98 protein-coding genes and 5 pseudogenes (2 of these 103 cut by a window edge) are annotated in these 114751 nt (G+C 71.0%); 56 read left to right on the top strand and 47 right to left on the bottom strand.

Features of this window, described 5'->3' with window-relative positions; all coding sequences use genetic code 11:
* From EDD92_RS45855 to EDD92_RS45840, 4 genes are all read right to left on the bottom strand, one after another.
* Positions 1 to 285, bottom strand: the 5' portion of a protein-coding gene (locus EDD92_RS45855) for a carboxymuconolactone decarboxylase family protein (protein ID WP_123969795.1). Its footprint begins 189 nt before the window's first position; 285 of the gene's 474 nt are visible here — the first part of the coding sequence; its start codon is at positions 283 to 285; its stop codon lies off the left edge, out of view.
* A gap of 109 nt (positions 286 to 394) precedes the next feature.
* Positions 395 to 847: a flavodoxin family protein gene (locus EDD92_RS45850; protein ID WP_123969794.1), complete on the bottom strand. Its 453-nt coding sequence runs from the start codon at positions 845 to 847 to the stop codon at positions 395 to 397.
* A 21-nt stretch (positions 848 to 868) separates the two neighbouring features.
* Positions 869 to 1750 carry a YegS/Rv2252/BmrU family lipid kinase gene (locus EDD92_RS45845; protein WP_123969792.1) on the bottom strand — a complete coding sequence of 294 codons (882 nt, stop codon included), beginning with the start codon at positions 1748 to 1750 and terminating at the stop codon, positions 869 to 871.
* A 52-nt stretch (positions 1751 to 1802) separates the two neighbouring features.
* On the bottom strand, positions 1803 to 3401 hold the full coding sequence (locus EDD92_RS45840) for an FAD-binding oxidoreductase (protein ID WP_123970852.1): 1599 nt from the start codon (positions 3399 to 3401) through the stop codon (positions 1803 to 1805).
* A 95-nt stretch (positions 3402 to 3496) separates the two neighbouring features.
* On the opposite strand from EDD92_RS45840, the gene EDD92_RS45835 reads away from it, so the two are divergent.
* The 4 genes from EDD92_RS45835 to EDD92_RS45820 all read left to right on the top strand — a co-directional run bounded on the left by EDD92_RS45835 (position 3497) and on the right by EDD92_RS45820 (position 7689).
* Entirely contained in the window at positions 3497 to 4096 is a 600-nt protein-coding gene (locus EDD92_RS45835; protein ID WP_123969790.1) for a TetR/AcrR family transcriptional regulator, read from the top strand.
* Positions 4093 to 5673: a glycerol-3-phosphate dehydrogenase/oxidase gene (locus EDD92_RS45830; protein ID WP_123969788.1), complete on the top strand. Its 1581-nt coding sequence runs from the start codon at positions 4093 to 4095 to the stop codon at positions 5671 to 5673. Before EDD92_RS45835 ends, EDD92_RS45830 begins: the two co-directional genes overlap by 4 nt.
* Before the next feature lie 101 nt (positions 5674 to 5774).
* Positions 5775 to 6056 carry a hypothetical protein gene (locus tag EDD92_RS45825; RefSeq protein ID WP_123969786.1) on the top strand — a complete coding sequence of 94 codons (282 nt, stop codon included), beginning with the start codon at positions 5775 to 5777 and terminating at the stop codon, positions 6054 to 6056.
* 361 nt (positions 6057 to 6417) lie between these two features.
* Positions 6418 to 7689: an MFS transporter gene (locus EDD92_RS45820; protein WP_260327202.1), complete on the top strand. Its 1272-nt coding sequence runs from the start codon at positions 6418 to 6420 to the stop codon at positions 7687 to 7689.
* 80 nt (positions 7690 to 7769) lie between these two features.
* On the opposite strand, the gene EDD92_RS45815 is transcribed toward EDD92_RS45820, so the two are convergent.
* Positions 7770 to 8627 (bottom strand): MBL fold metallo-hydrolase, encoded by an 858-nt coding sequence (locus EDD92_RS45815; RefSeq protein ID WP_123969784.1) that lies wholly within the window; start codon positions 8625 to 8627, stop codon positions 7770 to 7772.
* A 723-nt stretch (positions 8628 to 9350) separates the two neighbouring features.
* Positions 9351 to 11459, bottom strand: a complete 2109-nt coding sequence (locus EDD92_RS45810; RefSeq protein ID WP_260327201.1) for a DUF1996 domain-containing protein — start codon at positions 11457 to 11459, stop codon at positions 9351 to 9353.
* 171 nt (positions 11460 to 11630) lie between these two features.
* Here EDD92_RS45810 and EDD92_RS45805 point away from each other — a divergent pair, with 171 nt between their 5' ends.
* Positions 11631 to 12446 carry a class I SAM-dependent methyltransferase gene (locus tag EDD92_RS45805; protein WP_123969782.1) on the top strand — a complete coding sequence of 272 codons (816 nt, stop codon included), beginning with the start codon at positions 11631 to 11633 and terminating at the stop codon, positions 12444 to 12446.
* A 199-nt stretch (positions 12447 to 12645) separates the two neighbouring features.
* Here the strand turns inward: EDD92_RS45805 and EDD92_RS45800 are convergent, their stop codons facing one another.
* Complete coding sequence (locus tag EDD92_RS45800; RefSeq protein WP_123969780.1) at positions 12646 to 13425, bottom strand: maleylpyruvate isomerase family mycothiol-dependent enzyme; 780 nt, start codon at positions 13423 to 13425, stop codon at positions 12646 to 12648.
* Positions 13426 to 13808: 383 nt separating this feature from the next.
* On the opposite strand from EDD92_RS45800, the pseudogene EDD92_RS45795 reads away from it, so the two are divergent.
* The 3 genes and pseudogenes from EDD92_RS45795 to EDD92_RS45785 form a co-directional block, all read left to right on the top strand.
* Positions 13809 to 14681, top strand: a pseudogene (locus EDD92_RS45795) (chitinase); the annotation flags it as partial.
* Positions 14682 to 14755: 74 nt separating this feature from the next.
* Positions 14756 to 15574, top strand: a pseudogene (locus EDD92_RS45790) (ThuA domain-containing protein); the annotation flags it as partial.
* A gap of 135 nt (positions 15575 to 15709) precedes the next feature.
* The gene (locus EDD92_RS45785; protein WP_185124339.1) at positions 15710 to 17440 is read left to right on the top strand and encodes a dolichyl-phosphate-mannose--protein mannosyltransferase; all 1731 of its coding nucleotides are present in this window, start codon (positions 15710 to 15712) and stop codon (positions 17438 to 17440) included.
* A 24-nt stretch (positions 17441 to 17464) separates the two neighbouring features.
* Here EDD92_RS45785 and EDD92_RS45780 read toward each other — a convergent pair whose 3' ends face one another.
* The 3 genes from EDD92_RS45780 to EDD92_RS45770 form a co-directional block, all read right to left on the bottom strand.
* A complete protein-coding gene (locus EDD92_RS45780; RefSeq protein WP_123969775.1) occupies positions 17465 to 18097 on the bottom strand; it encodes a GNAT family N-acetyltransferase in 633 nt (210 codons plus the stop codon).
* A gap of 74 nt (positions 18098 to 18171) precedes the next feature.
* Positions 18172 to 18363 (bottom strand): hypothetical protein, encoded by a 192-nt coding sequence (locus EDD92_RS52615; protein WP_123970848.1) that lies wholly within the window; start codon positions 18361 to 18363, stop codon positions 18172 to 18174.
* Positions 18364 to 19011: 648 nt separating this feature from the next.
* Positions 19012 to 20424: a cytochrome P450 gene (locus tag EDD92_RS45770; RefSeq protein ID WP_123969773.1), complete on the bottom strand. Its 1413-nt coding sequence runs from the start codon at positions 20422 to 20424 to the stop codon at positions 19012 to 19014.
* A gap of 201 nt (positions 20425 to 20625) precedes the next feature.
* Here EDD92_RS45770 and EDD92_RS45765 point away from each other — a divergent pair, with 201 nt between their 5' ends.
* The 3 genes from EDD92_RS45765 (at position 20626) to EDD92_RS45755 (ending at position 27074) form a co-directional block, all read left to right on the top strand.
* On the top strand, positions 20626 to 23166 hold the full coding sequence (locus tag EDD92_RS45765; protein ID WP_123969771.1) for a SpoIIE family protein phosphatase: 2541 nt from the start codon (positions 20626 to 20628) through the stop codon (positions 23164 to 23166).
* A gap of 104 nt (positions 23167 to 23270) precedes the next feature.
* Positions 23271 to 26075 (top strand): SpoIIE family protein phosphatase, encoded by a 2805-nt coding sequence (locus tag EDD92_RS45760; RefSeq protein ID WP_123969769.1) that lies wholly within the window; start codon positions 23271 to 23273, stop codon positions 26073 to 26075.
* 150 nt (positions 26076 to 26225) lie between these two features.
* Complete coding sequence (locus tag EDD92_RS45755; protein ID WP_123969767.1) at positions 26226 to 27074, top strand: chitosanase; 849 nt, start codon at positions 26226 to 26228, stop codon at positions 27072 to 27074.
* 52 nt (positions 27075 to 27126) lie between these two features.
* On the opposite strand, the gene EDD92_RS45750 is transcribed toward EDD92_RS45755, so the two are convergent.
* The gene (locus tag EDD92_RS45750) at positions 27127 to 28053 is read right to left on the bottom strand and encodes a CU044_5270 family protein (RefSeq protein ID WP_123969765.1); all 927 of its coding nucleotides are present in this window, start codon (positions 28051 to 28053) and stop codon (positions 27127 to 27129) included.
* Positions 28046 to 28690, bottom strand: a complete 645-nt coding sequence (locus EDD92_RS45745) for an RNA polymerase sigma factor (protein WP_399185207.1) — start codon at positions 28688 to 28690, stop codon at positions 28046 to 28048. The genes EDD92_RS45750 and EDD92_RS45745 overlap by 8 nt, the downstream gene beginning before the upstream one ends.
* Positions 28691 to 28894: 204 nt before the next feature.
* On the opposite strand from EDD92_RS45745, the gene EDD92_RS45740 reads away from it, so the two are divergent.
* The 4 genes from EDD92_RS45740 to EDD92_RS45725 all read left to right on the top strand — a co-directional run bounded on the left by EDD92_RS45740 (position 28895) and on the right by EDD92_RS45725 (position 33295).
* Entirely contained in the window at positions 28895 to 30259 is a 1365-nt protein-coding gene (locus EDD92_RS45740) for an FAD-dependent oxidoreductase (protein WP_123969761.1), read from the top strand.
* Between the two features lie 212 nt (positions 30260 to 30471).
* The gene (locus tag EDD92_RS45735; protein ID WP_260327199.1) at positions 30472 to 31650 is read left to right on the top strand and encodes an NAD(P)/FAD-dependent oxidoreductase; all 1179 of its coding nucleotides are present in this window, start codon (positions 30472 to 30474) and stop codon (positions 31648 to 31650) included.
* 72 nt (positions 31651 to 31722) lie between these two features.
* A complete protein-coding gene (locus tag EDD92_RS45730; protein WP_123969759.1) occupies positions 31723 to 32688 on the top strand; it encodes a DUF1152 domain-containing protein in 966 nt (321 codons plus the stop codon).
* Between the two features lie 112 nt (positions 32689 to 32800).
* Positions 32801 to 33295, top strand: coding sequence for a lamin tail domain-containing protein (locus EDD92_RS45725; protein WP_123969757.1), 495 nt, complete (start codon positions 32801 to 32803; stop codon positions 33293 to 33295).
* 57 nt (positions 33296 to 33352) lie between these two features.
* On the opposite strand, the gene EDD92_RS45720 is transcribed toward EDD92_RS45725, so the two are convergent.
* Positions 33353 to 34354 carry a hypothetical protein gene (locus EDD92_RS45720; RefSeq protein ID WP_123969756.1) on the bottom strand — a complete coding sequence of 334 codons (1002 nt, stop codon included), beginning with the start codon at positions 34352 to 34354 and terminating at the stop codon, positions 33353 to 33355.
* Complete coding sequence (locus tag EDD92_RS45715) at positions 34351 to 34719, bottom strand: PadR family transcriptional regulator (RefSeq protein ID WP_123970846.1); 369 nt, start codon at positions 34717 to 34719, stop codon at positions 34351 to 34353. The genes EDD92_RS45720 and EDD92_RS45715 overlap by 4 nt, the downstream gene beginning before the upstream one ends.
* Positions 34720 to 35022: 303 nt before the next feature.
* Between EDD92_RS45715 and EDD92_RS45710 the strand changes: the two genes are divergently transcribed.
* On the top strand, positions 35023 to 36192 hold the full coding sequence (locus EDD92_RS45710) for a hypothetical protein (RefSeq protein WP_123969754.1): 1170 nt from the start codon (positions 35023 to 35025) through the stop codon (positions 36190 to 36192).
* A gap of 119 nt (positions 36193 to 36311) precedes the next feature.
* Here EDD92_RS45710 and EDD92_RS45705 read toward each other — a convergent pair whose 3' ends face one another.
* The gene (locus EDD92_RS45705; protein WP_185124338.1) at positions 36312 to 37352 is read right to left on the bottom strand and encodes a hypothetical protein; all 1041 of its coding nucleotides are present in this window, start codon (positions 37350 to 37352) and stop codon (positions 36312 to 36314) included.
* A 239-nt stretch (positions 37353 to 37591) separates the two neighbouring features.
* On the opposite strand from EDD92_RS45705, the gene EDD92_RS45700 reads away from it, so the two are divergent.
* The 3 genes from EDD92_RS45700 to tgmB all read left to right on the top strand — a co-directional run bounded on the left by EDD92_RS45700 (position 37592) and on the right by tgmB (position 39216).
* Positions 37592 to 37882: a YkvA family protein gene (locus EDD92_RS45700; protein ID WP_185124337.1), complete on the top strand. Its 291-nt coding sequence runs from the start codon at positions 37592 to 37594 to the stop codon at positions 37880 to 37882.
* A gap of 132 nt (positions 37883 to 38014) precedes the next feature.
* The gene (gene tgmA / locus EDD92_RS45695; RefSeq protein WP_099933570.1) at positions 38015 to 38206 is read left to right on the top strand and encodes a putative ATP-grasp-modified RiPP; all 192 of its coding nucleotides are present in this window, start codon (positions 38015 to 38017) and stop codon (positions 38204 to 38206) included.
* 17 nt (positions 38207 to 38223) lie between these two features.
* Positions 38224 to 39216 (top strand): ATP-grasp ribosomal peptide maturase, encoded by a 993-nt coding sequence (gene tgmB, locus EDD92_RS45690; RefSeq protein WP_123969752.1) that lies wholly within the window; start codon positions 38224 to 38226, stop codon positions 39214 to 39216.
* 9 nt (positions 39217 to 39225) lie between these two features.
* Here the strand turns inward: tgmB and EDD92_RS45685 are convergent, their stop codons facing one another.
* Both EDD92_RS45685 and EDD92_RS45680 read right to left on the bottom strand, forming a co-directional pair.
* Positions 39226 to 39441 carry a hypothetical protein gene (locus tag EDD92_RS45685; RefSeq protein ID WP_030937996.1) on the bottom strand — a complete coding sequence of 72 codons (216 nt, stop codon included), beginning with the start codon at positions 39439 to 39441 and terminating at the stop codon, positions 39226 to 39228.
* Between the two features lie 172 nt (positions 39442 to 39613).
* Positions 39614 to 39853: a DUF5133 domain-containing protein gene (locus EDD92_RS45680; protein ID WP_123969750.1), complete on the bottom strand. Its 240-nt coding sequence runs from the start codon at positions 39851 to 39853 to the stop codon at positions 39614 to 39616.
* A gap of 170 nt (positions 39854 to 40023) precedes the next feature.
* Here EDD92_RS45680 and EDD92_RS45675 point away from each other — a divergent pair, with 170 nt between their 5' ends.
* On the top strand, positions 40024 to 40359 hold the full coding sequence (locus EDD92_RS45675; RefSeq protein WP_123969748.1) for a hypothetical protein: 336 nt from the start codon (positions 40024 to 40026) through the stop codon (positions 40357 to 40359).
* Positions 40360 to 40691: 332 nt separating this feature from the next.
* On the opposite strand, the pseudogene EDD92_RS45665 reads toward EDD92_RS45675, so the two are convergent.
* Positions 40692 to 41027, bottom strand: a pseudogene (locus tag EDD92_RS45665) (ABC transporter ATP-binding protein); the annotation flags it as partial.
* A gap of 27 nt (positions 41028 to 41054) precedes the next feature.
* Complete coding sequence (locus EDD92_RS45660; protein ID WP_123969746.1) at positions 41055 to 41912, bottom strand: aldo/keto reductase; 858 nt, start codon at positions 41910 to 41912, stop codon at positions 41055 to 41057.
* Positions 41913 to 42171: 259 nt separating this feature from the next.
* Here EDD92_RS45660 and EDD92_RS45655 point away from each other — a divergent pair, with 259 nt between their 5' ends.
* Positions 42172 to 43065 (top strand): Gfo/Idh/MocA family protein, encoded by an 894-nt coding sequence (locus EDD92_RS45655; RefSeq protein ID WP_123969744.1) that lies wholly within the window; start codon positions 42172 to 42174, stop codon positions 43063 to 43065.
* A 7-nt stretch (positions 43066 to 43072) separates the two neighbouring features.
* On the opposite strand, the gene EDD92_RS45650 is transcribed toward EDD92_RS45655, so the two are convergent.
* On the bottom strand, positions 43073 to 43717 hold the full coding sequence (locus tag EDD92_RS45650; RefSeq protein WP_260327198.1) for an AAA family ATPase: 645 nt from the start codon (positions 43715 to 43717) through the stop codon (positions 43073 to 43075).
* Positions 43710 to 44039, bottom strand: coding sequence for a hypothetical protein (locus EDD92_RS45645; protein ID WP_123970844.1), 330 nt, complete (start codon positions 44037 to 44039; stop codon positions 43710 to 43712). The genes EDD92_RS45650 and EDD92_RS45645 overlap by 8 nt, the downstream gene beginning before the upstream one ends.
* A gap of 111 nt (positions 44040 to 44150) precedes the next feature.
* Here EDD92_RS45645 and EDD92_RS45640 point away from each other — a divergent pair, with 111 nt between their 5' ends.
* On the top strand, positions 44151 to 45263 hold the full coding sequence (locus EDD92_RS45640) for a PP2C family protein-serine/threonine phosphatase (RefSeq protein WP_123969742.1): 1113 nt from the start codon (positions 44151 to 44153) through the stop codon (positions 45261 to 45263).
* Here the strand turns inward: EDD92_RS45640 and EDD92_RS45635 are convergent.
* A complete protein-coding gene (locus EDD92_RS45635; RefSeq protein WP_123969741.1) occupies positions 45235 to 47496 on the bottom strand; it encodes an MMPL family transporter in 2262 nt (753 codons plus the stop codon). The two genes, EDD92_RS45640 and EDD92_RS45635, sit on opposite strands and share 29 nt — an antisense overlap.
* Positions 47497 to 47673: 177 nt before the next feature.
* Here EDD92_RS45635 and EDD92_RS45630 point away from each other — a divergent pair, with 177 nt between their 5' ends.
* Positions 47674 to 47880: a hypothetical protein gene (locus tag EDD92_RS45630; RefSeq protein WP_123969739.1), complete on the top strand. Its 207-nt coding sequence runs from the start codon at positions 47674 to 47676 to the stop codon at positions 47878 to 47880.
* A gap of 45 nt (positions 47881 to 47925) precedes the next feature.
* Here EDD92_RS45630 and EDD92_RS45625 read toward each other — a convergent pair whose 3' ends face one another.
* A complete protein-coding gene (locus EDD92_RS45625; protein ID WP_123969737.1) occupies positions 47926 to 49056 on the bottom strand; it encodes a sulfite oxidase in 1131 nt (376 codons plus the stop codon).
* Between the two features lie 194 nt (positions 49057 to 49250).
* Here EDD92_RS45625 and sthA point away from each other — a divergent pair, with 194 nt between their 5' ends.
* On the top strand, positions 49251 to 50654 hold the full coding sequence (sthA, locus tag EDD92_RS45620; RefSeq protein WP_123969735.1) for a Si-specific NAD(P)(+) transhydrogenase: 1404 nt from the start codon (positions 49251 to 49253) through the stop codon (positions 50652 to 50654).
* A 10-nt stretch (positions 50655 to 50664) separates the two neighbouring features.
* Here the strand turns inward: sthA and EDD92_RS45615 are convergent, their stop codons facing one another.
* A complete protein-coding gene (locus tag EDD92_RS45615; RefSeq protein ID WP_123969734.1) occupies positions 50665 to 51168 on the bottom strand; it encodes a DUF5709 domain-containing protein in 504 nt (167 codons plus the stop codon).
* A 346-nt stretch (positions 51169 to 51514) separates the two neighbouring features.
* On the opposite strand from EDD92_RS45615, the gene EDD92_RS45610 reads away from it, so the two are divergent.
* Together EDD92_RS45610 and EDD92_RS45605 are read left to right on the top strand one after the other, a co-directional pair.
* On the top strand, positions 51515 to 52987 hold the full coding sequence (locus EDD92_RS45610) for an APC family permease (RefSeq protein ID WP_123969732.1): 1473 nt from the start codon (positions 51515 to 51517) through the stop codon (positions 52985 to 52987).
* A gap of 11 nt (positions 52988 to 52998) precedes the next feature.
* On the top strand, positions 52999 to 53958 hold the full coding sequence (locus EDD92_RS45605; RefSeq protein WP_123969730.1) for a hypothetical protein: 960 nt from the start codon (positions 52999 to 53001) through the stop codon (positions 53956 to 53958).
* 21 nt (positions 53959 to 53979) lie between these two features.
* On the opposite strand, the gene EDD92_RS45600 is transcribed toward EDD92_RS45605, so the two are convergent.
* From EDD92_RS45600 to EDD92_RS45590, 3 genes are all read right to left on the bottom strand, one after another.
* Positions 53980 to 55128 (bottom strand): HoxN/HupN/NixA family nickel/cobalt transporter, encoded by a 1149-nt coding sequence (locus EDD92_RS45600; RefSeq protein ID WP_185124336.1) that lies wholly within the window; start codon positions 55126 to 55128, stop codon positions 53980 to 53982.
* 141 nt (positions 55129 to 55269) lie between these two features.
* On the bottom strand, positions 55270 to 56124 hold the full coding sequence (gene prcB, locus EDD92_RS45595) for a proteasome subunit beta (protein ID WP_123969728.1): 855 nt from the start codon (positions 56122 to 56124) through the stop codon (positions 55270 to 55272).
* A gap of 94 nt (positions 56125 to 56218) precedes the next feature.
* Positions 56219 to 56635: an SgcJ/EcaC family oxidoreductase gene (locus EDD92_RS45590; protein ID WP_221268211.1), complete on the bottom strand. Its 417-nt coding sequence runs from the start codon at positions 56633 to 56635 to the stop codon at positions 56219 to 56221.
* A gap of 85 nt (positions 56636 to 56720) precedes the next feature.
* Here EDD92_RS45590 and EDD92_RS45585 point away from each other — a divergent pair, with 85 nt between their 5' ends.
* The gene (locus EDD92_RS45585) at positions 56721 to 57377 is read left to right on the top strand and encodes a nucleoside/nucleotide kinase family protein (protein WP_123969724.1); all 657 of its coding nucleotides are present in this window, start codon (positions 56721 to 56723) and stop codon (positions 57375 to 57377) included.
* Here the strand turns inward: EDD92_RS45585 and EDD92_RS45580 are convergent.
* From EDD92_RS45580 to EDD92_RS45555, 6 genes are all read right to left on the bottom strand, one after another.
* Positions 57367 to 59199, bottom strand: coding sequence for a hypothetical protein (locus EDD92_RS45580; protein ID WP_123969722.1), 1833 nt, complete (start codon positions 59197 to 59199; stop codon positions 57367 to 57369). The two genes, EDD92_RS45585 and EDD92_RS45580, sit on opposite strands and share 11 nt — an antisense overlap.
* A gap of 50 nt (positions 59200 to 59249) precedes the next feature.
* A complete protein-coding gene (locus EDD92_RS45575; protein WP_123969720.1) occupies positions 59250 to 60968 on the bottom strand; it encodes a hypothetical protein in 1719 nt (572 codons plus the stop codon).
* Positions 60969 to 60970: 2 nt separating this feature from the next.
* Complete coding sequence (locus EDD92_RS45570) at positions 60971 to 61873, bottom strand: carbohydrate ABC transporter permease (RefSeq protein WP_123969719.1); 903 nt, start codon at positions 61871 to 61873, stop codon at positions 60971 to 60973.
* On the bottom strand, positions 61870 to 62790 hold the full coding sequence (locus EDD92_RS45565; protein ID WP_123969717.1) for a carbohydrate ABC transporter permease: 921 nt from the start codon (positions 62788 to 62790) through the stop codon (positions 61870 to 61872). The genes EDD92_RS45570 and EDD92_RS45565 overlap by 4 nt, the downstream gene beginning before the upstream one ends.
* 117 nt (positions 62791 to 62907) lie before the next feature.
* Complete coding sequence (locus EDD92_RS45560) at positions 62908 to 64239, bottom strand: extracellular solute-binding protein (protein WP_123969716.1); 1332 nt, start codon at positions 64237 to 64239, stop codon at positions 62908 to 62910.
* 276 nt (positions 64240 to 64515) lie between these two features.
* Positions 64516 to 65649 carry an ROK family transcriptional regulator gene (locus tag EDD92_RS45555; RefSeq protein WP_260327197.1) on the bottom strand — a complete coding sequence of 378 codons (1134 nt, stop codon included), beginning with the start codon at positions 65647 to 65649 and terminating at the stop codon, positions 64516 to 64518.
* A gap of 327 nt (positions 65650 to 65976) precedes the next feature.
* On the opposite strand from EDD92_RS45555, the gene EDD92_RS45550 reads away from it, so the two are divergent.
* The 7 genes from EDD92_RS45550 to EDD92_RS45520 all read left to right on the top strand — a co-directional run bounded on the left by EDD92_RS45550 (position 65977) and on the right by EDD92_RS45520 (position 75784).
* Positions 65977 to 66876: an N-acetylglucosamine kinase gene (locus tag EDD92_RS45550; protein WP_123969712.1), complete on the top strand. Its 900-nt coding sequence runs from the start codon at positions 65977 to 65979 to the stop codon at positions 66874 to 66876.
* 200 nt (positions 66877 to 67076) lie between these two features.
* Positions 67077 to 69005 (top strand): phosphatase PAP2 family protein, encoded by a 1929-nt coding sequence (locus EDD92_RS45545; RefSeq protein WP_123969711.1) that lies wholly within the window; start codon positions 67077 to 67079, stop codon positions 69003 to 69005.
* Between the two features lie 42 nt (positions 69006 to 69047).
* Positions 69048 to 70793 (top strand): glycosyltransferase family 39 protein, encoded by a 1746-nt coding sequence (locus EDD92_RS45540; protein WP_123969709.1) that lies wholly within the window; start codon positions 69048 to 69050, stop codon positions 70791 to 70793.
* Positions 70794 to 70923: 130 nt separating this feature from the next.
* Positions 70924 to 71847 (top strand): MurR/RpiR family transcriptional regulator, encoded by a 924-nt coding sequence (locus tag EDD92_RS45535; RefSeq protein WP_180292416.1) that lies wholly within the window; start codon positions 70924 to 70926, stop codon positions 71845 to 71847.
* A gap of 434 nt (positions 71848 to 72281) precedes the next feature.
* The gene (locus tag EDD92_RS45530; protein WP_123969705.1) at positions 72282 to 72656 is read left to right on the top strand and encodes a hypothetical protein; all 375 of its coding nucleotides are present in this window, start codon (positions 72282 to 72284) and stop codon (positions 72654 to 72656) included.
* A 58-nt stretch (positions 72657 to 72714) separates the two neighbouring features.
* On the top strand, positions 72715 to 73281 hold the full coding sequence (locus EDD92_RS45525) for an antibiotic biosynthesis monooxygenase (RefSeq protein ID WP_123969703.1): 567 nt from the start codon (positions 72715 to 72717) through the stop codon (positions 73279 to 73281).
* Positions 73282 to 73483: 202 nt separating this feature from the next.
* Entirely contained in the window at positions 73484 to 75784 is a 2301-nt protein-coding gene (locus EDD92_RS45520) for a SpoIIE family protein phosphatase (protein ID WP_123970841.1), read from the top strand.
* 19 nt (positions 75785 to 75803) lie between these two features.
* Here the strand turns inward: EDD92_RS45520 and EDD92_RS45515 are convergent, their stop codons facing one another.
* A complete protein-coding gene (locus tag EDD92_RS45515) occupies positions 75804 to 76487 on the bottom strand; it encodes a peptidoglycan-binding protein (protein ID WP_185124335.1) in 684 nt (227 codons plus the stop codon).
* 147 nt (positions 76488 to 76634) lie between these two features.
* Between EDD92_RS45515 and EDD92_RS52610 the strand changes: the two are divergent.
* The 4 genes and pseudogenes from EDD92_RS52610 to EDD92_RS45495 all read left to right on the top strand — a co-directional run.
* A pseudogene (locus EDD92_RS52610) lies at positions 76635 to 76997 on the top strand (hypothetical protein); the annotation flags it as partial.
* A gap of 19 nt (positions 76998 to 77016) precedes the next feature.
* Positions 77017 to 77478: pseudogene (locus tag EDD92_RS45505) on the top strand (polysaccharide lyase beta-sandwich domain-containing protein); the annotation flags it as partial.
* A 121-nt stretch (positions 77479 to 77599) separates the two neighbouring features.
* Positions 77600 to 78271: a TetR family transcriptional regulator gene (locus EDD92_RS45500; protein WP_185124497.1), complete on the top strand. Its 672-nt coding sequence runs from the start codon at positions 77600 to 77602 to the stop codon at positions 78269 to 78271.
* A gap of 166 nt (positions 78272 to 78437) precedes the next feature.
* Positions 78438 to 78851: a Zn-ribbon domain-containing OB-fold protein gene (locus EDD92_RS45495; protein ID WP_123969700.1), complete on the top strand. Its 414-nt coding sequence runs from the start codon at positions 78438 to 78440 to the stop codon at positions 78849 to 78851.
* A 7-nt stretch (positions 78852 to 78858) separates the two neighbouring features.
* Here the strand turns inward: EDD92_RS45495 and EDD92_RS45490 are convergent, their stop codons facing one another.
* The gene (locus tag EDD92_RS45490) at positions 78859 to 80205 is read right to left on the bottom strand and encodes a Gfo/Idh/MocA family protein (protein WP_123969698.1); all 1347 of its coding nucleotides are present in this window, start codon (positions 80203 to 80205) and stop codon (positions 78859 to 78861) included.
* 186 nt (positions 80206 to 80391) lie between these two features.
* Between EDD92_RS45490 and EDD92_RS45485 the strand changes: the two genes are divergently transcribed.
* A complete protein-coding gene (locus tag EDD92_RS45485; protein ID WP_123969696.1) occupies positions 80392 to 83169 on the top strand; it encodes a hypothetical protein in 2778 nt (925 codons plus the stop codon).
* 57 nt (positions 83170 to 83226) lie between these two features.
* Here EDD92_RS45485 and EDD92_RS45480 read toward each other — a convergent pair whose 3' ends face one another.
* The 3 genes from EDD92_RS45480 to EDD92_RS45470 all read right to left on the bottom strand — a co-directional run bounded on the left by EDD92_RS45480 (position 83227) and on the right by EDD92_RS45470 (position 85728).
* Entirely contained in the window at positions 83227 to 83613 is a 387-nt protein-coding gene (locus tag EDD92_RS45480) for a PPOX class F420-dependent oxidoreductase (RefSeq protein ID WP_123969694.1), read from the bottom strand.
* 130 nt (positions 83614 to 83743) lie between these two features.
* Positions 83744 to 84487, bottom strand: coding sequence for a type 1 glutamine amidotransferase domain-containing protein (locus EDD92_RS45475; protein ID WP_123969692.1), 744 nt, complete (start codon positions 84485 to 84487; stop codon positions 83744 to 83746).
* Between the two features lie 62 nt (positions 84488 to 84549).
* Positions 84550 to 85728, bottom strand: a complete 1179-nt coding sequence (locus EDD92_RS45470; RefSeq protein WP_123969690.1) for a MalY/PatB family protein — start codon at positions 85726 to 85728, stop codon at positions 84550 to 84552.
* Between the two features lie 159 nt (positions 85729 to 85887).
* Here EDD92_RS45470 and EDD92_RS45465 point away from each other — a divergent pair, with 159 nt between their 5' ends.
* Together EDD92_RS45465 and EDD92_RS45460 are read left to right on the top strand one after the other, a co-directional pair.
* The gene (locus EDD92_RS45465) at positions 85888 to 86718 is read left to right on the top strand and encodes an SAM-dependent methyltransferase (protein ID WP_123969688.1); all 831 of its coding nucleotides are present in this window, start codon (positions 85888 to 85890) and stop codon (positions 86716 to 86718) included.
* Positions 86719 to 86833: 115 nt separating this feature from the next.
* Positions 86834 to 88216, top strand: coding sequence for a S1 family peptidase (locus EDD92_RS45460; RefSeq protein WP_123969686.1), 1383 nt, complete (start codon positions 86834 to 86836; stop codon positions 88214 to 88216).
* 926 nt (positions 88217 to 89142) lie between these two features.
* On the opposite strand, the gene EDD92_RS45450 is transcribed toward EDD92_RS45460, so the two are convergent.
* Both EDD92_RS45450 and EDD92_RS45445 read right to left on the bottom strand, forming a co-directional pair.
* Positions 89143 to 89331: a hypothetical protein gene (locus EDD92_RS45450; protein ID WP_123969684.1), complete on the bottom strand. Its 189-nt coding sequence runs from the start codon at positions 89329 to 89331 to the stop codon at positions 89143 to 89145.
* A 99-nt stretch (positions 89332 to 89430) separates the two neighbouring features.
* Positions 89431 to 90591: an ROK family transcriptional regulator gene (locus EDD92_RS45445; RefSeq protein ID WP_123969682.1), complete on the bottom strand. Its 1161-nt coding sequence runs from the start codon at positions 90589 to 90591 to the stop codon at positions 89431 to 89433.
* Between the two features lie 168 nt (positions 90592 to 90759).
* Between EDD92_RS45445 and EDD92_RS45440 the strand changes: the two genes are divergently transcribed.
* From EDD92_RS45440 to EDD92_RS45425, 4 genes are read left to right on the top strand one after another with little or no spacing between them, the layout of a single operon-like run.
* Complete coding sequence (locus EDD92_RS45440; RefSeq protein WP_123969681.1) at positions 90760 to 91725, top strand: carbohydrate ABC transporter permease; 966 nt, start codon at positions 90760 to 90762, stop codon at positions 91723 to 91725.
* A gap of 19 nt (positions 91726 to 91744) precedes the next feature.
* A complete protein-coding gene (locus EDD92_RS45435; RefSeq protein WP_123969680.1) occupies positions 91745 to 92662 on the top strand; it encodes a carbohydrate ABC transporter permease in 918 nt (305 codons plus the stop codon).
* 10 nt (positions 92663 to 92672) lie between these two features.
* Complete coding sequence (locus tag EDD92_RS45430; RefSeq protein WP_185124334.1) at positions 92673 to 94022, top strand: sugar ABC transporter substrate-binding protein; 1350 nt, start codon at positions 92673 to 92675, stop codon at positions 94020 to 94022.
* 44 nt (positions 94023 to 94066) lie between these two features.
* On the top strand, positions 94067 to 95266 hold the full coding sequence (locus EDD92_RS45425; RefSeq protein ID WP_123969679.1) for a Gfo/Idh/MocA family protein: 1200 nt from the start codon (positions 94067 to 94069) through the stop codon (positions 95264 to 95266).
* Between the two features lie 28 nt (positions 95267 to 95294).
* Here the strand turns inward: EDD92_RS45425 and EDD92_RS45420 are convergent, their stop codons facing one another.
* Positions 95295 to 95993, bottom strand: coding sequence for a L,D-transpeptidase (locus EDD92_RS45420; RefSeq protein ID WP_123969678.1), 699 nt, complete (start codon positions 95991 to 95993; stop codon positions 95295 to 95297).
* Positions 95994 to 96193: 200 nt separating this feature from the next.
* Positions 96194 to 96991 (bottom strand): SDR family NAD(P)-dependent oxidoreductase, encoded by a 798-nt coding sequence (locus tag EDD92_RS45415; protein WP_123969677.1) that lies wholly within the window; start codon positions 96989 to 96991, stop codon positions 96194 to 96196.
* A 48-nt stretch (positions 96992 to 97039) separates the two neighbouring features.
* On the opposite strand from EDD92_RS45415, the gene EDD92_RS45410 reads away from it, so the two are divergent.
* The gene (locus EDD92_RS45410) at positions 97040 to 97573 is read left to right on the top strand and encodes a hypothetical protein (RefSeq protein ID WP_123969676.1); all 534 of its coding nucleotides are present in this window, start codon (positions 97040 to 97042) and stop codon (positions 97571 to 97573) included.
* Positions 97574 to 97575: 2 nt separating this feature from the next.
* Here EDD92_RS45410 and EDD92_RS45405 read toward each other — a convergent pair whose 3' ends face one another.
* The 4 genes from EDD92_RS45405 to EDD92_RS45390 form a co-directional block, all read right to left on the bottom strand.
* A complete protein-coding gene (locus EDD92_RS45405; protein WP_123969675.1) occupies positions 97576 to 98490 on the bottom strand; it encodes an SDR family oxidoreductase in 915 nt (304 codons plus the stop codon).
* Positions 98491 to 98564: 74 nt separating this feature from the next.
* Positions 98565 to 98933: a DUF4180 domain-containing protein gene (locus tag EDD92_RS45400; protein WP_123969674.1), complete on the bottom strand. Its 369-nt coding sequence runs from the start codon at positions 98931 to 98933 to the stop codon at positions 98565 to 98567.
* Between the two features lie 42 nt (positions 98934 to 98975).
* A complete protein-coding gene (locus EDD92_RS45395) occupies positions 98976 to 99605 on the bottom strand; it encodes an MBL fold metallo-hydrolase (protein ID WP_123969673.1) in 630 nt (209 codons plus the stop codon).
* Positions 99605 to 100690: an S-(hydroxymethyl)mycothiol dehydrogenase gene (locus tag EDD92_RS45390; protein WP_123969672.1), complete on the bottom strand. Its 1086-nt coding sequence runs from the start codon at positions 100688 to 100690 to the stop codon at positions 99605 to 99607. The genes EDD92_RS45395 and EDD92_RS45390 overlap by 1 nt, the downstream gene beginning before the upstream one ends.
* 171 nt (positions 100691 to 100861) lie before the next feature.
* On the opposite strand from EDD92_RS45390, the gene EDD92_RS45385 reads away from it, so the two are divergent.
* Positions 100862 to 102616: an ABC transporter ATP-binding protein gene (locus tag EDD92_RS45385; RefSeq protein ID WP_123969671.1), complete on the top strand. Its 1755-nt coding sequence runs from the start codon at positions 100862 to 100864 to the stop codon at positions 102614 to 102616.
* Positions 102617 to 102728: 112 nt separating this feature from the next.
* Here EDD92_RS45385 and EDD92_RS45380 read toward each other — a convergent pair whose 3' ends face one another.
* Positions 102729 to 103571: an iron-sulfur protein gene (locus EDD92_RS45380; RefSeq protein ID WP_123969670.1), complete on the bottom strand. Its 843-nt coding sequence runs from the start codon at positions 103569 to 103571 to the stop codon at positions 102729 to 102731.
* Between the two features lie 208 nt (positions 103572 to 103779).
* On the opposite strand from EDD92_RS45380, the gene EDD92_RS45375 reads away from it, so the two are divergent.
* From EDD92_RS45375 to EDD92_RS45335, 9 genes are all read left to right on the top strand, one after another.
* Complete coding sequence (locus tag EDD92_RS45375) at positions 103780 to 104772, top strand: iron ABC transporter permease (protein ID WP_123970838.1); 993 nt, start codon at positions 103780 to 103782, stop codon at positions 104770 to 104772.
* A complete protein-coding gene (locus tag EDD92_RS45370; protein ID WP_123969669.1) occupies positions 104769 to 105821 on the top strand; it encodes an iron chelate uptake ABC transporter family permease subunit in 1053 nt (350 codons plus the stop codon). The genes EDD92_RS45375 and EDD92_RS45370 overlap by 4 nt, the downstream gene beginning before the upstream one ends.
* Positions 105818 to 106627 carry an ABC transporter ATP-binding protein gene (locus EDD92_RS45365; RefSeq protein WP_123969668.1) on the top strand — a complete coding sequence of 270 codons (810 nt, stop codon included), beginning with the start codon at positions 105818 to 105820 and terminating at the stop codon, positions 106625 to 106627. Before EDD92_RS45370 ends, EDD92_RS45365 begins: the two co-directional genes overlap by 4 nt.
* A gap of 34 nt (positions 106628 to 106661) precedes the next feature.
* On the top strand, positions 106662 to 107681 hold the full coding sequence (locus EDD92_RS45360) for an ABC transporter substrate-binding protein (RefSeq protein WP_123969667.1): 1020 nt from the start codon (positions 106662 to 106664) through the stop codon (positions 107679 to 107681).
* 83 nt (positions 107682 to 107764) lie between these two features.
* Positions 107765 to 108940, top strand: coding sequence for an acetyl-CoA carboxylase biotin carboxylase subunit family protein (locus EDD92_RS45355; RefSeq protein WP_123969666.1), 1176 nt, complete (start codon positions 107765 to 107767; stop codon positions 108938 to 108940).
* A complete protein-coding gene (locus EDD92_RS45350) occupies positions 108937 to 110640 on the top strand; it encodes an IucA/IucC family protein (RefSeq protein WP_123969665.1) in 1704 nt (567 codons plus the stop codon). The genes EDD92_RS45355 and EDD92_RS45350 overlap by 4 nt, the downstream gene beginning before the upstream one ends.
* Positions 110637 to 111839, top strand: a complete 1203-nt coding sequence (locus tag EDD92_RS45345) for an MFS transporter (RefSeq protein WP_123969664.1) — start codon at positions 110637 to 110639, stop codon at positions 111837 to 111839. The genes EDD92_RS45350 and EDD92_RS45345 overlap by 4 nt, the downstream gene beginning before the upstream one ends.
* The gene (locus tag EDD92_RS45340) at positions 111839 to 113611 is read left to right on the top strand and encodes an IucA/IucC family siderophore biosynthesis protein (protein ID WP_123969663.1); all 1773 of its coding nucleotides are present in this window, start codon (positions 111839 to 111841) and stop codon (positions 113609 to 113611) included. Before EDD92_RS45345 ends, EDD92_RS45340 begins: the two co-directional genes overlap by 1 nt.
* Positions 113608 to 114751, top strand: partial view of a type III PLP-dependent enzyme gene (locus EDD92_RS45335; RefSeq protein ID WP_123969662.1) — the 5' portion only. Its footprint extends 104 nt past the window's final position; the window shows 1144 of its 1248 coding nt (coding positions 1-1144); its start codon is at positions 113608 to 113610; its stop codon lies beyond the right edge, outside the window. The genes EDD92_RS45340 and EDD92_RS45335 overlap by 4 nt, the downstream gene beginning before the upstream one ends.

Raw genomic sequence — 114751 nt, 5'->3', positions numbered from 1 at the left:
CTCCGCCAGCTCCAGGGCGGCGCGCTCGGCGTCGGTGAATACCTTGGCCTCCCGCCAGGCCGCGACCAGATGGAGACGCTGCGGGTCCTCCCCCGCGGCCAGAGCGTCCTTGGTGTGCATGTCGGTGCACATGCCGCAGCCGTTGATCTGGCTGGCGCGGAGCTTCACCAGCTCCTGCGTCGCGAGCGGCAGCGCCGAGTCCGAAACGACCTTGCCCGCCGAGTTGAGGTGCCGGAAGAGCTTGGCCGCGACCGGGTTCTCGAAGAGGTTGAGACGAGCTTCCATGATGTGCTCCTGTGCCGTTGTCGGTGGTTACACCTCTTTGACGGCACGGCCCGGCAGGTTGTGACACACCCGAATGTGACCTGCGTCTCCCTCGCTCACCCGGTTCGGGTCAGTCGAGCAGTCCCGCGGCGAGCGTCGCGCCCAGCTCCCAGCAGGCCTCGACGTCCGATGTGGCGGGCTCCCCGGTGACGGTGACGGGTTTCGCCGTGCGGCGCCAGCCCAAGCCGGTCGTGATCGCCTCGATGCCGCGCACCGCGCCCGTGACGTCGCTCCCGCCGTGCACGTAGTAACTGAAGGCCCTGCCCTGCGTCGCGTCCAGGCACGGGTAGTAGATCTGGTCGAAGAAATGCTTGAGGGCTCCGGACATGTAGCCGATGTTGGCCGGGGTGCCGAGCAGGTAGGCGTCGGCCGCCAGCACGTCGGACGCCGTGGCCGCCAGCGCCGCCCGCCGGACGACCTCGACGCCCTCGATCTCAGGCGCGGTGGCACCGGACAGGACGGCCTCCAGCATCGTCTGGCAGTTGGGCGAGGGTGTGTGATGCACGATCAGCAAGGTGGGCACACCGGCACCCTAGTTCAGCGCTCAGCACAGCACCCGCAGCGCTCCCGGCAGCACTCTGACCGTGACGGGCAGGACGGCCTCGACCTCGCCGTCGGCGCCGTAGGGCACGTCGCGGTCGGCGGAGATGGTGATCTCCCGGCCGCGCAGGATGCGCACCTGTGGCCGGTTGACATGGCTGCCCGTCTTGAGTTCGTTCATCAGGGCGAAGAAGAGCCGCCGGGGTGCCTCGCTGATCATCACCACGTCCAGGAGGCCGTCGTCCACGCGGGCATCAGGGGCGATGAGGCGGCCGGAACCGTAGTAGCCGGAGTTGGCGGCCACCACCGTGTAGCCGGTGTGCCGGTGTTCCTTGCCGTCGACGGTGACCCGGTAGCGGGCCGGCCGCCAGGTGGTGACGGCCCTCAGGCCGCCGGCGTAGTAGGAGGCGGCGCCCCGCAGGAGTTTGGCGTGGTTGGCGTGGCGGTTGGCGAGGGCGTCGACGCCCGCGTACACGCTGCCGAGGACGACGGTGCGGTCGTGGACGGCCGACTCGACCTCGATGGTGTCGACCGCGCGTGGTTCGTGGTGAAGCAGTACCTCGGCCAACTCCTTTGGCTCTGTGGGGAGTTCCAGTGCTCGGGCGAAGTCGTTGCCGCGGCCGGCCGGGACCAGGCCGAGTACGGCGCCGGTGCCGCTGAGGGCGCCGCCGATGCCGCCGGCGATGCCGTCACCGCCGACGGCGAGCACCACCCGGCCCCGGCTGCCCGCCTGCCGGGCGAGTTCCTGTGCGTGGGCCAGGCTGCGGCTGTACTCGGTCTGCAGCTCGGCGCCCGCCTCCCGCAGCGGCCGGGCCACCGCGAGAAGCGCGGCGGCTGAGGTGGATCCGCCCGCGGTGGGGTTGACGACGGCGGTGAACTGTCGCATCGGTGTGCCTCCGAGGGCGGACGGGTCGGTACTGCCGAACAGGGGGTGAGGGTCAGTCGTCGAGGGGCAGGAGGACGCCGGGGTTGAGGAGTCCGGCCGGGTCCAGTTGCCGCTTGACGGCGCGCAGGGCCTCGACGGCCAGCGGGCCGGCCTCGCGGACGTACCAGTCCCGGTGGTCGGTGCCCACGCCGTGGTGGTGGGTGATGGTGCCGCCGGCGGCGAGGATCGCCTCGTTGGCGGCGTGCTTGGCCCGGGTCCAGTGCGCGACGGGGTCGTCGCCCTGGGCGGAGACGACGGTGAAGTACAGCGAGGCGCCGTTCTCGTAGACGTGCGAGATGTGGCACATGACCAGGGGCGGGGTGCCGGCCTCGGTGAGGGTGGTGGTGAGCGCGTCGCGTACGGCCGCGTACAGAGCGGGGATGCGGGACCAGAAGGCCGCCGTCTCAAGTGTCTCGGCGAAGGCACCCGCGTCGAGGAGGGCGTCACGCAGATAGGGGGCCGAGTAGCGGCCGTGTGCCCAGCGCTCGCCGGGCTCCTCGCCGAGCGGTGTGCCGCCGCACTCGCGCAGCACGGCCACGGCGCGCTCCCGGCGGTACGAGACGTCCTCCTCCGTGCCCTCGTATCCGGCGATCGCCGTGCATCCGGCGGCCGTCGGGGCGTCGGAGGACCCGATCGCGTCCGGCTGGGCGAGGCCGATCAGGGTCTCGGTCTCGTCGGACAGTCGCAGCACGGTCGGGCGCGGCCCGTCCTGGGCGAGCCGGCGCAGTGCGGCGGCGCCTTCCGCGAAGGAGGGGAAGCGCCAGCCTTCGTAAATACGGGTCTGCGGGACCGGGCGGATGCGGACCGTCACCGACGTGATCACGCCGAACGCCCCCTCCGAGCCGAGCACGAGCTGGCGCAGGTCGGGTCCGGCCGCGGAGCGCGGGGCGCGGCCCGTGTCGATGGTGCCCTCGGGGGTGGCCAGGGTGAGGCCCAGGACCATCTCGTCGAAGCGGCCATAGCCTGCGGACGCCTGGCCGCTGGAGCGGGTGGCGGCGAAACCGCCGATGGTGGCCCACTCGTAGGACTGCGGGAAGTGGCCGAGGGTGAAGCCGTGTTCGGCGAGCAGCGCTTCGGCCTGCGGGGCGCGCAGGCCGGGTTGCAGAGTGGCGGTGCGGGAGACCGGGTCGAGGGCGAGCAGACCGTCCATGCGCCGCAGGTCCAGGGCGACGAAGGTGCGCTGGCGCCCGGGGGCGAGTCCGCCGACGACGGAGGTGCCGCCGCCGAACGGGACGAGCGGCACGCCCTGTTCGGCACATGCACGCAGCACGGCGAGCACCTCGTCGTGGCCGGCCGGGAGCAGCACCGCCGCCGGGATGTCGTCGACGTCGCCCTCCCGGATGCGCAGCAGGTCGGGGGTGGACTTGCCACGGGTGTGCCGGATGCGGGTCTCCGCGTCGGTGCGTACGTACTCCTCGCCACCCACGGCCGCCACCAGGGCCTGATGCACCGCAGGCTCCAGCTGGCCCTCCGGAACGACGATGTCCGCCAGGCCGACCGGCTCGGCGCTGCGCGGCTTGACGCCGAGCAGATCGCGCAACAGCCCGATCACCGTGTCGGGCAGCGGCGTCGCCCTGGCCGGGTCGCCCCAGCCGCTCCACAGCATGTCCATGACTGTCGTCCTCACCGGTCGATTCGAGCGATTCCGTTCGAGCTGTTCTCTCTTCCGACGGCCCTGCAGGGCGTCGAGGCGTTACACTGTGACACATGACGCCTATTCGTCACAACAGCTCGGACAGTGATGCGGTGCTCGACGCGGTGCGGGACTGCGTGCTGGCCGTCGGAGTCCGCCGTACGACACTCACCGACGTGGCCCGCCGCGCGGGCGTCTCCCGGATGACCCTGTACCGGCGCTGGCCCGATGTGCGCACGCTGGTCGGAGACCTGATGACCCGTGAGTGGGTCGACGTGGCCACACGGGCGATACCCGAGCGCAGACCGGAGGCGGACGCGCGCAGCCTGCTGGTCGAAGGACTGGTGGCGGGAGTGGAGGCCTTCCGTGCCCATCCCCTCTTCCGCAAGATCGTCGACGTCGATCCCGAACTGCTCCTCCCCTATGTCCTGGACCGTCGCGGCGCCAGCCAGACCGCACTCCTGGAACTGCTGGCCGACGGCCTGAAGGAAGGGCGCGCAGACGGGTCGGTCCGCATCGGCCACCCCGAGCGCCAGGCCCGCTCCCTGCTGCTGATCGTCCAGTCCTTCACCCTGTCCCTGCGGACCATGACCGACGAGGACGACGCCGATCTGTCCTCCGCGGCCTTCCTCACGGAGCTGCGCTCCATCCTGGAGAGGACACTCACGCCATGAGCCCCAGCCCTGCCGCCCCCGGATCGTCCCTGTCCGCCGCCCGGCGCTCGCGCGAGCTGGCCGAGACCGTCGGCGGCCGCGCCGTGGACGTCCTCGTCGTCGGGCTCGGGGCCACCGGTGCCGGAGCCGCCCTGGACGCCGCGGCGCGCGGCCTGAGCGTCGCTGCCGTCGACGCCCACGACCTTGCCTTCGGCACCTCCCGCTGGAGCAGCAAGCTCATCCACGGCGGGCTGCGCTACCTCGCCTCCGGCCAGCTCGACGTCGCCCACGAGAGCGCGGTCGAGCGGGGCGTGCTGATGGAGCGCACGGCACCCCACCTGGTCCGCGCGCAGCCGTTCGTCCTGCCCTTGACCCCGTTGGTCTCCCGCGGTCAGGCGGCGCTCGCCTCGGCCGGGTTCCGGGCCGGCGACACCCTGCGCCTGACGGCCCGCACCGCCCGGGCCACGCTGCCGGGGCCGCGTCGGCTCTCCGCCCTGGAGACCCGCCATCTGGCCCCCGCGCTGCGCACCGACGGGCTGCGCGGCGGCCTGCTGTCCTGGGACGGCCGGCTCGTCGACGACGCCCGCCTGGTGACCGCCGTGGCCCGCACCGCGGCCGCACACGGGGCACGGATCCTGACCCGCGTCAGGGCGCTGGAACTGACCGCCGCCGGTGCCCGCGTCCGCGACGAACTCACCGGCGAGGAGGGCGAGATCAGGGCCCGCGCCGTGATCAACGCCTCTGGTGTCTGGGCGGGCGGCCTGGTCGACGGCATCCGTATCCGCCCCTCTCGCGGCACCCACCTGATCCTGCGCTCGGACCACCTCGGCCCTCTCGCGGCCGGCCTGCACATCCCCATCCCCGGCGAGACCAACCGCTTCGTCCTCGTTCTGCCCCAGGGCGACGGCCGCGTCTACGTCGGTCTCACCGACGAACCCGTCGAGGGCGACATCCCCGACGTGCCCGAGGCGCCCGAGACGGACATCGGCTTCCTCCTCGACGTCCTGGGCTCGGTCCTCGACGTACCGGTCCGGCGCGCGGACGTCGTCGGCGCCTTCGCGGGACTGCGCCCCCTGCTGGACACCGCACCGGAGGCCGGGTCCTCAGCCGCGGCCAGGACCGCCGACATCTCCCGCCGGCACGCGGTGCTCACGTCGTCCGAGGGCGTGATCACGGTGGTCGGCGGCAAGCTCACCACCTATCGGCGCATGGCCGAGGACGCCGTGAACGCCGCCGTCGCCGCCCGCCGCCTCATCGCCGGCTCCTCCCCCACGGCCTCCCTTCCGCTCGTCGGCGCCGCGTCCCCACACGTGCTCGAGGCGGTGCAGGCACCTCGCCATCTGGTACGGCGCTACGGCACCGAGGCACCGGCCGTCCTCGCACTCGGCGCGGACGACCCCCGGCTGGGCGAGCGGGTGCTGCCGGACCATCCCGTCACGGCCGCCGAACTGCTGTGGGCGGTGCGCCACGAAGGCGCCCTCGACGAGTCCGACGTCCTCGACCGCCGTACCCGGATCGGCATGGTGCCGGCGGACCGTGCCGCGGCGCTGGACGCCGCGCGGGAACTGCTCGGCGAGGCCTTGGCCCGGAGGGGGTGAGAGCCCGCGGGCTGCCCGCCGGCCCGCTCGGCCAGGCAGCGCCGGCCTGGCACACCGGCTCGGCGCGCGATATGGCAAATGTGCGCCTATGCTCCATTTGCGTGACACATACCTTCGACGAGCTGGTCGAGAAACAGCGCGCAGCCGACGAGGCGCACCTCCGGGTCGAGGAGCTGCAGCACTCGTACGGCCCGGTGACCCAGCCCGGCGGCTGGAGTGGACAGCAGGCCGACACGTACGAGACCGCCCGCCGCGCCTGGCGCGACCTGGCCCGTGAGGCGCGGACGTCGGTCACCGAGTATGCGAAGGAGTCCGGCAAGCCTCGCAACGAGGTCGAAGCGGAGGTCGAGCAGGCGGTGCGGCAGTCCGAGCAGAGGAGCTGACCGACCCGTGACCCACCGGGGGTGAAGCCGTCGCGGCGCCCCTCGAACCCGGTCGCCCCTCCCGAGAGGCTGTCCCGAACCGGCCGCCCTCTGCTATGATCTTGCGGGTTTCCGGAACCCCCTCGCTCACAGTCCGCTTCCGCGGACGTCGCGGGCCGCCATCGGATCGGCCGGTTCCGTCTCGAGAAACCAGCTTCCACGTATCGCCCGATACCTGTCGTCGTATCGACCGACACACCCGCAACACACAGCTCACGTGACACCCCATCAGCAGCCTGCTGATGGGGTGTCACGCGTTTTACGCCCGGCTCCTGTCGAAAGCGCCGGACGACCACCTCACCGAAAGGACCCACCGACCGCGATGACCTCCCTGCCCCGCAAAGACATGGGCGTTCCCACACCCGAAGCACCGGACATCCCGCTGCGCCGCGTCCCCGACTTCCGCTGGTTCTGGCTGTCACGCGTGGTCTCCGGGCTGGGATCCGCCGTCACCACGGTGGCCCTGCCCGTGCTGACCTTCCAGGAGACCGGCTCGCCGCTGATGGTCTCCCTGGTCGCGGCCTCGGCGACCCTGCCCTACGTGGTCTTCGGGCTGATCGCGGGCGCTGTGGCGGACCGGACCGACCGGCGCCGCCTGATGATCCTCACCGACTGGCTCAACGCCGCCTGTATCGCCTCCGTCCCGGCCGCCTCTGCTCTGGGCGTCCTGACCGGCGGCCAGGTGCTTGTCGTGGCCTTCGCCTCGGCCGGTCTCGGTCTCTTCTTCGACGCGGGGGTGTACGGCTTCGTCCCCGACATCGTCGGCAAGGACAAGCTGACCGAGGCCAACAGCGCCGTCTACGGAGCGCAGACCGTCGTACGCATCGCCGGGAACGCGGTGGCTGGGGGGCTGATCGTCCTGTTCCGCCCGGCCGGCACGCTGGCGCTGGACGCCCTGTCCTTCGCCGCCTCCGCCCTGCTCCTCAAGGCGGTCACGTGTACCTCCCCGCCCGACAAGCCGGCGGTGAAGCGGCCGGGATTCAGGGAGTCCGTCCGGGAAGGACTCCGTTTCCTCCGCCACCACTCGACGCTGCGCCTGATGACGGTGGTCGGCACCCTGCAGTCCTTCTCCGGCGGGGCCATCATCGGCCAGCTCGTCGTCTTCGCCGACCGCGTGCTGGGCATCTACGGCTCCGACGGGCGGATCGGCCTGCTGTACATGGCATGGAGTGCCGGAGGCATCGGCGGATCCTTCCTGCTGCCCCGGCTGCGGCGCCGGTTCGAGGCGTTCCCCCTCCTCCTGGGGGTGCTTCCCATCGGGTCCTTGCTCGGTCTGGTGGTCGTGCTCAGCTCGGACTGGCGGGTCACGCTGGTCGCCCTGACCGTGTGGGGCTCGGCCTACCTCGTCGTCCTGGTGAACACGATGACCTACTCCCAGGAGGTGACGCCGCCCGAGCTCCAGGGCAGGGTCAACACCACACGCCGGATGCTCTCCTCGGGCCTGGGCGTTCCGCTCGGCGCCCTGGTGGCCGGCACCCTCACCGTTCGGGTCGGCGTCCAGGCCGGGATGTCGACGGCCGTCGTGTCGATCGCCCTGGCGGCCCTGCTGGTCTGGGGTGTCCAGGTGCGCAGGCGGGTCCGGTCCGGGGCTTAGGCCCTGTCGTTCGGATCAGCCCGACGTCGCGGGCCCTGGCATACGCTCCCCCACTGCCTTGAAGGCGTGGGGGGCTCAGGTCAGCTGAACGGGCTGATCGTCTCGTACGGCATCTGGAAACGCACGTGAATGCCGGACTCGGCGCTTTTACGGTCGAGCAGTTCCTTGGTCCTGGCGAAATTGTCCAGGAGCCGCGGCATGGGACGCAGCTTCTTGTCGAGCGACCGTCCGAAGTGGTCCCAGTGCACGGGGATGACGAGGTCGGGGCGGGTGGCCTCGACTGTGTGATACCAGTAGTCGTTCTGGAACTGCGCGGACTGGGCCCCCAGGGCACCGATGCCGAGGTAGAGCAGATCGACATCCAGGCCGTCGAACTTGTGCGGGACGAAGTTGGCACTCGGGTGGACCAGCATCGTGCCGGTCGGGTGCTCGAAGAGGAACGAATAACAGCCGCCGGTCCGGTACGCACTGGCCTTGGCCGGCGGCACGAGCGGCTCGTCGATCGTACCGGGGTATCTGTCGCCCGGGCTGTGCGCCCCTTCGAGGACTCGGACCGTGAAGTCCCCGAAGACGTACGTGTCACCGTCGCTGACACATGCCATCGCCTGTTCGCCCAGACCGGCTCCACGGCCGACGTTCACCGTCGACTCCGATCCGTACAGGACGCCGCCAACGCGCTTGACGATCTCGGGGGAGTCCATGACGTGGTCGTGGTGGGAGTGGGCGACGAGCAGTGCGTCGAGATGCTCGATGCCGCCTCGGGACAGGGCGTCGGAGATGCGTCCGAGGTCGGGTGCGACGGGCCGCCCAAGAGCGACTTGCAGCAGCGACGGCCTGGTGAAGAAGCCGTCGATGAGGACTCCGGAGACACCGTCGGTGACGTGTATTGAGGACGTCCCGAAGAAAGTGCATCGAACAGAAGCTGCATCGACGGTCATGCGTCGACATCCTCCGTGTGTGCGTGCAGTGTGAATGGCGCAGGCCACGCGGGGTGAGCCACCTCGTTGTTGAGCCCTCCCGCGAGGTCCGGCCGGCGCTGCTCCGGGGTGAGCCGCACCAACGCCTGGATTGCCGGGCATGAGCGTGCGCCGGACTCGGCCGTGTACGTGTCGTCCAGTGTGACGGTCATCGGCCCTTTCCCGCGACGTCCACGACCTTGCCGGGATCGAGGATGCCCATCGGGTCGAGCGCGGCCTTCACCGCGCTGCAACTCGGCCACCGTGGGCCCGATCTCGCCGCTCAGGCCGCGCTTCTTCATCTGCGGCACCAGCTGCCGGGGCACGTAGGCCAGCGGTCGCGCCTGGAACGGCGCGTCCGCCTCCCGCTGGTCGCTCGACCAGGCGGCCCACGTCGCGCCGCTGCGGCCGAGCAGGATGACATCGGCGTCGACCGACAGGGTCGTACCAGCGGCCGGCCAAGGTCGGTGATGTCCTCGGCGAGTCGTGGCGCGGCCCCGACCACGCCATCGAGGTGCAGTTCGCGCTGCGGCTGAACCGGCTGTCGCGGTCGTTGCCCCAGTGAGCACCGAGGGGCCGCCCGGCAGTGGCCGGGCGGCCCCTCGCACGTCATACCCGCCGCGTGCGTCCGGTGCGTCGAGCGCGGCCGCCGCCGATCCGGCGGCGGCCCCTGCCGCTCGTGCCCCTGCGCAGCGCCCCCAGACGTCAGCGCAGGTAATTGCGCCGTGTACGGGTGAGCAGGAACAGCCCTGCGAGCAGCAGTACGGTGCCGGCTGTGGCGGGCCACAAGGTCGTGCCGGTCTCGGCCAGCGCGCCGCCCTGGACCGCCTGCGGTTCGGTCTGGCTGCCGGCGGCGGGGCCGTTCCCGCCTGGGGCCTGGGACTGGGCGGAGTTGTCGCCCGCGTTGGTGCCGCCGTTCGCCGGGGCGGCCGCGGCGCTCGGGGAGGCCTTGGACGTTGCGTAGACCCTCGGTTCCGTCGTGCTGGAGATGGTGGGCTTGTCGTCGTTCGCGGGCTGTCCGGTCTCCGGAGCGGTGGTCGTGGGCTGCGCGTTCTGGTCGCCGGATCCGCTGCCGGAGTTCCCCTGGCCGGACCCGTCGCCCGTGTTCCCCTGGCCGGACCCGTCACCCGTGTTCCCCTGGCCGGACCCGTCACCCGAGTTCCCGTTGTCGCCGTCGGCGGGCGGCGTGGTCGGTTCGTCGGTGGGCTGGGCGGTCGGCTCCTGGGTGGGCTGGTCGGTGGGCTGGTCAGTGGGCTGCTCGCTCGGCTGGTCCGTCGGCTGCTGGGTCGCTCCCCCGTCCGAGCCCGGGTCCTCGCCGGTGCCCGCGCCGCATTCACGGCCGCCGTTGATGCAGGACACGACCTCCTTCATGAGGCCCTCGTCGAAGACGTTGATGAAGTCGCCGTGGTCGGTGACCGGCTTGTGCAGCTGCTCGGGGAAGGAGTCCACCGCGAACAGCGGGGTCGTACGGCCGCCGTCCTGCAGGCTCGGCGCCTTCACGTCGTAGACGATGCGCTGCACCAGCTGCGGGATGGCCTTGAAGCCGTTCGGGCAGTTGCCGGAGGCGTCGGCGAAGGCCACGTGGGTGCGGTGGTTGGCACTGTCGATGTTGCGGCCGTCCCAGCAACTCTGGAACCGGAAGGTGCGGACCACGTCGCTGCCCTGCGGGCACAGCGGGTACTTGTCCTTCAGCTGCCGGTCCTCGAACCCGGTGCAGCTCCAGGAGGCGTTGGCGTTGGCGGGGCCGTTGACGAACGCCTTGGCGTCGCCGGTGATGATGCGCAGCAGTCGGGGCATCTCGGTGACCTGGCTGCGCTGGTTGCCGATGAACGTCAGCGTGACCTGCTTGGGGGTGACGATTTCACCGGCGTTGCCCTCGATCCCGCCGCCGGGCTTGTTCGCGTCCTGCTCCTGGGCGCCGTTCTGCAGGCGCACCACCGGCCAGTAGTACGTGGACTTGTCGCCCGGGTTCTCGCAGCTCGTGTCGGCGCCCGCGAGGTCGTCGTCGCTGGCGAAGGCGTTGTTGGACTGGTTGCCGACGTAGTCGTGGAAGTGGTGGGCGCCGTTGGTGACACCGGGGGCCACGATGACGTTGTCGGAGTTGAACAGGCCGTTCGCGTTCACGCCGCAGCTGGTGGTGAAGGTGCCCTTGGAGGCGAAGGACTTGAGATCCGGGGCCGGGGCGTTGGGCTGGACGGTGTTGATGTCCTGGTAGTCCGCGGCCACCGGGCCGTTGCCGGCCTGGCCTCCGTTGCCGGCCTGCTGGCCGCCGTTCTGCTGGCCGCCGTTCTGCTGGTCTCCCTGGCCCTGCTGCTGGCCGCCTTCCGAACCCTGGCCGCCGTTCTGGTCGTTCCAGGTGCGCATCGAGCAGTCCGCCATGGAGTCGAGCCCGTCGGGGCGCTCGCCTGCCTGGTCCATGGCGTTGCCGATGCGCTCGAGCGACTCGCTCCGCGTCTCCTTCAGCGGCTTCATGACCTGGTCGTCGGTGTAGCCGCTGTCCTGGCGCTGTTCCGGCGTCGCGGCCTGCAGCCGCTGGTAGGCCTCCGCTATCTGCTGGTCCATCGAGGCGAGTTCCTTGTCGACCTCACCCCGGGCCTGGTCCGGCACCTGCGTCAACTTGCTGCCGACGTCCGGGCAGTCGATCGTGCCGGCCGCGGCACTGCGCGTCTCGGCCCCGTCCGTGCCCGAACCGCCTTCCGTCGCGGAGGCGTAGACATTGACCGCGACCAGCCCGCCTCCGCCCAGCATCAGCGCGAATGCCGCAAAGGTTGCGCGGCGCGGGCCTGTTGGGCGTCTGCGCGTGTTGCGTCCCACGAGAGTTCTCCTACGAATCACGGCGGTCAGGCATGGAAATCCCTCGCCACATACGGACGGCGGAACCGGCGTGTTCAAGCACCCCAGAGATTCATACGAACCTCTCAGAAAGCGCGTGCCCCCACATCCCCACACGTGGCGCAAACCGGGGCAGCACGGCACAGTGGGAAGGTGGCCGAGCAGGACTTCGACGTGTGGACCGCCGGGGACGCGTACGAGCGGTACATGGGGCGGTGGAGCCGTCTGGTGGCCGACGAGTTCGTGGCCTGGCTGGCGTGTGCGCCCGGAGCTCGGTGGCTGGACGTCGGCTGTGGTTCGGGTGCGTTGACGTCGGCTGTGGCACGCCGGTGCCGGCCCCGGACCCTGCTCGGGGTGGAGCGGTCCGCCGGGTTCGTGTCCGCGGCCCGGACACTTGGATCCCCTCGCGCGCTCTTCGCCAGGGCCGACGCACAGGCTCTTCCCGTGGGCGAGGCCGCGGTGGACGTGGCCGTGAGCGGACTGGTCCTCAACTTCCTCCCCGACCCCGGTGCCGCGGTCGCCGAAGCCGCGCGCGTGGTGGCGCCCGGCGGGCTGGTCGCCGCGTATGTGTGGGACTACGCCGAAGGCATGGGGTTTCTACGGCACTTCTGGGACGCCGTGACCGCCGTCGATCCGTCCTCGGCGGCGGAGTTGGACGAGGGCCGCCGGTTCCCGCTGTGCCGGCCGGCCCCACTGCGGAGGCTGTGGAGCGAAGCCGCTCTGGTCGAGGTGGAGGTGGCACCCATCGAAGTCCCGACCCGCTTCGCCGACTTCTCCGATCTGTGGGATCCGTTCCTGGCCGGGCAGGGCCCCGCCCCCGGTTACGTCGCCTCGCTCATTCCGGCCGCCAGGGAACGGCTGCGGGAAGCCCTGCGGCAACGGGTGCCTGCTCGGGCGGACGGCTCGATCGCGCTCCGGGCGCGCGCCTGGGGCGTGCGGGGTCGTAGGGCAGGCGTCGTCGACCGCTGACGGTCGGGCCGTGATGCCGGTGTCGGCCGCGCAGCTCAGTGCCCCCGCACACCGTGGCCCAGCCAAACCCCGATGAAGCTGCAGCCAAGGCGGCGGATCGGCGGCGCGCGCAACCTTCAGGCACGGGAAGGGGGACGGCCTGTCCGCGGTTGTCCGTCTCGGTCGGCCACGAACTGCCCCGCGCTCCCACACTGACTTTCTACGCCTCCAGCCAGAACCCCGTACGGGTCAGCCAGAGTTCGAGCAGTGCAGTGTCACCTCGGGGCTCGACTGCGGGAGCGGGTCGCCGATAGAGGAACAGCAGCAGGTCCGTCACCGGTCCGCGTACGGTCGTGGCGGCTGCCGCGCGCCCGGTGTGCCACACGGGCCGGTCGCCGCCGAGGTCGACGTGCCACTGTCCGGCACCGGTCGCCTCGAACTGGAGCGTACGACCGGGGCCGAGCAGGCCGGGTGCTCCCGGCCGGGGCTCGTACGCCTCGGGGACCGTCGCGAACTCCATCCACTCCTGCACGGCGTCCGCCGCGAGGGCGTCGTCGAGCCTGAATGCGGAGCCGGTCGCCAGTGCGGCATCGGCCCGGTGTACGACGGTCTCGTGCGTCATCCTCCTGGCCCAGAAGGAGGACGTGTTCCGCTCGTGGGCCGGCGTCCACACCTGGGCATCGGGCCCGGCATCCCGCAGGGTGGCGCTGAGTTCCGCGGCGCCCTCGGCGAGCCAGCCGTCCAGTGCGTCCCCGTCCACATGGGCGTATACGGCGGGGTCGTCGACGGGGTCTCCCGGAACGGGTTCGAGGGCTCGCGTCCGGACCACCTCCTGCGCCCATCGGTGGTCCCCGCCCACGTGTCGCAGCAGCCGGCCGAGATCCCAGCCGGGGCAGGTGGACACCTCGGTGGCCGTGTCCGCCCCTCTGACCTGCGCCCTCAGCAGCTCGGTCTGGGAGACGATCGCGCGGCAGTGGTCGTCGAAGGTGAGTGACGTCATCCGCTCATCATGTGCCAACCGGCCTCGCCGCCGCAGTCGGATACCGCGCCCCGCCCGATCGAGAGGAGCGGCCGCCCAAACGCTCACCTCTTGAAGGGACTTGCGCGGACTCGTGTCACCGATGCTTCACCTCTTGACGCGTTTGGTTCAGACCTTTAGGTTCCCGGTCACACAGCTTCACGAATGCGCCCGATGTTCATTCACGTGAACCCGTTGCGCTGCCCTCACCCCCACCGTCCGTTGCCGACGAAAGGCTGTGATCCCCACCCATGAACCCCCAACCCCCCACCCGTGGCGCCGTGTTGCGCGCCTGTCTCGCCATAACCCTGTCCGCCCTCTCCGCCGCGGCTCTCGCCGCCGCTCCCGCCGGTGCGGCCCCGGCCGCCGCCCCCATGGCCGTCGCGCCGTACCTCTACAACGGCTGGGGCAGCCCGCCCGACCCGGCCACCATCACCCGCGCCACCGGCGTCCAGTGGTTCACGCTCGCCTTCGTCCTCAGCAACGGGCACTGCAATCCGCAGTGGGACGGCAGCCGCCCGCTCACCGGTGGCGTCGACCAGCGGACCGTCAACACCGTGCGCGCGGGCGGCGGTGACGTCATCCCCTCGTTCGGCGGCTACAGCGGCAACAAGCTGGAGAGCTCCTGCTCCAACGCCGGGGAGCTGGCGGCCGCGTACCAGAAGGTCATCAACGCCTACCGGCTCAAGGCGATCGACATCGACATCGAGGCCGACGCCTACAGCAACCCGACCGTGCAGCAGCGCACGGTGGACGCGCTCAAGACGGTGAAGGCGAACAACCCGGGCCTGAAGGTGTACGTCACCATCGGCACCGACCAGAGCGGGCCCGACACCAGCCTGATCAAACGCGCGGCCGCGTCCCGTCTGTCCGTGGACGCGTGGGCGATCATGCCCTTCGACTTCGGCGGCGCCGGCAAGAACATGGGGACGCTGACCCTGAAGGCGGCCGAGGGTCTCAAGTCCGCGCTCAAGAGCGCCTACGGCTACGGCGACGACCAGGCCTACCGGACCATGGGCATCTCCTCCATGAACGGGATCACGGACCAGAACGAGAAGGTCACCGTCGCCGACTTCCGCACCATCCTCGGCTACGCCCAGCAGCACCACCTGGCACGGCTCACCTTCTGGTCCGCCAACCGCGACCGGCCCTGCACCGGCGGCGGCGCGGACAGCTGCTCCGGAGTCGGCCAGCAGGCCTGGGACTACACGCGCGTCTTCGCCCGGTACACCGGCTGAACCCCCCCGCAGTCGCACGAACCTCCACGTGGCCGACCTGGCCAACCACCCCTGAATGGGGAGGAGTTCATCCGATGCACACCATCCGAACCGGGACCGTACGCATCCTCGTGCTCCTGGCGATCCTGCTGACGGCCCTGTCCGCGCCACGCGCCCACGCCGCAGCGCAGCCGTTCAAGGTGCTCGCCCTCTACAACGGCACCTGGGACGCGGCCCACATCAGCTTCGTCCACGAGGCCAACGCCTGGTTCCCGAAGCAGGCCGCACAGAACGGCTTCACCTACACGGCGAGCAACAACTGGGAACTGCTCGCGAACGGCGGAGTGAACAGCTACCAAGTGGTCCTGTTCCTCGACGACCTGCCGCAGTCCGCCGCCCAACGCACCGGATTCGAGCGCTACATGCGCGGCGGCGGCGCCTGGATGGGCTTCCACGTCTCCGCGTTCACCACCGACGCGCAGAGCTGGCCCTGGTACCACAACCAGTTCCTGGGCAGCGGCAACTTCAAGTCCAACACCTGGGGGCCGACGACCGCGGTCCTGCGCGTAGAGGACCGTACGCACCCGTCGACGAGGAACCTTCCGGCGACCTTCACCTCATCCGTCAGCGAGTGGTACAGCTGGTCGAACGACCTGCGGCGCAACCCCGACATCAAGATCCTCGCCTCGGTCGACCCGAGCAGCTTCCCGCTCGGCACCGACCCCGACCAGAGCTGGTACAGCGGCTACTACCCCATCCTGTGGACGAACACGAAGTACCGGATGCTGTACGCCAACTTCGGCCACAACGCGATGAACTATGAGACCAACACCACCCTGTCGTCGACGTTCGCGAGCGAGACGCAGAACCGCTTCCTGCTCGACGGGCTGAAATGGCTGGGGGGCACCCCGGGTTCGCACCTGCACGCGCACTCCTGAGCCGGTGCGCGAAGGGCCCCGACCGCCGCGCGGGTGCGGTCGGGGCCCTGCACCACGCCGCGCCCCCGCGCGCCGAACCCGAACCGCACTGACGTTCCCTACGATGACCCGGTGACGAGTGACACCCCCACACGTGCCGAGGTCGACGAGGACGCCCGCGCGACCGCTGAGCCCCAGGCGACCCCTTGGGCGCAGCGGCTGCGGCGGTTCGGGTACACGGCGGGCCCCCGGACCGATCCCCGGGCCCGGCTGGTGCCGCCCTTCCCCGAACCGAGCACGAGAGTCTGGGAGTTGGTGGGCCTCGGCCCTCGACCGGCCCGCCGCCTCGCGCGTTCCATGGGCTGGCTGGGACCGGTTCTCGTCGCCGTGCTGGCCGGCGCGCTCCGGTTCTGGCGGCTGGGCCGGCCACGGGCCGTCGTCTTCGACGAGACGTACTACGCCAAGGACGCCTGGGCGATGCTGCGGCTCGGCTACGAGGGCAGCTGGCCGGACCGCAAGATCGCCGACCCGCAGATCCTGGCGCACCCCCAGGTGATCCCGCTCTCCGACTCCGGCAGCTTTGTCGCGCACCCGCCGATGGGCAAGTGGGTGATCGCCCTCGGGGAGGGGGCGTTCGGTCTCGACCCGTTCGGCTGGCGCTTCATGACGGCGGCGCTGGGCACCCTGTCGGTGCTCATGCTGTGCCGAATAGGGCGCCGTCTGTTCCGTTCGACGCTGCTCGGCTGTCTGGCCGGTGCGCTGCTGGCGGTGGACGGCCTGCACTTCGTGATGAGCCGGACCGCCCTGCTCGACCTTGTAGTGATGTTCTTCGCGCTGGCGGCGTTCGGCTGTCTGCTGGTCGACCGGGACAAGGCGCGGGCCCGGCTGGCCGCGGCCCTGCCCGTCGGCGACGACGGCTTCGCCCGTCCCGACCCGTACACCGGCGAACAGGTCGGCACGGGCCTGCGTCCGTGGCGGCTCGCGGCCGGCATCCTCCTGGGACTGGCCGCCGCGAGCAAGTGGAACGGCCTCTACTTCCTCGTCTTCTTCACCGTCCTGACCATCCTGTGGGACGTCGGCTCCCGCCGCGTGGCCGGGGCGGGCCACCCCTACCGGGCGGTGCTGCGCAAGGACCTCGGCTGGTCGGTGCTCTCCCTGGTGCCGGTCGCCGTGGTGACGTATCTGGCGACCTGGACCGGATGGTTCCTGTCCGACAACGGCTACAACCGGCACTGGGCGGACGGACGCGCAGGCACCTGGTCCTGGATCCCGGCTCCGCTGCGCAGCCTGTGGCACTACGAACACGCCGTCTACCAGTTCAACATCGGCCTCCACTCCCCGCACCGCTACCAATCCAATCCGTGGAGCTGGCTGGTCCAGGGGCGCCCCGTGGCGTTCTATTACCAGTCACCGAAAGCCGGCGAGCAGGGCTGTCACACCGCCACCGGCTGCTCGCAGGAGATCCTGGGCCTGGGCACCCCGCTGCTGTGGTGGGCGGCCTGCGGCGCGCTGCTCTACCTTCTGTTCCGGTGGGCGCTGCGCCGCGACTGGCGCGCGGGTGCGGTCCTGTGCGCGGTGGCCGCCGGATACCTTCCCTGGTTCAACTACCAGGACCGTACGGCCTTCTCCTTCTACGCCGTCGCCTTCGTGCCCTACCTGTGTCTGGCCGTGACCATGATGATCGGCGCCCTGCTCGGGCCGTCGGGGGCGGACGAGCGGCGCCGGCTGATCGGCGCGGTGAGCGCGGGCGTGCTGGTACTGCTCATCGCATGGAACTTCATCTACTTCTATCCCATCTACACGGGCACGACGATCCCGTACGGCGACTGGCGTGCCCGGATGTGGCTGGACACCTGGATATGAGGCCGGGGTTCAGGCCATCGTTCGTCACAGGTTCTCCAACTCCCCTGTCGAGCGCCCGAGATACGTGACCGGCCCCGGGTCCGAGACGTCGATCTGGTGGAAGCCCAAGCGGTCGTAGAAGGCTCTGGCCGGGGTGTTGGCCGTGACCATGGAGAGGTGTACGGCGGCGACGCCCTGGTCGCGCAAAGCGCGCAGGAAGGTCCGCATCAGTTCACGGCCATATCCACGGCCCTGCCATGCGGGGAGCAGGTCGATGTGCAGATGGGCCGGGTACGCGGCGACCTCGGGGACGATCATCCGTTCGGGGTGATGCAGGAGGGGGATCATCTGCTCGTCCGGGGTCGTCGGTGGTCCGGCGGGCTCCGGGTGGCGGTCGGCGACCAGGGGCAGCCACTTCGTGCGGAAGGCTTCGACAAAGCGGGGTGTGTCCGCGGTGCCGAGGATGTAGCCGACCGCCCGGCCGCGACCATCGGCCAGGACGAAGGCCAGTTCCGGCTCCAGCACGGCGTAGGGCGCCGCGAAGATTGCCGGGAAGATGGTGGGGTCGGCGTAGACGGGCCGGCTGTCCTGGCCGTTGTGCGCGGTGCGGATGCAGATGTCGTCGAGGGCTTCGCGGTCCTCGGGGCGGTAGAGGCGGATGGCGGGCGACGAGGTCATCGCAGCATCCTGCACATCTGGGAGCGCTCCCACAAGTCCGTTGACGCGGGCCCGTGCATCGCGGGCCGGGATCGTCAGGCGCACCTCACACGTGCGCAGGTCCGCCACCGGGACCCGGAAGCCGGCACCGATGGGCCGACCCTGGATGTACTCGTCCGGCGTGCCCGCGGGCGCGGTCGGCGGGCCACGTGGCCGAACAGGCCGTCGCTCTCTTCGTGGTTGAGGATGAAGGCGGTCTCACGCCAGACTTTCGCGTTCGACGCGATCGCCCGAAGGCGCTCTCGGACTGTGGCGCACGCCGCGTTCGTACAGGTCGGAGCCCGGCTACGCGTTCTTGAAGGTGGCGAACTGCTCGACCATGTTGCAGCCGTGGTCGTCGTCCTGCCGGTAGACCTTCCAGCTGACGCCGGTTACCTGGAGGCGGTCGACCTACATCGTCCAGCGGTACGGCGCCGGCGCGACGTTGCTGATGGCCGGGCCGCCGCGGGTGCCCCCGGGGCGATCGAACCGGTCATCCACTGACATAGGGGCCGTTGACGCCATCGGCCTTGCGGTGCGCCCGACCTGTGGGTGTCGCGGTGGAAGAACAGCAGGTAGCCCTTTGGGTTCAGGGCGTGCGACTGGCAGAAGACGGAAGGCTCGTTGTCGAGCCGGAGGCGTGCGCGTCGCCGAAGCCACGGACGCCCGACAGGGTGCCGAAGTAGTGGTCGGTCGGCCCGGTGGAACGGCCGGACCGCCGATCACTCTGCACTCGACACGGCGGGGCGCATCAGGAGCGGTCCATGAACCTGTGGCCAACGTGCGGTAGGGAGTTGGCCGAGCCATGACCGGCGATGGTTGGCCGCTACGTGGACGTTGCCCCGGGGTTGGGAAACGGAGGGCCGACCCATGCATGGGGGCGCTCTACTGATCCGTCAGCATGCCGAGTCGGAATGGAACTCCATGGCCAAGGCATCGGGTTCCACCGTGATGACGGCCTGGGCACGCGGTGGACGCGAGGTCACCTTGAACCGGGGCCAGGCCTGGAGGACGGTCGCGAGGATGATTTGGAGCTCGACCCACGCGAAGTTCTCGCCGATGCACTTGCGGCGGCCGTCGCCGAATGCGAGGAAGGACCCCCGGGTGCCCGCGACGCGGTCCGCCTCCCAACGGTCCGGGTCGAAGGTGTCCGGGTCGGGGAAATAGGAGGAGTCGTGCTGGTGCAGATGGGGGCTCCACACGACATCGGCGCCCTCGGGAATGAGGTGTCCGCCGAGGACGATGTCGCGGGCGGCGGTCCGCGTCACCATCCAGAGCACCCCGTATTTCCTGATGGCCTCCTGCAGAACCCGTCGGGCGTACGGGAGTTGGTCGATGTCGTCGTAGCGCAGCGGCCGGTCTCCGCACACCGAGGCCAGTTCCTCGCGAAGGCGTCGTTCGACGGCGGGGTTGCGGGCGATCTCGTACAGCGCCCAGGCGAGTGTGGTGCCAGTGGTCTCGATCGAGCCGGCCAGGAGGGTGATGGTCTCGTCCTGGAGTTGCCGGCGGCCGAGTTGGTCCTCAGCGTCGATCAGGGTCTCGAACAGCCCGCTCTGCCGCCGGTGCGCCTCTGCCGCGTACGGGCACGCCTCAGCACCGGACGCACCGTCCGCCGAAGCGGATCCGGGTGCGGTGACGTGGATGTGGTGGTCGATGGCCTGGTCGATGAGGGCGCGCAGGCGGGCGACACGGTCGGAGTGCGCGCGGTTGGCGGGCAGCGGCAGTCGCGTGATCCAGGGCGGGAGAATGACCTGCCGAATCGTTCCTTTCATGATCTCGGGCATGAGGGCGGTGAACTCGCCCTCCAGGTGGGCGGGCAGGTCCGCGCCGAACACGGCCACGAGGAACGTGGCGAGGGTGATCTCGTTCATGTCGGCGAGCACGTCCCGCGGTTCGGTCGCGGGCCAGGCTCCGACTATCTTCCGCACCTGATCGATCATGGCGTTGCCGTGCTCGGCGATGTGCACCTTGTTGAACATGGGCTGCATCAGACGGCGGTTGCGCAGATGGGTGTCTCCGTCGGCGACGGTCGCGATTCCGTCACCGAGAAAGACACGCAGCGCATCGTTGTACTTGCCGCCCTTGGTGAAGTGGGCGGCGTCGGTCACCAGGACACGTCGGGTCAGTGCAGGGTCCGTGACCACGTAGGCGGGTGTGGGGCCGATGCGTATGCGCACCACACTGCCGTATTCGCGCAACGAGGTGATGAACGGCAGCGGGTCGCGGGCGAGGCGGAGTCCGTGCCCGATCAGCGGCAGTGCGCCGGGGGCCGTGGGTGTGGGGATGGGTGCCGGGGTGGGGGCGCTCATCAGGTGATCACTCCTCGTGGGGGTGGGGACAAACGCCCGAATGCATGCCCATTACACCTTCGCCCGATGCACCGGAACGGAGATGTTCACGTCACATCCCGGTCTGTCGCAGTCTCCCTCCGCCCAGGTGCGCCGCAGCCCCGCGGTGGCGCATTCTTATCTGTGTCGCCCGCTGGACGGCGTACGGACGAGGTAGGGCCGATGACTCGCGCGGAGTACGCACACCGGACGCCCGGGCAGCTGGCCGCGCTGCTGATCGACGCCTCCACGGAGGCGATCGGCGCGGCCGGTGGGCACTCGGGAGGGGTCTATCTGCGCTCCGGCACGCCCGGGCTGCTGCGGCTGGCGGTGCTCGCCGGGCTGCCGGGCGCGCTGTTCCGGCCCTGGTGGCGGCTGCATGTGGACCGGCCGTTCCCGGTGGCCGACGCCTACCGGCTCGGCGTGCAGGTGGTCCTGCCGAACGCCACGGAGACGATGCGCCGCTATCCCCAGTTCGCGGCCGGGCTGCCGTTCCAGTTCGGGTCGATGTACGTACCGATCGGCTGCGGATCGACCACCTTCGGTGTGCTGACCGTGCTGCGCCCCTCCACCGCGGACGCCACCGAACTGCTCCACCACCGCGATCGCATGGTGCGGCTGGCCGAGGACCTGGGCGCCGCGCTGCGGCGGCTGGAGGACAGCGGCAGGTCGTCGGTCGCCTGGGACGGAGAGCCCGTGTGCGTACGGCCGCCCGGCGCGCGCCCGCCCGCGGGGCGTGCCGGGGGTTTCGCCTGGGATCCGGTGACGGACGTCGTGACCGTGGACGAGCGGCTGCCCGCGCTGCTGGGGGTGCCGGTCGACGCGTTCGCCACGTCCGTGGAGGCGCTTGCGGACGCCGTGGCCCCGGACGAGACACAGCGGGTCCTGGCCGCGCTGCGGGAGACGGCCGCGGGCCGGCCGCCGCCCCTGCCGCTGTACGTGCGGGCCGAGGACGGCGCGCTGCGCCTGGTGGAGCTGTGGAGCCCGTACGCGGCCCCCGCACCGCCCGGCACACCCTCCGGCACGCATCCGGTCCGGGGTTTCGTCGTCGATCCGGGTCCCGGTGCGGCGGCCGACGCCGCCGCTGATCTGCTGCCCGACGGTGTGCTCTGTCTGGACCGGCTGGGGCTCGTGCTCTACGCCAACCCGCGCGCCGGACAGCTGCTGCACTGCTCCCGGACGCAGCTGCTCAGCCGCCCCCTGTGGGAGGGCCTGCCGTGGCTGAACCAGCCCGCCTTCGAGGACCATCTGCGCGGCGCGCTGCTGTCCCCGGACCCGGTGCGCTTCCATGTTGCGCGGCCCGGCACGGACGGCGCGGAGGACGAGGGCCAGGACCCGGCGTACGAGGGCGCCTGGCTCGAGGTCTGTGTCTATCCCGGTCCGGACGTGCTGACCTGCACGTTCCGCCCGGCGAACCGGGTGGCGGACGCGGCCGCCGACCTCACGCGGGAGCCGTCCGCCGCCGCCTCGCCCGGGGTCCCGTCGATGGCTCCGCTGTACCGCCCGATCGTTCTCGCCATCGCGCTGACGGAGGCGGTCACCGCACGGCAGGTGGCAGCCGTGGTGATGCGGGAACTGCTGCCCGCGTTCGGCGGCCGCCGCCTCGCCATCTATCTGCTGCAGGACCGGCACCTGTATCTGGCCTGGGAGAACGGCTTCCCCAAAGGGTTCCTCACCCCCTTCGAGGGCGTGGGCCTGGACGCCCATCTGCCCGGCGTCGAGACGCTGACCAGTGGCCGGCCGTTCTTCTTCGACTCGATGGAACAGCTGGCCGCCGCATACCCGGGCATCCCGCTGGACGCGGACGAGGGGGCCCGTGCCTTCCTGCCGCTGATCGCCTCCGGGCGTCCGGTGGGCTCCTGCATCCTGGGCTTCGACGGTTCGCGCAGTTTCAGCACCGAGGAGCGCACGGTACTCACCGCGCTCGCCGGGCTGATCGCCCATGCCATGGAGAAGGCGAAGCGCTACGAGAGCGAGGCGGCGCTCGCGCGCGGACTGCAGCAGGCCCTGCTCCCCCGCCGGCTGTCGGCCCACCCGCAGGTGGAGACGACGGGGCGCTATCTGCCGGGCACCCAGGGCATGGAGGTGGGCGGCGACTGGTACGACGTCGTCGAGGCGGGCGACGGCCTGGCACTGGTCATCGGCGATGTGCAGGGACACGGTGTGCAGGCCGCGGCCACCATGGGCCAACTGCGCAGTGCGGTAAGGGCGTTCGCGCTCGGTGACCGGCCGCCCGACGAGGTGATGAGCGGCACGAACCATCTGCTGATCGACCTCGATCCCGGACAGTTCGCGAGCTGCTGCTACATCCGGCTGGATCCGGCCTCGGGCCTGGCGCGGGCGGCCCGCGCCGGGCATCCGCCGCCGCTGCTGCGTCACCCGGACGGCCACACCGAGGTGCTGGACCTGCCCGGCGGCGTGGTGCTCGGGGTGGACCCGCACGCCCAGTACCCCGTCGCCGAGCTGCGGATCGAGCCCGGCGCCGTCCTCGCGCTGTACACGGACGGGCTCGTCGAGCGGCCCGGTGTCGACATCGACGAGGGCATCACGGCCCTGCGGGTGGCCCTGGCGAAGGTCGGAGCGCCTGCCGCACGCCCGGGCCGCCGTCCGCTGGCCGGGGTGGCCGACCGACTCACCGCGACGGCCCGCCACTCCGCGGACCGTCCCGACGACATCGCGCTGCTTCTCGCCACGCGCCGTGCGGCGCACAGGAACCAGCGGTGATGCCGTCTCCCGCCCGTGACAGCGGCACGCGGATCGGGAGCGATCTCCGTCACCCGCTGTGACGCCTCTCGCCTCATGCGGCCCGGCAGTGTAGACATGGGCACATGGTCCGACTTCCGGACCGCTCCGGGACCCGGTCGCACCGCCGTCCCGGCGGTCCCCGTGCCCGCCGCGCGACCGATCGCGCCCACGCAGCGCAGGGGCGGCACACGACGCGAACTCCACGCAGTGCACCCACCCGCCGGACTGGACACCCGGGCGAGCCGGAACCGGGCCGCATCAGCGCGCTGCGGTCGGCGCTGACCGGGCGCAGCATCGCCCGGCAGGTGTTCGTCCTGCAGGTGGTGATCGTGCTGCTGCTTGTGGTCGCCGCGGTGGTGGCGCTGTATCTGCAGGTCCGGCACGACAGCACCCAGGAGGCCCGCAACCGGTCCGTCGCCGTCGCCCAGGCGTTCGCCAATGCGCCGGGCACTCGCGAGGCGCTCAGCAGCCCCGATCCCACGAAGATTCTGCAGCCGCGGGCGGAGGCCGCCCGTAAGGCGACCGGCGTCGACTTCATCGTCGTCATGAACACCGACGGCATCCGCTACACCCACCCCAAACCGAATCGCATCGGCAAGAAGTTCGTCGGGACGATCGCGCCCGCGCTGGCCGGCGGGACGGTGGTCGAGGAGATCAACGGGACGATCGGGCGGCTGGTGCAGGCGGTCGTGCCGATCAAGGATCCCGACGGCAAGGTCGTGGGCCTGGTCTCGGCGGGCATCACGACCGCGACCGTGGGCGGCACCGCCGACCGGCAGCTGCCGCTCGTCCTGTTCGCCGCGGCCGGGGGACTCGCCCTGGCCACCGGCGGCACCGCGCTGGTGAGCAGACGGCTGCTGCGCCAGACGCACGGCCTGGGCCCGCACGAGATGACCCGCATGTACGAGCACCACGACGCGGTGCTGCACGCCGTGCGCGAGGGCGTGCTCATCGTCAGCGGTGAGGGCCGGCTGCTGCTCGCCAACGACGAGGCGCACCGACTGCTCGACCTGCCCGCGGACGCCGAGGGCAGGCACGTCCTCGACCTGGGCCTCGCCCCGGACACGGCCGAGCTGCTGACCTCCGGGCGCGTCGCCACCGACGAGGTGCACCTGGTCAAGGACCGGCTCCTTGCGGTCAACCAGCGGCCCACGGACGTCCAGGGCGGCCCGCCGGGCAGCGTCGCCACGCTGCGCGACTCGACCGAGCTGCGCGCCCTGTCCGGCCGGGCGGAGACGGCACGGGAACGCCTCAACATGCTGTACGACGCCGGGGTGGGCATCGGCACCAGCCTGGACGTCGCCCGCACCGCGGAGGAGCTGGCGGAGCTCGCCGTGCCGCGGTTCGCCGATTTCGCGACGGTCGACCTGTTCGACGCGGTGCTGGGCGGGGGCCAGCCGGAGGCGGTGACCTCCCTGCGCCGTACCGCGTCGAGCGGGGTCCGCGAGGACGCCCCGCTGTACAAGGTGGGCCGGCAGATCAAGTTCGTCGACTCCTCGCCGCAGGCCCGCAGCCTGCACTCCGGGCAGGCCGTGCTGGAGCCGGACCTCGGTGCGGCGCCGGGCTGGCACGCGCAGGATCTGGAGCGCACCGCGCAGGTCGTCGAGTACGGCATCCACTCGCTGATCACCGTGCCGCTGCGCACCGGTTCCCTGGTGCTCGGGGTGGTCAGCTTCTGGCGCTCAGAGAAGCCCGAGCCCTTCGACGCGGACGAACTGGCCCTCGCCGAGGAGCTGGTGGCCCGTGCCGCGGTCTCGATCGACAACGCCCGCCGCTACACGCGCGAGCACAGCATGGCCGTGGCCCTGCAGCGCAGTCTGCTGCCCCGCAGGCTGCCCGAGCAGAGTGCCCTGGACATCGCCTACCGGTATCTGCCCGCGCAGGCCGGAGTCGGCGGGGACTGGTTCGACGTACTGCCGCTGTCGGGCGCACGTGTCGCCCTCGTGGTCGGCGACGTCGTCGGGCACGGACTGCACGCCGCGGCGACCATGGGGCGGCTGCGCACGGCGGTGCACAACTTCTCCGCCCTGGACCTGCCGCCCGACGAACTCCTCGCCCTGCTGGACGAGTTGGTCGGCCGCATCGACCTGGACGAGACGGCGGACGGCGGCAGCGCCCCGGTCACCGGCGCCACCTGTCTGTACGCGATCTACGACCCGGTGTCGCGCAAGTGCACCATCGCCCGGGCCGGGCATCCACCCCCGGCCCTCATCCGGCCCAACGGCGACGTCGAGTTCCCCGACGTGCCCGCCGGTCCCCCGCTCGGCCTCGGCGGCCTGCCGTTCGAGACGGCCGACCTCGTGCTGGAGGAGGGCAGCCGTCTCGTCCTGTACACGGACGGGCTGGTCGAGGACCGGGAGCGGGACATCGACGAGGGGCTCGCACTCCTGCGAGGTGCGCTGCAACGCGCGGGTGAGTCGCCGGAGGACACCTGCCGGGTCGTGCTCGAATCACAGCTGCCCGCCCGGCCGAGCGACGACGTCGCCCTGATCGTGGCCCGTACCCGGGCACTCGACGCCGACCGGGTCGCCGAGTGGCAGGTGCGGAACGATCCGGCGGCCGTCGGGGAGGTTCGTGCCTCCGTCAGCCGCAGGCTCACCGAGTGGGGGCTCGACGAGCTGACGTTCACCACGGAGCTCATCCTGAGCGAGCTGGTCACCAATGCGATCCGCTACGGCGCCGACCCCATCCAGGTGCGCGTGCTGTTCGACCGCACCCTGATCTGCGAGGTCTTCGACAGCAGCAGCACATCGCCGCACCTGCGGTATGCGGCGATGACGGACGAGGGCGGCCGCGGTCTGTTCCTGGTGGCTCAGCTCGCCGATCGCTGGGGCACCCGGTACACCCCGGAGGGCAAGGTCATCTGGGCGGAACAGCCACTGCCCTGACTCACGCCCTTTTGGTCCGTACCTACTTCGTACGTCCCTACGAACTTCTGGCGCGACGGGTGTGCGCCGTCCAGATCCTCTGATAGGAAACCTTCCTATCAGTGTCAGTCATGGCCAACTCCCCACCCCCCACCACCACTTGGAGCTCCCGTGAGGCACCCCTCCAGCGACCCTGCACATCCCGCCCGCATCTCGCGCCGCACCGTCCTCGTGGCCGCCGGCGCCTCCCTGGCCGCAGCGCCCTTCTTGCGGCCCTCCCACGCCTCGGCCACCCCGGCAGCGGCAGGCTGCGTGGGCCTCGACGACCCGGCGAAGAAGGAGATCGCCATGAAGCTGGTGTCGAGCGCGGAGAACTCCTCGCTCGACTGGAAGGCGCAGTACAAGTACATCGAGGACATCGGCGACGGCCGCGGCTACACCGCCGGGATCATCGGCTTCTGCTCCGGCACCGGCGACATGCTCGACCTCGTCCAGCTCTACACCGACCGCAAGCCCGGCAACGTTCTTTCCAAATACCTCACGGCGCTGCGCGCCGTGAACGGCTCAGACTCGCACGACGGGCTGGACCCGAACTTCCCCCGCGACTGGCGCAGGGCGGCCCAGGACACGGCGTTCCAGCAGGCACAGAACGACGAGCGCGACCGCGTGTACTTCAACCCGGCCGTACGGCAGGGCAAGGCGGACCGGATCGGGACGCTGGGGCAGTTCGCGTACTACGACGCCATCGTCATGCACGGCGACGGCGACGACGCGACCAGCTTCCGCAACATACGCAAGCGCGCCCTGAACAAGGCGAAGCCGCCGGCGCAGGGCGGCGACGAGGTGGCGTACCTGAACGCCTTCCTCGACGCCCGGGTGTGGGCCATGAAGCAGGAGGAGGCACACAGCGACACCAGCCGGGTCGACACCGAGCAGCGGGTCTTCCTGCGCAACGGCAACCTGTGCCTGAACACGCCTCTCAACTGGAAGGTGTACGGGGACAGTTACCAGATCGGCTGACCAGGACACGGGCCGCCGTACCGCCCCCGTGGGGTACGGCGGCCCACGGGCTTCAGGGGCGTTGGCCGATGCGGTCCACGACGCCCTTGGCCTCCAGACTGCGCATCTCGTGGTACCAGTCGTGGTACTTGAACTTGCCGTCGACCAGGTCCGCGGTACTTCCCGTCAGGCGCACGCCCAGGTACCCATAAGTCTTCGAGTCGAAGATGAACGCGAAGTCGTTCTTCGGGTAGGAGACCGCGATCCCGCGTCGTCCGAGAGCGTCCACCGCCTGATGGTCCATCCGGATGCCGGGAATCTTCGCGACGGCCTCGAAGGTGGCGGCCTCAAGACCGGGCGGCATGACCCGCGGCACCACGAAGAACTGGCAGGCGTTCGTGAAGGCCGACATGTCGGCCATGGCTCCCGTGCTGTCCATCCGCAGCAGCTTGAGGAGCTTGTCCGGGTCCGTCGGCCACTTCGCCAGCTCGGCGTACTTGGTGGGCGGCCACATCACCTCGTGCTTGCCCAGCGGGGGATCGTTGTGGATCTTGCCGAACTCCTGGCGCCTGGAGGGCTTGGAGCCGTCCACCGACGTCCAGCTCTCGTCGGTCCAGGTCTTGGTCCTCCCATCCTTCACGTAGGTCCGGGTGATGTACGTCTTGGTGTACACGTACTGGTCGTTGCGCGGAATCGGCATCCCGGCACCGGCTGCCCGGGACCTGTCCGCAGCCTTGTGCAGCAGCTGGGCCGCGCTCAGGGCGGCCATCCGCGGAGTGTTCGCGTCCCCGTCCTGCCGCACGAGGACGATGCCACCCGCGACAGCGGCCGCGGCCGTCCCGGCGACGGCGACCCTGAGCAGCAGCCGCCTGGGCAGCCCGCTCGGGCGGCCCTCCTGGACGATGGCGTGCTGCAGGCGGACGCGGGCGGCGGAGCGGGCGTCGTCGCTGAGCGCAGGCACGTCGGCCTCCAGCTCCCGGACAGCGGTGAGGTCATCCACGATCGGTCTCCTCGTTCTCCTCGTGCAGGGCTGTGGGATCCGACCCGCCCAGCGCCTGGCGCAGCCTGGTCCGCGCCCGGTGCAGCCGTGAGCGCACGGTTCCGACCGGCACACCCAGAGCCTCGGCGGCCTCCGCGTAGTCGAGGTCGCCCCAGGCGATCAGCAGCAGCACGTCCCGGTGGCGGGCGGGCAACGCCGCGAGGGCGCCGGCCAGTTGGCCGCGGGAGCTCTCGGCGCTGACCTTGGCGGCCACCCGGTCCGCGAGCGGCTCGCCCTCGGCCGGGGAGGCGGTGGACGCGCGGGAAAGAGCCTTGAGGCGGCGGGCCTCCGCGCGCCGGTGCTGGCCGACGAGGTTGGTGACGATTCCGTACAGCCAGGGACGTGCCTGCGGCCGCGACACGTCGTAGCGCCGCCGCTGCTGGAAGGCGATCACGAAGGTCTCGGCCATCAGGTCGTCGGCGGTCTCGGTGCCCAGCCGTCTGGCCGCGTACCGGTGGATGTCGTCGGCGTAGCGATTGAAGAGCACCGCGAACGTGTCGGGCTCGTCCCAGGAGCGCTCGATGACCGAGGCGTCGGAGACGGAGTCGTCGGGCGGGCCAAGGGCGGGATGAACTCCGATGCTCGGCAAGGCGGTCACTGGTCGCCTTTCAGGTTCATGGACTTCCCTCGAGGTCGCGGGCATGGTCGACTCCTGTTGGCCGATGCCCGTGTTCGAGTTCCCGTTCCCAGGTCATAAATTTGATCTATGAGCTCATAGAGCGGACCCGCGTACCGACTTAGGCTTGCCTTAGCTTAGGCTTCCCGTTCGAGTCGCCTGTCATCGCTCGAAGGGAACCTGATCATGCCGCGCCCCCTGCGGGTAGCCATCGTCGGAGCCGGCCCCGCCGGGATCTACGCCGCCGACGCCCTGCTCAAGTCCGAGGTGGCCGCCGACCCCGGTGTGTCCATCGACCTCTTCGAGCGGATGCCCGCCCCGTTCGGCCTGATCCGCTACGGCGTCGCCCCCGACCACCCCCGCATCAAGGGCATCATCACGGCCCTGCACCAGGTGCTCGACAAGCCCCAGATACGCCTCTTCGGCAACGTCGACTACCCCACCGACATCAGCCTGGACGATCTGCGCGCCTTCTACGACGCCGTGATCTTCTCGACGGGTGCGACGGCCGACCGTGCGCTGCCGATCCCCGGTATCGACCTCGACGGCTCGTACGGTGCCGCCGACTTCGTGTCCTGGTACGACGGCCACCCGGACGTGCCGCGCACCTGGCCGCTGGAGGCGGAGAAGGTCGCCGTGCTCGGCGTCGGAAACGTCGCGCTCGACGTGGCCCGCATCCTCGCCAAGACGGCGGACGAGCTGCTGCCGACGGAGATCCCGCCGAACGTCCACGACGGCCTCAAGGCCAACAAGGCGCTGGAGGTCCACGTGTTCGGCCGCCGCGGCCCGGCGCAGGCGAAGTTCTCCCCGATGGAGCTGCGGGAGCTGGACCACTCCCCCAACATCGAGGTCATCGTCGATCCCGAGGACATCGACTACGACGCGGGCTCGATCGAGACCCGGCGCGGCAACAAGCAGGCCGACATGGTTGCCAAGACCCTGGAGAACTGGGCGATCCGCGATGTCGGCGACCGCCCGCACAAGCTGTTCCTGCACTTCTTCGAGTCGCCCACCGAGGTCCTCGGCGAGGACGGCAAGGTCGTCGGCCTGCGCACCGAGCGCACCGCCCTCGACGGCACGGGCAACGTCAAGGGCACCGGCGAGTTCAAGGACTGGGACGTCACCGCGGTCTACCGCGCGGTCGGCTACCTGTCGGACAAGCTCCCCAAGCTGCCCTGGGACCTCGACTCCGGCACCGTCCCGGACGAGGGCGGAAGGGTCGTCCAGGAGTCCGGGGAGCACCTGCAGTCGACGTATGTCACCGGCTGGATCCGGCGCGGCCCGGTGGGCCTGATCGGCCACACCAAGGGCGACGCCAACGAGACGGTGGCCAACCTGCTGGACGATCACGCCAACGGCCGTCTGCAGACGCCGGGTTCACCCGAGCCCGAGGCGGTGGACGCGTTCCTCGCCGAGCGGAACGTCCGCTTCACCACCTGGGAGGGCTGGTACAAGCTGGACGCCGCGGAGAAGGCGCTGGGCGAGCCGCAGGGCCGTGAGCGCGTGAAGATCGTCGAGCGTGAGGACATGCTCGGGGCAAGCGGCGCCTGACGCGCACGTACGCCGGTCGTGCCCCGCCCCTCAAGAGCGTGGCACGACCGGCGTTCGACTCCCTGCCGCAGCACTGCCCGCGCAGGCCGCGCCGGCGGTCGATGCAGCCGCGAGAGGATCGTCGGCTCCGCAGGAACCCGTGGTGTCGCTCAGGCGTTCCTCCCTGTGTGCGTGCGACCGCGGGGGCCGTGCGGAGACGAGCGGGGTGGGGCGTGGCACACGTACTGGTCATCGGCGGCGGCATAGCCGGCACGGCGGCAGCTCTGGCCCTGCGTAAAGCAGGCTTCGAGGTGACCGTGCACGAGGCGCATCCCGGCTCGGCCGAGGACCTGGGCGCGTTCCTCACCCTCGCGAGCAACGGCATGCGCGCCCTCGCGCAGATCGACGCCTCTGCCGCGGTCACGGCGCTCGGCTTCCCGCTGACCTCGATGCGGGTCCTGGACGACACGGGTGCCGAGCTGGCACAAGTACCCCTCGGCGAAGCCGCCGACCCCCTCCTGCAGTACCGCTGCCTGCGCCGCGGCGACCTCAACGCGGCCGTGCAGGCGGAGGCCGCACGCCGGGGCATCGCCATCCGGCACGGCGCCCGCCTCGCCTCCGTCCAGGACGGCCCCGACGGCGTCACCGCGCACTTCACCGACGGCAGCACCGCAACCGGCGACCTGCTGATCGGCGCCGACGGCCTGAACTCCACGGTCCGCCGGCAGATCACCCCGCACACCCAGCCGTGCTACGCCGGCCAGCGGGTCTTCTACGGCTACACCGCCACCGCGGCCGGGTCCGTACCGGACGCGCGCATCACCATGGTGCGCGGCACCACGGCCACCTTCGGCTACGCCGTCTCGCCCGACGGGGAGACGCACTGGTTCGCGCGCGTGGCCGGCGAGCCCCTGCCCGCCGACGAGATCGCGGACGGCTCGCCCGCCGACTGGCGTGAACTGCTCGTTCCGCTGCTGCGCAAGGACGCCACGCCCGCCGCGGACCTCGTCGCGGCCGCCCGCGACAAGGTCATGGTCACCAATGCCACCGAGATACCCGTCGGCACACCCTGGCGCTCCGGCCGGCTCCTGCTCATCGGCGACGCGGCCCACGCGGCCTCCCCGGCGACCGGTCAGGGCGCGTCGATGGCGCTGGAGGACGCGGTGATCCTCGCGAAGTGCCTGCGCGACGTATCGGACACCGATACGGCGCTCATCCTGTACGAGGAGCTGCGCCGCCCGCGCGTCGAACACAACATCACCGTGAGCGGGAACATCTCCCGGGGCACGCACCCCCCGTCTCCCGCCGGAACTCGGGGTACGCCTCGTGCAAGGCCCGAGGAGGACGGACTGATACATCTGCTGGAGTGGGAGTCCGACATCCGGGAAGGACAGTCGGCCCGGAACGCGTGAGCACGCCGCACACCGGCCGGCAGCCGGAAAAGGCACCCGCCTGACACTCTCTCAGCCTGTTACCGTCCCCCGGTGTTCTCCCTCACAGAGCCCCCTTTCTTCACACGTCTCCGCGCTGCCCGGCGGGTTCTCGTCGCCGGGGCGGGCGGCGGGTTCGACGTGTACGCCGGCCTCCCGCTGGCCCTCGCGCTGCGCTCGGCGGGCAAGGAGGTCCATCTGGCCAACCTGTCGTTCGCCGACCTGTACGGGTTGGACACGGACGTGTGGCTGGAGCCGGACGTCGCGGCCATCGGACCCGACACCGCTGCGCGCGGTGACTACTTCCCGGAGCGCACGCTCGCCCGGTGGCTGGAGGGGCAGGGCCTGCCGGCCACCGTGTACGCGTTCCCGCAGACCGGGGTCCGACCGCTGCGCGCCGCGTATCGCGCGCTCGTCGACCACCTCGGCGGCGTGGACGCCGTAGTGTTGGTGGACGGCGGGACCGACATCCTCATGCGGGGCGACGAGCACGGGCTTGGCACACCGGAGGAGGACATGGCGAGCCTGGCCGCCGTGAACGCGCTGGAGGAGATTCCCCAACGGCTCGTCGCCTGCCTGGGGTTCGGGGTGGACGCCCACCACGGGGTCAACCACTCCCTGGTGCTGGAGAACCTGGCCGCGCTGGACCGGGACGGCGCCTACCTGGGCACGTTCTCGCTGCCGCGCGAGAGCCGGGAAGGCGCCCTCTACCTCGACGCCGTCACCCACGCACAGCGCAGCACGCCCGAGTACCCGAGCATCGTCAACGGCTCCGTGGCGGCAGCCGTACGCGGCGACTTCGGCGACGTCCGCTTCACTCAGCGGACGAAGGACAGCGAACTGTTCATCAACCCGCTGATGTCCCTGTACTTCTGTGTGGACGCACCCGGCCTCGCCCGCCGCAACCTGTACCTGGACCGGCTCGAGAACACCGCGCTCATGCGCCAGATCAGCTCCGTCATCGAGGACTTCCGCGCCGGGCTGACGCGCCAGCGACCCCCGCGCGCCTACCCGCACTGAGCACCGACGGGCAACCGGACGGCACCATTTCGGTCAACTCGCCACCCGGATCCGCGCAGTTGTATACGCTCCATATTCTTCACGAAACATGCACACAGGGGGGAAGATCTCCATGCGTATACGGCTTGTCGCCGCCACCGCCACCGCCGCGGGCACGCTCGCCGTGCTGGCCGCCGTCCCGGCCCACGCCACCGAGTACCGGTCCGCGCTCAAGATCAAGGGCGTTCAGTACGACGCTCCCGGCCGCGACTCCAACAGCTGCACCACCGGGAACACGGACGAGGAATACCTGACGATCAAGAACTACTCGTCCGGCACGACGGTGAACCTCAGGGGTTACGTGGTGAAGGACAAGGCCGGCAACAAGTTCACCTTCAGTCACAACCACTACCTGCAGCCGGGCGACTATGTGAAGCTCCGCGGCGGCCACGGCACCGACTCCGACAGAAACAACGTCGTCTACCGCAACAACTGCAACTTCATGTGGAACAACGACAAGGACACGATCTACCTGTACAAGCCGTCCGGCAGCGGCGCCGATTCGCACGCCTACACCAAGAGCGGCAACGACCCCGACGGCAACGGCTACATCACGTTCCACGGCTGACGACGAGGTCGGGGCCGGCAGGACATGCCGGCCCCGACCTCCGCACCGCCCGCGCGGTCAGCGCTTGGCGAGGTCGCGCTTGGCCACGACCGTCAGCGCCACGGTCAGCAGCGCGAGTGCGGCCGCCTGGCCCAGCGCGCCGCCGACGAAGGCGACGGGGACGGGGAGACCGAGCCAGGGATGGAGGGTGGCAATCCGCACCGCCAGGAGCAGCAGGCCCAGCGCGGCCAGGGCGATGGCGCCAGAGGCAGGGCTCGTGTCCGTACGACGACGGCGCAGCAGCAGCCAGCCGAGCGCCCCGAGGACGAAGCACGTGGCCGGCGCCCAGACCGCGTCGGGCATGGCGGGCAGCACGACCTCGGACGCCCCCATCACCACACTGAAGGTTGCGAAGATGAGGCCGGGTGTGCCGACGGGCAGCACCGCCGCGGGGGCGTCCCGGTGGTGGGCCGCACACAGGGCGAGCGCCGGCAGCCAGGCGAAGAGTGCTCCGGCCGTGGCGAACCACGGGTCCCACGGCACCAGTTCACTCACCAGCGGACCGGCGAACGGCCACAGCGTGGGCAGCGCGGCGAGCAGCACCGACGTCTGGGCGAGGCGCCGGCGGTCGTGCAGGAGGGCGAAGAAGGCGACCGTCCACAGCAGCGGCAGCGTCCACTCGGCGGCCTCGACGACGCCCAGGAGCGGTCCGCGGCCGGTGAACCCCGACAGGTACATGTCCCAGTCGCGCGCTCCGTGCGTGGTCGCCCAGGTCAGCTCCAGGACCCGGTCGACGACCGCTGAGGCGGCCTGCAGCAACACGGCGAACAGGGCGAAGTGACGGACGGCCGATCCGAGCAGGACGTACGGCCGGGGTGCCCCGTTGGCGGCGAGCCTGCTGCGCACTGCGAGGGCGGCAATGCTCGCCACCTCGCCCAGCGTGGGCCTGCTCTGGTCCTGGGTCTCCTGGTCGACGTCCCACAGGTACACCTCGACCATCTCCTCCTCCCGGTCCCGCCGGTAGTAGGCGGGCAGCAGGCGCAGCACCGTGCGGTAGCGCGTCTCGAGCAGCGTCGTCATGCCACACCTCCTGCGAGTCCGGGGCCTGCGGACGGTTTCGCGACCGCGCCGGGGGCCTTGCGTCCCTCGGCGATGCGCGACTTGGCGGCGCTGGCGCCGGCCGCCATGCGCTCCGCCTCCGCGTCGAGGGCCTGCATCCCCTCGTCGGTCAGGCGGTAGTAGCGCCGCAGCCGGCCCTCGTGCACCTCCTCGCGGTCCAGGACGATCAGCCCGTCCGCGGTGAGCCGATCCAGCACTCCGTACAAGGTGCCGACGCGCAACTGCACTGTGCCGTCGGAGAGTTCCTCGACCTCCCGCAGAATCCCGTAGCCGTGCCGGGGCTGGTCGGCCAGGGCGGTGAGGACGAAGAACGCCGCCTGAGTCATGTTCCTCGATGCCATGCAGCCACGATACATCGGCTTCCGATATATAGCGCGAAGGCGAGTCATTCGGCGTGCTGAGACGCGAACAGGACCCGCCCCTAAGCGGATGGTGGGCGGGCCCTGTTCGCGGGCGCCATTGTGGCGGGCCCGGTGAGCCGGGGATACGGGTGAACCGGGTGTCCTGGAGTGGACTCCTCGCACCCCGAGTGCGCCGCGCGCCTCCCGTGCGACCACCCCCGGGCGAACCCCGCCGACGCGCGGCGACAATACTGGTGCCTTCACGTGCCCCCGCCCTCAGATGGACTCATGCGTACTTCGCCCTCCGTCCGCCCGACCCCGTCCCCCACGCTGTGGCTGGCCCGCGGCCGCCATACCGGCCCCGATACCGAAGACGTCGTCCGCCGGACCCTGCACCGGCTCAAGGACGAGGGGACCATCGACGACCATCTCGAGGTGGCTGTCTCCGAGGCCTCCGCGAGCAGTTCGGACTGTGTCTTCGAGGCGCGGTGGACGGTCGCCGAGTCAGTGACAGTACGGGCCCGACTGGCCCTGACACGCGATGACGAACCCGGCGTGGAGTGGGTGCTGGCGGCGGAGGCGGAACGCCCGTGGGAGCAGGGATGGCCGTCCCCCGCCACCATGTTCTGGCCCGCCGAGCCGGACGCGTCCTGGGACCACCAGCCCGGCACGGGGCTGCGCCTGCGGGAGGCCAACCGCCTTCCCGCGGACGACAAGGACATCCGGCGCCTGCTGCGCAACTCCGTGCGCGGAGGCTGGAACATCAACCTCGTCGTGCACGAGGCGATGACACCGGACGAGCGCGGTCGGCGGCCGATCGGCCCGCTGCTGCCGCCGAGCCTGCGCCATCGCGTGCTGGAGCACCGCGCCGCACCGGACCAGCTGCGCATCGTCAACCGGGCCCTGCGCGAGTTCGGGGTGCAGGTCCCGCGCGGCGGTGCCGTCCTGCTGCCCACCACGCCGGCCCCGGAAGGCTTCGACGCGGACGACTTCTCCGTACGCACCGTCTTCCTCGACGGCTCACGGCCCGCGCAACTCGTCGACGCGGTGGCCCGTTTCGCCGCACTGCCGCTTCCGCTGCCCGACGGTGCCGAGGAGGTCGTCAGCGCCCTGCGGGACGAGTGGCAGCTGAGGACGCTCGAGGAGGAACTCGCCCACGCACGCGGGCTCGTGGCCATGTACGCCGAGGCGCTCGAGGCCATGACCAAGTCCCGGGATCTGTACCGCGAGGCCGCCGAGCGTGCACACGAGGCGCTGGCCGTCTACCGCGAGAACGGCGACGGCCCTCCCGCCCGGCCGCAGCCGCCCGCCGCGCCCCAGGGCTCGCCCTTCCAGCAGCTGACCCGGAGGCTGGAGCGGCTGAAGGACACCGCCATGGCACTGCGGCCCGCGTCCGCGCCGGACAGCGGGCGGGAGCCGGACGGCGCAGTCGAGCGGCCGGACGAGTCCGGCCGCTGAGCGCATGTGAACAAGCCCCGCCTGCGCGGGTTTTTGTCCGCAGGCGCCGAAGCGCCCGCGGTCCGGAGAACCGCGGGCGCGGGTCCCCGCCACCCTGCGGGCGTCGGGGAAGCGGCGTATCAGTCCAGACGCCGCGCCGTGGCCAGGGGACGGGCAGGAGCACCCCCCATGAGGGTGGGCCGGCGTGCTGCTGCGCGCAGGACCAGGGCCGTCACTGCCGCCAGAGCCGCGATCACGGCGGCCAGGCCCGCGAGCCAGCCCGGGGCGAGCGTGAGGTCGAGCGCCCGGAACATCGACCGCGAACGGAACCCGCGGTACAGCTCGGCACCGGCAAGCAGCGCCGGCAGCACGGCGGCGACCACGAGAACGGCCCGGACGGGCCGCAGGGTCACCAGTACGGCCAGCAAGGCGTACAGGATCGACACTGCGATGCCGGAGGCATACACGTCGACAGACGTACCCGACTTGTACATCGGGAACCAGAGCAGCGCGCACAGGAAGAGTGCGGCTGCGACGAGCAGGCCCGCCCACGGCGGGCGCTCGGCGGCTTGACGGGGCGCCCCGACGGGCTGCCTCGTCCTGGGGTCGCCACCGTAGGAAGGCAGGACCGTGGGAAACGGTGGAAGGCCGGTGCCCGTGCCTTCCGAGCGCCAGTCCGCCTCGCCGGACTGCGGAGGCGGCGGCTCCGTCTTCGGCGGGGCGGGGTGGGCGCCGCGTTCTGTGCTCAGCCGGCCGATGAGTTCCACGAGGTCCTCCACGGACCGCGCCGCGGCGACCGCCCGTGCCGCCTCCTGCCCGAAGCGGCGCTCCGTCGACGGCAGGTGCAGCAACGCCATCAGCCGGGTCACCTCCTCCACCGGACGGTTCTCGGCCGCCGCACGGATGACCTCGTCCGCGCTGGAAGGGTCGCGCGGTGGCTGGGTCAACAGGGTGACCAGACGGGTGACGTCCTCCACGGAGCGGTCCGTGCCGACCGCGCGCAACGCGTCGATGGTGGCCCTCGCATACTCCGGGGACTGCTCCAGCATGGTGATGAGGTTGGCGACTTCCTCCAGTGGCCGGTCCGCGATGGCGGCGTGCACCAGGGCGCTGGCCGGGTCGTCGTGCGCGCCGACTATGGAGGGGTCGTAGGGGCGGGGTGATGAAGAGCGGATGCTCATGACTCTCCTCCATGGAATAGACGGAACGGTTCACCTGCTCTCGCATCTTCCGGCGCGTTTCACGACGTTGCGATGCAGTGCCATTACTAAGTGCCGCTTCCGGTCCGTGCCAGTCGGGATGGGCCACAGGTGTGAGGCCGCACCGCGCTTCTGACGGGGTGACGGAGGACGTACGAACGCCGGAAGGGGGAATCCGAGACAAGGGGCGCGCCGTTCGGCACGCCGGATGGAGGAGGACCGTGAAATGGACCACAACGGTGATCGTGGTCGCCGTTGCCCTCGCAGCGCTCACCCTCGCCATGGCCGTCGCCCTGTTGGTGCGGCTGGTGCGGGCGCGGCGCGACCTCAGGCGTGCCGGGCTTCCGACCGGGCGGCGCTGGGTCTTCTGGGGTGCCGTCCTGTACTTCCTGCTGCCGACCGACCTGCTGCCCGACCCGGTCTACCTGGACGACATCGGCGTCCTTTTCCTCGCTCTGCGCAGCCTGCGCGGCCCTCTCGACGGGCTGAATCGTCACGAATCCTCCCTGTGACTACGCAGAGTAAGGAAACCAATCACTCGTTCGATTCGTATAAGTGTCTGGAAGGGCAATGCAGTCGGCGGGCCGGGCGGCGCCGCGGGGAGCGGACCGCCGGGTCGGTGCTGCACTGACGAGGGAGACACGATGCAACCGTTCGCGCTCAACTACGCACGTCCGGCGGTGGAGTTGGAAGCCACGACTCCGTACGTCTACGACTCCGGGCTGCAGTTGAACGTGCTCATGGACGGCCGGGTCGCCGCCGGTGACCTCGCGCTGCTCAGAGAGTTGGGGACCACGACGTCCACCGCAGGCTCCAAAACACACTTCGACGACTGAACGCGGAACCGCCCACTATGACCGTGCTGATCCTGACCTGTGAAGAGGACGTGACTGCCGACATGGTGGTCGTGCACCTGAACGCGTCGGGGGTCCCGGTGGTCCGCCTGGACCCCGCCGACCTGCCCGGCGGTGTCGCGCTGTCCGGTGAGTACGTGCACGGCCGCTTCCGCGGCCACCTCCAGTCGGCGGGCCGCCTGGTGAGCATCGCCGGGCTGCGGTCGGTCTGGGTGCGCAGGCCGGGGGATGCGGCCGCGCGGGCGACCCAGCCCTCCGCGTGGCTGACCGAGGAGTCCGCCCAGGCGCTCTACGGCATGCTGCGCGGCTCGGACGCCCGCTGGATGAACCATCCCGACGCGGCCCGCCGGGCCCGGCACAAGCCGTGGCAGCTGCGGCTCGCCCAGCGCTGCGGACTGCCGGTGCCGGCCACTTTGATCACGACGTTTCCGCAGGCGGCCCGGGAGTTCGCCGACCGCTATCCGGATCTGGTGGTCAAGCCGGTCTCCGGTGCGCATCCGCAGGATCCGCCCCGGGCGGTGCCGACCAGCAGGGTCGCGCCGGACACGGACTTCTCCGCCGTGGCGTTCGGGCCCACGCTGCTGCAGCGGCGGGTCGGCAAGCGGGCCGACATCCGGCTGACCGTGGTGGGCGAGCGGCTGCTGGCGGCCCGCAAGGCGACTGCCGACGATGTGGATCCGGACGATCCCGGTGCGGTGGATGTGCGCTTCGCCTCGGCCGACATACCGTGGCGTGCGGCCGATGTCCCGCCGCGCATCGCGGACGCCGTCCGCTCGTATCTGCGTGAGGCCGAACTGGCCTACGGTGCCTTCGACTTCGCCGAGGACGCCGACGGGACCTGGTGGTTCCTGGAGTGCAATCAGTCGGGGCAGTTCGGCTTCGTCGAGGTGGAGACGGGTCTGCCGATCGCCCGGACCATAGCGGAGTGGCTGGCCCATCCCGGGCCGGAGCCGCAGACACGAGTCAACGGCTCCAGCACCACAGTGTGTTGAGGGCGGCGGTCAGTGGGGCAGCGAGCCGGGCAGCAGCGCGCTCCGCTGCCACCCGGCCCCCGGGGAGCCCTGGCGCTCGGGGGCGGCGGGTATGCCGAAGGACTGCAGCGGCCGCATGGCGTACTCCAGTTCCCGGCTCACGCGCTCGGCCTCCCGGCGAGCCTGAGTGGGGACGTCGCCGCGCTCGGCGACGAGTCGGTCGTAGATCGGGGAATCCTGGAACACCGACGCGCCTTTCGTGTGGTGGCCCATGCACATGGGCAGCGCTGTCGAGTGTATGCGCCCCGGGATACATGGGTGTGAATTCTCCAGGAGCACTTGACGCAGGCACGGAGGTGTGACCGGCCGGATGTGCGTCATGCACCTCGAACAGAAGGGCGGAAAGGCCCCGTTCGCGTCAGACGGCCAGTGACAGGGCGCCGTCCCCGCCCGCGGCCCCTCGCGAGGCGATGAGCAGGGCGTCCGCCTTCGCGATCGCGTCCTCGACGCTCGAGGCTTCCATGGTGGCGCAAAGGGCGCGGCTGACGTCCGCCAACTCCCGTGCCGTCCCCGGCTTCTCACGCTCCGACTGCGCGATGCGCAGCGACGCGTATGTGGTGAGCAACGTTCTGACGACCTTCGGGTCCGGAACGAGCACAAAGCGCCCCTCTCTTTGGTTTTCGCCTCGCCTTCCCGGTCAGGCCCGGACCATTCGCATCTTCCGCGCCCTGGGCCTCAATTGACGCAAAACCGCCGTCCGACCCGATTCCCAGCGCGCCGCGAGGCGTTGAACAGAGGGTAACCCCCTCAGCACGAACGGTGAACCCCATGAACCGCTCCGGCCGCCTCCTCTGCACCCTCTACCTCACCACCAGCGCCGAACTCGCCTGGACCACGGTCCTCGAATTCCTCCACGGCCCGCGGTGGGCCGCATGTCTGTTCGCCGCGGCGAGCCTGGTCCCGGTCATCGCCGTCGTCCGCGAGACCCTGATCCGCGACCTGCGCAGGGCCGCTGTCGTGGCGCGCCACCCGGCGCGCACGGCCGCCGACGAGATCGTGCGCGGCGAGCTGGACGCCGCGTGCTGCGAACGGTGGTGGACGAGTCTCGGCATTCACCACGACTCGACCTGCCCGCACGGGATGCGCCGCAGCAGCGCCGCCTGAGGAGGCTGCCCGGGGACGCACGCGCAGCGGCTCAGGCGACCTGTCCGCCGTGCAGCTGCGTGTACGCCCCCGCCACGCAGTAGTTCCTCGTGCGTCCCCGTCTCCAGGATGCGGCCCTCGCCCGTCACGACGATCCGGTCGGCACCCCGCGCGGTGGACAGCCGGTGCGCCACCACGAACGCGGTCCGCCCGCGCAGCAGCCGGGCCAGCACCTGCTGGACGAGGGCCTCGGAGCGGGTGTCCAGGGCCGAGGTCGCCTCGTCCAGGATCAGTACCCTGGGGCGCCGACCAGGGCGCAGGCGATGGCCAGGCTCCCCCAGTGCCTCAAGGGCGGCCTGCAGCACGCCGGCGCTGACGCGCGAGTGGTGGCCGATGGACAGCTGCTGCATGCGGGGGTGCACTGCGCGGAGCGCAGGGTGGTGCCCATGCGGCGCACGCTGCCGTACAGGAGACGTACGTAGAGCAGGTGCAGGGGGTAGTTGACCCAGCAGGATGAGCAGGATGATCCCGGTGCTCAGCCAGAGCCGCCCGACCGGCCGCCGCTGGACGAGCACGTCGATGATGGACGCGGTGATCAGCGGCAGCAGCCAGACCGGGCTGTGCTTGACGGTGAACACGCCGACCGCCGCGATCAGGTGACGGCGGTCGGCGCGGAACAGGTACCCGAGGTGCGGCCGGTGGCCTGGTGTGTCGTGTCAGACGGCGTCGAGCTGCGCGAGTTCCTCGGCATCGAGGGCGAGTCCGGTCGCGGCGAGGGAGTCGAGGATGGTCTCCGGGCGGCTGGAACCGGGGATGGGGACGACCACCGGCGACTTGGCGAGCATCCAGGCCAGGCACACGCGCTGCGGGCTGACTCCGTGGGCCTCGGCGATCCGCGCGAACGGCGCGTAGGCGGAGCCGAGATCACGGGCCCGGGAGATGCCGCCGAGCGGGCTCCAGGGCAGGAAGGCGATGCCGAGTTCGTCGCACAGCTCGAGTTCCGGCTCGCTGGAGCGGAAGGCCGGGGAGAACTGGTTCTGCACGGAGACCAGCCGGCCGCCGAGGATGTCGTTCGCCTGCCTGATCTGGTCGGGGTTGGCGTTGGAGATGCCCGCCAGTCGGATCTTGCCCTCGTCCAGCAGCTCACGGATCGCACCGACGGACTCGGCGTACGGCACCCTCGGGTCGGGGCGGTGGAACTGGTAGAGCCCGATGGCCTCCACGCCGAGGCGGCGCAGCGACGCCTCGCAGGCCTCCTTGAGGTGGCGGGGGCTGCCGTCGAGGGTCCAGCTGCCGTCGCCGGGGCGCAGATGGCCGCCCTTGGTGGCGACCAGGACGTCCCGGCCGCGGTCGTGGGAGGAGAGGGCCTTGGCGATCAGGGTCTCGTTGTGGCCGACCTCGTGGGCGTCCCGGTGGTAGGCGTCCGCGGTGTCGATCAGGGTCACGCCCGCGTCGAGGGCGGCGTGGATGGTGGCGAGGGAGCGCGCCTCGTCCGGCCGTCCCTCGATCGACATGGGCATCCCGCCCAGGCCGATCGCGCTGACTTCGACGTCACCGATGCGGCGGGTCTGCATGTGCTCGTGACCTCTTCCGGTTGTCGCGCTGTACCGAATGACGTTCGGCCCGCCGCACATGGCGTGCGGGGAAGCCGAAACGCATCCAGCGTGACCTGCCCACGGGTCGCAGGTCCAATAGAGGAAAGAGAACGCATTCAGCAGCCGCGCAACTGAATCGCCGACTCCGCCGAGGCTGCTTGCGCTGTCGGCCGGTCGGTGTGCGACGCTCGCTGGCGACCAGTCGTCGCAACGGGCGGCGAAGTGGAGAGGCGGCGGCATGCGCATAGGACTTCTCGGTACCGGCCCCTGGGCGGAGATGGCGCACGCCCCCGCCCTGCACGAGCACGCGGAGCTGGAGTTCGTGGGGGTGTGGGGCCGCCGTACGGAGGCCGCCAAGCAACTCGCCGACCGGTTCGGCACGCGTGCCTACGACGACGTCGACGCGCTGTTCGCCGACGTGGACGCGGTGGCGGTCGCCCTGCCGCCGGCCGTGCAGGCGGAGCTCGCGGTGCGGGCCGCGCGGGCGGGGTGCCATCTGCTCCTGGACAAGCCCCTCGCCATGACGGTCGGGCAGGGGCGGGCCGTGGTCGACGCGGTCCAGGAGGCCGGGGTCGCCTCGGTCGTCTTCTTCACCAGCCGCTTCCTGACCGAGACCGAGGCGTGGATCACCGAACAGGCGGGGGTGGGGGGCTGGTTCACGGCGCACGCCCAGTGGCTGGGGGCGCTGTTCGGCGGTGACAGTGACAGCCCGTTCGCGAACTCGCCGTGGCGGCGGGAGAAGGGCGCGCTGTGGGACGTGGGCCCGCATGCTTTGTCCGTGCTGCTGCCGGTCCTCGGTGACGCCCGGCGCGTGGCGGCTGCGGCGCCCGGTCCCGGGGACACGGTTCATCTGGTCCTCGACCATGTCGGCGGTGCGTCGAGCACCCTGACGCTCAGTCTGTCGGCTCCGTCCACGGCGGCGGGCGCCGCTGTCGAGCTCCGGGGCGCGGCAGGGGTGTCGGTGCTGCCGCAGAGCGCCGAGGGGGCCGTCACCGCGCTCGGGCACGCCGCAGACGCGCTGCTCGACGCCGCCCGCACCGGGCGACCGCACGCTTGCGACGCCGCGTTCGGGCAGCGGGTAACCGAGATCCTCGTCGAGGCCCAGGCCCTGTTGGAGCGGACGGCCGGCTGACGCGGCGTCACGGTCCGTCCGCCGCGGCCTGTTTTGCCACGGCGGCGAGGACCGAGTCGACCAGCGCGGCGACGGTCCGCCCGGCTCCGGCATCGATGCGGTCGAGGCCCAACTCGTCGAGGGCCTCGGCCATCAGTGTCTGATAACGCTCCGTGCGGGCCAGGAAGCTGTCCATCAGCGCCCGTTCCTCCTCCGTCGCCGCCTCGTACCGTCCGCTCGCGTGCACCCGGGCGCGCAGCACGGCTTCGTCGGCCGTCAGCCACACGGCCGCCGTGTGCGGGACGTCCAGTCGGGCGACGCGGACGGGCCAGAGCGCCGAGCCCTCCAGGACGAGGCCCTCGCCGGTCCCGTCCTGGGTCGCATGGGTCGCGATCAGCGTGTGGATCCGGGGCCACAGCCGTTCGTAGTGGGCGAGCACGGACGTGATCAGCTCGTCGACCGTGAGCGACGCATAGTGCTCGGCGACATGCGCGGGCACCTCCCGCTCCGGGGTTCTCCACGGCCGCCCGGGGTGACGGGCCAGCAGGTCCGTCGACCGGTACGCGAACCCGAGACGCTCCGCCACCGCTCGTGCGACCGTCGACTTGCCCACGTTCGACGTGCCCCCGATCAGCACCACCCGCACGCCGGACACCCCCGCTCCCCTACTCACGCTCGAACGGTTCGTCGCTCCAGCGGAACCACGCCCGGTCGCCCTCGATGTGCAGCAGGTACTCGGGAACGGGTCCGTCCGGCGACGACAGGGACACGCGTCTGGTGATCTCGTCGTAGGCCGCTTCCCACTCCTGCCGGTGCTTGCCGTCGTCCCGCTCGATCAGGGCGAGTTCACGGGCGAACAGATCCCGGACCGCGTCGAAGGCCGGACCGGCGGTGAAACGGCCGGACAACCACGGAAAATCGGCGTCGTCGATGAGGATCTCCCCGACCGGTTCCTCGCCGCTGCGCAGACGCCAGACCTCGCCCTCGAATCCCACGCCGCATCCCCCCTTCAGCCGCCGCCGATCACCGCCACTGATCAGCATGCCACCCGGCACCGACAGCCGGCCCGGCGTGCGGGCGGCGTCCCGCCGTAGGAGCGTGGTGCTGTGGGAAAGGTCCACCTCCTGTCAGCGCGCCGGCAGGACCACGACCGGCGGGGCTGGCTGCGGGGCGCGCCACCGCCCCGGCTGGTGCGGGTGCTCCCGCTCGGCCTGATCGTGGGCGTCTGCGCGGCCACCCTGGCCAGCCCCGACCCCCTCGACATCGGCTTTCTGCTGGGCGCCATTCCGCCGCTGGCCGTCCTGTCGTACGGGCCTCTGGCGACCGCGGTCCTCGGCGGTGTCGTCGTCGCCGTGCTCAACATCCCGGCCTTCCAGCTCAACCACCCGGGCAACACGGACCTGTTGACCATCTCCTTCGTCTCCGTGCTGAGCGTGTTCGTGTCCTATGTGCGCAGCCGTCGCGACGCCCAGCTGGATCTGGAGCGCACGGTCGCCGAGGCCGCGCAGCGCGCCGTCGTCCCCCCGCTGCCCGAGCGGGTCGGTCCGGTCCGCTGCGTCGGCCTGTACCGGGCGGCGCAGCGCGGCACGCTGGTGGGCGGGGACTTCTTCGACGTACGCGAGGGACCGCACGGGGTGCGGGCCGTGATGGGCGACGTCCAGGGGCACGGGCTGGCAGCGGTCGCCACGGTCGCCTCCCTGCTGGGGGCCTTCCGGGAGGCGGTGCTGGACCAGCCGGACCTGGAGTCGGTCGCCGCCCGCCTCGACCGCAGGCTGGAGCTGGACTCGGCGTCGTCCCGGTACGCCGAGCTGTTCGCGACCGCCGTACTGCTGGAGTTCTCGCCCGACGCCCGGTCGGTGCGGATGGTGTCCTGCGGTCATCCGGCGCCCGTGCTGCTGCGCGGCCGGCAGGCCACCGAGATCGAACTCGCCGCGTGGACGCCGCTCGGTCTCGGCCTGTCCGACGGCCGCCCGGACGCCGGGCTCACACTGCGGCTGGAGCCCGGCCACAGCCTGTTCCTGGCCTCGGACGGCGTGAGCGAGGCCCGCGACCCGTCCGGCACCTTCTACCCGCTGACCGACCGCCTGTCCACACTGGCCGACGACGACCCGGCCGTACTCGCGGACCGGGTGTGGGCGGATCTCGTACGGTACTGCCCTGCCGTTCTCGACGACGTGACGATGCTCGTCCTCACGCCCGCGTCACCGGACGCCGGCTGACGTCCGACGCGGGGCCTGCCGTCTGGTCGCCCTCGGCATCGATGTGCGGCATGATCCGGTCGAGCCAGCGGGGCGTCCACCAGGCGTGCGGCCCCAGCAGCGTCATCACGGCCGGAACCATCAGCAGCCGTACGACGGTCGCGTCGATCAGCACGCTCACCGCGAGACCCAGACCGAGCATCTTGACCACGATGTTGTCGCTGACGATGAAGGCCGCGAAGACGCTCACCATGATCAGGGCGGCGCAGGTGATGACCCGTGCGGTGATCTCCAGCGCGTGGGCGACGGAGGCCTTGGCGTCCCCGGTGCGCAGCCAGGCCTCGTGGACGCGGGAGAGCAGGAAGATCTCGTAGTCCATGCTCAGGCCGAAGATGATCGCGAACATCATCATCGGCACATAGCTCTCGATGGGCACCTTGCCGTGCACGCCCAGTGCGGGTCCGCCCCAGCCCCACTGGAAGACGGCCACCACCACGCCGTACGAGGCACCGATCGACAGCACGTTGAGGACGGCCGCCTTGACCGCGACGAGCAGGCCGCGGAAGACCGTCAGGATGATCAGGAAGGCGAGGCCGACCACGACGCCGATGATCAGGGGCAGCCGGCTCGCGACGATGTCACGGAAGTCGACCTGGGCGGCCGTCGTACCGGTGACGTAGCCCTTGGCCGAGGTGCCGGAGACCGAGTCGGGGAGGGTGTGGTGGATCAGCCGGTTGGTCAGGTCGGTGGTCGTGGCGCTCTGCGGGGACTGCTTCGAGTAGACCGTGCCGACGAGGACGTCCCCGTCCTTGGTGGGCGTGAGGGGCGTGACGGTGGAGGCGCCGGCCACTGAGTTCAGGGTCTTCTGGGCCTGGGAGGAGAGTGCGGAGCGCTGGGAGGACGGTACGGAGGTCTGGTCGATGACGACGGTGAGCGGGCCGTTGGAGCCGGGGCCGAACGCGTTCGTCATCAGGTCGTAGGCGCGGCGGTCGGTGAAGGAGGTGGGGTCGGCGCCGTCTCCGATGTGGCCGAGCTGGATGGAGAGCAACGGGATGGCGAGCACGACGACGGTCGTGACGCCTGCCGCGAGGAACTGCCAGGGTCGGTGCTCCACGCGTTGGGCGTAGCGGTGCCACGTGCCGGTCGGCTCGGCTCCGGGCTCGGCGTCGGTCTCGGCGACGGGACGCCGGACGCGGTAGCGGTCGATGCGTCTGCCGATCAGCCCGAGCATGGCCGGGAGCAGCGTCAGGGCACCGATGACCGCCGAGATGACCGTCATGGCGGCGGCCAGGCCGAGTTTCCCGATGAAGCTCACCCCGGAGGCGTACAGGCCGGCGAGCGCGATGATCACTGTGCAGCCGGAGACGAGCACGGCCCGCCCGCTGGTGGAGGTGGCATGGCCCGCCGCATGTACCGGATCCGCCCCGTTCATGAGGCTCTGGCGGTGCCGCGTGAGCTGGAACAGCGCGTAGTCGATGCCGACGCCGAGGCCGATCATGGTCGCCAGGGTCGGCGACACGGTCGCGAACGTGAACGCCGCCGCGAGCAGTCCGAGGATCGCGAGCCCGCCGACGGCGCTGACCAGTGCCGTGAACAGGGGCAGACCGGCGGCGATCACGCTGCCGAAGCCGATCAGCAGGACGACGATCGCGACAGCGAAGCCGATCAGTTCGCTCACCCGGTCGTCGGCCGCGGGCCGGCCCAGTTCGCCGAGCGGTCCGCCGTACTCGACCTGGGCGCCGGCCGAGCGCAGCGGCTGCACCGCCTTGTCCACGCCGCTCAGGTAGTTGTCGCCCAGGATCGAGGGCTGGACGTCGAAGCGGACGGTGATGTAGGCGGTCTTCCCGTCGGAGGCGAGGGGGCCGACCTTCGAGGCCGGGGCGGACAGCGGGTTCTGGGCCGACAGGACGTGCGGCAGTTTCTGCACGTCGCCGATCGTGGTGGACATCTGCGAGCTCAGGGCGGTGAGGGATTTCTGCCCGTCGTGCAGGACGATCTGGCTGCTGTAGCCGCCCGCCGCGGGATCGTGCTTCTTCAGGACGTCCAGGCCCTGCTGGGACTGCACGCCCGGCAGCGAGAAGTTGTCGGAGTACTCCCCGCCGAAGGACCGGTTGAGGGTCTGCAGCGCCACGAGCGCCACCAGCCAGGCCAGGATGACGACCACGAAGTGCCTGGCGCACCACTCCCCCAGCCGTCTTAGCACCCCTCCGGTGACAGCCCCCGCGTCCCCCGCGTCCTTGCGGCTCGGTGACATGGCCTCGGTCTTCCCTGCCGGTCAAGACGGTCGTCGTCTCTCGTCAGACGTCTCTCATTAGACGCCCGCCCAGTCACTCCGGCATCTCGGGTCGCTTGCGTGTGCTTCCGGATGCACGCCGGGCTCCCGCGTTGAATGGTGTTAGCAGTAGCGATCCGGACTCGAGGAGCAGAGATCATGCCGACGTCACAGCCCGACGTGTCCGGGCCGTCCGAGGACCGCGTCACCCCGGACGACCTGCTCCACACCCGCACCGGCACCGATGTGTCGCCGGAGGACCTCGTCCTTGCCACGGGCAGGGACATCACCCCGCGCAACCTCGAATGGGCCAGGCGCAAGCTGGAGACGGAGGGCCCCGCCGCCCTGGAAAAACTGCTGCCGTAGGGCCGCGCCTGTTCCCGTACGCCCGCCTGGAGACCCAGTGCCGGTTCAGTCCGTGTCGCCGGGCTCCAGGCACAGCACCGGTACCCGCTGGACGAGGTTGTTGGTGAAGCCTCCGCGGTTCCAGTGCTGCTCCAGCGGCTGGGTGTGTCCTTCGGCGTCGGTGGCCCGCGCGCTCAGCACATGCTCGCCGGGGGTCGCCGTCCACTCGAGGTGCCAGCGGCGCCACGCCCACCGGCGCCCGCCGTCGGGTTCCAGTTCGGCCTCGTGCCAGGTGCGCCCGGCGTCCGTGCTCACCTCGGCCCGCGCGAGTGGCGCCCGTCCCGACCAGGCGCGGCCCTCCAGGGTCACCGGCCCGGGCCGCACCACGCGGGAGCGGGACATGAAGTCCGGGAAGCCGGGCGGGATCAGCAGGGCGCGCGGCTCGATGCGGGTGACCGGTTCGCCCTCGTCGGTGGAGTCCTGCCGGAGCCGGTAGGCCACGGCCTGCTGGAATCCTGTGAACGGTGCGTCAGTGACGGTGATGTCGCGCAGCCACTTCACGTGGGCCATCCCGTACCAGCCGGGCACGATCAGGCGCAGCGGCCGGCCGTGCTGGGGCAGCAGCGGGGCGCCGTTCATCGCGTACGCCACCAGGACCTCCGGCTCGGTGCCCGTGGCCACGTCCACCGGCAGGGACCGCTGGTAGTCCTGCTCGACGCCGCGTTCCACGCCGTGGTCGGCGCCGGTGAAGACCACGTCGACGGCATCGGTCTCCACTCCGGCCACGGCGAGCAGCAGCCGCAGCGGTACGCCCGTCCACTCGGCGGTGCCGACCGCCTCGACGAGCCAGGGCTGGCTGACGGGCCGGGGTGTCAGCAGGGCCCGGCCGTTGCCCGCGCACTCCATCGTCACGCGCGTGGTGACCTGGGGGAAGGCCCGCAGTTCGGCCAGGGACAGCTCCAACGAACGGCGGACCCGGCCCCCGACGCTCAGTGGCCAGGGCGTGTCGTCGGGGACGTAGGGGATGTCGTAGTGCGTCAGCAGGTAGTGCAGGCCCGGCGGGGTGACGTCGTAGCGCAGTGCCTCGAGTGGGAGGCCGTGGTTGCGGGTGGCGAGCGCCAGTTCGTCCCGGCCGATGCCCTCGTCGGGGGCGGCCAGCCGGGCGGGGGTGCTCGCGTCGGCGAGTCGATGGCCCATGGCGGCATTATCGCTCCGCTGGGTTGTGCCGCGATGGGTTGTGCCGCGATCGGCCGTTGGTTGTCTGCGGCTTCGTCGTGGCTGGTCGCGCAGTTCCCCGCGCCCCTTCAGGGGCTTTCGCCCCGTCACTTCGTGGGCGATCGTTGTCCGTTCAGTCTTTCGAAGCGGGGGTCGGGGCTGACAGACTCCGGAAGGTGCCCGACTTCGACATGCTTGTCATCGGATCCGGCCCGGGTGGCCAGAAGGCCGCCATCGCCGCGGCCAAGCTCGGCCGCCGGGTCGCCGTCGTCGACCGCCCCGACATGGTCGGCGGGGTCTCCATCCACACCGGCACCATCCCCTCCAAGACCCTGCGCGAGGCGGTGCTGTACCTGACCGGTCTCACTCAGCGGGATCTGTACGGGCAGAGCTACCGGCTGAAGGAGGACATCACCGTCTCCGACCTGACCTCGCGCACCCAGCACGTGGTCGGCCGGGAGGTCGACGTCATCCGCAGCCAGCTCTCCCGCAACCACGTCTCCCTCTTCGCCGGCACCGGCAGTTTCGTCGACCCGCACACCATCGCGCTGCGCGAGGTCACCGGTCACGAACGGCTGCTCAGCGCGGAACACATCGTCATCGCCACCGGTACCCGGCCGGCCCGGCCCGACAGCGTCGAGTTCGACGGCCGTACGATCATGGACTCCGACAACGTGCTGGCGCTGGAGCGCGTGCCGCGCTCCATGGTCATCGTCGGCGCCGGGGTCATCGGCATGGAGTACGCCTCCATGTTCGCCGCACTCGGCAGCAAGGTGACGGTCGTCGAGAAGCGTGCCGGGATGCTCGACATGTGCGACGTGGAGGTCATCGAGTCGCTCAAGTACCACCTGCGGGACCTCGCCGTGACGTTCCGTTTCGGCGAGACGGTCGCCGCGGTGGAGCGGCATCCGCGGGGCACGCTGACGATCCTGGAGAGCGGCAAGAAGATACCGGCCGACGCCGTGATGTACTCGGCGGGCCGGCAGGGTCTGACCGACGAACTCGACCTGGACAAGGCCGGACTGTCCGCGGACAGGCGCGGCCGGATCACCGTGGACGAGCACTACCGCACCGAGGTGCCGCACATCTACGCCGTCGGCGACGTGATCGGCTTCCCCGCGCTGGCCGCGACCTCGATGGAGCAGGGGCGGGCGGCCGCCTACCACGCCTGCGGCGAACCGGTCGGCCAGATGCACAACCTGCAGCCCATCGGCATCTACACCATCCCCGAGATCAGCTTCGTCGGCCGCACCGAGGACCAACTCACCGAGGACCGCGTACCGTTCGAGGTCGGCATCTCCCGCTACCGCGAACTGGCCCGCGGCCAGATCATCGGCGACTCGCACGGCATGCTCAAGCTGCTGGTCTCCCCCGAGGACCGCACCCTGCTCGGGGTGCACTGCTTCGGCACCGGCGCCACCGAGCTCATCCACATCGGCCAGTCGGTGATGGGCTGCGGCGGCACCGTCGACTACCTGGTCGACGCGGTCTTCAACTACCCGACGCTGGCGGAGTCCTACAAGGTCGCCGCCCTCGACGCCACGAACAAACTCCGGCAGATCGACCGGATCGGCGACTGACGGGCCCGCGTCAGGGTCCCTGCTCGGCGTCGGGCAGCTGCGTCTCGTCCTCGACGACGTGGACGGCGGCCTCCTCGGCGCCGGCGGCACCGCCGTCGATGCCCACGTCGTCGGCGACCGTCTCCTTGGTCGTGTCGGGGTGGGCGCCCTCGTCGGGAGCGACCAGGCGGCCCGCGCGTTCCGTACCGGCCTCGGGGTCGACGGGTTCGCCCTCGCCTCCGGGGAGGTCGCCGACCTCGTCGCCGGGAGGTGCCGTCACGTCCGGCACCTCCTCGTCGAGCCGCTCGTCGAGACTCTCACCCTCGTGCTGCTCGGCGGCCGTCGTGCCGTGCCGGGTGACGCCGAGCGGCTTCTCCGGTGGGGAGTAGCCCTCGTCGAGGGTGTCGTCGTAGGTGCGCTCGTCGATGGCGTCCTGGAGGTCGAGCGGTGCCGCGTCCTCCTGCTCCTCGTTCGTCGCGGTGGGCTGGTAGGCGTCGTCGGCCATCGGTTCGGGGCGCGTGTGTTCGCTGCCCATGAGTGCCTCCTTCGCGCGCTGCGGCGGGTCGTTTCTGTACGGTGTCCCGATCCGCGTTTCCCGTTGCGCGCCGTCCAACCACGGCCGTCCCCGGCGGCGCAGGAGGTTACCCCTTGGTCAATCTTGAAAGGTCAAGGAGTAGGGCTATCATCACTCGCACACACGGCGTGACCGAACGACAACGCAGGCAGCCGTGCGCTCTCCACCACCCCTTCGTTTTCGCTGCCCTTGATCTGCTCCGAGGCCAACCCTCGGTGATCCGGGGCGGGTTCATCACCCCCCACCTCCCCCTACGCCGTCGGGGCGGGTCGCCCTCGCGTCGTGCAAGACGGAAAGCAGCGCAACCATGAGCAACAGCAGGGGCAGAGGGCTGCAGGCCAATGCCCTCGGTACGTTCGACACCGTGGTGATGGCCGTCGCGGGCAGCGCTCCGGCGTACTCGATCGCCGCGACCACCGCGGTCCTCGTCGGCGCGGTGGGCCTGGCCAGCCCGGCCGCTCTGCTGTACTGCGCGATACCCATGCTGGGAATCGCGCTGGCGTTCAGCTATCTCGGCCGTATCGACGTGAACGCGGGGGCCAGTTACTCCTGGGTGGGGCGCACCCTGCATCCCTTTCTCGGCTTCATCAGCGGCTGGGCGCTGGTCATCTCGGCGACCATCTTCATGGTGGCCGGCTCGCTGCCCGCCGGTTCGATGACCTTGGCACTGTTCGACGACAGCCTCGCCGACAACACCGCACTGTCGACGGTGGTCGGCGCGGCCTGGTTCATCATCATGCTGCTCGTGGTGCTCGGGGGTGCCCGGCTCACGGTCCGTGCCCAGCTCGTCATGTCCGGCGTCGAGCTGACGATACTGGCGCTGTTCGCGGTGCTCGCCGTCTTCCACACCGGCAACGCCCGCGTGTTCGACTGGTCCTGGCTCGGCTTCTCCCACTTCGACGGGGTGTCGGGCTTCGCGTCGGGCGCGCTCGTCGCCGCCTTCTACTACTGGGGCTGGGACGTCACCAGCAACCTGAGCGAGGAGACCCGCAACAGCCGCCGTACGACGGGACTCGCCGGCCTGATCGGGGTGGGCATCGTCTTCCTGCTCTTCGAGGTGTTCACCATCGCGGTGAACGTCATCCTGTCCTCGAAGCAGATCGAGGCGAACGACGCGAACGTGCTGGGTGTGCTCGGCGAGGAGATCTGGCCCGGCTGGGGCGGCAAGCTGCTGATCTCGGCGGTGATGCTGTCGACCATCGCCACCCTGGAGACCACCCTCATCCAGGTCACGCGCTCCCTGTTCGCCATGGGCCGTGACCGTACGATGCCCTCCGCGCTGGGCCGCGTGCACCGCACCTGGAACACCCCGTGGGTGGCCATCACGGTGGTGGGTGCGGTGGCGCTGGCGATGTTCATCGCCTCCAACGCGCTGGGCTCGGTGGGTGAGATCCTCTCCGACGCGATCTCGGCGATCGGCCTGCAGATCGCCGTCTACTACGGTCTCGCGGGCCTCGCGGTGGTCGTGGCGTACCGCAGGATGCTGCTGAAGTCGCCCGCCAACCTCCTGCTCGGCGGGCTGTGGCCGCTGTTCGGCGCCCTGTTCATGTTCTGGATCTTCGCCGAATCGCTGAGCGAGCTCGACACCGCGGCGATCGCGATCGGCATCGGCGGGCTCGCCGTCGGGCTGGTGCCGATGTTCTGGTACTGGAGGCAGGGCAGCGACTACTACCGGCCCGCCCGCCTGGACGCCAGCCGCACGGTCGAGACGGAGTACGTCCCCGACGACCTGCCGGCCGCGAACTCCCGTGTCCACGAAGGTCTCTCCACCGACTTCTGAGGCAGACCCCGATGGCGAGAGACCGATTCGCTCCCGACTACGACCCCGACTGCGGGGACGCGCCCCTGACCAACGCACGTCACGACATCGTCATCGGCCGCTGGCAGGGCCTCAGGGACCTGCTGCGGGCCACCGGCCCGGACTGGCTCGCGCGCGGCCACCGCGTCCGGCTGCTCGCGCAGGCCTGCGCGAGCAGTTCGACCGTGGAGTCCTGGCTGGCGGCCGAACCCCACAGCGGTGACGCGCTGGTGCTGCGGGCGGCGACGGAGACGGCCCGCGCGTTCAACCTGGCCATCGCCGCGGGCCGGGGCGTGCCGATCGACCAGCACCGCATCGACACCGCGGTGTCGGCCTGCCTGCAGGCCGCGGAGGCATACCTGGACGACCCGACGCCGTGGATCTCCCTGATCTCGGTGGCCCGGCTGTACTCCTCGGGAGTGCGCCGGCAGGAACTGTCGCGCTGGTGGGACGAGCTGCACCAGCGCGACCCGTACAGCGTGGAGGGCCACCTGCAGGTCCTCCACTACTACTCGGCTCGCTGGCACGGCAGCCACGGCCTCATGTACGACTTCGCCCGCGACGCGGCCGGAGTGGCACCCACGGGCTGCGCCCTGCCGGTCCTGGTGCAGTACGCGCGGGTCGAGGAGTACCGCTACGCCCTCGACGCGGCGCAGGGCAGCCAGTCCGCGGTGGGCCTCGGGCAGCACTGGAACCACGACGGCGCGGTCAGCGACGTGCGCCGCACCTGGCAGCGCTGGATCATGGGCCGCACGGACGGCGGTGTCGCCCCCGGCGAACTGCGCGACCTCAACTACCTGACACACGCGGCCTGCAACGCACATGTCACGGACGTCGCCGCCACCCTGCTGCGGATGCTGGGGCGCCGGGCCACACGAACTCCCTGGTCCTACACGGGAGATCCGGACCAGCAGTTCGTCAGGTGGCGCAAGGAGCTGAAGCTGCGGGGCTGAGAGCCCGAACGGGCGGCGGGTCTAGTCCGCGGGCTGCTCCTCGGGCCGGGACAGGTCCGCCGTCCACTTCTCCTCGATGCGGCCCAGCTTCCACACCAGCAGGGCCACCACCCAGGTGGCGAAGAACAGACCGACGACGACGAAGCCGACGGTGTTGAGATCGAGGCCGGCGATCCAGTCCCAGAACGCACCGTGCAGACGCAGCTTCCCGGCGAGCAGTCCGAGGAGTTCGACGGTGCCGATGAGCAGGGCGACGGCGACCGAGAGGCCGGTGATGGTGAGGTTGTAGTAGACCTTGCGGACCGGCTTGGAGAAGGCCCAGTCGTAGGCGAAGTTCATGAACGAGCCGTCGATGGTGTCGAGCAGCGACATACCGGCGGCGAACAGGACGGGCAGGCACAGGATCGCGTACCAGGGAAGTCCCGAGGCGGCGCCCGAGCCGGCCAGCACGAGCAGCGCGATCTCGGTGGCGGTGTCGAAGCCGAGACCGAAGAGCAGGCCGAGCGGGTACATCTGCCAGGGCTTGGTGACCGACTTCATCACGCGGCCCAGCAGGCGGTTCATGAAGCCGCGGTTGCCCAGCTGCTCCTCCAGGGCCGCCTCGTCGAAGTCGCCGGACCGCATCCGCCGGAAGACCTTCCAGATCCCCGCCATGATCACGATGTTGATGATCGCGATGAGGTAGAGGAAGGCCCCGGAGACGGTCGTGCCGATCAGTCCGGTGATGGCGTGGAGCCGGGAGTTGTCGTCACGGACGGGGCCGGCCACGGCCTTGACGCCGAAGGAGAGCAGCAGCGCCAGGGCGAAGACGACGCTGGAGTGCCCGAGCGAGAACCAGAAGCCGACCGACAGGGGCCGCTGTCCCTCGCCCATCAGCTTGCGGGTGGTGTTGTCGATCGCGGCGATGTGGTCCGCGTCGAAGGCGTGCCGCATGCCGAGCGTGTACGCGGTGACACCGATGCCGACACCGAAGGACGTCTGGCCGACGCTGTAGTGCTCGGGTGCGACGATCCCGACGAGCGTGAACCAGCCGACGACGTGCAGGGCGAGCACGAAGGCGGCCATCCCGCCGATCCTGGTCCACTCCTCCCGTGTCATCGAGGTGCGGACACGGTGCCATGCGGAGGCCTTGGCAGGGAGGGGCGGAGCGGTGTCGGGGGCGGCCGTCATACGGGGCGGTCTTCCTTCGGGTGCACGGCGGCTGCGGTCTGCAACCTGATGCCATCCTCCTGTACTTGCAAATGATGTGCAGCAAAGGTCGCGGCAGCTCTTCCCCATGGAAGGGAAAAGACAAGAAAGCCCGGCCCGCGCTCAGGGAGCGGCGGTCGGTCCGTCCGGCCGGCTGCGGCGCTGCTCGACCATCTCGCGGCTCAGCGCCTCCGTCTCGGGCTCCGACAGCCGCTCGAAGCCCTCCTTGGTGATCACGGACACGATGGGAAAGATACGGCGGTTGATGTCCGGGCCGCCGGTCGCGGAGTCGTCGTCGGCCGCGTCATAGAGCGCCTGCAGGGCGGCCAGGGCCGCCTCCCGCCGGTCCATGCCCTTGCGGAACAACTTCTTGAGCGCGCCCCGGGCGTACGGCGAGCCGGAGCCCTCGGCGTGGAAATCCGTCTTCTCGTACAGACCCCCGGCGACGTCGAAGCTGAAGATGCGGCCCTTCTCACCGTCCGGGGCCGCCTCGTCGTAGCCGGTCAGGAGCGGTACGACGGCGAGACCCTGCATGGCCTGGCCGAGGTTCTGCCGGATCATGCCGGCCAGGCGCCTCGCCTTCGCGTTGAGGGTCATCGGGATGCCCTCGATCTTCTCGAAATGCGTCAGCTCGACCTGATACAGCTTCACCATGTCCAGGGCGAGTCCGACGGAGCCGGCGAAGGCCACCGCGGTGTAGTCGTCCGCGGGGTGCACCTTCTCGAGGTCGCGCTGTGCGATGAGGTTGCCCATCGTGGCGCGGCGGTCGCCGGCGATCAGCACACCGTCGGAGAAGGCGAGGGCAAGCACGGTGGTGCCGTGCGGGAACCGGCCCGGCTCGGCGCGGACGCCGTCGGCGAAGGGGGGCCGGGTGGGCAGCAGTTCGGGGCGGTGGGCGGCCAGGAAGTCGGTGAAGGACGCGGTCCCCGGAGTGAAGAACTCCTCCCCCAACCGGCCGTCCATGTCACTTGCGGTCATGCCACTCCCCCTCCTCGTCGGCCCGACATCCGACTCCTACCTGAACCGGGACCGCGGGAAACGCCCGTACCGCGCACGGGAGCCCGCCGGCCCGTCAGTCGTGGGGGAACGAGTGGTGTTCGTGGGCCACCAGCCAGCGGTCCCGCTCCTTGCGCAGGCCCAGCGTCAACCGCAGGCGGAGCGTGGGGTGTTCGGCCAGCTCCTGCGGCGTCGCACAGCGCAGGAGTGCGTGCGCGTAGGCGACGTCGGTGCCGGCGGTGACGTCCAGGGACTCGATGTCGAAGCAGGCGCCCTGGGCCTGCCAGGCGAAGAACGGCGGCCAGGTCGCGCGGTAGGCGGCGATGCCGTGCAGGCCCTGGTGCGGCGGCGGGACGTCGTACATCACGATGTCCTCGGCGTGGTCGGCCAGGACGCCGTCGAGATCGCCGCGGTGGACGGCCTCGGCCCATTTCTCGATCAGTGTGCGGATCTTCGCTGCGTCGTCGGCCACGGCACCGGCTCCCTTCCTCATGACGGACGTTGTCCCCGTACTGAGAGACGACTCCCCGCGCAGCCGCAGTTCATCGCACCGCCGCCCGGGTGACAGACTCTGCCGTGTGCCGCTGACTTTCGACGATCTGCTGACTCGTGCCCGCGCTCTTCCCCGCGGCGGGCGTCGCGCCGTTCTGGGCATCACCGGCGGTCCGGGTGCGGGCAAGTCGACCCTGGCGGAGAACCTGGTGCGGGAGCTGAACGGGACGGCTGGGCAGCCGTGGGTCGCGCACGTCCCCATGGACGGCTTCCACCTCGCCGACGTCGAGCTGGACCGGCTCGGCCGCCGGGACCGCAAGGGAGCACCGGACACCTTCGACGCGGCCGGGTATGCAGCGCTGCTGGCCCGTCTGCAGGAGAACGAAGAAGGCGACGTGGTGTACGCGCCGGGGTTCGAGCGGGTGCTGGAGCAGCCGATCGCGGGCGCCGTCCCGGTGCCACCGACGGCCCGGCTGGTGGTGACGGAGGGCAACTACCTGCTGCTGGACACGGGAGCCTGGCCCCGGGTCCGGAGCCGGCTCGACGAGGTGTGGTTCTGCGAACTGGACGAAGAAGAACGCCTCCGCCGGCTGATCGCCCGGCACGAGGAGTTCGGCAAGGGGCACGAGGAGGCGGTGGAGTGGGTGCTGCGCAGCGACCAGCGCAATGCGGAGCTGGTCGCCGCGACCCGCGACCGGGCGGACCTGGTGGTGCCGGTGGGTGAACTCGCCCTCAAGAGCTGACCGCGCGCAGCGTCAGCTCCGGCTCCCCCCGTTCGTCGTCGGCGCCGATCACCGCGGTGAAGGCGGTCGTACCGATGCGCAGCCCTGCCCCGTCCCGTTCGACCGACATCGTGAGCGGCGCCGTGGAGCCGTACCGTACGGCGAACACGTGCAGGTCGTCCGGTGCGCCCGGGAGCGGGCCCGCCTCCAGGGCGGTGGAGCTCACCAGGTGGCGCCAGCCGTCGTCGGGGTTGCCGTAGCCGCGCGGGTCGGCGGCGAGCGCGAACGCCGCCTGTTCCTGGGTGAGTTCCGATCGGGCGTCGAAGTGCTCCGCGCCCTGCTCCTGCGGGTGGGTCAGACGGAGGGTACCGGCCGACGCGACCGCGCCCTCGGCCGTCCGGCGCACCCGGTCGCCGTCGTCGGCCGCGTAGGGCAGGCCGGCGAGCAGATACGGCTCTTTGGGCAGGCGTTCCACGGCGACCGTCGTCCACAGGCTCGTGCCGTCGGTGACGTACAGGGACCGCACGTGCCTCAGGACGTGGTCGCGGCCGACCACCGGCTTGGTGACCAGCTTGGCGGCCAGACCGTCGGTGCGCACGTCCCTCACCCGGACCTCGCCCATGGGACGGCAGAACACGAATCCGTCCAGCACCGGGCCGAAGCCGTGCTGCCGGTTCACGGCCGCCGGCAGGTAGTAGGTGCCGCCCACCTCGACGACCGACGGGGTCATACGGTTGTCGAAGGCCACCGAGACAGTGCCCGCCCGGAGCTGGTGGCGCACGGGCTCGGTCGAGGGCGTGCGGTGCCAGCGTGTGGGGTCCTGGATCTGCCAGACCAGCATCCAGGCGAAGTGCCCGTCGACCCCGCCGTCGGGCTTGGCCGCGTGTCGCCCCCAGCGGGTGTCACCACGGTAACGGCCCAGGTCGGAGCCGATACGACGGCTGAAGTAGCGCAGGCCGAGCACCGACTCGAAGCCGGAGTGCTGCTCGCTGTAGCGGGGACCACCATTGTCGAAGCCGCCGCCCGTGAGGCGGGCGTCGATGTAGCGGGCGAGGGCGTCGCCGTCCTCCGCGAAGATCTCCTCGCCGCTGACCCGGTGGGCCTGGGCGAGGAAGGAGAGGGAGATCGGGCCGTAGTTGTTGTCGTAGGCGCCGCCGTGCTCGGGAGGCAGCAGGGCGCCCCGGTCGCGTACCCGGTGGGCGCGGATCTCGTCGGTGTACAGGCCGATCGCCCGGGACCGAACCAACTCCCCTTCCTCCGGCGGGAGATGGCGTGCCAGCATCAGGCCGCCGACGACGCAGCCGATGGCCTGGTTGCCGGCCTCCTGCGGGTTGAAGAAAGTCGCCTCGGTCAGCCAGCGCCAGTAACCCCGCGCCACGTCGAGCAGTTGGGTGCGCCGGTCGGCATCGACCAGGCCGTCGGGTGCGTCGAGGATGTTGACCGCCTGGAGCAGCGCCCACACCGTGCTCGGCCAGTCGCCGATGGGGTGGGCGCCCGCCTCCAGGACGTAACGGGCGTACGGAAAGCCCGAGTTTCGGATCGTCAGGTTCGGGTAGCCGGGGTTGTCCTCGGTGTAGACGCGCTCGTTCAGATGGAAGGCGAGGCTGCGGTGCACCGCTTCCGGCAGCCTCGGGTCCTTGGTGCGCTGCAGGGCGAGCACCAGCAGGGACGTGATGCCCAGGGAGGTGTCGCCGATGTCGTCCAGACAGTCGGGGTGTTCGAGGTTGCCCTCCGGCGTCATCCGCCGCAGGGCCTGCTCGACCACGTCGGCGAGGACGGCGTCGTAGGCCTCGGGGGTGTCGGCGAGGTCGTGCAGGGGGCCGCGCTGGTGGAGGAGGTGCACGGGGGATCAGCCCTTCATGCCTGAGGTGGCCGTGGCGTGGGTCGTCGGGGTCACACGACAGGTGCGGGCCGACGGGCGCGCAGTGCGACGGTCAGGGTCTGCGGGCCGTGCCCACCGAGGTAGACGCGGTTCCCGTTCGTGGCGTCCGTGCCGCCCACCACTGTGTAGTCCTGCCCCGGGTCGTACCGCAGTACGTCGCTCCGATCCGGCCCGGCAAGAGGTTCACCTGCCTCGACGTCGGCCTCGACCCGGATCTCGTCGTCACCGACCCGGTAGGTCGTCGGCCCGGTCGTCAGGCACCAGAGTCCGTCGCCGATCGGTACGGCGCCCTCTGGTACGCCGCCCGGCCGGAAGGTCAGTTCGAGGGCCCAGGGCACCCGTGGTCCGCTGATGTCGATCCGCAGGTCGGCGCCGTCGTCCCTGAGATCCACCTCGATCCGGGTCGTGTGTGAGACCTCGTCCCGAGGCCGGTCGGGGAAGGCCATCGCGGCCGAGAAGCGTCCCTCGTCCGCCACACGGTAGGCGCCGTCGTCCCGACGCCGGTCCGGCGGCAGCGGCTGGTAGTAGGCGGCCGTGAGGGTTTCGGTGAGCAGGTACCGGTTCTCGGCGAGCTGTTGCATGTCGGCGGCGCGGAAGGGGCCGAGGTCGAAGAATCCTCGCGAGAGGCGGACCGCTTCGAGAACGGCGTCTCCGGCGAACAGGCGCAGGAACGTGGGATTGCAGGCGAGGCCCGAGCGGATGCGCCGGTGCTCGGGCACGTCGGAGCCGCCGTACACCACCGTGTGCGCGTCGGCCGAGGCGCGTGCGGCCAGGCGCGCGGTGGTGAGGTACCGGTCGCGCGGAAGGGTCTCCGCGGCCGGGGCCGGCAGGGCGCGGCACAGGTCCGGGGCGAGGAGGGTCTGGGCGAGCAGGTCGGGGTCGTCGATGCCGCCGGTGGCCGCCAGCCGTGCCGCCCGGGCGAAGTCGCCCCGGCCGGTGCGGATCGCGAGCAGTCGGTAGTGCGCAAGGTAGGGCGCCAGCGGGAACGAGTGGTTCTGGTCCTGCCGTCGCGAATGGACGGTCTCCACCGTGCCGTCCGGCCTGATGAGGTCCAGGGTCGTGGCGAGGTTGCGTTCGACTGCGTCCCGCAGGTCGGCGCGGCCGAGCACGTCGGCCAGCAGCAGGAGCGACGGGTTGGACACGTGGGCCGCGTAGTTGGCGCTCCGCTCCGAGTACAGGCCCTCCGCGTCGATGTCGACGCCCTCGGCGAGCCACTCCTCGATGCGGTCGAGCAGCCGGCCGTCGGGGAACGACCGGTGCAGCCGGGCCAGCGCCGCGCACAGCTCCCAGCGGTGGTTCGGGGTGTGCACCCCACCGGTCAGGAGGCTGCCGGTGGCGGCGCCGGCGATGTCGGCGAGCGCGGCCGTGACCTCGCGCAGTTCCGGTCCCGCCCCGGCGGCGAGGACGTGCGCGTCGCACACGTCGTTGACGGTGAACGCGGAGTCCGGCGGTGACTGCACGTTGTCGCCGCCGGCGAACAGGCCGGTGGCGGTCTGCGCGGCCCGGAGGGCGCGAAGGTGGTTCGTCGCGGCGGCGACGGCCTGACTGCTGCCGTGCAGTGCCGAGTCCGGGGAACGGTACGCCGCGACCAGGGTCTTCGCCCGGCGTGCCAGAGCGCGGTGGGTCACGCAGGTGAGGTCCTCGTCGCGGCGGGCCGCCAGCGGGGCGGCCACCCGATCGGCGGCGCGGGCCGCCGTCCGGACGAACTCGTGGTCGAGCGGGGTGGGCAAGGTCAGTCCTTCAGTCCGGCGTTGATGTCGGCGCCCATGACGTAGCGCTGGAAGACCAGGAAGATGGCGATCAGCGGGATCATGGAGATCACCGATGCGCCGAGCAGGACCGACCAGTTGATGTTCTGCGCGCCGACGATGCTCTGGATGCCGATCTGCACGGTGAACTTGTTGGGGTCGTTGAGCATCAGCAGCGGCCAGATGTAGTCGTTCCACCGCCACTGGAAGGACAGGATGGCGAGGGTCAGCATGATGGGCCGGGAGAGCGGCACCATGATCCGCAGGAAGATCGACAGTTCTCGGGCGCCGTCGATGCGTGCGGCTTCCACGAGTTCGTCGGGAACGGTCAGGAAGAACTGGCGGAACATGAAGCATCCGGTCGCGGTGAGCACCGCCGGGAGGATGATGCCGGCGAACGAGTTGTAGAGGCCGAGGTTGCGGACCACCAGGAACTCCGGGGCAAGCATGACCTCGCCCGGCAGCATCGTGGTGGCCAGGATGCAGAGGAAGAAGGCCTTGAGCCACTTGTTGTCGTACTTGGCCAGCGCGTACCCGGTGCAGCAGCTGACACCCACCGTGAGGATCGTCGTGATCACGCACACGATGGCCGTGTTGATGAAGTACTGGGAGAAGTTGGCGCTGTCCCACGCTGCCTTGAATCCCGACAGGGTGGGGTTGTGCGGGACCAGCGTCAGCGGATAGGAGAACAGGTCACTGGACGGTTTGAGGGAGCTGAGGACGAACCACAGCACCGGAAACCCGTACAGGCACGCCATGATCCACAGCAGTGTCGTCGCGGACACTGCCTGCCGGAGCCCGCCGGTGGCCGCGCTGCGGGGCCGCTTCTTGGAGACTCTCCGTCCGGAGTCGATGTCGGCCGGGCGCGGGATGTCTGTGGTTGTCATCGGTTCTCCACCCGCCGGTTGACGATCAGCTGGACGATCGCGACGGCCATCAGGATGAGCATGAGCACGAACGACGCGGCGCTCGCGTAGCCGATCTGGCCCCGTTTGAAGCCGGTCTCGTAGATGTACTGGACGAGCAGGTTGTTCGACGTTCCGGGGCCGCCGTTGTTGAGGGCGACGAACACCGGGTACTCCTTCATCGCGTTGATCGTGTTGAGCAGGATCACGATGAACGAGGTGGGCGCGATGCTCGGCAGGGTGATGCTGAAGAACTGGCGCCAGGGGCCGGCGCCGTCGAGCGAGGCGGCCTCGTAGTACGACACCGGTACGTTCTTGATGGCCGCGATGAACAGCAGCATGGTGAAGCCCGTCCAGGTCCAGGCCGCCGCCATCACCACCACGAGCAGCGAGAGGTCCGCGTTCGACTGCCACGGAACGGCGTCTCCGCCGAACTTCTCGATGACGTAGTTGACCAGTCCGAAGTTCTCGCCGAACATCCACCGCCACAGGACACCCACGACGATGGGCGACAGCAGCCAGGGGATGAAGAAGATGACACGGGCGACCGACCCGCCCTTGGCGTACTTGCTCACCACCAGGTTGGCGGCGAGCAGCGAGACCGCGAAGTTCAGCGGGACGAAGAGGACGGTGTACAGCAGCGTCCGGGTCAGCGCGTCGTAGAACGTGGAGTCCCCGAACAGGTTGTGGTAGTTGTCCAGCCCGATCCACTGGAACGCCCCCACGCCCGTGTAGTTCGTGAACGAGTAAAGGAGCCCGATCACCGCCGGCCAGACGAAGAACAGCGAGAAGAGCACGACATTGGCCGCGATGAGGACCAGCGGCGCAAGGGTGTACTTACTGCGTCTCCTGGGCGGACTCGGCGGGCTCACAGACACGTCCGAGGCGCGTTTTGTCATCTTCCTGACTCCGTGCTGGTGGAAGGGATTCCGGTGGGCTCACGGCCATGAGCCCGGCATCACGCGGGCGCCCAGGTCCGGGCGGCGGTGTCTCGAGCCGCCGCCCGGACCTGTGGTCTACGATGCGCCGCCGACCTGCTGGTTGTAGCCGTCCACGATGTTCTGCAGGGCCTTGTCGGCCGACTGCTGGCCGTTGATGGCCTTGCCGAGCTCCGTCTTGGTCGGGTCCTCGGTGATGCTCTTGCCCTTCAGCACCCAGTTCGTCTGCGCGCCGTTGAAGTAGCCGGAGATGGGGGCGTAGAGCGGGATCTCCTCGTTGTAGAGCTTGAACGCCGCCTGCGCCGCCTCCGACTTGAAGGGGTACGTCGGGTTCAGACCGCTCTCGACCGGCAGGAACCCGGACGCCTCGCACAGCGCCTTGTAGTGGGCCGGCTCGTACAGCCAGGACAGGAACTTCGTCGCGGCCTTGGACGCGTCGCCGTTGTTGTTGAAGCCGACCACCATGCCGCCGCTGTTGACGTCACTGGCCTGCACCGGCTGGGCGGGGGTCGGGACGCTGGCCCACTCGAACTTCTTGATGCTGTCCGCGAAGGAGGCGACCTGCCACACGCCGGACCAGTACGCGACCACGTCACCGCTCTGGAACATGGCGGACGGGTCGGCGCCGCTGGTCCACACCGACTTCGGCATGGTCTTGTCGTCGTTCCATCCGACGAAGGTGTTCACGGCCTTCTTGGTCGCCGCGTCCACCGAGAACTTGCCGGAGTCGTCGGCGTGGACGTACTTGCCGCCCATCTCGTACACCATGGCGCGCAGCCGCGAGGGTGACTGGTCGAAGGTCAGGGAGTACTTGGCGCCGGTCTTCTCCCGGACCTTGTTCGCCGCGGCGATGAAGTCGTCCCAGGTCCAGGTCTTCTGGGGCGAGGTCGGGAAGGAGACGCCGGCCTTCTTGAACAGCGTCTTGTTGATGAACAGGCCGGAGGCGGTGACGTCCGAGGGGATGGACAGCACCTTCCCGGACGAGTCCTTGGCGAGGAAGTTGGCGTTGATGTTGTTGCTCTTGTTGTTGGCGATGGAGCTGAGATCGATCAGCTTGCTCGACCAGATCGGGTCCAGCGCCGGCACCGCCGCCACGTCGGGCAGGGAGTTCGCCTGCGCGGCGTTGTGCAGCTTCGTCGTGTAGCCGTCGTAGGGGATGTTGACGAGCTTGACGGAGACGCCGTCTTCCTTCTTGTACTGCGCCACCAGCTTCTTCCAGCCCGCGTCCTGCCCCGGAACCGTGGAGATCCAGAACGTCAGCGACTTGGAGGTCCCGCCCGAGCTGGACCCCGACCCGCCGCAGGCGGTGAGGAGAAGGGCACCTGCCGTGGCCACGGCAGCGAGGGGAACCACACGGCGTATGCCGCCGCGGCCGAGTCGGCGGGAGCGCCGCACACCCACACTGGTCATTTTCATCCCTTTTCGTCGTACTGGACGGAGCACGGCGCCAGCCGAGGCGGCACGGGTGCATTTTGCAGGAAATTTCACTTTCCGGGGGCGCGGCCTCGCCCGGCCGCGTCGCTCCTTGAGCGGGTGGGGTCCCCGGCCATGAGGGCCGTCGTCGCACAAGCACGCCCTCGTGCGGCTGCCGTACTTCGCGTACGGGCGGGAGGCTCACCCTGAGTCGGCATCCCGGCCGACTTAGAAAGCGCTTGTCCGGACATTGGCAGATCGAGTCGGAGGCCGTCAATCCTTCGCCCCCGCGGCCTCGGTCACGGTTTGGACTCCTCGGGAGACCGCGAGCCGGGCGGCGCCCACGACCGTGCCGAGATCCCCGACGGTGCTGCTGACGACTTCGGTGGGCCAGCTCAGCCGGGCGAGTTCGGCCCGCACACCCGGCAGTACCTGCGGGTCCGCGCCGGTGCTGCCGCCCAGGACGATCAGCCCCGGGTCCAGTACGGCGGTCACGGCGGCGGCGAGACGGCCGACGTCGGTGGCATGGCGGCCGATCACAGCGCGGGCCGCCGCCCGCCCCTCCCCCGCCAGGGCGAAGAGCTGCTCGGCGGTGCGCGGACACGGCCCGTCCTCGTACGGCCAGGCCTCGGCGGCCCGCCGCAGCAGCGAGCGGGCGCCGATGTACTCCTCCAGGGCCTCGTGGCGCGGCTCACGGCCGTCGTCCCAGGGGTAGGGCAGCCGGGCCAGCTCACCGGCGGCGCCGTTGGCTCCGCGCAGCACCTGCCCGCCGACCACGATGCCGAGGCCGATACCGACGCCGATCCGCAGATAGCCGAAGGTGTGGCGGCCGCGCGCGGCGCCCTCGTGCAGCTCGGCGAGCGCGGCGCAGTTGACGTTGTTCTCGAGATGGACGGGAACGCCCGGCGGCAGGGCGACGGCCATGGCGTCGAAGACGGGTCCGGCCTTGGCCGTGGCGGGGCGCATGCGGGCGCCCTCCTTCTCGCGTGCGGTGACATCGCCGACGGCGACGACGACGGTGCGCAGCGGGGCGCCGGCGGGCAGCGCGACGAGTGCCTCGCGCACCACGTCGGCGGCCTCCTCCCGGGTCCCGGTGGCCTGGGCGAGCAGGGTGCCGTCCAGGGCGCAGCCGCGCACCCTGGTCAGGGCGGGGCCGAGGTCGACGGCGAGCACGGCCCCGGCGGCAGGGCCGAGACCGTAGACGGCGGCGGAACGGCCCGTGCCGCCGGAGGCGGTGCCGGAGTGGGCAGCCAGCCGGGCGCTCTCCAGCTCCGCGACGGCGGAGGACACGGTGGGTTTGGAAAGGCCCGCCAGGCTTGCGAGCTGCGGCCGGGTCGCGCTGCCCGCCTCGGCGAGCACGGCGAATACCGCGCTTGCGCTCTCGGTCAGACGGGGGGCTTCCGCCACGTCGTGTATCACAGTTCTCCCACGGGTCACGGGCCGCTCAGTGGTCGAGTGCGCGATGCCTCTTGACGCACTGTACTTCGTTAGTTAACTTCCTAACGAACTTCACGGTACTCGCCTGCCGTGTCCGCCAGAAGCCCGTCCCGGGGCTTCCCTAGTTCACCAACTCCCGTAATTTCAGGCACGGTTCGCCTACCGAGCGCTCCGCTGGAGTGCCGCATGGGTCCGTCGGTCGTATGCGGCGCCGTCGTGGCTGGTCGCGCAGTTCCCCGCGCCCCTTCGGGGCGCTCCCGGACCGGCGTTGTTCAGCGCAATGACGAAAGAGGTTCCGTGCAGGACTTCACGCCCCTCGTGGTCGGTATAGACGTGGGTGGCACCAAGACACATCTGCGTGCCTACGCCGGTACGGAGCTTGTCGCCGATCATGTCCGGACGAGCAGCGGCTGGCGGCCGCACGACCCCCTGGCCGCCGCCCGCTGGCTGGCCGCGCTGGTCGCCGAGGCGCTGCCGCAGGGCGCACGCCCGGCGGCCGTGGCCGTGGGCGGGCACGCCTGTGAGACTCCGCGCCAGTGCGCCGAAATACGTACCGCCCTGCACGAGCACTTCGGCGCGCCCGCGCTGGTCGTGGGCGACGCCGAGCTGCTCGTGCCCGCCGCGGGACTGGACAAGGGCGTCGGCCTGGTCGCCGGCACCGGTTCCGTCGCGGTGGGCCGGCTCGCCGAGGGGACCTCGGTCCAGGTCGGCGGCTGGGGTGCGGTGCTCGGCGACGAGGGCGGCGCGGCCGGTCTCGTCCGCGAGGCCGCACGGGCCGCATGGGCGGCGCACGACCGCGGGGAGGAACCCGACGCACTCGCCCGGGGTCTTCTCGCATCCTTCGACGTCTCCGAAGTACCGGCGCTCGGCGCCGCGTTGGAGAGCGCCACGGACGTCTCCGCCCAGTGGGGCCGGCATGCGCCGGTCGTGTTCGCGGCCGCCGAGGCGGGCTCGCCGCTCGCCCGTGCGGTGATCACCGAGGCCGGCCGTGCGCTGGCCACGCTCGTGGAACGGCTCGCCGCGCGCGGGGTCGTGGTGGACGACGTGGTGGTCGCGGGCAGCACCGTCCTCGCCCAGGCCTCCCTGTACGGCGCGTTCGCGACAGCGCTCGCGAGGTCCGTGCCGGGAGCACGTCCGCAGCCGCTGCGCGCACCGCCGGTGGAGGGTGCGGTGGCACTGGCCCGTTCGATCCGGTGAACCGGTCGGCCCCCGTTCACGCACACGACACGTCACGGCCGCCGGGTTATCGCCGACGGGACAGGACCCGGCCGTAGATCTTCGCTCAAAGCCTCACGGGACGCACCGGAATCGCACATCTCATGCGTCCCGCGGGACACCTCTGATCGCACGATCTCCTCCCCGGCCGCACGGCCGAAGAACTGAAGAGAGGCACACGCATGCCGTCACCTGCCGGGCACCGCTCCTCCTCGAAGGCCGGTCGACTCGCCGTCAACAGGCGGGGGTTCCTCAAGACCTCGCTCGGCGCCTCGGCCGGGGTGCTGGCCGCGCCCACCTTCGTCTCGTGGCTGGGTGCCGCCGACGCCAAGGCCGCCACGACGCCCGCGGCGTTCGTCGACGACTACAAGACCAACCTCCCGACGAACCTCACGCCCGAGACCAACGCGGTCGTCCGCGCGCTCGGCGGGTTCGCGCAGATATGGAAGACCGGTGGCGCCTGGAACACCGGCACGCCCCTGCGGCCCGAGATACTGCGCGCCAACATGCGCTACTGCGCCTGGATCACCGGCGCGCGCACGGACGCGCAGGCGAAGGAGGCGTTCCTCTACGACCGCCAGCACCAGAGCTACGCGATGATCGCGGGCCTCGGTCCGCTGGCCGACCTGTACAAGGCGGGCGCCAAGGCCGTCACGTCGATCACGAGCGCACCGGACGGCACACCGCCCGCCAAGATCGACGACGCGGTGCCCGCGGACGCCCCGGCCGGCTCCGCTCTCGGCGCCGGCTCGCACGACTCCGCGCTGGGCAAGGTGGCCGAACTGGTCGACACGGTGCGCGGCAACTGGGCGTCGGGCAACCCGTCCAAGTACGCCTACCAGTACCCACGTCCGTGGCGCATGAACGAGGACAGCGAGGTCGTCGACACCGGGGCGAAGGACGCACTCGGCTACCCCGTCTACGACTCCGAGGTGGTCGTGGCGCCCCAGCTGCTGCGCCAGCGCAGCACGTCCCCCACGGACGACGGCGGCTTCCCCAGCGGCCACACCAACGCCTTCCACCTGGCGGGCCTGGCCTACGCATACGCCGTACCGGAGCGTTTCCAGGAGCTGGTGACACGGGCCCTCGAGCTCAGCCACACCCGGATCATGGCGGGCATGCACTCGCCGGTCGACGTCATGGGCGGCCGCATCATGGCCACCGCCCTGGCCGCCGCCACCCTGGCCGACCCGGCGAACGCCGCCCTCAAGGCCGCCGCCCGCGCCCAGGCCCTCGCCTACTTCGAGGCGCAGACCGGCACCACGGCCGACACCCTCTATGCCTACGCGCACTCGGACGGCACCGACCCGTACGCGGACCGGGACGCCAACGCCTGTGCGGTCCGGCCCCGGCTGACGTACGTGCTGACCCGCCACGGCCGCAGCGAGCCGCTGACCGTGCCGAAGGGCGCGGAGGTGCTGCTGGAGACGCGCCTGCCGTACCTGGACGCGGACCAGCGGCGCGAGGTGCTGCGCACGACCGCGCTGCCCTCCGGGTATGTGCTGCTGGACGGCTTCGAGCAGTGGGGGCGGCTGAACCTGTTCGCCGCGGCGGACGGTTACGGCGCCTTCGACTCCGACGTGACCGTCACGCTGGACGCGGCGGCGGGTGGCTTCGGTGCGGCCGACAGCTGGCGCAACGACATCTGCGGCGACGCCGGCCTGACCAAGCGGGGCACCGGAACGCTCACCCTGACCGGCCACAACAAGTACACGGGCGGCACGCTCGTGAAGGACGGCGTACTGGTCGCCGCCTCGTCCCACGCGCTGGGCCACGGCGAGGTCCGGGTGTCGGGCGGCACGCTGCGGCTGCAGCGGCCCGTGCGGGTGCACGGCGTGTACGCGCAGGAGTCCGGCGCGCTGGAAGTGACACTCCGCTCGGGCCACGAGCCCGCCCTCGAGGTCACACGCCGGGCGGTGCTGGGCATGGGGAGCGTCCTGACGCTGCACCTCGACGCCGACAGGCCGCCTGCCGCGGGCCGCACGGTGCGCGTCCTGTCCGCTGCGGGACTGCGCGGCCAGTTCGACCGCATCGAGCTGAACTCGGACCGGCTGCGGGCCGTACCCGTCTACACGACGGAAGGTCTGTCGGTACGACTCCTGAAGCGGTAACGCCCGGGAGGCGGGAGCTGATGCGACAGTAGGGCCCATGGGATGGGTCCGGATCGCTCCCGCCCCCTCGCGGTCCGTGTCACCGCGGGGCGGATGATGGCGCACGAACAACACTCGGTCCTCGAGCCGGGCACACACGACGACGAGGAACGCCCGCCGCCGCGGGCGACGGCCCCCGAGCGGTCGCCCCGCCCGCGCAGGCGGTGGCTGCTGCCGCTCCTCGTCGTCGTGCTGCTGGCCCAGATGGCTGCGGCGATGGTCACCACCGCCGTGCAGCAGACCCCGACGATCGACGAGCCCGTCTACGTCGCCACGGCCGCCGACTATCTGCACGAGCACCGGGTGCGTCTCAACCCCGAGCACCCGCCGCTCGGCAAGCTGGTCATCGCCGTCGGGGTGGCGGTCGCAGGCCCGCACGTCGACACCTCGTACAAGGGCGATCAGGGACAGTTCGGCAGGCATCTGCTGTACGAGTCCGGCAACGATCCATGGCGGCTGATGTTCTGGGCGCGCCTCCCGGTGATCGTGCTGACGCTCCTGTTCGGGCTGGTCGTGTTCGCCTTCGCCCGTGAACTCGCGGGCGCCGCCGCCGGGTTGACGGCGCTCGCCCTGTACGCCTTCTCCCCCGATGTGATCGCGCACGGATCGCTGGCCACGCTCGACGTGCCCGCGGCCGGGTTCGTGCTGACCTCGGCGTGGCTGCTGTGGCGGGCGCGCCGACGGCCCCGGCTGTACGTGCCACTGGCCGGGGTGGCGCTCGGGGCGGGGCTGGCGACCAAGATGAGCGTGCTCCCGGCGGTTCCGGTGCTGCTGGCGCTGGCCGCCTGGTCGGTGTGGTGCGCGGGATCCGGGGACCGGCGCAGGGGGTCGGCGCGCGCGGCCCTCGGTGCCGGCGTCGTGGCGGTGGCCGCCGTCGCTGTCGTATGGGTGTCGTATCTGGTGGTCGATCCGAGGCTGCGGTGGTCGCCGGAGCAGCCCGTGCCCGCGGTGCACGGGCTGAAGGGGCTGCTCGTGCGGCTGCTGCCGTTCCCGGCGTCCTACCGTGACGGGATGCGCGTCCAGTTCGGTCTCGAGAACTACCCGTGGCAGGGCTTCCTGTTCGGGCATCTGTACACCGGGTCCCGCTGGTACTACCTGCCGGCCGCGCTGCTGGTGAAGACGCCACTCGGCATGCTCGGCCTGTGGGCCGCCGGGGCCGTGGTGCTGGTGGCGGTGCGGCGGCTGCGGCCCGCTGCGCCGTATGTGCTGGTGCCGGCCGGTGTGCTGCTGGCCGCGGCCATGACCGGGTCGCGGGACTTCGGGACGCGGTACGCGGTCTTCGTGCCGATGTTCCTGGCGGTGGCCGCGGGCTGTGTGCTTGCCGTGCGGTGGCGGTGGGCGCCGCTCGTGACGGGAGCGCTGGTGCTGTTCGTCGCGGTCAGCTCGCTGCTGACGTATCCCTGTTATCTGCCGTACTCCAACGAGGCGTTCGGCGGTCCCACCAAGACGCATCTGCGGCTGCACGACTCCAACGTGGACTGGGGCCAGGACCTGGGCCGGCTCGCCGACCGGCTGCACGAGCGATACCGGGGCGAGCGGATCTGGCTGGTGTACAAGGGCAGCGGAGTGCCGTCGTACTACGGCATCGACGCGTCCGATCCGCGCAAGGTGCCCGCGCGTCGGGTGCGCGGGCTGCTGGTGGTGTCGGACTCGGCGGTGGCCAAGGCGCAGGGCCGGCTGGCCGCGTTGATCCGCAGCAGTCGTCCGGTCGACGACGTCGGGCATTCGATCACGATCTATCGCCGGTGAGGGGTGCCACCAGGTCTCGGCGGGCAATCTGAGGAACCGTCTGCCGGCGCCGGATACCCCCGTACAAGCCCTGGTCACAACGGTGTGTGGGCTATGTTGAAGCACTGTGGGAGACAAAGGAGGCGCACCGGTGTCATCGCCGCAGCAGGCACGCGCACAGGCGTCCGCGATCACCTCGGGCAAGACGGCTCCGGAGGCCGAGGCCGCCCCGGCCTCCCAGCTCAGGACACTCTTCGACCGGCCCCGCCTCTCCCCCGGCCAGCGGCGGATCGCCCAGTACCTGATCGAGCACATCACCGAAGCGGCGTTCCTCTCGATCACCGACCTCGCCGAACGCGTCGGCGTGAGCCAGCCCTCGGTGACGCGGTTCGCCGCGGCGGTCGGCTTCAGCGGCTACCCCGCGCTGCGCGAGAAGCTGCAGTCGATCGCCCTCGGCACCCTGGCCGGCGGCCCCGCCGCGACCGAGGAGAACGGCAGCAACGAACTGCAGGCGGCGGTCGACGCCGAGATCGAGAACCTGGAGAACCTGCGGCGCGACTTCGCCGACCCCGACCAGCTGATCGAGCTCGGCCGCAAGCTGGCGTCCTCCGCTCCCCTGACCGTCCTCGGGCTGCGCATCTCGGTCTCGCTCGCCGAGTACTTCGCCTACGCCGCGCGCCGTATCCACCCGGACGTGCGGCTGGTGACCCGGGGTGGCAGCGTCGCCTATGACGCGCTGTTGCAGTCGCGTGAGGCGGGTGGGACGTGGGTGCTGGCGTTCTCGATGCCCCGGCACGCCCAGGAGACCCTCACGGCCGTACGGGTCGCGCGCAGCGCCGGGCTGAAGGTCGCCCTGGTCACGGACCTGGCGCTGGGGCTCGTGGCCGACGAGGCGGACGTCGTCCTCGCCACCGGCACCGGCTCCCGCCTGGTCTTCGACTCCTACGCGGCGCCCGGCGTGATCGCCGCCGCGCTGCTGCAGGCCATGACCGACGCCGATCCCGAGCGCACCCAGGCGCGGCTCGAGGAGTACGAGCAGATCTCCGACCAGCACCAGTTCTTCCTGCGCGACTGATCCTGCGTCCGCGACCGTTCCGGCGTCCGCGACCGATCCGGTGTTACAGCGGAATTACAAAGGGACCTTTCGCAACATACTGCGCATGAATGTTTTCATGCTTCTTGCAAACCGGACGGCATATATAAATACTTCTCACGGATCGCGCACCGGCCCACTCCGGGACACGTTCCGCACCCCCGTCCCCACCCGCATCGCCCGGAGAAAGCCGACGGTCCGCCCATGCGCCTGCACCATCCGCCGCGCCGGCACCGTCTGCTCTCCCGGGCTCCTGCACGGACACCCGAAGCCGCCGTCTCCTACCCGCGTCGGCGCCCAGGGTGTTCGCTCGGGCCTCGCCTCTGCGAGCGCCCTTGGCGGCCCCGGTCATCCCCTAGACCGGGGCCGCCCGCCCCCGTCGGACCACCCCACACGACGCCGCACACCCGGAAGCGATGATCATGCAACTGACGACCACGCGCATCAGCCCGGACTGGCCGTGCCAGGTCAAGACGCCCGGCTCCTACGACTGGGAGCGCTCGGCGGCCAAGTGGCTCCGCGAGCTGGTACCGGCCCGCTACGGCAGCTATCCGGCCCTGATCCGCCACCCCGTGCTCCTGGCCCGCCATGCGCAGATCCAGGTGCAGCACGAGATCCGGGTCGCGCGTACCGCGCTGCAGACCGCCCGCGCCGATCTGCCCGCGCTCGGCCTGCCCGAGTCGGTCATCGAGCACACGATCAAGCTGTACGCGGCGGAGGTAATGCAGCTCCAGCACATCGCGCGCAGCGTCCGGGCAGTCTCCCAGGCCCTGGTCGACTCGGGGCGCTGAGCACGGCGGCCGGGTTTCGGCGGCATGTTTCGCGCCACGCGTGGCACACGTGGTGAGCATGAGCACCACCCAGTTGCGCAGGCGCGATCCGGTCACCACGGTGCTGACCTGGCAGGTGCGTCCCGGCCGGGAAGCGGAGTTCGAGAAGTGGACCCGTGGGATCACCCGCTGCGCCAGTCGGTTCCCCGGCAACGAGGGGGTCTCCTGGCTGCGGCCCGAGGACGGCCCCCGGTATCACGCGGTGTTGCGCTGGTCCGATCCCCAGCGTCTGGCGCGGTGGCTCGAGTCCGAGGAGCGGGCCGAGTGGCATGCGCGGATCGAGGGGATCGCCACGGAGGTGGGCGACGAGCGGCAGTCGACCACCGGGATGGAGACCTGGTTCAGTCTGCCGGGCACCACGGCACAGTCCCCGCCCCGCTGGAAGATGCTGCTGACCACCTTCCTCGGCGCCTATCCGTTCACGCTGCTCATCCAGTGGCTGGTGACGCCCCGCACCGCGGCCTGGCCCCTGCCGCTGCGGGCGGCCGTTTTCCCCATCGTGCTGCTGCCGGTGCTGACCTACCTGGTCATGCCGCTGCTCAGCCGGTTGTTCCGGCTGTGGCTCTACCCACCGCCGGACCACTGACGGGCGAGCGCGCCCCGGCGTCCACTTCGACACACCGGTTCTTCTTCTTTCGAGTGAAGCCCGGGCAGGCTGGACCACGATCGAAGCTGCCCTGTTGTGCGATGCTCGACGCGTGACGAGTGAGCATGCCGCGTCGACGGAGTCCCGCACCGCTGCCGACACCGTCGCGCTGGCCCAGATCGTCGCCAGGCAGCGCGCCGAGATGGACCGGCTACGCCACCTGGCGGCCATGTCGGCCGTCCTGGAGCAGGCCAAGGGTGTGGTCATGGCGCTGACCGGCTGCTCCCCGGGCGCCGCGGAGAAGGAGCTGCAGCGACGTGCCGGCACCGGCGGCCGCACCGTGCTGGAGGAGTGCTGGATCACCCTCGGCAGCCTGGCGCCGCCGGGCGGTGCCGCCCCCGAGCCAGAGCTCGCCGTCCTCGCCGAGTCCGCCGTGCCGTCCTCGCGGGAGGCGGCCGCGGATGAGGGTTCCGCCGCGCTCGGCGCCCTCGGCAGAGAACTCGTCCCTGTCACCACACCACAGGAGCTCGCCTGCTGCCTGCTGGAGCATCTCGCGCCCGAGGTGGACGCCGACGCGGTCATGATCTATGCGCGACGGCCCGCCGGAGGGCTGGAACTGGTCGGCCACGCCGGCATCGACGACACGTTCGCCGCCCAGTGGCACCGGATCCCGCCGCTGAGCGGGGTCGCCGCCCTCGAAGCCCTGCGGGCGGGCGAGCCGCGCTGGCTGGAGGACGTCGCCGCGGACCGGAAGCGTTACCTGCTGATCGGGGGCCCGACGGACCGCTGGGCGTCCCGCGCCTGGCTGCCCGTCCCGACCGGTGCCTCACCGAGCGTGTGCATCGGGATCCTGCGCACCCGCAGCGGGCCGTTCAGTGCGAGCGCCCGGGCGCATCTGCAGGCCGCCGTCCGGCTGTGCGCCGGACGGCTGCGGGGCTTCCGCACCGATCCGCAGGCCGCCGCCGGTGCCGGTGCCGCTGCCGTGGAGGCCCTGCAGGCCGTCTTCGACGCGCTGCCCGGCGCGGCCATGCTGCTCACGCCGCTGCCCGGCGCCTCGGGCGTGATCGACGACTACCGCATCGACGCCGCCACCGCGCAGGCCGCCGACGTGGTCGGCGGCGCCGGGCCCGAGCTGGTCGGCCGGCGCTTCCAGGAGGCGTGCCCGGCGCTGGCGGGCGAGCCGCTGTGGCAGGGCCTGCACGGCGCGCTCACCACCGGAGAGCCGTACGAGAGCGAGCCGTTCGCGCACCAGGAGGTCGTGGACGGTGTCGCGGAGCTGTCCACCTACATGGTGCGGGCGGCCCGGCTGGGCGAGGGGCTGTTCGTGACATGGGTGCGGCACGGCTCCTCGGACCGGCAGGAGCAGCGCCTCGCGGACGTGCAGCGGCTCGGGAGCCTCGGCTGGGCGAGCTGGAACCTGGTCACGCAGGAGGCCACCTGGTCCTCGCAGGTCTTCGAGCTCCTCGGGCGCGACCCCGGCGAAGGCCCGGTCCGCCTCACCGACCTGCCCGGCCTGGCCTTGCCCGAGGACGTGCCCGCGCTGGCCTGTGCCATCAGCGAACTCCTGGGCGGGAGCCGTCCGTTCGACGTCCCGTTCCGCATCAGGACGGCGGACGGGCTGCGGCATCTGCGGGCCGTCGCCGAAGCCGTGACGGACGCCGCCGGCAGGCCCGTCGAGGTGCACGGCGTCGTACAGGACCTCACCGCGCAGCGCAGCGCGGAGCTCGCCCTCGTCGAGAGCGAGCGGGCCGTCCTGAGCCAGCACGACGTGCTGCGCGCCGAGCGGGCACTGGCCGGCCGGCTGCAGCACGCCCTGCTCCCCCTGCCCACCCGCCCGGTGCGCCTGGCGGGGCTGCGCGTCGAAGTCGCCTATCTGCCCGCCCAGTCGGGCACCCACGTCGGCGGTGACTGGTTCAGCGCCATCGAACTGCCCGACGGGGACGCCCTCTTCGTGGTCGGCGACGTCGCCGGACACGGCATCGACGCGGTCGCCACGATGGCCCAGCTCCGCTTCACCGCCAAGGGCATGGTCATCACCGGGTCCTCGCTGACGGGAGCGCTCGCCCGGCTCAACACGCTGCTGCTGCACTCCCGTGACTCCCACGGGACCGCGACCATGGTCCTCGCCCGCTACTCCCCCGCCGAGCGCCGTCTCGTCTGGGCTCAGGCCGGCCATCCGCCACCCCTGCTGCTGCGCGGCGGCCGGGCGCACTATCTCGACCGGCCCGGCGGCATCCTGCTCGGCGCGAGCACGGCGCCGGACTTCGCGGAGGCGGAGTGCCCTCTCGCACCCGGCGACCGTGTCCTCCTCTACACGGACGGCCTGGTCGAGCGGCCCACGGAGGGCCTCGACCGGGGCCTGAAGCGGCTCTCCGCGGCCGTCCTCAGCCACCACACCGACGAGCCCGGCTCCCTGGCGCCGCTGCTCGCCGCAATGCTGGAGGGTGACCGCCGGGACGACGTCTGTGTGCTCGACATCCGGGTGCCCGAGGATCCGCAGTAGGAGGCGGCGTCCCACCGTGTCAGCCGGTGCCGGAGGCCGTGCGGGACTCCAGTGCGACCCGGGTGTCGTTGCCGTAGACGCCGGTCTCGTCGCCCCGGATGCCGTACCAGAGCTGGAAGCGGGCCACCGCGGCCTTCAGGGTGGCGTCGTAGGTGCCGCCGGTGGAGCCGCCTGCGTAGACGTCCGGGATGCGCAGCAGGCGTTCCTGCAGATCGGCCACGGCAGGGCCGCTGTCGCCCTCGCGGAGGGTGCCCGGGCCGTCGGGGTCCGACGCGGCGGAGCCGGTTGCGGTCGGCTCGGCGGAGGCTGTCGCGGTCGGCTCTGCGGACGCGGTGGGGCGGGGCTCCTGGACGGCGGCGGCGTCGTTCCTGTCGTGCAGCAGGAGGGCGCCGCCGAAGCCGACGAGGGCGGCCGCGGCGACGGCGATCGTGACGGCGGCGCGGCGCAGTCCCGGCCCGAACCCGAAACGGCCGCCGCCGCGCCGTGCGCTGCCGTGGCCGGTGCGCACGGGCGGGAGTTCCTGTGTCTCGCCCTCGTCCCAGGACCGCGGGTCCGGTACGGCGACAGGTTCGAGAACGCCGGTGCCCTGCTCCATTTCCTTGAACAGCTCCGCCAGGGCGTCGGTGCGGCGCGGACGCAGGACCCGGATGGGCTCCAGCGGCGAACGGTCCTGCGGTGACCCGGATGCGGGCGGTGTGGGCACTGCGCTCTCCTTTCGTCCCGACGTGACGGGACTCTCCGCCTTCCCCCGAGAGTGATACGCGCCGCCCTGCGTGCGAGTTCAGCGGTCCCCGAATCCGCCGAACGATCAACATGCCCAATTTGATCTATTTTCCTAATATTTGAGGCGGTGCGTGCTAGAAAGCCCGGTCATGACGACTTGTTGGTCACGTCGCGGCTTTCTGACCGCCGGCACCGGCACTGCTGTCGCCCTCAGCCTCCCGACCTCTTCCAGAGCCACGGCGGTGGACGAGTTCGCGCCCCTGCGGGCGAAGTGGCGGACGCTGATCCTCGGCGAAGGATTCAGTCCCACCGCCGAGCCCTTCAGGAGCCGGCTCGTCCAACTGGGCACCACGGCACGTCGGTTCCAGTCCACCATGGCTGGCAGATCGGCGCCCCTCAGTCCCTGCTCGACATCTGCGTGCTGATGTACGACGAGCTGTCGGCGGCGCAGCTCACGGGCTATCTGACCGCCGTCGCCCACTTCGTGCCCGACTCCGCGGTGGCCGCTACTGACGATGTACATCGACCACGGCACCGACCCGGCGAACGCGGTGTACGCCTACGTCCTCCTGCCCGGCGCGAGTGCCGCACAGACCGCGGCACGGGCAGCCGACACGACCTGGCTGACCGTCCTCGCCAACACCGACGGCCAACAGGGCATCAGCGTGCCCCCGCTCGGCTTCACCGGCGTCAACTTCTGGTCCGGCGGCACGACCGGAGCACTCGTCGCGAACGGTCCGTGCTACGTGACGGTCACTGAGCGCAGCGCCGGCACGGCGGTGATCTGCGTCAGCGATCCGACGCGACTGCAGACGAGCCTGACGCTCACCCGGAACCGGCCCGTCTCCGCGGTGACCTCGCAGCCGCCCAGGGTGACCTCGGCGACGACGGGTTCCTCGTTGCAGCTCACCTTCGGCGACCTGAGCACGACGGCGGGCGTCACACAGAAGATCACCGTCATGCTGGGGTGAGGAGCTCCGGCTGGCGCGGATGCACTGAGTTCCCTGCCTGGAGTGCACTGAGTGCCATCAGTGCCGCTGCGATGCTACGTTCCCGTACATGACGACGGAGGCGGCGGCCGTGAAGCCACCGATGCGGGACGCCCTGGTGGCGGCCGCGTTCCAGCTGTTCCTGGAGCGGGGTTACGAGCAGACGACGGTCGACGACATCGTGGCACTCGCCGGTGTCGGACGGCGGTCGTTCTTCCGTTACTTCCCCTCCAAGGAGGACGTGGTCTTCCCCGACCACGAGCGGTGTCTGGCCGACATGACGGCCTTCCTCGCCGACAGCGGCGACGAGGACGAACCCGTGCAGCGGGTGTGTGAGGCGGCCCGGCTCGTGCTGCGGATGTACGCCGAGAACCCGACCTTCTCCGTGCAGCGCTACCGCCTCACCAAGAAGGTGCCGGGGCTGCGGGCGTACGAGCTGTCCGTGGTGTGGCGCTACGAACGCGCCCTTGCGGAGTACCTGCGCGCCCGTTTCGCCGGCCGGCGCGACGGCACCCTGCAGGCGGACGTGATCGCGGCCGCCGTGGTGGCGGCGCACAACAACGCGCTGCGGTCCTGGCTGCGCTCGGACGGAAAGGGCGACTCCGACGCCGCGGTGGACCACGCACTGGGGTACGTCCGGTCCGCCTTCGGTACGGCTCCCCCCGTGCACCGCGGCGGCACGGAGCCCGAGGACGTGGTGGTCGTCGTCTCCCGCCGCGACGCCCCTCTGTGGCGGGTCGTCCAGGAGATCGAGTCCGCGTTCGGACGAGCCTGACCCGGAGGTCCACGGCCAGGAAAATTGAGGGTACCGAGTGCCTTTACGTGTGGCACTGAGTGCCATACATTGGTCGCGTGCACGGTGGCACGGTGAACCGGGCACGTGCGTGCACGGTTGACCCGCGCACGCGGGATTCCGGGCCGAGCGCAGGGAGTTGACCAGCGTGTACCACCACTCAGGAAACGTTGCTCGTCAGGCAGCCGGCTCCGCGGCAGGCGTGCTCGATCCCGGGACGCCCGATACGGACGCCATCCTCTTCCAGCGCTGCACCTGGTGCGGCACCGCCATGTACCACCGGCTCCTGTGTCCCGTCTGCCAGGGCGGCGACCTGCGGACGGAGCGCAGCGAGGGCGTGGGCACGGTCCGTCATGCGACGATCGTGCACCGCAACACCCCCGCCGCGCGCAATGTGTCGCTCGTGGAGATGGCCGAGGGATTCGTCGTGCGCGGCAGGGTCATGGGCCCGCTGATCGGCATCCACAGCGGTGACCGGGTCCGGCTGTCCACGGCCAAGGACCCGGTCCGCGGCGAGCCGGTCTTCCAGCTGGTCGACGAGCCCTACCGCGCCTGGTCCTGACGCTCCCTCAGCTCTCCCACACCCCGGGGACCAGGTCCCGCACCGCCACGGGCCGTCCCGTCTCGAAGCACCGGTTGGCGGCAAGTCCCACGGCCAGGGCGAGGGCGCCGTCGCGCTGGGTGGCCGTGGGACGGGCTGCCGCCGCGCCCTGATCCGGCGCTCCGGGGTCCACGGGCCCGAAGAGCGCGTCGAGCATACGGGGATCGCCCCCGCCGTGAGCCTCGTGGGCGGTGTCGAGCGGCACCTCGACCGGCGGCCGCCACAGCGGGCGCCAGGTGAGCCGTGCACCGCCCGCGTGCTCGGCGGCGGTGTCTCCGTGCAACGCGCCGCTGTCCGAGGCCACCGGGGTCCGGGGCTGCGCCCAGCGGCTCTCCTCGACCTCCAGCTCGAGACGCCCGGAGCTGCCGTTGAACATGACGCGGTAGCCCTCCCACGGGGAGTAGGCGGTGAGGTGGTAGGTCATCGTCGCCCCGCGCGCGTAGCGGACGAGGACTGCCATGTCGTCCTCGATGGTGACCGGGCCGCCGAAGACGTTGCGGTCGCGGATGTACCCGTCGTCCCCCTCTGCGTCCAGATACAGGGCGCGCAGGGTGTCGTTGCCGGCCAGGTCCAGCGCGAAGGGGTCGTCGGCGGCCGGGGCGGCCCCGTGGGCGCGGTCGTAGTCCCGGCGCAGTCCGTGGCGTTCGCCCGCCTCGGGGCCGTAGAAACCGAGCCGGCCGTAGCCGAAGACCTCGTGAGGCTCGTCGGCGAGCCACCAGTTGACCAGGTCGAAGTGGTGGCTGGACTTGTGCACCATCAGGCCGCCGCTGCTCCGTTTCTCGCGGTGCCAGCGGCGGAAGTAGTCGGCGCCGTGCCGTACGTCGAGAACCCACTCGAAGTGGACGGAGAGGATCTCGCCGATCGCGCCGTCGGCGAGCAGGGCGCGCACCTTCTCGTGCACCGGGTTGAAGCGGTAGTTGAAGGCGACGGTGAGGGGGTTGCCGGTCGCCTGCACCGCGTCGAGGATGCGCGCGCAGCGCACCGCGTCGACGGTCATCGGTTTCTCGGTGACGACACGGCAGCCCGCCTGCAGCGCCGGCACGATGTAGCGGTCGTGTGCGGCGTCGACGGTGGTGACGACGACCTCGTCGATGGCCTCCTTGGCGAGCATGTCGGTGAAGCGGTCCGGTTCCCATCCGGTGGCTGCGGGTTCCCCGGCGGCGGCCAGCGCCCGGTTGTGGAAGGCCATCCGCGTCGGGCTCGGGTCGCACAGGGCTGCCACGCGGTGGGCGGGGCGGGCGGCGAGTCCCCGGACGAAGGTCTGGGCGCGGTGGCCGGTGCCGACGACGGCGGCGCGCAACGGTGTTCGGCTCATTGGGGGCTCCTGTCCCGCAGGCCCGGCGCCCATGCCTGGTCTTCGGGGTCGGCCTGATCGCATCGCCGGGCACCGGCGAATCGGCAGGCACAGGCAACCCACAGGTCTCTCCTGTCGTCCTCTGAAACGCGTGACGCCCCCGGCTGACCAACGGGGTGCTTCTGCTTGGTACTTGAGGAGGGGACCTTGTTCCGTGCCCGGCGAATATGGGTGACCGCTGCGGCGGTGCTCGCGGTGGCGGGGGGATCGCCAGGACTTGCGCAGGCGGCACCGCCGTCCGGCGCCAGACCGTCAAGCACAGTCTCCGACCAGGACGGCGGCCTTCCACCGGGCTGGCGGATCGCCGGCAAGGGTGACGCCCGGCAGCTCGTCTGGCGCTCGACCGCCCCCGTGCCGATGGGAGACGCGCGCGTCGAGTTCTACTCCGGAGGCCGGATGCTGGGCGTCCCGCAGCAGGACAAGGACGGCCGCACGTTCCGTCTCGGCCTCGGGCGAAGCGCGGCGACCATCGGGCTGACGGGCCTTCATGTGCAGGCCGGTGGGCGCGAGTTGGACCCTGCAGGGCGTACCGAGACCCCGGGCGGACGGCGCTCCGCGGCGGCTGCGCCGCCCGCCCGGCTTCCGGCGAACTCCGTGGACCCCGGGAAACCGGGCCAGTACGCCACGACCACCGGCGAGTACGACCTCGACCCCGTGAAGCTGCCCGGCTTCCCCCAGCCGGTCGAGATGCGTGCCGTGGTGATCGCCCCGAAGGGCGCCACCGGGCACCGGCCGCTCGCCTTGTTCCTGCACGGCCGCCACTCCACCTGCTACACCCGTAGGGACGTGACCGGCGACTGGCCCTGCCCCCAGGGCACGAAGCCGATCCCCAGTTACCGGGGCTACCTGCGCGACCAGCGGCTGCTGGCCTCGCAGGGTTATGTGACCGTGTCGATCTCGGCCAACGGCATCAACGCCCAGGACGACGCGGCCGAGGACGGCGGCGCTCAGGCCCGCTCCTCACTGGTCCGCCAGCACCTGGCCCGCTGGGCCGACTGGGCCGCTGACCCGGGCTCAGCTCCCGCGGTCGTACGCGACGCACCGCCGGCCGACCTCTCGCGCGTGCTGCTCGTCGGCCACTCGCGCGGCGGCGAGGGCGTCAACCGTGCAGCGATGGACAGCCTCGATCCGCCGCCCGCCGTGCAGGACGGCTATCACGGCCCGGTGCGCTGGCACATCCGCGGCACCGTCCTCATCGGACCGACGATCTTCGGCCAGAATCCGGTCGCGGACGTGCCCTCGGCCACGATCCTGCCGGGCTGCGACGGCGACGTATCCGATCTGCAGGGCGAGGTGTTCGTCGACGGCACCCGGTCGGTCAGCCGGGGCGCCGCGCTGCACAGCGCGGTGTACGTGGTGGGCGCCGACCACAACTTCTTCAACACCGAGTGGACCCCCGGTCAGGCGCAGGCGCCCGCCGATGACGACTTCTCCGACGACCCGCAGCACCGGGACCCGGTGTGCTCGCCGGGCACCGCGACCCGGCTGACCGCGAACCAGCAGCACAAGGCGGGCAGCACCTATATCGCCGCGGCGGCCCGGCTGTTCGTCGCCGGGGACGACCGGGTACGGCCCCTGCTGGACGGCTCGGCCCGGCGGGCTCCCTCGGCCGATCCCGCGCGGGTGCTCACGCACGCGGTCGGGGCGAACCGCGGGGGCGGGTTCCTGCCGGACGGCAAGGTCACGGTGACCGGCGGGCGGCTGTGCTCGGCCGTCGATCCGGACGAACACGTCGCCTGCCTGGGATCCCGTGTGAAGGGTGCCTCGCCGCACTTCGCGCAGTGGGAGACGGACCGTGAGGCCGGCCGGCGCGCGGTCGCGCTGCACTGGTCGGCGGCCGGGTCGGCGGTCCGGGTGCGCCCCGATGCGCCGGTGTCGCTGGGCAGTGCCAACGACCTCGCCCTGCGCCTGATCGTTCCGCCCAACTCGACCGGTACCAAGCTCGACGTCTCCCTCACCGACACGCACGGCAGGCGGGTCACTCTCGGCCGCGCCACTGTCGACGGCCTGCCGGGCACGGAACGGACCGCTTCCTACTGGGCGCGCGAGGTGCGCGTTCCGCTGTCGGCGGCTTCCCGGGCCGGTTTCGACCTCAGGCACATCAAGTCCCTTGACCTGACCCCGCGTTCACGCTCCGGGAAGGCCTGGCTGATGGACGCCTGGGGCTGGCGCCCGGGCACCCCTGCGGTTCATGAGGCCCCGCTGGCACGCGTCGACATCGGCCGCACGACCGTCAAGGAGGGCGACTCGGGCGTCCGTACCTACCAGGTGCCGGTGGAGGTGTCAGGGCAGGGCAGCGGCCAGGTGCGGGTGTACGTCATCGACCCGGTCACCGGCAGGGCCAAGGACCACCTGGTCACGGTGCATCCGGGCGGCCACGACATCGACGTACCGGTGGAGGTGAAGGGCAACACGCGCTACGCGTACGACGTGGACAACACCGTGATCGTGAAGGCCGTGCGGGGCGCCGTCATCGGCTCGTACCGCGGTGGCCTCACGGTGCAGAACGACGACCCCATGCCCGCGATCACCGTGACGCCGGTGGCGGACCGGGTCACCGAGGGGAAGCCGCTGAAGTGGAAGGTGTCCCTGTCCGAGGCCGCGGACGTGGACCTGAGCCCGATGTTCGTCGTCGTCCCGGTCACCGGCGGCCCGGAGCTGTCCACCAAGGACGTCGACCCGGCGTGGCTGGCGGGCGCCTCGGGCGAGTCGCCGAATCCGGAACGTCCCCTGTCGCAGATCAAGTACCTCTACCTGGGGGCGGAAGTACCCAAGGGGAAGCTGAGTGCGGAGGTCTCCCTGCCGACGGTCAAGGACCGGGTGACGGAGCCGGCCGAGTCCGTGCGCTTCCAGCTGACGAACGACAACGGTGATCCGCAGCCCGGTGGGCCGACGCTGACCGGCACGGTGCTGGACGCCTCGTAGGCCGGGGTTCGCCGTCGTGACGGCCGCGGTCCTGCGAGGACCGCGGCCGTACGCGTCTCAGGGCTCCAGCGTCACGCGGATGCCGACGGTGCCCTTCAGGCCCCGGCGCAGCCGGCTGCCGAGCAGGGTGAGGCGGCCGACGATGCCGTACTTGCGGGCGATGAGCTCTCGGTAGCGGGCGACGGTCGCTTCGTCGCCGATCTCCGCGGTGGCCGGGAGCTGCGCGCCGGTGGGGTTGCCGCGCAGGTCGCAGGGGCCGACGAGGATGTCGCCGCGAGCGCGGATCCGCTTCACCTTCCAGGAGTCGGCCGCCGTCCACACCCCGAGCGTGTCGCCGTCCCGCACCACCCACACCGGGGTGGCAACCGGCGTACCGTTCTTGCGGTAGCTGGTGACCAGCACATACTTCCCCGCACCGAGCCGCTCCAGCGCCGTGTCGTCCATACCGAAAAGTCTAAGCAGGGCGCGCAAGGTCAGCTGCCGGTTCGGCAGCGCCCCGACAGGGGCGCGGGGCTGTATCGATATGCGGCTCCGCCACGTGCGCGCGACCAGCCACGACGGACCCGCAGACTGCTCACACAAGAAGCTGGAGAAAACGGCGCGCGAAAAGATACGCGTCCCCGGGCCACCGCGCCGACAGACAATTGCCGTCCTGCACGACAAAGGCGTGCGTGTCGTCATCCGCCGTACCGCGCTGAGTCAGAACCCGGGGCCCACGCTCGAACTGCGCAGCCGGCTCGGCAAGAGCACGCCGCACTTCGTCCTCCACATACGACGGGTAGGTGCGGTAGTACCGCCCGAGGCGCCATGCAGTGGTCAGGTAGGCGGTGCGCTCCATGTACTTGGGCAGGCACGTCGTGCGGCGGTCGGCCAGGATGCTGCGGCCCGTGCCGGGGTCCCGGGTGCGGGCCAGGACGAGCACTCCGTGGCAGATGGCACCGACCGGCCGGTCCAGCGCCCAGAACCGGGCGACCTGCTGCTGCAGCTCCGTCGAACCGAGGTACTGCCGCATGCCGGGCGCGTGTCCGCCCGGCAGGAGCAGTCCGCCGTACTCGGTCACGTCCACATCGGCCCAGGCAGCCGTGGCGGTGAACTCCGGTGCCGCGGTGAGCTGTTCGTAGAACCGCTTGGGTTCGTCCTCCGCGCCGAGCTGGCCGAAGAGGACACCCGTCAGCAGCCGTGGATCGGCCGCGGGCCGGGTCCGGGCGCGCTCGGTGGCGAAGACGACCTCGTGCCCGGCGTCGGTGAGCAGCCGCCAGGGCACGGCGACCTCAGTGACGTCGAAGTCGTGGTCGGGGAGAGGGATCAGCACGCGCATGAGGCCATCATGCAGAGCTGTCACGTGTCCATGACACCCCCACCTGGCCGTCTGGGGTCGCTTCAGGCGAGTGCCAGGGCCATCCGCCGGACGCCTTCCGTGATCAGCTCGGGTGACGTCGCCAGGTTCAGGCGTACGTGCCCTGTCCCGCCGGAACCGAAGGGGATCCCGGAGTTCAGGGCCACCCTCCCCCGCTCCAGGAACACCTGCGCCGGATCCTCGCCGAGGCCGAGTCGGCGGCAGTCGAGCCAGGCCAGGTAGGTGGCCTCGCCCGGGCGGTGGGCGATGGCGGGGAGGTGTTCGGCGAGCAGGCCGGTGAGCAGGCGCCGGTTGTCGTCGAGGCCGGTGAGCAGCGCGTCCAGCCAGGCGGCGCCCTCGGTCAGGGCGGCCGTGTGGGCGATGACGCCGACGTGGCTGGGGCCGTGGCTGACCTCCTCGGGCAGACCGGCGAGGTCGGCGGCGGCCGCGGGTCCGGCGATCGCGAGCGCGGCCTTCAGCCCCGCCAGGTTCCACGCCTTCGACGCGGACATGAGGGACAGACCGCTCTCCCCACCGGGGACGCTCAGGTACGGCACGAAGTCGGCGCCCGAGAGGGCCAGCGGGGCGTGGATCTCGTCGGCGACCACGCGGACGCCGTACCGGTCGGCGAGGGCGGCCACGGCGGCCAGTTCCCCGGCGGTGTGCACGGTGCCGGTCGGGTTGTGCGGGCTGCACAGCAGGTAGGCGGCCCGGCGTCCGCCGGCGACCGCCTGCCGGAAGGCCTCTTCCAGGGCGCCGAAGTCGATGCGCAGGTCCGCCCCGAGCGGAGCCTCCAGGACCTGCCGGTCCATGTGTCCGACGAACTGGTAGAAGGGCGGATACACGGGCGGGTTGACGACCACCGGATCCCCGTGCCCGGTGACCAGCTTGAGCATCTCGACGACACCGAGCATGACGTCGGGCACGATCGCGGTGCGCTCCACGGCGAGCCCGTCCCATCCCCACCGCTTCTGGGCGAACCCGGCGAGCGCCTCGGCGTAGGCGGTGCCCGCCGGGTAGCCGGTGTCCCCGAGCCCGAGGGCCTCGGTGACCGCGCGGACGACGGGTTCGGCGAGGGGCACGTCCATCTCGGCCACCCACAGCGGCAGCACGTCGGCCGGGTAGGTGCGCCATTTCATGCTCGTACGACATCGCAGGCTCTCGAGGGAGAGTGCGCGCAGGGGGTTCGGTTCACCGGACGTGTCGTGCGGGGTGCTGGTCATGGGGCACAAGATAGGGGCTGCGGTGTGACCTGGCACGACCTGGAAGCGCCTGCGGGGAAAGGATCCGCACCGCACTCTCGGCAGACGTCAACAACGCCGTCTAGATTGCCGGTTGACGTCGTACTCAGCGCACCATCAGGCACTCCAGGAGCAGAGCCCGTGACGGAGAACCCGGCAGCCACCGAAGATCCCGCCGCGGCGCTGCGCAGCCGCATCGACACCCTGCGCCCGCACACGGCCCGGATCTGGAACTACTGGCTGGGCGGCGGCGACTACTACGAGGTCGACCGCATCGCCGGTGACAGGATCCGCGAACTCCATCCGGCCATCGGCGAGTACGCCCGCGCGGACCGCCTCTTCCTGGGCCGTGCCGTGCGTCATCTGGTGGCGGAGGCGGGGATCCGGCAGTTCCTCGACATAGGCACCGGCCTGCCCACCGCCGACAACACGCACGAGGTCGCGCAGCGTCTCGCCCCGGATGCGCGGATCGTCTACGTCGACAACGACCCGCTCGTCCTGGCGCACGCCCGCGCCCTGCTCACCAGTTCGCCCGAGGGCCGCACGGACCATCTGGACGAGGACCTGCGCAATGTCGACTCGATCCTGGAGCGGGCCGCCGACACCCTGGACTTCACCCGGCCGGTCGCCCTGATGCTGCTCGGGGTGGTCATCTTCATCGGAGACGACGAGGACCCGTACGGCATGGTGCGGCGTCTCATGGACGCGCTGCCCTCCGGCAGTCACCTGGTCCTGTCCCACACCATCACGAGCCCGGCGCTGTCGGAGGTGGACGAGGCGGTCCGGTTCTGGAACGAGCACGGCATCCCGGCGCTGACCCAGCGCACCCCCGAGGCCGTGGCCCGGTTCTTCGACGGTCTGGAGCTTCTGGAGCCTGGTGTGGTCTCGTGCTCGCGCTGGCGGCCCGAGCCGGCGGAGCCGGTTGAGCCGCAGGAAGTGGCCCTGTACGGCGGGGTGGGCCGCAAGCGGTGAGAAGATCGCCCGCGCGCTGAACGCGACCGTCCCCGGCCACGTATGGAGGGAGGGCGCTCAACGACCGGAGTGCCCCGCGGTGTTCGCACCGCGCGTTCGGGTTCGGGAGCCATGCATGAGGCACGCACGACGACGGATCGTCCGGCGAGTGACGCGGCTGGCGGCCGTCGGCGGACTCCTCCTGGGAGGAGCGATGGTGACGCAGGCCGCCATGGCGAGCGAGACGACCGGTACCTCCGCCCTCCCGTTCAAGGCCTCGGGGACCTCGGACAACCCCGGGGCCGCGCTCGTGTCCAAGCTCGGCACCTCCCGGACGGCGGGCACCTGGATGGGCGCGGACGGACGTCCGGTCGTCGCGGTGACCGACGACGAGGCGGCGGCCGAGGTCAAGCGTGCGGGCGCCGAGGCGAAGATGGTGTCGCACAGCATGAACGAGCTCAAGGCGGCGACGTCGACGCTGCGTGCGGCGCCCCGGGTCGCGGGCACGGCATGGGTCATGGACTACCGGACGAACCAGGTGGTGGTGCAGGCCGACAGCACCGTCTCGTCGACGGACTGGTCGAACATGACCAAGGTCGCGGGCGGCATCGGCAGTTACGTCCGCATGGAGCGCACCCAGGGCACCTTCACCACCCGCCTGAACGGGGCGTCGCCGATCCTGTCCACCGGCGGGCGCTGCTCGGCGGGCTTCAACGTGACGAACGGGCAGAGCGACTTCATTCTCACCGCCGGGCACTGCGGGCCGACCGGGTCCATCTGGTTTGCGGACAACCAGGGCAACCAGCAGCTGGGCAAGACGGTGCAGCAGAACTTCCCCGGCAGCGACTTCTCCCTGGTCCAGTACGCGAACGGCTCGGCGGGAGGCGGGGCCGACATCGTGGCCATCGGCAACGGCAACGGGGTGCGCATCACGGGAGTGAGCGATCCGGCCGTCGGGGAACGGGTCTTCCGCAGCGGCAGCACCAGCGGACTGCACGACGGCGAGGTCAAAGGGCTCGACGCCACGGTCAACTACCCGGAAGGCACCGTCACCGGCCTCATCGAGACGAACGTGTGCGCCGAACCCGGGGACAGCGGCGGCCCGCTGTTCTCCGAGGGCATCGCGCTGGGCGTGACCTCGGGCGGCAGTGGTGACTGCACGTCGGGCGGTACGACGTTCTTCCAGCCGGTGACGAAGGCGATGCAGGCGCTCGGCGTCCAGATGATCGTGTCGAAGCAGGCCGCCGCCGGGCAGGGCGCCTCGCCGTCCGCCGCTCCGTCCGCTTCGGCCACGCACAGCGCGATCGCACCCAGCGCGGCCTCGCCCGGCTCCTCGTCTCCCGTGACGGGCATCACGGACGGTTCGACACTGCTGGCCCGGCTCACGAACCCGCAGAACGTCGGTCCCGGGATGCTGGTGATCGGAGGCAGTCTGCTCGCCCTGGTGGCCACCCGCTGGATCCGCGCCGAACAGGACCGCAAGGCGTACCGGCGCTACTACTCGGCCACGTGGGGCTGACGGTTCAGCCGAGGGCAGCAGGACGGTGGCGGCCGCGGCACCCAGCAGGCCGGCCGTCTGCCGCCGGGTGACGCGTTCGTGCAGCAGGGCCAGGCCGAGGACGACGGGAAGTGCCGGGTAGAGGGAGGCGAGGACCACGGCGACGGCGAGCAGCTGCCGCTGGGCGGCGAGCGGACAGAGGATCAGTCCGAGGGCGGCTCCGGCGCCGACGAGGAGGGCCTGGGCTGTGAGGCGTATCGGCAGCATGGTCCCTTGTCGGGGCCGCATCACGGTGGGCAGCAGCAGGCATACGGCGGCGACCCGGCCCGCAGCCACTGGCCACAGTCCGGCGGACAGGCCCCGCCAGTCCGAGCGCGACGTACTGCACGGCGACACCCGCGCCGACCAGCAGACTGTCCCGCACGCCCGCACCTGGCCGGGCCGGTCCCCCGCCGGCGACGAGCCAGAGGGCGGGCACCGTCACCGTGATGCCCGTCCAGGCCAGGGCGCCGAGGCGGTCGCCGAGGGCGAGTACCCCGCACAGCACGGACAGGGCGACGCCGGTCACCGCGCTGACCGGCACGACGACACTCATCGCACCGCGGCTCAACCCTCGGTTGAGGAAGTGCATGGCGGTGCCGCTGCCGACGCCGGACAGGGCGCCCAGAGCAGGTCGGCGGGGCGGACGACATCAGCAGGCACAAAAAGGGCGGCCATGCCCGCAAGGAGCAGGCCGCCCAGTCGGCCGAGGAAGGTGATCGTGGTGAAGGGAGCGCGGCGGGACAGAAGCCCGCCCGCGGTGGGGGCGCCTCCCGGCTCGAGCAAAGCCGAGGGCTGGGGGACGACGATGCCGTAGCAGACCGCCGAGGCCAATGCGAGGAGGGGGCCCATCCGATGTGGGGTGCCCCGGTCCGGGGCTGTGATGCGCGGCGGGCGTCAGGTGGTGCTCAGGCCGCCCGCGCCGGCTGCGGGGCCGCGGCGGCCCACTCCAGGACGAGACGCCGGTACTCCTCGCGCTGCTCGCCGCTCAGTGTCCCGCCCGACCGGCGCCACAGGGCCCGGATCTCCTCGTTGACCTCGGCTGCTGCCGAGCGCTCGGAGACGGGTTCAACAGTGGTGGACATGCTGTGAAGCATACGGCCCCGAAGGTGAAGGCGCTGTGAGTAAGGCGACATCTAGCGGGCATATCGGACGTGTTGCTGATCACGTCCATCTGGCAACCCTCGGCGCCGAGTTCAGGCTTCCGCCGCCCCCAGCACCAGCACCTGGATCGCCAGGACAGCCGCGCCACGGGCCCAGTCGTGGAAGTCGGACACCTTGGTCTCCAGAGGGACCGGGCCTGCCATCGGATGCCTGTGGGCGGCGATCGTCTGCCGCACTGTGTCTCCGGCCACATCCATCAGGCCGACGCCCTCGCCGGCAAGGAGGATCTTCTGCGGCATGACGAAGTTGGCGACCTGCGCGACGAGGGTACCCAGGGCGCGCGCCGCCTCGTCGATGACGCGGGCGGGCATGGGTTCACCGGCGGCGGCGAGGGCGAGGATCTCCTCGTACGTCCGGTCGCGGCCGGTGGCGGCCCGGACCTGGTAGCGGATGCTGGAGATGGTCAGCAGGGAGACGGCGCTGCCGCGTTCGCCGTCGGGGGTGAGCGGTCCGCTGGGGTTGATGATCCAGTGGCGGCCGAAGCCGCGGTCCTCCTCCGCACAGGGCACCCGCTTGCCGCCCAGGACCAGTCCGTAGCCGATGCCGGCGCCGATGGTGAGGACGACGAAGCGGTCCAGTCCGCGCCCGGCTCCGAACCAGGTCTCGGCCTCGACGAGGGCGGCGACGTCGTTCTCGACGACGACGGGCAGCCCGGTGCGTTCCTCGACGAGCCCGGCCAGCGGGACGTCCCGCCACCGCAGGAACGGCGACTCCCCCACCACGGCCCGGTCCTCGACCAGACCGCCCACGCCGATTCCGATGCCGGCGAGTCGCGGATGGGCGCGGGCGAGCTCGTCCGTCATCTCGGCGAGCACGTCGGCGACTTCGGCCGGCTCGTGGGTGGTGAGCGGGCGGTCGTAGCGGGCGACGATGTCGCTGCGGAGGGTGGTCACGACGCCGTAGACCATGTCCTCGGTGATCTTGAAGCCGATGAAGGAGCGGGACTCGGCGACGACGGCCAGCGGCTGTGAGGGGCGCCCCTGGCGCGCCTCCGCCGAGGCTCCGGCCTCGGCGGCCTCGATCAGCAGGCCCGACTCGATCAGCGGTTTGGTCAGCCGGGTGAGGCTGCCCGCGGAGAGGTCGAGCCGCCGGGCGAGTTCGGTGCGCGACAGCGGACCGTTGACGAGCACCTCGATCGCCACCGAGCGCTCACCGGGGCTCAGCGGAAGCCAGCTGTCGGCAACTGTGGTCATGAAGGTCAGACTCCCACATGATTTTTTTTGCTACGAAAGCAACCAGCTCAGGATACCGCGCTTGAGCTCGCTTCAAAAAGGTAAGTACGGGCCCCTTGACGCGTTGATTCTTTCGCAACAAAAGTAAGTGGCCTGAGGACGAGCCGCCGCGGACGAGGGAGTCTCCCGATGACCATCGCCTCCAGCAGCCCTCCTTCGCGCCTGCCACTGCGCGGCGCGGAGGGGGCAGGGACCGAACAGAGGACGGGACGGGCCAAGGCCCGTGAGAACGGGGGCGACGGACGGCTGGCCGCGGTGTTCATCGCGCCGGCGCTGCTGGGCTTCACGGTCTTTCTGCTCTGGCCGACGCTGCGGGGCATCTACCTGAGCTTCACCCGCTTCAACCTGCTCACTCCGGCCGAATGGGTGGGCCTGGACAACTACATACGGATGGTCCACGACCCGATCTTCTGGGACTCGCTCAAGGTCACCGTCGAGTACGTGGTCATCAACATCGGTGTCCAGACGGTGGCGGCGCTCGCCGTCGCGGTACTGCTGCAGCGGCTGACGCAGTCGGCCGTGCTGCGCGGGATCGTGCTGACGCCGTACCTGATGTCGAACGTCGTGGCGGGCGTCGTCTGGCTGTGGATCCTGGACACCCAGCTCGGCATCGGCAACCAGATCATCGGGGCGCTCGGCTTCGACCACATCCCGTTCCTCGCCGACGAGAACTGGGCGATCCCCACGATCGCACTGATCAACGTGTGGCGGCACGTCGGCTACACCGCGCTGCTGCTGTTCGCCGGGCTCATGGCCATCCCGAACGACATGTACGAGGCGGCCCGGGTGGACGGCGCGAGCGAGTGGCGGATGTTCTGGCGGATCACGCTTCCGCTGCTGCGGCCGGTGCTGGCGGTCGTACTGATCATGACGGTGATCGGCTCGTTCCAGGTGTTCGACACCGTCGCAGTAACCACCATGGGCGGCCCGGCGAACGCCACCAACGTGCTCCAGTACTACATCTACGGCGCCGCCTTCGGCCGCTTCCAGTTCGGCTACGCCTCGGCCATGTCCGTGGCCCTGCTCGTCGTGCTGAGCGCGATCACGTTCCTGCAGTACCGGCTCACCCGGGCCGGACAGAGCGACCTCGGCTGACGGAAGGGAGAGAAACGACATGGCTGCCGTGGCAACCACCACGACCGTACGGCCCACCAGACGCCGGCCCTCCTTCGGCCGGATCGCCGCCTGGACGGTGATGGCCGCGATCCTGCTCATCACGCTGCTGCCGTTCTACTGGATCCTGCGCACCGCGCTGTCCACGAACACCGCGCTCGCCGCCCATCCCGGCGACCCCCTGCCGGTCGACCTGACGGCCGGCGGCTTCGAACGGGCGCTGGGCCTGCAGTCGGCCAAGGAGGCGATCGCGCAGGGCGGCGCGGGCGGCGGGCTGAAGTTCTGGCGCTATCTGCTCAACTCGGTGATCGTCTCGACGCTGATCACCGTCTGCCAGATCTTCTTCTCCGCCATGGCCGCGTACGCCTTCGCGCGGCTGAGGTGGCGCGGCCGGGACAAGGTGTTCGGGCTGTTCCTCGCCGGGCTGATGGTGCCCGCGATCTTCACGCTGCTGCCGAACTTCGTGCTCATCAAGCAACTCCACCTGGTGGACACACTGTTGGGCATCGCTCTACCGACGATGTTCATGACGCCCTTCGCGGTGTTCTTCCTGCGCCAGTTCTTCATGAACGTCCCGCGCGAGGTGGAGGAGGCCGCGCTGCTGGACGGGGCGGGGAAGGTGCGGATCTTCTTCCGGGTGCTGCTGCCGATGGCGTCCACGCCCATCCTCACCCTGGGCGTGCTGACGTACATCACCTCCTGGAACGACTACTTCTGGCCGCTGATGGTGTCCTACAGCGACAGCTCGCGTGTCCTGACCGTGGCACTGGCCATCTTCCGGGCGCAGACCCCGCAGACCGGCTACGACTGGTCCGGCCTGATGGCCGCGACCCTCATCGCCGCGCTTCCGATGCTCGTGCTCTTCGGGTTCTTCGCCCGCCGCATCGTCAGCACCATCAGCTTCACCGGGATCAAGTAAGGGGACTGGCATGCGAGTTCGGATGCGGAGCGCCGTGGCGCTGACCGGCGCGCTGGCGCTGTCCCTGGTCGCCGGGTGCGCGAAGGGCGGCGGTGCAGGAACGGGCGCGAACACGGTGACGTACTGGCTCTGGGACTCCAACCAGCTGCCCGCCTACCAGGCCTGCGCGAAGGGGTTCGAGAAGGAGAACCCGGGCCTGAACGTGAAGATCAGCCAGATGGGCTGGGACGACTACTGGACCAAGCTGACCGCGAGCTTCATCGCGGGCACTCAGCCGGACGTCTTCACCGACCACATCCAGAAGTTCGGCCAGTTCGCCGATCTGAAGGTCCTCGAACCGCTGGACGACCTCGGCGTCAACCCCGTCGCCTACCAGTCGGGGCTGGCCGACAACTGGGTCGGACAGGACGGCCACCGCTACGGCACGCCGAAGGACTGGGACACCGTCGCCCTCTTCTACAACACGAAGATGGCGAAGGCGGCGGGCCTCACCCCGCAGCAGCTCAACTCCCTGTCCTGGAACCCTAAGGACGGCGGCAGCTTCGAGAAGGCCATCGCCCACCTCACGGTCGACGTGCACGGCAAGCGCGGCGACGAACCGGGCTTCGACAAGAACCATGTCAAGGTGTACGGCCTCGCGACCGGCGGTGGCGGCGACGGCGACGGACAGACGCAGTGGAGCAACTTCGCCGCGTCCGCGGGGTGGAGCTACACCGACAAGAAGCGGTGGGGCACCAAGTACGACTACGACAGCAAGACCTTCCAGTCCGTGATCAAGTGGTACTTCGGGCTGGCGAAGAAGGGCTATCTGGCGCCCCTGACGGACTACAGCGCGGGCGCCAACCCGGCCAACGCCCAGGTGGCCGCGGGCAAGGCGGCTACCGCGTTCGACGGCGCCTGGATGATCTCCACATACTACGCGATGAAGGGCATCAAGGTCGCCACCGCCTCCACACCCGTCGGCCCGACCGGCAAACGGGCCACCATGATGAACGGACTCGCCGACTCCATCACCAAGAACGCCCACAACAAGCAGAGCGCCAAGAAGTGGGTGCGGTACCTGTCATCGGACGCCTGCCAGAAGATCGTCGGTCGTTACGGCATCGTCTTCCCGGCCACCCCCGCCGGGACGAAGGCTGCGGTGGCCGCCTACGGAAAGAAGGGCATCGACGTCACGGCGTTCACCGAACCGGTCGCCGACAAGAAGGACTTCAGGACCTTCACCTTCCCGATCACCAACAACGCCGCGGACGTGTTCGCGCTCATGCACCCGGCCATGCAGGGGATCTACGGGGGCGGCAAGGCCGTCAGCAGCCTCAATCAGACCAACGACCAGATCAATCTCATCCTCTCTCAGTGATCTCTCGACCAGTGATCTCCCGACCAGTGAAGGACACGCCTCACATGACGTTCTCGCTCGGCATCGTCGGTGCCGGCCAGTTCTCCGGCCAGTTCGCCACCCTCTTCCAGGCCCACCCCGGCGTCAGCGACGTCTATGTCACCGACCTCCTGCCCGATCGGGCCGAACAGCTTGCCGCCGCCCAGAAGTTGGCGGGCACCTTCCCCTCGTACCAGGCGATGCTGGAGTCGGAGGCCGTCGACGCGGTCGCCATCTTCACCCAGCGCTGGACCCACGGACCGCTGGTCCTGCAGGGCCTGGGAGCCGGCAAGCATGTGTACTCCGCGGTCCCGATGGCGATAGCCACCGAGGAGATCGCCGCCATCATCGAGGCGGTCAAGGCGACCGGGCTGACGTACATGATGGGCGAGACCAGCCAGTACAACCCGGCGACCGTGCACGCCCGCAACCAGATCGCCGAGGGCGCCTTCGGGCGGATCTTCTACGCCGAGGGCGACTACGTCCACGACATGGATCTGGGGTTCTACGAGGCCTACCAGTACAGCGGCGGCGAGAACTGGAAGCAGACCGCCAGCTATCCCCCGCTGCTCTACCCCACGCACTCGGTGGGCGGGGTGCTCGGCGCCTGGCAGACGCACGCGGTGAGCGTGTCGGCGATCGGAGTGGTCGACGAGCGGGGCGACGGTGTCTTCGACAAGGACGTCAGCCAGTTCGGCAACGACTTCTCCAACGCGACCGCGCTGTTCGAGGTGGCGGGCGGCGGGTCGTTCCGTACGAACGAGTTCCGGCGGGTGGGCTATCCCTCGCACATCCGGGAGTCGCGTTTCCGGTTCTTCGGCACCGACGCGAGCATGGAGCAGCTGGCGACGGTGGCGCTGTGGCAGGACAAGAAGGGGGTGAAGGACATCAGTGAGCTGCTGGAGCCCAAGCCCACACTGTCTCCTGACGACCCGTCACTCCAGCACATCGCGCCGGATCTGCGGGCCGCCTTCACCTCGGGTTCGGCTCCGGTGCACGACCGGGCACGGCTGCCGCGGGAGTTCGACAACCTGCACAACGGCCACGAGGGCAGCCACCACTTCCTCGTCGACGACTTCGTGACCGCCGTGAACACGCGGTCAATGCCGTCGGTGAACGCATGGGTGGCCGCCCGCTACACCCTGCCGGGCATCGTCGCGCACGACTCGGCGCGACAGGGTGGAGCGCGGCTGGAGATCCCGGACTTCGGGGACGCTCCTCAGTAGCCCGGTGCTCAAGCCGGGCACCTGCCGCTCAGGTGCCCGGCTTGCGGCCGTACACGAAGACGTCGTCGCCCGTCTTCAGCAGCGACCAGTACTTCTTGGCGTCCTTGGGGGTCATGTTGGTGCAGCCGTGCGAGCCGGGCGGGTTCCACATGCTGAGGTTGACCGAGTGGAAGGCCTGGCCGCCGTCGAAGAACTGGCTGTAGGGCATCGGCACGTTGTAGAGGTTCGAGACGTGGTCGATGTCCCGCCAGTAGATCTTCTTCAGGCCGGTGCGGGTCTCGTAGCCGTCACGGCCGGTGCGGACGGGGACGGGGCCGTAGACGAGCCTGTTGCCGTCCTGGATCCAGCTGAGCTGCAGCGTCAGGTTCACACAGGCGATGCGGCCCTTGTTGACGGGGCACGCGCCGTCCCGGTTGGGGTTGTTCCCGACGGCCTTCTGCTTGTTCATGAGATCCATCACGCCCCAGGTGACGGAGCCCGCGTACCCGATGTTCGGGGTGATGCCGTGCTTGGTCTGGAAGGCCTTGATGGCCTTGCAGTCGGTGGCGGACTGTTTGCCGTCGACGGTCAGGCCGAGGAACTTCTCCACCTGCTTCTGGTAGGGCCCGGTCTGCGTGGTGCAGCTCGTGGCCGCCTGCGCGGGCGTCGTCCCCAGCGCGAGTGCGAGCGGCGCCACCAGTCCGGTGATCCCGAGTGCGACGGCTCCCCGTCTGCGTATGTCCCCCATGGCCTGCCTTGCCTTTCGTGCGGTTGGGTCGGTCAGATCTGCGATCTCTGCCAGCTAGACCGGCGTCCGGCGCGATCGGTTGCAAGGCCTCCCCACGATGCGACGAAACGGTGACATTCGCAGTGCCGCAGGTCACAGCGTGATGCATGCCCCACGGGCGGGCCGTCTGCGTCCCTCGGTTCTCACCTGTCCCGGGAGTCTCAGACGTCCCGGTTCTGTCGTGTCGTCCTGAGGAATCCTGTGTTCACCGCGGTGACGCCGCCGTCGACCGTGAGTGAGGTGCCGGTGATCCAGGCCGCGTCCCGGGAGGCTAGGAAGGCGACGGCGGCGGCGATGTCGTCCGGCTCTCCGACCCTGCCGAGCGGGTACAGCGGGCGCAGGGCTTCGAGCTCGTCCTCGCGGCCTTCCCACGCCGAGGTGCGCACCGTGCCGGGCACCACGAGGTTGACGCGGACGCCCCGGGCGGCGACGTGCGCGGCCATGGTGCGGGTGAGGGAGACCAGTGCGGACTTGGCTGCGCTGTAGGCGTGGTTGCCGAAGTCCTGAAGGGCGTTGACGGAACCGATGTTGACGACGGCGCCGCGGCCGGAGGCGGCCAGGTGCGGGAGGGCTGCGCGGCAGCAGCGGTAGGTTCCGGTCAGGGTGATGTCGAGGTCGCGGTCCCACGCCTCGTCCGGGCCGTCCTCGAAGAGCGGGGTGTCGGGGGTGCAGCTCGCCGCGCTGTTGACCAGGACGTCCAGCGAGGCGAAGGTGTCGACGGCATGCGCGACGGCCGCGTCCACGGAGGCCCGGTCGGCGACGTCGCACCCCAACGCCTCGGCGGACAGGCCCTGTTCACGCAGGACTGCCGCGGTCCTGGCCGCCTCAAGTGCGTCCACGTCGGTCAGCAGCACCCGCGCCCCTTCCTCGGCGAGCCGCCGGGCGGTGGCGGCTCCGATGCCGCGGGCGGCGCCGGTGACGAGAACTCCGTACCCCTCGAAGCGCTTCGTGTCAGCCATGGGCTGAAGCTACTCCCCGAAGATCCACGGTGCGGATAACGTACGCCCATGTCCGCGTTTCTGCAGCAACTCCCCGCGCTGATAGGTGTCGTGATCGGAGCGCTCGGTTCGTATCTGGCGGTGGTTCGGGGTGACCAGGCGCGGTTTCGGCGGGAGCGAGCCGCGCGGTGGGAGGAGCGGCGGCTCGCGGCCTACGTCGACTACGCGCAGACGCTCAAGAGATCCGTGACGCTCACGTACCGGATCGCTTCCCACCTCGGCAACGATCCGCACCCCCACCCGCTGTCCCTGCAGGAGGCAGAACCACTGCTGGCCGAGGCAATGGCCGCCCGGGATCCCGCCTGGGAGACTCTGCTGCTCCTCGGCAGCCCCGATGTGGTCGAGAAGGCCAGGACCTGGGTGCTGGCGCTCATCGACATGGAGCGGTTCGTGCGCCGCGACGCGCACGAAACGGCAGACTGGCACGCTCTGTTGGAGCGGCAGCGAGTCACACGCGACGGCTATTACACGGCCGTGCGGAACGACCTGGCGCTGCCGCCCGGCCATTCGGCGCTGTGGTCCCCGCCCATGCTCAACAGCTGAACTCACCGGTAACCGGTCACGTCCGCCGGCTTCCCCGCGTCCTGGACCTCGACGAGGTACCGCCAGGCGTCCGGGCGGCTGCCGTCGAGGTCGGTGAAGCCGTACTCCTGGGCGAGTGAGCCGCTGGAGAGGGACGCGCCGTTCCACCGGGACACGTCGGGGTCGGCAGCGAGGGCGGCGACGGCGCGGCCCACGTAGTGCGGGGTCTCGGAGATGGCGAAGTGGGGGACGCGTTCGAGGGCGTCGCGCCAGTTGTCCTCGCGGACGCCGAACTGGTCGAGCATGATCTCCGAGCGCAGCCAGCCGGGTGTCAGCGCGACGGCTGTCGCCCCGCGCGGTCCGAGTTCATGGCTCAGCGCGAACGCCATGCGCAGCACGGACGCCTTGGCGAGGTCGTAGAAGAAGGAGACGCGGTAGGTGTCGCGGTTGTACTCGGCGGTTCCGTCGGTGACCTCGACGACCAGGCCGCCGGGGTGGCGCAGGAGGAGGGGCAGGGCGTGGTGGCTGGTGATGGCGTGGGTCTCGACAGCGAGCCGGAGCAGCCGGAGTCCGTTGTCCAGGTCGTGCTCCCAGACGGGCCTGTCCCAGGCGAAGAGGTTCTCGCCGCCCCAGATGTCGTTGACGAGGAGGTCGAGGCGGCCCTGTTCGTCCGCGATGCGGTCCACGAGGGTGCGGACCTGTGCGGGGTCGAGGTGGTCGGTGGGTACGGCGATGCCCTGGCCCCCCGCCTCGGTGACGAGGTCGGCAGTGTCCTCGATGGTCTCGGGGCGGTCGTACTCTGAGCGCCGGCCACGCGTGGTGCGTCCGGTGACGTAGACCGTGGCACCGGCGGCACCGAGCTGCACCGCGATCCCGCGGCCCGCGCCCCGGGTCGCCCCGGCGACCAGCGCCACCTTGCCCTTCAGTGGTGCGGACATGTCCGGCCTCCCTTTCCCTGCGGCTGCTGTCCCTGCCCAGGGTGCCGGGGAAGCCAGACATCTTCTGTCGCCTTTTACGCCTGCAGTCTCGCGTCGAGGGCGTCCTCGTCCGCCAGGAACCAGATGTGGCCGCCCTGGTTGGTCTCGTGGACGAAGTCGCGCAGTGCCGTGCTGTCGGAGAGGTGCTCGGAGAGGTCACCGAGGACGACGAGCCGCACCCGGTAGTTCACGAACTTCTGCATGACCGCGCCCGCGATCCCCGACCGCAGCCGGAAGAACTCGTCCGCCACCCGCTCGACGGGCACCGCCACCAGCTCCGCCTCGTACCCCATCGCATCGCCGATCAGATCGAGCGCGGCCTGTTCACCGTCGAGCAGCGGGCCGTCGGATGCGCAGCGCAGGACGCGTACGCCGTTGAGGTCCATGAGGGTTCCGGAAGTCATGGGACGTGATCATAGGTCGGCCAGGGGCCTGGCCGGCAGGGCTCAGTGGCCGCGGGCGATCCATTCCTCCAGGTGGGGAGCTTCGGCTCCGATGGTGGTCGCATCGCCGTGGCCGGTGAGGACCCTGGTCTCCGGGGGGAGGGTCAGCAGGCGGTCGCGGATGGAGTCGATGATCGTCGGGAAGTGGGAGTACGAGCGGCCGGTCGCGCCGGGGCCGCCCTGGAAGAGGGTGTCGCCGGTGAAGACCGTGGCCAGGGCGGGGTCGTACAGGCAGACAGCGCCCGGCGCATGGCCGGGCGTGTGGATCACTGTCAGGTCGACCCCGGCCGCCTCGATGACCTGGCCGTCGGCCAGGTGGGCGTCGGGGTCGCGGTCGGGGTGGGTCAGCTTCCACAGCGGCAGGTCGTCGGGGTGCAGCCAGATGGTCGCGCCGGTGCGGTCGGCGAGCGCGGGGGCGGCGTCGATGTGGTCGTTGTGGGCGTGGGTGCAGACGATGGCCGCCAGGCGGCGGTCCCCGACGGCTTCGGCGATGGCGTCGGCGTCGTGGGCCGCGTCGATGACGATGACCTCGTGGTCGTCGCCGACGATCCACACGTTGTTGTCCACCTGCCAGGTGCCGCCGTCCAGGCTGAAGGTGCCGGAGGTGACGAGGCGTTCGATGCGTGCGGCCATCACAGCACCACCACCGAGCGCAGCACGTCGCCGTGGTGCATCCGCTCGAACGCCTTCTCCACGTCGGTGAGTTGGATGGTCTCGGTGACGAACTTGTCCAGCGGCAGGCGGCCCTGCAGGTGCAGGTCGATGAGCATCGGGAAGTCGCGGGAGGGCAGGCAGTCGCCGTACCAGGACGACTTCAGCGATCCGCCGCGTCCGAACACGTCCAGGAGGGGCAGTTCGAGTTTCATCTCCGGCGTGGGCACACCGACCAGGACGACCGTGCCGGCGAGGTCGCGGGCGTAGAAGGCCTGCTGGTACGTTTCCGGGCGGCCGACCGCCTCGATGACGACGTCGGCGCCGAAGCCGCCGGTCAGCTCGCGGATCGCCTCGACGGGGTCGGACTCCTTGGAGTTGACCGTGTGCGTGGCGCCCATCTCCCGTGCCTTGGCCAGCTTCCGGTCGTCCAGGTCCACGGCGATGATCTTCGCGGCGCCCGCCAGGTTCGCCCCCGCGATCGCCGCGTCGCCCACGCCGCCGCAGCCGATGACGGCGACCGTGTCGCCGCGGCCGACGTTGCCGGTGTTGATCGCCGCGCCGATGCCGGCCATCACCCCGCAGCCCAGCAGCCCGGCCACCTGCGGAGCGACACCCGCGTCCACCTTCGTGCACTGGCCGGCCGCAACCAGCGTCTTCTCCGCGAACGCGCCGATGCCGAGCGCCGGGGACAGCTCGGTGCCGTCGGTGAGGGTCATCTTCTGCTCGGCGTTGTGGGTGTTGAAGCAGTACCAGGGCCGCCCCCGCAGACAGGCCCGGCAGTTCCCGCACACGGCACGCCAGTTGAGGATGACGAAGTCGCCGGGTGCGACGTCCGTGACGCCCGCGCCGACCGACTCCACCACACCGGCCGCCTCATGACCGAGCAGGAAGGGGAATTCGTCGCTGATTCCGCCCTGCTTGTAGTGCAGATCGGTATGACACACCCCGCACGCCTGGATCCGTACGACCGCCTCCCCCGGGCCGGGGTCCGGCACGACGATCGTCTCCACCCGCACCGGCTCGCCCTTGCCCGGTGCGATCACGCCGCGTACTTCCTGCGCCATGGTGTTGAACCCTTTCGTCTGCGGGTGTCCGTGCTTCCGACCCTACGGGTGACTGATCAGTAACGGTGCCGGAGCCCGCTGCCTGCGGCCCCGTCCATGTCCGGGAGTGACCGCGCCTCCGGACGGGCGCCGACGTAGCCTGAATGCTCCGCACGACTCCCGAGGAGCGCCGTGAGCACCCCAGAGACCGAGCCCGGACCGCCCGCCTGGCGGCTGCTCCTCGCCTATGTACGGCCGCATCGGTGGGCCCTGCTGACGGGCGCGCTGTTGTCGCTGGTCACGGGGGCCACCGGGCTGCTGCTGCCGCTGGTGGCCAAGGGGCTGATCGACGATCTGTCGCACGACCGGGCCATCACCGGTGCGCTGCTCGCCATGTCGGGGCTGGTGGTCACCAACGCCGCGGTGGGCGCGCTCGGTTCGTATGTGCTGCGGCGGACCGCGGAGTCGGTGGTGCTCGGCGCGCGGCGCGCCCTGTCCTCCTACCTGCTGCGGCTGCGGATCCCCGCGGTGGACCGCAGCGAGCCGGGCGACCTGATGGCCCGCATCACCTCCGACACCACGCTGCTGCGCGAGGTGACGACCGATTCGCTGGTCGGCCTGGGCACGGGCGGGCTCACGCTCGTGGCGACGGTGGTGATGATGGGGCTGGTGGATCCGGTGCTGCTCGGGGTCACCCTGTGTGTGATCCTCGGGGCCGGCACGGTGCTCGGCGTGATCGTGCCGCGCATCAACCGGGCCAGCCGCCAGGCGCAGGACGCGGTCGGCGTGATGGGCGCCTCGCTGGAGCGGATCCTCGGCGCCCTGCGCACGGTGAAGGCATCGGGTGCCGAGCACCGGGAGGAGCGGACGCTGCACGAGGCCGCCGAGGAATCGTGGCGGCAGAGCGTACGGGCCGCCAAGTGGTCGGCGGCGGCGGGCAACACGGCCGGCCTCGCGATGCAGATCGCCTTCATCACGGTGCTCGCGGTGGGCGGGGCACGGGTGGCGACCGGTGCCATCCAGGTGGGCACGCTGGTCGCGTTCCTGCTGTACGTCTTCTATCTGATGTCGCCGATCCAGCAGGTGGTGGGCGCGATCACGCAGTACCAGACGGGCGCCGCCGCCCTCGCCCGCATCCAGGAGGCGCTGAGCCTGCCCTCCGAACCGGCGGCCCGGCCCGCGCCGTTGCCCACGCCGGGCGCGGAACCGGCCGCGCTCGCCTTCGACGAGGTCCGCTTCCGGTACGCCGACGATCTCCCGTACGTCCATCACGGGGTGACGTTCTCCGTGCCGGCCCGCGGCATGACGGCGTTCGTCGGCCCGTCCGGCGCGGGCAAGACGACGGTGTTCTCCCTCATCGAGCGGTTCTACGATCCCGAGTCCGGCACCATCACCCTGGACGGACTCGGCCTGCAGGACTGGGAGTTGCCGAGGCTTCGGTCGGCGATCGGCTATGTGGAGCAGGACGCTCCCGTGCTGTCGGGTTCACTGCGGGACAATCTGCTGCTGGGCAACCCGGACGCGTCCGAGGACGCGGTCACTCGCGTGCTCAAGACCACCCGTCTCGACGGTCTGGTTTCCCGGCTGCCGAAAGGCCTGGACACCCTCGTGGGACACCGCGGCACCAAACTCTCCGGCGGCGAGCGGCAGCGGGTCGCCATCGCCCGGGCGCTGCTGCGTCGTCCGCGGCTTTTGCTGCTCGACGAGGCGACGTCGCAGCTGGATGCGGTGAATGAAGCGGCGTTGCGCGACACGGTCGCCGATGTTGCTCGTACGACCACGGTGCTTGTTGTCGCGCATCGGCTGTCTACGGTGACAATGGCCGATCGGATTGTGGTGATGGATGCGGGGCGGGTGCGGGCGGTGGGGACGCACCGTGAACTCGTCGCTGCGGACCCGCTGTACGCCGAGCTTGCGGCGACGCAGTTTCTTGCCACCACGGGTTGAGGGCTTGTTCGTTCGGCTGCGGCGCCATCGTGGCTTGTCGCGCCCACGCGGCGGAGCCGCATGTTGACACAGCCCCGCGCCCCTTTTGGGGCGCTCCCGCGCCGTCTCCTGCTCAGTTCTGGAGTCTGCGCAAACGCTCTGCGTCGCCGGTGCGAGGGCACGTCACGCAGGGCTCAGCGGGGCGGATCGCGTAGAACATGCAGCAGCCTGTGCGGGTGCGGGTGGTGTGTCGGCGGCCGTCGTTGCCCGTCAGGTAGCGGAAGGCAGCGCCGCCCGGGTAGGGGGGCACGGCGATCGGCAGGACTTCGGTGGCGGCCCGTACGGCGGCGCCCTCCTGGCCGAGCATCCGGCCGAGGTACCAGATGCCGGACACCAGGTCGTCGGCGACCAGGCCCCACAGGGAACGCGCGCCACGTCGTGCGACAGGGCCGATCGCGGACAGCAGCGGACGCATGTGGTCGGCCACCGCGATGCGCAGCGCGGCCCGCAGCTGCTCTTCCTGAGGGGCCGTCAGCACGCAGGGAAGCGAGGCGAGGGGGTCGCCGGGCAGACAGGCGAGCTCGGTCCCGGGTGTGATCTCGTACGCACCCGTGGTGAGGTCCAGCCGCAGGTCCTCGGGGCGGATGCGGGGTACTCGCCGTTCGAGGTACCAGGTCCCGCCCAGCAGGACGCCGAGGGTCCAGGCGTAGTCGTGCAGGGCGCGCGAGGCGGCGACGTCACGGCGGGCGGTGACAGCGTATCGGGCGTGGATGCGGGCCGCCTCGGCGTCGACGAAGGCGTCGAGCACCTTCCCGTCCGAGGCCAACTCGGCTGCCGTGACGGCGGCTTGAGGCTCGTCGCCCGGCTCGATGACCCGTACGTCCAGCGTTTCGCAGAGGTCGGCGAGTTTCCGGTAGGCAGCGCCGAGGGCATGTGTGACGGCACCGGCGGGCGGGGTCTTCAGGGCCACGGACATGGGCGCTCCAGCACAGGAAGTTCAAAGAAAACCGAGAAGGTAAGGCTCACCTTACTTCACACTGGAGAGAGGTCCACCAGCAGGGCGTTTACGGTCCTCGATCATGGAACCCCCACGTCAGGTCACCTCACAGCCGATTGAAAAGTAAAGGAAGGCTAGCCTAAGCTCACAGCTTGTGACTGCGACCCAACGGGGCGCACCTCTCGGTGTGCCCTCCCCTGCCCTCAGACACCTCCCCCTGTTCCTCGCCGGACTGGGCGCGCTGGTGACCTGCACCGCCCTGAGCCTCGCGCTCGGCGCCCGGTCGGTGCCCCTGACCACGGTGGCCGACGCATTGTTCGGCCACGCCCAAGGCCGGGAGGCGCTCGTGGTCACCGGGCTGCGGCTGCCGCGCACCGTGATCGGTCTCGCGGTCGGCGCGGCGCTCGGGGTTGCCGGGGCCGTCGCCCAGGGCATCACCCGCAACCCGCTCGCGTCACCGACCACCCTCGGCATCAACGCCGGCGCCGGTTTCGCGGTCGTCGTCGCGATCTTCGCGCTGAAGCTCAACGACCCTGTGCAGTACGTGTGGTTCGCGTTCGCCGGGGCCGCGGGGGCCGCCCTGTTCGCCCAGGCGCTGGCCCGCCGGGCCGGGGACATCGATCCCGTACGGCTCGCCCTCGGCGGCACCGTGCTCCAACTGGTGCTGCTGTCCTGGACGTCGGCGGTGATGCTGCTGAACCAGCGCACGCTCGACGAGGCCCGCTTCTGGCTGGCCGGATCCCTGTCCGGCAGGCCTCTCGACGTGCTGTGGCCGGTGCTGCCGACGCTGCTGCTCGGCCTGGTGGTCGCCCTCGCCGTCTCCCCCGCCCTCAACGCCCTTGCCCTGGGCGACGATTCGGCCCAGGCGCTCGGGGTGCCGGTGACCCGGATCCGGCTGGCCGGCGGCATCGCGGTGGTCCTGCTCGCCGGTTCGGCGGTCGCGGTGGCCGGGCCGATCGCCTTCGTCGGCCTCGCCGCGCCCCATCTCGTACGTCCCCTGCTGGGCGCCGACCACCGGCTGCTGGTGCCCGGCTGTCTGATCGCCGGACCGCTGCTGCTGCTCGCGGCCGACGTTCTCGGCCGGATGGTGATCCGCCCCTCGGAGCTGGAGGCCGGCATCGTGACGGCGTTCCTCGGCGCGCCCCTGCTGGCGCTGCTGGCCCGGAAGGTGGCCCGATGACCGCCACCGCCGTTCCGTCCGCCCGTGCGAAGTCCACCTCCCGGGCCCGGGTGCGCCGCCGTGTCCTGGTGTTCGCCGCGAGCGGTCTCCTCGCACTGTTCGTGCTGCTCACCGCGTCCCTGACGACGGGTGAGATGCCCATGCCCGCGGGTACGGCACTGCGGGCGCTGGTCGGGCTCGGGGACTCCGGGGACGTGCTGGTGGTGCAGCAGTTCCGGGCACCCAGAGCGGTGGCGGCGATCGTCGCCGGTGCCGGTCTGGGAGCGGCAGGCTGCGTACTGCAGCGGCTGTTCCGCAATCCGCTGGCGTCTCCCGATGTCATGGGTGTGACAGGCGGAGCCTCGCTGGGTGCGGTCGCGCTGACCGCGGCCGGGGCCTCGCAGACGCTGATCCCGGTCGGGGCGGTGGGCGGCGGCCTGCTCTCGGCGCTGCTGCTGGGCGTGTTCGCCTGGCGGTCCGGGCTCGCCGTCACCCGGCTGGTGCTCACCGGGCTCGCCGTGCAGGCGGGACTGGCCGCCGCGGTGAACCTGATGATCGTGCGCTTCCCGGCCGAGCTCGCCGGGTCGGCGCTGCAGTGGACCACGGGGTCGGTGTACGGCCGGACGTGGGCGGAGGTGTGGGGGGCAGCCGGCGCCATGGTGCTCGCGCTCGCCACCGCCCTCGTACTGCACCGTCGGCTGGCGGTGCTCGACCTCGGGGACGAATCCGCGGGCGCCCTGGGCCTCCGCACGTCCGGCGCCCGCCTCCAACTTCTCTTCATCGCCGTGGCGTTGGCGTCCCTCGCGGCCTCGCTCGCCGGTCCGGTGACCTTCGTGGCGCTCGCGGTACCGCACCTCGTGCGCTTCGTCACCGGCCCGCCGACGGCCGTGTCCCTGGGGCTGGCCGGTCTGACGGGAGCGGTACTGCTGCTCGCCTCCGACCTGGTGGTCCAGCACCTGCTGCCGATCGAGGGGCTGCCGGTCGGGGCGGTCACCGCCACGCTGGGCGCGCCCTGGCTGCTGGTGCTGATGTTCCGGCAGAGCTCACCCGTCCAGAGGAGCCACGCATGACCAACCAGATTCAGACCCAGGGCCTCGATCTGCGCTACGGCGACCGGCTCGTCGTCGGCGGGCTCGATCTGACGCTGCCGGGCGGCGCCGTCACGGCGATCGTCGGGCCCAACGCCTGTGGAAAGTCGACCCTGTTGCGGGGGCTGAGCCGGCTGCTCGCCCCGTCCGCGGGCACTGTCACGCTGGACGGCGCGGACATCCACCGTATGTCCGCGCGGACGCTCGCCCGCCGGATGGGACTGCTGCCCCAGCAGCCGGTCACCCCCGAAGCGATCACCGTGGAGGCGCTCGTACGCCTGGGCCGGTATCCGCACCAGCGGCTGCTGAGCCCCTGGTCGGCGGCGGACCAGCGGGCGGTGGACGAGGCGCTGGAGCGCACCGGCACCACGTCCCTGCGCGACCAGCCCGTCGACCGGCTCTCCGGAGGTCAGCGCCAACGCGCCTGGATCGCACTGGCGTTGGCGCAGGACACCGAGCTGCTGCTGCTCGACGAGCCGACCACCTTCCTCGACCTGCGGCACCAGCTCGACGTCCTCGACCTGGTGGCCGCCCTGCACGCCGAGTCGGGCCGCACCGTGGTGATGGTGCTGCACGACCTCGGACAGGCCGCCCGCTACGCGGACCACATGGTGGTCCTCAAGGAGGGCCGCCTCGCCGCCGCCGGCACCCCGGCCGACGTCCTCGACGCGGACCTGGTCAGGTCCGTGTTCGACGTGGACTGCCGGGTGATCCCCGACCCGGAGACCGGCACCCCGCTGGTCGTCCCGAAGAGCAGCGCGGTCCGGCAACCGGCCGCATCCGCCTGACCCACCACTCCCCTACCAGAAAGACTCACCCCCCATGTTCAAGCGCTCTCCCCTGCGCGGAATCGGCCGGCTGATCGCCGTGCTGCTCTCCGTCGTGCTCGGTACGGCCGTACTGGCCGCCTGCGGCAGCGAGAAGACCGACGCGGCCGATGCGGCGAAGGCCTCCGGCGCGGCGTCGGCGGACTTCCCGCGCACCCTCAAGACGGTGATGGGCGACGTCAAGATCCCCTCGCAGCCGAAGCGGGTCGTGGTGCTCGACACCGGTGAGCTCGACGACGTCACCCTGCTCGGCATCGATCCGGTCGGCGCGGTCGCCCCGCACTTCAAGACCGAGGGCGGTTTCCCGACGTATCTGAAGGGCGAGCTGGGCGGCACCGCCGACGTCGGCCCGCTTCTCGAGCCCAACCTGGAGAAGATCGCCTCGCTGAAGCCCGATCTGATCCTGTCGTCGAAGGTCCGGCACGAAAAGGTCTACGACAAGCTCAGCGCCATCGCCCCGACCGTCTTCACGGAGACCACCGGCGGTGTCTGGAAGCAGAACCTCAAGGTGCACGCCGAAGCGCTCGGTCTGGAGAAGGAGGCCGCTGCGAAGGTCAAGGAGTACGAGACGCAGGCCAAGGCGCTGGGTGAGGCCATCAGGAAGAAGGACGGCGGCACCATGCCGACCGCTTCCGTGGTCCGCTTCATCGCCGGTCCGACCCGCCTCTACCAGACCAACTCCTACAGCGGTGTCGTCCTCGACGACATCGGCTTCAAGCGGCCCAAGTCCCAGGTGTCGAACGACCCCGACGTCACCATGAAGGACGTCAGCCCGGAGGAGATCGACCAGGCCGACGCCGACCTGATCTTCGTGACCACAGCCGACACCCCGGACAAGACCCAGCAGAAGCAGGTCACCTCCAACCCGGTGTGGAAGTCCCTTCCGGCCGTCAAGGACGGCAAGGTGTTCACCGTCCCGGACGAGACCTGGATGTCCGGCATCGGCGTCCAGGCCGCGGAGCAGATGCTCAAGGACGTGGCGAAGGCCACCGGCGTGGAGCTCCCGAAGAAGTAACTCCCGCTCTCTCGGGGCGGGCCGCAGCACCGCCGCGGCCCGCCCTCGACCCCCCACCCGCCAGCGGAAGTTGTTCATCAGCCATGCGCCTGTACCTGCTTGCCCTCAATCCGACCGACTCCGTCTCCGAGGGCTTCCTGCCCGCCGCCGCCCGGCTGGGCCTGGACGTCACCGTCCTCACAGACCAGCCCGAGGCCCACCGCCGCGCCCACCCTGAGGCCGAGGTCCTGGAGTGCGACGTCCGCGACCACCGGGCGGTCATCACCCGGATCTCGACGCACCACCGTCCCGACGCCGTCTTCACCAACAGCGACCACCTACAGGCCCAGGCCGCCCTGGCCGCCGCCTACTTCGGCCTGCCCGCCAAGGACTGGCGGGCCGCGCTCGCCACCAAGGACAAGGCGGAGATGCGGCGCAGGCTCGCCGTCGCCGGCGTGGACACGGTGTGGTCGGCCGAGCTCACGGAGCCGGTCGCGCCCGACGAGGCGCCGTACCCGTGCGTCCTCAAGCCCCGCGAGGGAGTGGCCAGCGAGGACGTCGTCCTGGTCGACGACGCCGAGCAACTGACCACGCACGCCAAGGAAATCCTTGAGCGCCGCCGCGGTGCCGTCCTGCTCGTCGAGGAGTACCTCCCCGGCGAGCTCTACACCCTGGAGACGCTCGGCGACGGCCACGTCCGCCATGTGCTGGGCGGCTTCCACACCGAGCTGTCGCCCCCGCCGTACTTCATCGAGGAGCGCCTCACCTTCGTCCCCTCCCATCCCGAGCCGGTCGTCGCCCAGGTTCTCGCCCAACTGGACGCGCTGGGCGTCGGGTTCGGCGCCTGTCACACCGAGTTCGTGGTGCATGCGGGCCGGGCCAGGATCATCGAGGTCAACTACCGTGCCATCGGCGACCAGTGCGATCTGCTGCTGGCCCGGCTGCTGGAGATACCGCTCTTCGAGCTGATCCTCCGTGCCCATCTGGGTGAGCGTCTGCCCGCCGACCTGGGAGCCCGCCGTGACGGCGCCGCACGGCTGGAATACCCGTGCGCCGATCGCGCCGGAACCCTCACCCAGGCTCCCGCAGCACAGGAACTGACCGTTGACGGCATCCATCTGACGTACCGTCCGCTGCGGTCCCCGGGCGAGCGGCACGAGCTGTACCGCACCAACCGCGACTACCTCGGCGTCCTGCGGGCCGTCGGCACCGACCAGGCGACGGTGGACCGGGTGTCGGCCGACTTCCTGGCCGCGCAGCGCTGGGAGATCCAGCCGTGACCGCGCCGACCGTGACGGACACCTGCGAGGCGGAGCTGGTCACCCGCGTACTCGGCGCCCTGCTGCGTGAGGACGTCGTCGGGCTGCGCGGCCGCAGCACGCTCGTGCACCGGCCGGACGGCGACTGGCTGCGGCTGCCCACCGCCGAGGACGCCCTGCTGCTGCCCGTCGCCGAGGACGGCTACCAGTGCGAGCACCGCGCCCGGCTGCCCCTGCTCGCGCGTGAGTCGGACGGCACCGAGCTGACGTCGTACGAGGCCGTGCTCGACGCGCTGCGTGAGCTCGCCGAGCCCGTGGACCGCGACGGCTTCGACGCGTTCGCCGAGGAGTGCCGTCAGACGCTGGACACGATGCGGCTGCACGCGAGGACCCGCGACGAGGTCGGCCGGCGGCTCATCGACCGGTACGGGCACGATCCGGCCCGGTGGACGGGTCCGGCGTACGACACCCTTGCGGCCCGCCTCGACCACCCCGTCTACCCGACCGCCCGCGGCCGCTCCGGCCTGTCGCAGGCGCAACTGCGGGCGTACGCACCGGAGTTCCACCCCCGTTTTGCACTGCGCTGGCTCGCCGTGCCACGTGAGACGGTGACCCTGAACGGGTCGCTTCCCGAGCTGTGGCCCTCGCCCGCGCGACTCGGTCTGCCCGAGGTGGAGCAGACCCATGTGACGCTGCCCGTCCACCCCTTGACCGTGGGCGCGTCACTCGATGAGGCGCTGCGGACCACCGGCCTCGCCGGCCGTGCACTGCTCGCGGAGCAAGCTCACCTCGAAGTCGTGCCGACGCTCTCGATGCGCACGGTTGCGGTGGCCGCGGATCCTTCCCTGCACCTCAAACTCCCCCTGGCCACGGCCACGTTGGGCCTGCGCAACAAGCGCTCCATCAAGCCCGGCACGCTCGTCGACGGCGCGGCGGGGCAGCGGCTTGTCGAGGCGGTGATCGCGCGCGAACCCCGTTTCCGGGACACGATCCTGCATGCCGACGAGACCACGTACGCGCACGCCGGACACGAAATGCTGGCGGTTCTCTGCCGCCGCTTCCCGGCCACTCCCGAAGGGTCCGTCGTCGTTCCGCTGGCCGCGCTCCTCGCCGAGGCGCCCGGCGGGCGGCCCGTCCTCGACCACCTGGCCGACCGCTTCTACGGCGGCGATCCACTGGCCCTGCTGGACGCCTGCCTGTCGTTGCTGTTCGACTGGCAGACCACCCTGTTCGGCTACGGCATCGCGCTGGAGTCGCACCAGCAGAACGTCTCGCTGGTGCTGGGGCCGGGCAGTCTGCGGTTGCTGTTCAAGGACAACGACGGGCCCCGCATCAACGCCTCGCGGCTGTCGGCCGTACTGCCCGGGCCCTGGGGCTTCGACGACCCGCGGACCTTCACCGCCGGGGACGGTCCGGTCGCCGACGTGTTCGCCACCATCACGGTCCATCTGTGCGCGGGGGCCTACGCATTCGGTCTCGCCCGGCACCGGGACGCACTGCTGGCGCTCGTGCGCGAACGGCTCGCGGAGGCCGTCGACCGGCTCGGCGGTGACGCGGGCGCGGTCCTGCGGGCGCATGTCCTCGATGCGCCACGGCTACCGGTCAAGGCCATGGTCACGGCCGGCACGCTGCTGAGCAAGGAGCGCTCGGGTGCCGCGGACGTCAACAAGCACTACACGGACGGCCCCAACTACCTGCTGTCCGACGGGGGTTCCGCATGAGCGCCGAGACCCTGCGGATGCCGGGTACGGCGTTCACCCGCGGGCATGTGCATGCGGTCGCCGGCTGCTACTTCGTGGCGTCCTTCGCGGCGCTCGGGCTGCCGCCGTATCTCACCGAGATCCTCCCGGGGTTGGGGGATCGCCACGCCCGCTGGGCAGGGGTGCTGTACGTCGTGCCGACCGTGTTCGGTGCGCTGGGCGCGCCGCTGTGGGGACGGCTCGCCGACCGCTACGGCCGTAAACGACTCCTGCTGCGCGCCCAGTTGGGCCTGGCCGTGGCCTTCCTTCTCGCGGGCTGGGCGGACTCCCTGGCCACGTTCACCGTGGCGCTGGTGCTGCAGGGCATCCTGGGCGGCACGTTCGCCGCGTCCAACGGGTACCTGGGCGCCGCCCTTGAGGGGCCGGCCCTGTCCAAGGCGCTCACCTTGATGCAGGGCAGCGCGCGGGCCGCGCTGGTCGTGGCCCCGATCGTGGTCGGCTCGCTGTCGGGCTGGCTGTCCCCGCACCGCCAGTACGCCCTGCTCGCCGTACTGCCGCTGGGCGCTGCCCTGTTGCTCGCCGCGCTGCCCGAACCGGAGCCTGCCGCACAGGAGTCGGCGAACGCCCCCAAGACGACTTGCGCGGCCGAGCCGCCGCTGGTCTCCCTCAAGGCCCTGTACGCCTTGGAGTTCGCCTTCGTCTTCTCCACCGTCATCTCCTTCCCGTACCTCATCGCTCTCGTCGACGATCGTCTCCCGGGCACCTCACCGACCCTGTCCGGCGTGCTGTTCGCCCTCCCCCACCTGTGCTACCTGGTGTCGGCGCTGGCCGTGCACTCCGCCTTCCACAGCCGCCCCCGCACCGGGCTCGCGCTCGGCTTCGCCTTCATCGCGCTCGGGCTCGCCGGGCACGGGATCGCCGGCTCCCTGCCGACGCTGATCGCCGTACGGCTGCTGCTGGGCGCGGGCCTCACGCTCGGCCTGGTGTGTCTGTCGGTGCTGGCCGCCGACTGCGCCAAGGGCCGGGCGCCGGGCGGGATGTTCGGCTCGCTGGAGTTCTTCTCCAAGGCCGGCGCGGTCGCCGCAGGAGTGGCCGCGGCGGCGGGCAGCGCCCGCTTCGGCCCGGCCGCACCGGTGCTGACCGGCAGCGCGGCCGCCGCCGTCACCGTACTGGCCACTTTCCTCCCCCCGCTGACCCCCCGCACCCGCAGGAGCCGCTGATGCCCTCGCTGATCCGTCCGCAGACCTCGTCCGGGGGGACCGCCATCTCGCTTTGCCCGCCCGGGAGTACCGCAGCGCCCGCCGAGCTTCCCTCCGCCGACGACGCGGTGGCCCACACGCTCCTCAACTGCCTGCTGCGCGAGGTGTCGGGCCCCGAGCACCAGTCGGTCGTCGCCGACGGCCGGCTGCTGCTGCGGCTGCCCCGCCGCGGAGTGCTGCTGCGGGTCGCGCTGCGCCGCACCTCCCTGCTGGGCGCGCACCGGTTCAGCGGCCCCGTGAGCGAACAGGGCGAGGACGGCTGGTCGGAGGTGGACTGGCGGCGCCTGGCCGAGTACACGCACGACGAGCTGTCGCTGCGCACGGGCGTGCGCAACGAGGAGTTCCTGGAGCAGATCGCCTCCAGCCACGACGCCATCACCACCGCACTCGCCGCCACGCGTCCCGCCCGCCTCCCGGACGACCGGCTCTCCGCCTACCTGGCCTCCGAGCAGTCGCTGCTGTTCGGACACCGCTTCCACCCCACGCCCAAGGCCCGCACCGGCGACCCGCGCGCCTGGTCCGCGTACGCTCCCGAGGTCGGTGCCTCCTTCCCGCTGCGGCACCTCGCCGTCCGCGCCCACCTGATCGCCGAGGAGTCGGCGGACCCGTCGGCGACCGCCCCGCTGGACGGACTGCGCACGGACGTACCGGAGGGCTACCGGCTGCTGCCCGCCCACCCCTGGCAGTACGAGACGCTCAAGGCCCACCCGGCCCTGCGCGCCGCCCTCGACCGCGGCGACATCCTCGACCTGGGCCCCGGCGGGCAGCCCTTCACGGCCACCGCCTCGGTGCGCACCCTGTACGACGGGGAGACCTTCCTCAAGTTCAGCCTGAACGTCCGCATCACCAACTGCCTGCGCAAGAACAGCAGTTACGAGCTGTCCGGCGCCGTCGCCCTGACCGGCGTGCTGGCCCCGGCACTCGCCGACCTGGCCGACCGCTTCCCCGGCAGCGCCGTGCTGCGTGAGCCGGCCTACCGCACGCTGGCCCTGCCCGGCCCGGACGGCACCCCCGACCGCGACCTGTTCGAGGGGTTCGGCGTCATCGTCCGCGAGGGCCTGCCGCGCCGCCTCGCCCCGGGCACGGTCCCCCTGCTCGCGGCGGCCGTCGCCGACGAGTACCCGACCGGCGCCGCCCACATCTCCCGCCTCCTCGACGGAGCGGACGTCCGCACGACCCTCGCCTGGTGGTCCTCGTATCTCGACCTGCTCGTCCCACCCGTGCTCGCCGCCTACTTCGACCACGGCCTGGTCCTGGAACCCCACCTGCAGAACGTCCTGGTGTGCGTCGACGGCGACGGCATGCCCGCCCAGGTCCTCTTCCGCGACCTGGAGGGCACCAAGCTGGTCCCCGACCATCACGCCGACACGTTGGCCTCGCTGCCGCCCGACGTCGCGGGCCCCATGACGTACGACGCGCAGCGCGGCTGGGACAGGGTCGTGTACTGCTTGCTCGTCAACCACATTGCCGAGTTGCTCGCCGCCCTCGCCGACCTGCACCCGCAGGCGGAGGCGGCACTGTGGGCCCGGGTGCGGGCCACGCTCCAGACGTATGCCGACCGCCACGGCTGCCCGCCGAGGCTCGCCGCCCTGCTCGCCGGGGTGCCGCTGCCCGCCAAGGCCAACCTGCTGACCCGCTGGGAACGCAAGGCGGACCGGGACGCCGGCTACGTCCGGCTGCCGTCCCCGCTCGCCGAGGACATCCTGCGCGACACGACCGGGAGCACCCGATGACCGACCCGACGCCCGCGGTCCGCGACCGCGTCCTGTCCCTGGCCTGCGCCGAACTGCCCGCGTACATCTACGACTTGGCGGCCCTGCGTGCCCATGCCGCCGCCGTCCGGGCCGCACTGCCCGAGCGGGTCGAGGTGTACTACGCCGCCAAGGCCAACCCGGAGCCGGAGGTCCTCGGCACGCTCGGCCCGTACGTCGACGGCTACGAGGTCTCCTCGGGCGGTGAACTCGCCCACGTCGCCAAGGCGGTCCCGGACCGGCCGCTCGCCTTCGGCGGTCCCGGCAAGACGCCGGACGAGGTGCGGGCCGCACTGGAGCTCGGCGTCGACCGGTTCCATGTGGAGAGCGAGTACGAGCTGCGCATGCTGGCCGAGCTGGCGCGGACGTGCGCGCCGGGGCGGCGGGTGGCGGTGCTGGTTCGCGTCAATCTTCCGGTCGCGGACGGGGCGCTGGCGGGCAGCTCCCTGGCGATGGGGGGCCGTCCGACCCCGTTCGGCCTGGACCCGGCACAGGCCGTCGACGTCATCCGGGCGCTCGCCGACGGGACGTACCCGCATCTCGAACTGCGAGGCGTGCACGCGCACTTGGCCAGTGGCCTGGAGGCGGCGGAACAGCTGGCGGTGGCCGAATCCGTGGTGTCCTGGGCGACGGGCCTCGGTGTTCCGCTCGCCGAGGTCAACGTCGGCGGCGGCATGACCGTCGACTACACGGACCCGGAGCGCCGCTTCGACTGGTCCGGGTACGGCAGCGGTCTCGCCCGTCTGACCGAGGCACACCCTGAGCTGACTCTGCGCATCGAGCCGGGGCGGGCGCTGACGGCGTACTGCGGCTGGTACGCCACCGAGGTGCTGGACGTGAAGCGCAGTCACGGCGAGGAGTTCGCGGTGGTCCGCGGTGGCACCCACCACCTGCGGACCCCGGCGACGAAGGGGCACGACCAGCCCTGCTCCGTGCTGAAGGTGGATGCCTGGCCGCACCCGTGGCCGCGGTCGGCCGCCGAAGGCGAGCGAAGCGAGATGGGGGTCTCCCCGGACGAGGACTGCGGGAAGGTCACCCTCGCCGGGCAGCTGTGCACACCGAAGGACGTCCTGGCGCGCCGAGTACCCGCGCCGGGGCTCAGGGCCGGCGACCGGGTGGTGT

The sequence above is a fragment of the Streptomyces sp. TLI_185 genome (genome assembly GCF_003814765.1).
In the GTDB taxonomy this organism is placed as follows: Bacteria; Actinomycetota; Actinomycetes; order Streptomycetales; family Streptomycetaceae; genus Streptomyces.
Note: the sequence above shows the minus strand (reverse complement) of the source record. Positions and strands in the feature narration are given on the sequence as shown.

Excerpts from the sequence above, each read along its gene's own strand:
- EDD92_RS45845 (WP_123969792.1), bottom strand. The coding sequence starts at position 1,750 with ATGCGACAGTTCACCGCCGTCGTCAACCCCACCGCGGGCGGATCCACC.
- EDD92_RS45840 (WP_123970852.1), bottom strand. The coding sequence starts at position 3,401 with ATGGACATGCTGTGGAGCGGCTGGGGCGACCCGGCCAGGGCGACGCCG.
- EDD92_RS45835 (WP_123969790.1), top strand. The coding sequence starts at position 3,497 with ATGACGCCTATTCGTCACAACAGCTCGGACAGTGATGCGGTGCTCGAC.
- EDD92_RS45830 (WP_123969788.1), top strand. The coding sequence starts at position 4,093 with ATGAGCCCCAGCCCTGCCGCCCCCGGATCGTCCCTGTCCGCCGCCCGG.
- EDD92_RS45820 (WP_260327202.1), top strand. The coding sequence starts at position 6,418 with ATGACCTCCCTGCCCCGCAAAGACATGGGCGTTCCCACACCCGAAGCA.
- EDD92_RS45815 (WP_123969784.1), bottom strand. The coding sequence starts at position 8,627 with ATGACCGTCGATGCAGCTTCTGTTCGATGCACTTTCTTCGGGACGTCC.
- EDD92_RS45800 (WP_123969780.1), bottom strand. The coding sequence starts at position 13,425 with ATGACGTCACTCACCTTCGACGACCACTGCCGCGCGATCGTCTCCCAG.
- EDD92_RS45780 (WP_123969775.1), bottom strand. The coding sequence starts at position 18,097 with ATGACCTCGTCGCCCGCCATCCGCCTCTACCGCCCCGAGGACCGCGAA.
- EDD92_RS45770 (WP_123969773.1), bottom strand. The coding sequence starts at position 20,424 with ATGAGCGCCCCCACCCCGGCACCCATCCCCACACCCACGGCCCCCGGC.
- EDD92_RS45765 (WP_123969771.1), top strand. The coding sequence starts at position 20,626 with ATGACTCGCGCGGAGTACGCACACCGGACGCCCGGGCAGCTGGCCGCG.
- EDD92_RS45760 (WP_123969769.1), top strand. The coding sequence starts at position 23,271 with ATGGTCCGACTTCCGGACCGCTCCGGGACCCGGTCGCACCGCCGTCCC.
- EDD92_RS45740 (WP_123969761.1), top strand. The coding sequence starts at position 28,895 with ATGCCGCGCCCCCTGCGGGTAGCCATCGTCGGAGCCGGCCCCGCCGGG.
- EDD92_RS45725 (WP_123969757.1), top strand. The coding sequence starts at position 32,801 with ATGCGTATACGGCTTGTCGCCGCCACCGCCACCGCCGCGGGCACGCTC.
- EDD92_RS45720 (WP_123969756.1), bottom strand. The coding sequence starts at position 34,354 with ATGACGACGCTGCTCGAGACGCGCTACCGCACGGTGCTGCGCCTGCTG.
- EDD92_RS45715 (WP_123970846.1), bottom strand. The coding sequence starts at position 34,719 with ATGACTCAGGCGGCGTTCTTCGTCCTCACCGCCCTGGCCGACCAGCCC.
- EDD92_RS45710 (WP_123969754.1), top strand. The coding sequence starts at position 35,023 with ATGCGTACTTCGCCCTCCGTCCGCCCGACCCCGTCCCCCACGCTGTGG.
- EDD92_RS45705 (WP_185124338.1), bottom strand. The coding sequence starts at position 37,352 with ATGAGCATCCGCTCTTCATCACCCCGCCCCTACGACCCCTCCATAGTC.
- tgmA (WP_099933570.1), top strand. The coding sequence starts at position 38,015 with ATGCAACCGTTCGCGCTCAACTACGCACGTCCGGCGGTGGAGTTGGAA.
- tgmB (WP_123969752.1), top strand. The coding sequence starts at position 38,224 with ATGACCGTGCTGATCCTGACCTGTGAAGAGGACGTGACTGCCGACATG.
- EDD92_RS45675 (WP_123969748.1), top strand. The coding sequence starts at position 40,024 with ATGAACCGCTCCGGCCGCCTCCTCTGCACCCTCTACCTCACCACCAGC.
- EDD92_RS45660 (WP_123969746.1), bottom strand. The coding sequence starts at position 41,912 with ATGCAGACCCGCCGCATCGGTGACGTCGAAGTCAGCGCGATCGGCCTG.
- EDD92_RS45655 (WP_123969744.1), top strand. The coding sequence starts at position 42,172 with ATGCGCATAGGACTTCTCGGTACCGGCCCCTGGGCGGAGATGGCGCAC.
- EDD92_RS45635 (WP_123969741.1), bottom strand. The coding sequence starts at position 47,496 with ATGTCACCGAGCCGCAAGGACGCGGGGGACGCGGGGGCTGTCACCGGA.
- EDD92_RS45630 (WP_123969739.1), top strand. The coding sequence starts at position 47,674 with ATGCCGACGTCACAGCCCGACGTGTCCGGGCCGTCCGAGGACCGCGTC.
- EDD92_RS45625 (WP_123969737.1), bottom strand. The coding sequence starts at position 49,056 with ATGGGCCATCGACTCGCCGACGCGAGCACCCCCGCCCGGCTGGCCGCC.
- EDD92_RS45615 (WP_123969734.1), bottom strand. The coding sequence starts at position 51,168 with ATGGGCAGCGAACACACGCGCCCCGAACCGATGGCCGACGACGCCTAC.
- EDD92_RS45610 (WP_123969732.1), top strand. The coding sequence starts at position 51,515 with ATGAGCAACAGCAGGGGCAGAGGGCTGCAGGCCAATGCCCTCGGTACG.
- EDD92_RS45605 (WP_123969730.1), top strand. The coding sequence starts at position 52,999 with ATGGCGAGAGACCGATTCGCTCCCGACTACGACCCCGACTGCGGGGAC.
- EDD92_RS45600 (WP_185124336.1), bottom strand. The coding sequence starts at position 55,128 with ATGACGGCCGCCCCCGACACCGCTCCGCCCCTCCCTGCCAAGGCCTCC.
- prcB (WP_123969728.1), bottom strand. The coding sequence starts at position 56,124 with ATGACCGCAAGTGACATGGACGGCCGGTTGGGGGAGGAGTTCTTCACT.
- EDD92_RS45590 (WP_221268211.1), bottom strand. The coding sequence starts at position 56,635 with ATGAGGAAGGGAGCCGGTGCCGTGGCCGACGACGCAGCGAAGATCCGC.
- EDD92_RS45570 (WP_123969719.1), bottom strand. The coding sequence starts at position 61,873 with ATGACAACCACAGACATCCCGCGCCCGGCCGACATCGACTCCGGACGG.
- EDD92_RS45565 (WP_123969717.1), bottom strand. The coding sequence starts at position 62,790 with ATGACAAAACGCGCCTCGGACGTGTCTGTGAGCCCGCCGAGTCCGCCC.
- EDD92_RS45560 (WP_123969716.1), bottom strand. The coding sequence starts at position 64,239 with ATGACCAGTGTGGGTGTGCGGCGCTCCCGCCGACTCGGCCGCGGCGGC.
- EDD92_RS45545 (WP_123969711.1), top strand. The coding sequence starts at position 67,077 with ATGCCGTCACCTGCCGGGCACCGCTCCTCCTCGAAGGCCGGTCGACTC.
- EDD92_RS45540 (WP_123969709.1), top strand. The coding sequence starts at position 69,048 with ATGGGTCCGGATCGCTCCCGCCCCCTCGCGGTCCGTGTCACCGCGGGG.
- EDD92_RS45530 (WP_123969705.1), top strand. The coding sequence starts at position 72,282 with ATGATCATGCAACTGACGACCACGCGCATCAGCCCGGACTGGCCGTGC.
- EDD92_RS45525 (WP_123969703.1), top strand. The coding sequence starts at position 72,715 with ATGAGCACCACCCAGTTGCGCAGGCGCGATCCGGTCACCACGGTGCTG.
- EDD92_RS45520 (WP_123970841.1), top strand. The coding sequence starts at position 73,484 with ATGGACCGGCTACGCCACCTGGCGGCCATGTCGGCCGTCCTGGAGCAG.
- EDD92_RS45500 (WP_185124497.1), top strand. The coding sequence starts at position 77,600 with ATGCGGGACGCCCTGGTGGCGGCCGCGTTCCAGCTGTTCCTGGAGCGG.
- EDD92_RS45490 (WP_123969698.1), bottom strand. The coding sequence starts at position 80,205 with ATGAGCCGAACACCGTTGCGCGCCGCCGTCGTCGGCACCGGCCACCGC.
- EDD92_RS45480 (WP_123969694.1), bottom strand. The coding sequence starts at position 83,613 with ATGGACGACACGGCGCTGGAGCGGCTCGGTGCGGGGAAGTATGTGCTG.
- EDD92_RS45475 (WP_123969692.1), bottom strand. The coding sequence starts at position 84,487 with ATGCGCGTGCTGATCCCTCTCCCCGACCACGACTTCGACGTCACTGAG.
- EDD92_RS45470 (WP_123969690.1), bottom strand. The coding sequence starts at position 85,728 with ATGACCAGCACCCCGCACGACACGTCCGGTGAACCGAACCCCCTGCGC.
- EDD92_RS45460 (WP_123969686.1), top strand. The coding sequence starts at position 86,834 with ATGAGGCACGCACGACGACGGATCGTCCGGCGAGTGACGCGGCTGGCG.
- EDD92_RS45450 (WP_123969684.1), bottom strand. The coding sequence starts at position 89,331 with ATGCTTCACAGCATGTCCACCACTGTTGAACCCGTCTCCGAGCGCTCG.
- EDD92_RS45445 (WP_123969682.1), bottom strand. The coding sequence starts at position 90,591 with ATGACCACAGTTGCCGACAGCTGGCTTCCGCTGAGCCCCGGTGAGCGC.
- EDD92_RS45440 (WP_123969681.1), top strand. The coding sequence starts at position 90,760 with ATGACCATCGCCTCCAGCAGCCCTCCTTCGCGCCTGCCACTGCGCGGC.
- EDD92_RS45435 (WP_123969680.1), top strand. The coding sequence starts at position 91,745 with ATGGCTGCCGTGGCAACCACCACGACCGTACGGCCCACCAGACGCCGG.
- EDD92_RS45430 (WP_185124334.1), top strand. The coding sequence starts at position 92,673 with ATGCGAGTTCGGATGCGGAGCGCCGTGGCGCTGACCGGCGCGCTGGCG.
- EDD92_RS45425 (WP_123969679.1), top strand. The coding sequence starts at position 94,067 with ATGACGTTCTCGCTCGGCATCGTCGGTGCCGGCCAGTTCTCCGGCCAG.
- EDD92_RS45420 (WP_123969678.1), bottom strand. The coding sequence starts at position 95,993 with ATGGGGGACATACGCAGACGGGGAGCCGTCGCACTCGGGATCACCGGA.
- EDD92_RS45415 (WP_123969677.1), bottom strand. The coding sequence starts at position 96,991 with ATGGCTGACACGAAGCGCTTCGAGGGGTACGGAGTTCTCGTCACCGGC.
- EDD92_RS45410 (WP_123969676.1), top strand. The coding sequence starts at position 97,040 with ATGTCCGCGTTTCTGCAGCAACTCCCCGCGCTGATAGGTGTCGTGATC.
- EDD92_RS45405 (WP_123969675.1), bottom strand. The coding sequence starts at position 98,490 with ATGTCCGCACCACTGAAGGGCAAGGTGGCGCTGGTCGCCGGGGCGACC.
- EDD92_RS45400 (WP_123969674.1), bottom strand. The coding sequence starts at position 98,933 with ATGACTTCCGGAACCCTCATGGACCTCAACGGCGTACGCGTCCTGCGC.
- EDD92_RS45395 (WP_123969673.1), bottom strand. The coding sequence starts at position 99,605 with ATGGCCGCACGCATCGAACGCCTCGTCACCTCCGGCACCTTCAGCCTG.
- EDD92_RS45390 (WP_123969672.1), bottom strand. The coding sequence starts at position 100,690 with ATGGCGCAGGAAGTACGCGGCGTGATCGCACCGGGCAAGGGCGAGCCG.
- EDD92_RS45380 (WP_123969670.1), bottom strand. The coding sequence starts at position 103,571 with ATGTCCGTGGCCCTGAAGACCCCGCCCGCCGGTGCCGTCACACATGCC.
- EDD92_RS45370 (WP_123969669.1), top strand. The coding sequence starts at position 104,769 with ATGACCGCCACCGCCGTTCCGTCCGCCCGTGCGAAGTCCACCTCCCGG.
- EDD92_RS45365 (WP_123969668.1), top strand. The coding sequence starts at position 105,818 with ATGACCAACCAGATTCAGACCCAGGGCCTCGATCTGCGCTACGGCGAC.
- EDD92_RS45360 (WP_123969667.1), top strand. The coding sequence starts at position 106,662 with ATGTTCAAGCGCTCTCCCCTGCGCGGAATCGGCCGGCTGATCGCCGTG.
- EDD92_RS45355 (WP_123969666.1), top strand. The coding sequence starts at position 107,765 with ATGCGCCTGTACCTGCTTGCCCTCAATCCGACCGACTCCGTCTCCGAG.
- EDD92_RS45345 (WP_123969664.1), top strand. The coding sequence starts at position 110,637 with ATGAGCGCCGAGACCCTGCGGATGCCGGGTACGGCGTTCACCCGCGGG.
- EDD92_RS45340 (WP_123969663.1), top strand. The coding sequence starts at position 111,839 with ATGCCCTCGCTGATCCGTCCGCAGACCTCGTCCGGGGGGACCGCCATC.